The organism is Flavobacterium sp. CFS9, from assembly GCF_041154745.1.
In the GTDB taxonomy this organism is placed as follows: domain Bacteria; phylum Bacteroidota; class Bacteroidia; order Flavobacteriales; family Flavobacteriaceae; genus Flavobacterium.
Genome location: NZ_AP031573.1, coordinates 5,073,089 through 5,188,431, shown reverse-complemented (window position 1 = coordinate 5,188,431; position 115,343 = coordinate 5,073,089). Strand labels below are relative to the sequence as shown.

Genomic DNA, 115,343 nt, shown 5'->3' with positions numbered 1-115,343 from the left:
AAACATAATTCTTAATCACAAACAAATCTTCAAAACCCAATCGTGTATAAATATCTTTTCCCATGGCAGAAGCTTGTAATTGCGCATAATCAGCATTTAGGTCGATAGAAAGATTTAATGCATACTTCATGATTTCTTCAGCAAAACCTTTTCTGCGCATTTCGGGAATTACTCCCAAACCATGAATTCCAATTGTATTTTGAGTCTGAAACAGCATAAACGTTCCGATTGGTTGATTGTCTAAGGAAACCAAATAGAAATGAACGTTATTGTAATTCTGAATAAGGATTTCTTTGCTAATCACATAACCAAAAGCATGAGGATACAGATCGGCCCATATTTTGGCATCCTGCTCAGTGACAACTCTTTTAAAACTCAGATGGTTTTGCAGCGTAAATTTCTCATCTAATTTTAAAGCCATGGCAACTTGTTCCGTTTTTAGTGTGAAACCGTTTGCCTCCAACAGCTCATTTGATTTTGTTTCGTAGATATCCCAGTATGGAAAAGATACGGTTGGATTGGCTTTTATGATTTTGCTTATTTCGATAACGTCATTTTTCGAAATGTCTTTTCGGGTCCAGAGTTTATTGGGCCAGCCTGAGTTTTCGATTTTAGTATGTTCCAAAAGATCATTCGTATGATAAGCCAGGAAAGGAGCAGTAACGGTTTTCCACAAACCAGTAAGGTTGTTTATATTGTCTTCGATTAAGTTTATATTTTTCATTTGAATATTATTTATAAGAATACAAGACAAAGTTACCGCAGACTTTTAGGAGAAACCTTTACATATGTTGATTTACAAATCTTTTTCGAGATTTTTTCGAATACGGCTGAGTTGAGTAGGGGTAATGCCCAAATGCGACGCGATGTGAAGCAACGGAATGCGGTCTGCAATATCCGGATGTTTGGATAAAAGCTGTAGGTATCTTTCGGTTGCATTTTGCATGACTAAAGCAATTTCGCGCTGTTCTTTTTCGATTACCCAGTTTTTTTCCAGATAGGCAATGTAATAATTTTTGAGATCGTCGTTCTGATCAATGAGTGCTCTGTATTTTTTGTAGTTAAGTTGAATCAGAATAGAATCTTCGAGTGCTTCTATGGTAAAGTGAGAAGCCGTTTGCTGCAATAACGAAGCTTTTGAACCGGCAAAATCACCTGCAAGAAAAATGTTTTTGTTATAGAGGTTACCTGCTGCATCGGTTATAAAGGCTCGTAAAGCACCTTTGATTATAAAATGCATTTCTTTTGCAATTTGTCCGTTTTGGAGTAAAATGTCTCCTTTTTTAATAGACTGAAATTCAGCAATACCTTCAATTAACTGCCAGGAGCTTTCTGAAATAGGAGCGTAGCTTTCGAATTTTATCTTTAAATCGTTAAGGTATTGAGGTGATTCGATTGTCATTTTATAGAAGTTTTGCAGATCAAAAATAAAGAAATATTACGGATTATAGGGTACGCAGATGGCACGGATTCGCTATCGCGAAGACGCGGATTTTCACAGATTTTTTTCTTCTTCTTTTTGCCATTTTGGGGAATGAGGAGCGACTATTGTGAGAAAAAAAACCGCTAAAAAACGTAAAAGTTATTTAGCGGTTTAATTGGAAAAGATTTTAACAGTTTTAGTGTAAATTCTTTTATTTCAGAGTTTAATCGGCATAGTGATAAATACTTTTTTTAATGGTATCTTTTATTTTTTCGAGCGTTACTTCAGTCAAACCGCCTTCATAATTCATACTAACAAGGATTTTGTCTTTAGAGATTTTATAATCAACAGAGATTAATCCATTTTTATTTACCGATACAGATTTGCTTTCGTTCGGGATTGTACTTAAAAAATAAGCAGATTCTTCAACCTCTTTATTTTGGATAATATTTTGATAGACCTGGGCAAGATCCGTACCTTTTAAAATACATTCTCTTCCGGAACCCATTTCTACTTCAATATCCTTGCAGTCTTCTTTTTTCTCTTGTGTTTCTTTTTTTACAGTAGAATTTGTTTTTACCGGTTCTTTTACCGCTTTTGTTTCTTTCTCTGAATTGTTTTCTTTACAGTTTGTAAATAGTAATGCCAAAATTGCAATGCATGCTATTCTTCTCATGAGTTTTAATATATTGATTAAGAGGATAATTTTGCTTTTTTATTAGTATTGGATGTGATATCCATTGTCTCAAGCCATTTTTTAAAGACTTGTTAATATCAAAAGTAAGAAATATTACGGATTATAGGGTACGCGGATAACGCGGATTCACTATCGCGAAGACACGGATTTTCACAGATTTTTTTTCACAGTGATTATTCGCAATCTTTATACACAATCTTGTTATCCTGACGAAGGAAGGATCACACAAACAACTCCGAATAGTATGTCGCCAATCTTTGTCGAGTTTCATACGAAGATTTCTCCTTCGTCGAAATGACAAAAGTGAGAGTAAAAAAATCGTCTTAATCCGCGTTTCCGCAAAGCGGACCCGCGTCATCTGCGTGCCATAAAAAAACGCCATGAAACCAAAGTCTCACAGCGTTCTCCTCTCAAAAAATAAATAATTAACGGGTATTATTTCCAGCCACCACCTAAAGCACGATACAATTCAGTATTGGCAGAAAGCTGCTCTCTTTTTATGTTGGCTAATTCTAGCTCACTTTGCAATAAATTTGATTGCGCGGTAAGTACTTCAAGATATTCCGCCATACCATTTTTGAATAACAAATTGGCATTTTTTATGGCTTGCTGTAACGTTTTGACACGTTGTTGCAAAAAGGATTCCTGTTGCTGCAATTTCTCTACTTTTACCAAAGCATCTGATACTTCACTAACCGCTACTAAAACAGACTGTCTGAAATTCAGAACCGCTTTTTCCCTCTCGGCAACGGCAATATGGTATTGTGTTTTTACTTTTTTATTGTTCAGCAAAGGCTGTGTTAATCCACCTGCAAGAGTTCCGAACAAAGAGGCCGGAATATTGAACCAATTACTGGCTTCGAAGGAGTTTACACCACCCTGAGCTGTAATTCTAAGTGCCGGATACAAATTGGCTTTTGTAACTCCTACGCTGGCATTTGCGGCTTTAAGCGCAAGTTCGGCGCTTTTTACATCCGGTCTGCGGCTTACTAACGAAGACGGAATCCCGATCGCGGTATTGTTTTTAACTTCTAAAGCACTCAAACGAATACTTCTTTTTTTGGAATCCGGAAAAGATCCTGTCAAAACACTTAAAGCATTCTCCTGAATCGCAATGTTTTGTTCCAATAAAGGAATCAATTGTGCGGCGTTTAATTTTTGTGCTTCCGATTGTTGAATGGCCAATGAAGTGACCTGACCGGCATCGTATTTTAATTTGATAATATTGGTGGTACTATCATTTAATTTTAGATTTTGTCGGGCAATATCCAATTGTGCGTCCAACATTAAAAGATTGTAATATCCTTTAGAAACATTGGCAACAATAGTAGTCTGCAAAGCTTTTTTAACTTCTTCTGACTGGAGATAACCTGCAAAAGCTTCTTTTTTCTGGTTTTTTATTCTTCCCCAAATGTCAGCTTCCCATGAAAGTGTGGCTCCGGCAGTGAAGTCATTAATATGATTCTGACCCAACGCCTGACCTAAATTCTTTCCGGTAAAACTATTGTCTGACGGATTGCTGGTGCTTGCCGCTACCGATAAATTGACCTCAGGAATATTTCCCCATTTGGACTGTGTGAATCTGTAATGTGCAATCTCGATGTTTTTAGTGGCAATTTGCAGGTCGTTGTTTCGGGCAACCGCACTGTCGATTAATTGAACAACATCCTTTTCGGTAAAGAAGTTTTTCCACTCCGTATCGCCGATACTTGTCGTATCTTTTGAAACCGATGCACTCCTGAAATTTTCAGGAAATGCATCTTTTGGAGTTTCAATATCCTTCGAAACCTTACAGGATATTACTGTGGTGATCAAAAGAGCGATCATCACAATTTTGGTTATATGATTTTTCATTTTAAGTATTGTCATTAAATTTCTGTACAAGTATCTTTTCTGCTTTCAAGATCTCTTGAAATTTTATAAGAGATATATCCGATGCCAATAATGATGGCTACGAGTATAGTTGTGATATAGTTTTCCATTTTTATTTTTCTTCGTTATGAATTACGGCTACCGGTTTTCCGGAAACCTTTTCTTGTAAATATTGGAAGATGATGAATAATACCGGGATGATAAACAATCCTAGAATTACCCCTGAAATCATACCTCCTGCGGCACCAATACTAATTGAATGGTTACCTTGTGCCGACGGTCCTTTAGCACTCATCATTGGAATTAATCCCACGACAAAAGCAAGCGATGTCATGATAATTGGTCGTAAACGCAGTTTTGCCGCATCGATTGAAGCCAGAATCAAGGCCTGACCGGATTTTCTTTTCTGAACCGCAAACTCCACAATCAGAATGGCATTTTTAGCAAGCAGTCCGATCAGCATTACGAGAGCAACCTGTACATAAATGTTATTTTGAATTCCGGTGAAACCAATGGCCACAAATACTCCAAAAATACCTGCAGGGATAGAAAAGATTACAGCCAAAGGCAAAATGTAACTTTCATACTGTGCAGCAAGTAAGAAATAGATGAATATCAAACACAGTAAGAATATCGTTGCGGATTGTCCTCCCGAAGAAATCTCTTCACGGGTTTGTCCTGAAAACTCAAAACTGTAACCTGCAGGTAAATGTTGTGCAGCAACTTCTTCTATGGCTTTAATGGCATCCCCCGAACTAAATCCAGGTTTCGGAATGGCGTTTATCGAAATCGAATTAAATAAATTATATCTCGAAGCAGTCTCAGAACCATAAATACGGCTTAGTTTCACCAAAGTATTTATTGGAACCATTTCTCCGGTTTTGTTTTTCACAAAAACTCGGTCAATAGAAGATGGATCAGCTCTGTCGGCAATATCGGCCTGAACCACTACTCTGTAATATTTACCAAATCGGTTAAAGTCAGAAGCTTGTGCGCTACCAAAATAAGTCTGCATCGTTTGTAAAATGTCTTTTACATTCACGCCCAACTGATTGGCTTTTTCATCATTAATATCCAGCTGTAACTGAGGGAAATCGGCTTTGAAACTCGTAAATGCCATGGCGATCTCCGGACGTTTCATTAGCTCACCAATGAAGCTTTGAGAAACCCCGCTGAACTTATCCAGTTTACCTCCGGTTTTATCCTGCAGCACCAAATCTAAAGCTTCAACGTTACTAAATCCGGGAACAGTTGGGAAACTGAAGACAAAGAAACTTCCGCCGCTAATAGTTCCTAATTTCCCTTGTACATCGGCCATTATTTCGTCGATTCCTTTGATTTTTCCACGCTCTTCATCCGGTTTAAGCAAGACAAAAATAACGGCTGCTGATGGACTCGTAGAATTCGTTAATAAATTGAATCCTGAAATCGCAGTTACAAATCGCGATGATTCGTCGGCTCTTAACAGATTTTCTGCCTGTGTCATTACTTTTTGTGTTCCGTCAAGAGAAGTTCCCGAAGGAGTGTTTACTGCAATCGCAATAAATCCCTGATCTTCCGTTGGAATAAATCCTGTTGGAGTCGTTTTTACTAACAGAATTGTTGCTGCTGTAATTAAGGCCAGACCACCTAAGCTTAACCATTTGCGGCGAATTAAAAATTTAATACCACCCACATAACGATTTGTCAAAGATTCGAAGCTGCTGTTGAATGCTGTAAAGAATTTTTCTTTAAATCCTTTTTTAACATACACTTCATTTCCGTTTGCTGCTGTACCGTGATTGTCTTTCAGGAACAATGCAGCAAGAGCCGGACTTAAAGTCAAGGCATTCACAGCCGAAATTACAATTGCAATCGCCATCGTAAAGGCAAACTGACGATAGAAAACTCCCGTAGAGCCTTCCATAAAACCAACCGGCAGGAATACAGCAGCCATTACCAGCGTAATCGAGATAATAGCACCCGTTATTTCGTGCATTGCTTCATGTGTTGCTACTTTTGGAGACAAATGTTTGTGCTCCATTTTGGCATGCACGGCTTCGACGACCACAATCGCATCATCTACCACAATACCAATCGCCAGAATTAAAGCGAAAAGCGTTAGAAGATTGATCGAGAATCCGAATAACTGCATGAAGAAGAACGTTCCTAAAATTGCTACAGGTACAGCAATAGCCGGGATTAATGTTGATCTAAAATCTTGCAGGAATATAAATACTACAATGAATACTAATATAAATGCTTCGATTAAAGTATGTTCTACTTGTTCTATAGATTGATCCAGTGATACTTTGGTACTATAGAAAATATTTTGTTTGATACCTTTTGGGAAATCTTTAGCAGCTTTCTCCATCAGTTTGTTAATTGCGATCTGAATATCATTGGAGTTCGAACCTGCCAACTGAATAATACCGATTACAACTCCTTTTTTACCATTTAAACGTGTTAAACTGTTGTACGAATAAGCACCAAGTTCAACTCTTGCAACGTCTTTTAAGCGAAGTACCGAACCATCTGCATTTGAGCGAATAGCAATATTTTCATATTCTTCCGGTTTCGTTAGTTTTCCTTTGTATTTGATTACATATTCGAAAACTTCTGTACTTCTTTCTCCAAATTTACCCGGAGCAGCTTCCAAACTTTTGTCCTGAATAGCGCTCATGATTTCGTTTGGCGTCACTTTATAAGTTGACATTTGTGTCGGATTCAGCCAGACACGCATCGAGTAATCTTTTACACCTCCAAAAATACTAGCCGATCCTACTCCCGGAATACGTTTGATTTCCGGAATAATATTGATTTGGGCATAATTGGCCACAAATGTCTGATCGTATTTCGATTCATCCTCGGTGTACATACCGATGGCCATAATGAAACTGTTTTGTTGTTTCGCAGTGATTACCCCTTGCTGTACCACTTCGGCAGGCAATTGACTGGTCGCCTGAGCCACCCTGTTTTGTACGTTTACAGCTGCCTGATCGGCATCGGTACCTAATTTAAAGAAAACAGTAATGGCTAACGATCCGTCGTTACTGGCAGTAGAGCTCATGTAAGTCATGTTTTCCACCCCATTGATAGATTCTTCTAAAGAGGGCGCTACCGAACGCAAAACCGTTTCGGCGTTAGCTCCCGGATAAACCGCCGTTACCAAAACCGATGGCGGTGCAATATCAGGAAACTGTTGTAAAGGCAATTTCGTAAGTCCAAGTACCCCCAGGATCACCAATAAAATGGAGATTACGGTTGCCAGTACAGGTCTTTGTATAAATATTTTGAACATTTGCGTGTAAATTATTTTTTAGTGATTACTTGGGCAACTTTTGTCACCGGTTTTTCAGGCTGAATGACCTGACCTTCCTGAAGTTTATCGATACCGCTTAGTACAATCTGATCGCCTGATTTGATACCATCTTTAATCAAATAGTTTGTACCGCTTTTACCAATAACCGTGATAGGCATCTTGTTGACTTTATTTTCTTTGTTAACGGTGAAAACAAAAACTTTGTCCTGCATTTCAACAGTAGCCGATTGTGGTACCAAAAGAGCATCGTCGTGGTGAAGTCCTAAACGAATTTTCCCCGTGTTTCCTGAACGTAATGTTCCGCCGGCATTAGGGAAAGTAGCTCTTAACGTAATGGCTCCAGTTGTTTTATCAAACTGACCGTCTACCATATCGATTTTTCCGGTTTGAGGATAAGCATTATTATCGGCTAAGATCAAAGTTACAGGAGGTAATTTTTTGATTTTATCACCAAGGCTGCTGCCGGCATATTGCGCTTTAAAGTTGATGAAATCGGTTTCTCCCAAAGAGAAATAGGCAAAAACTTCATGCACGTCAGATAAATTAGTTAAAGGTTCAACATCCGATGCCGAAACTAAGCTTCCTTGTTTTTTAGGTAATCTTCCAATGTAGCCGCTTACAGGAGCGGTAACATTAGTATATCCAAGATTAATTCTTGCCGATCCTACCATTGCTTTTGCCTGTTCGATATTGGCGGCAGCAATTTTTTGAGAAGCCTTAGCCGTTTTTAACTGATAATCCGAAACTACTTTGTTTTGAACCAATGGAGTCAATTTATCCACTTCCAATTGCGCGTTGATCAAAGCCGCTTCAGCAGCGTGAAGGTTGGCCAGTGCATTGTTTAATTGTTCACGGAAAGGACGTTCGTTTATTTTGAATAAAGTTTGACCTTTATTAACGTAAGCACCTTCGTCTACAAAAACTCTTTCCAGATTTCCGCTTACCTGAGGACGAATTTCAACGTCAACAGTTCCTTGTATAGAAGCAGGGTATTCGGCATCAGTAGTAGTGTTTTCGCTTGTAATGGCGGCAACGGGTAATAATGGTGCAGCAGGAGCTGCCGGGGCTTGCGATTTATCTGCACAACTGCTTAGTACAAGTGCCAGAATAAAACTGGTTATGATAACATTTTTCATTTTAGTATTGGTTTTAAATTGTTGAACATTCTTTTGGATTAATTGATGGGGTATTCTGGCATTCATGTTTAATTATATTAAATTATCTAACATCGTTAAGTTGTAAAGCCTAAAAGGTCATAGAATTCAGCTTCCAACTCTATTTCATAATGGGCATTAAATTATTTATCAGTGTTAAGTAAAGCAGCAAAAAAAAGTTCTGTATTACTTGGTTAAATTATTTATCACTGTTAAATAGTAAGTAAAAGAGATTCAAAATTACTCTATTAAATCATTTACCACTGTTAAGTGAAAATTAAATTTTTTTTATTGTATTGATTTTATGATACCACCAATCGCATCTTTCAGAATTTGATTGTTGATTGTTTCCATTACGTCACTTTTGTTGATGATGTTGATAGCGATCAAACCGTGAATGACAGAAAAGAAAGTAAAATATTTTTGTTTGACTACTTCTTCACTTGGATTGCTGTTTTTCATGACCTCGGCAATAACTGTCGTAAACAATTTATAAGGCATTTTGGCAGCGTCGCATTGTTCAGAACAGCAATTCATCTGTACTCCAAACATCACCTGATACATTTCGGTATCCGTAAAAGCAAAATCCCAATACGCCATCCACATGGCTTCTAACTGTTCTTCCGGTTTACTAAATTTAGCTTTAGCTTCTTCAAGTTCCTTTGCTAATTTAGTAAAGCCTTTCCCGGTTAGTTCCCTTAAAATGGCATCCTTGTTTGAAAAGTATTCATAAATAATAGGAGCGGTGTATTCAATTTTATCAGCAATTTTTCTCATACTCAGACCTTGCCACCCTTCGTCTTTAACGATAGTATAAGCAGCATCAAGAATGTTACTTCTTGTCTCTTCTTTTTGTCTTAAAATACGATCTTTACTTGCCATTTTTGTTGAGTATTAAATTGTTTAACACCGTTAGGCAAATGTAGGACGGTTTTTCTGATTATGAAATAATTTTATCATAATATTTTCTTATCGTGTCATAGGTAATCATTCAAAACCTTGTTAAGCCCTTATTTTATTGAGTTTTTTATGGTGTATATTTTTTTTAGAAGCAGAACATTTTGGCACTTTTAAAACCATTTGTCCTGCTTTCCGCTAAATCTTTTTCTGTTCTCGTTAAAGAAACGAGCCCAGAAAAAGGATACCGCTGCAATCAGGGCTAAACGAGGGACATATATATCAACACAAAATGTTGTGGGGTTGATAAGAGTTATTTCTTTTATTAACGATTTTAGCTCTTCATTTAAGAGATCATTTTATTGCAGCTGATTTTATAATTAGTGTTCTCTTTTGGTCTAAATATTTGAAATGTTTAAAAAGGGCTGAAAGCCCAAAAGCATAAAAATAGTGCAACGCACTATACATTAAGATATTGAATCATATTGCCCTGAAGGGGCATAAGCAGTTATAAATTAAGTATAAGATCTTGATTAAAAGTTGCTAACTTTCGGAAATGTCATAAAAAAGATATGTGCTTTTTGGGTTATGCTTTCGCCCTTACAGGGCTAAAAGAGGCCTCACCATTATTCATGGCACTTCGTGCCATGTTACTGCTAAGGCTCTTTCAGAGCTACAGATTCCAAATACTTGTCTATTTTATGGGTAAGTCCTGTATTATTTCGTTTTTGGAAAAGGAAAATTACTTATTAAACCTGCATTTCGCTCGTGAGTATGATTTAAAATTTGCCATTTTTTTATTCACGAGCGCCGCAGCTGTAGAGATTTTTTTGAATAGAAAAACGGAGTTGTAAAACTATTAATTAAGGACTCTTTGTCATCTCACATTTTCACATAATCCATTTCGACATGCTCAATTCCCGCATCCAGGAAAAAATTATCCGTTTGTTTAAATCCGTTTTTGATGTAAAAACGACTTGCATTGACTTGTGCGTACAAATAAATCTTCTCTGCGTCTTTTAAATCGGCTAAGATTTTTTGCAGGATTGCTTCTCCAATTCGTTTTCCTCTATAAGTATTCAAAACAGCAATGCGTTCAATTTTAAAACCCTTTTCCATTTTGCGGTAGCGTGCCGCTCCGGCTGGCAAGCCATTTATGGTGGCGAGATAATGAATCGCCTCTTCATCGTCCATAGATTCGCGTTCCTGCGATACATTTTGTTCTTCAACAAATACCTGACGGCGTATAGCAAAAGCAATATCGATTAGTTTATCGTCATCAATCTTTTCAACTTTTACGGTATTTTCTATGTTTTTTGGAGCAGCTTCGCTTTTCATTTCTTTAATTGTGGTCATTCGGTCAAAAAGATTTTTAGTTTTCAAATTCTGAGTTACTTCGTGTATGGCTTTAAACAAATTATTTTCGGTATCGGTGAGTTCAACCAAAGCTTCGGTCATAATTTTCCATAAAGGCTGTAATTGATCGATCATCTCATTGGCTTTATCAGTGAGTGTGATCAGACGTTTCCTTTCGTCTTTTGCATCTTTCGCCGAACCAATCAGTTCTTTTTTCTCCAACTCTTTCAATAACGAAATAGTAGTAGGATGGGAGTACCCAATCTCCTGTGAGAGTTCGACAACACTAATCGCTTTTTTCTGCGAAAGCACATAAACGACCGGAAACCATTTGGGTTCAAAATCGATGTTCTGACTTTTGTAGAATAACTGCGCTTCTTTTCTCAGGTTCTCATTCAAACGCTGTAAAAGATTCCCTAATACCAATGACTTTGACTGCTCTAATACCATAAAAAATAATTTGTGTGTAAATTTACGTAGTTAGCTACATATATTGATCTGTGAAAGAGAAAATTTAAGATTTATTTATCTTTTTTGATTTTTGTTATTGGCTAAATGCAATTTGCAGGACTGAATTAAAATCGGATCCTGCAAGAAGGTTTTTTTAGGTAAGATGTGAAAATGTGAAAATGTGAAATGTTAGATGTGAGATGTAAAATGTTAGATGTAAAATGTTAGATGTAAAATGTTAGATGTGGTTATTTAAGTATTACAACTTCCTCAGGGACTTTAAACAGCAATACACAGCCATTTTTTGAAAATACAGAATGAGTGCTTCCCGGTGGCATGTACATATAATCGCCTGTTTTTAGTTCGTCTTTTCCGGAGCGTACTTCGCCTTCAAGAACATAAATTTCTTCACCTGCCGGATGAACATGATTAGGGTACGAGGCACCCGCTTCGAATTTTAGTAAAAAAACAGTGGGTCTGTTTGTAGTGGGATCAAAGTATAAGGATTTGGCGGAAATGCCGTCCGTTTTTACACCTTCTTCAATTAGAACTTTCCATTCTTTTTCGCTGCTTCTTGTGATTTGTTTTTCCATTTTAGTAATTTTTTAGTTTGTTTTATTTTTCATAATGATTTCATCTAAACTCCAGTGGTATTTTTCTACTGTTGACAAAAGAAAGGCGGCCATAGAAAAGGTAAATACCGAATAATCTAAAGGTTCTTTTACTCCAAAAGAATAAGTCATGGCAAGTGCAAAGCCAAAAGTTAACAAGGCAGCGCCAACAGCCATAAATTTGGTTTGATAGCCAATGAGCAGGAGTAGAGCCAATAGCGCTTCCGAAACAGTCGATGCAATGGCAATTGTGGGAATCCAGTTTTTAGGAACAAAAGAATTTACCTGTTCGGTATAGGCCACGAAGTTTTCCCAACCCGAAGAGTGTTCTCCCCATAATCCTAACCGACTTGAAACGGCGGATAAAAAACCTGCTGCTAAGGCAACACGCAAAAGCAAAACGGCATATTTCTGATTTTTTTTCATCTTTTTGATTGCTTAATTATTACAATACAAAGATGAGGAAGGCAGTGTTGCTAAAGAATAGAGAATCCTCGAAAAAGCATGTAATCAATTGAGAAAGCAAACGTTAAAAACGATGAATTGGGTGAAATTACGAATGTGCAGTATTTTCTTTATAGGTTTTTGGGGAAGTGTTGGTGTGTTTTTTGAAGAAATTAGAAAAGTAAAAAGGATCATTAAACCCTAAAGCATAAGCGACTTCTTTTACCGATAATTTCTCGTAGGTAAAAAGACGTTTGGCTTCAGAGATGATTAAACCGAAAATTACATTTTGAGCCGTTTTATTGGTATGTAGTTTCGAAAGTTCGTTTAGTTTCGATTCTGTTGTACCTATCAGCACTGCTATTTCGTTTACAGAAAGGTTTTTGTCGAAGTTTTGTAAAATCGTTTCCAGAAAGTGAAGAAACAGCGCATCGGGTTTGTAGATTTCATCCCCGCGATTAATTTTGGTTCGGTTGATTTCGATCAATATCAATTCAATTCGGCTGTGAATAGAGGTGAGGTATTGATACGGCATTTGTAGTAATTCATTGCCGATAGTTTCTAATTCCTGAATTACAAATAGGCCATTGTCTACCACAATCATTTCATTCATGGCGAAGTGGCAAAACAGTCCGTTATGGAAAATCAATTCCATATCCGTATCGTCTTTACAGAAAAAATTATAGGTAAATTCTAAAACAAATCCCGTCGCATTCCCGATGTTTTTAAAATAATGAATCTGACCGGAAGTAATGGTGATAACAGCGTTTTGGGTTAAGGTAAATTCATTTTCATCTACAGAAATAACGGTCGAACCCGAAGTGCAATAAACAAGAACATATTTTAAAACGCGTCTGGGCTGTTCTAAATCTGTCGCCTGATCAAATGTTTTTATCGAAACCATATTGAGGATAGTGTTGGATCAAAAGTAAGATTTATTTCATGAAGTTGATCAAAGAGGGCTTACAGATTTGTTCTGTTATTCAAAAAATGGTACACGGATGATACTGATTCGCCATGCGAAAACACGGATCAACGCTGATTTTTACGATAGAAATATTTTGAAGGTATCAATTAACTTCTACCTAAATAAAACAAAAAATCCGTGTCAATCTGCGTCTTCGTGAAACGAACCCGCGCAATCCGCGTCTTTTTGGTTTTTATTTCGATAAAGTTTTTAGCAATTGATCCAGGTTATCAATACTCATTTTGAAACCTTGTTCGAAGCCCATTTCAATCATTTTTTCCAGACGTTCCAAAGATTCATTGAAAATTGAGATACTCACCTTGGTAATGCCGTTTTGCTCGCTAAAGCTATGATCCCAATTGGAGCCCGGCAGTTCGCGGTTTTCATTTTGGTCTGCAAAAGTATTGAACATCTTAAAATTGGTCTTTGGCGTAATCGAAGTGTATTCCTGAACCGCCCAGCGTTCCAGACCTTCGGGACTTACCATGGCGTAGAATCTGCGTCCGCCGACCTCAAAGTTCATGTGTTTCGTTTTCGACGACCAGGGTTTTGGAGCGACCCATTGATCCAGAAGTTCCGGTTTTGTAAAAGCATCCCAAACCAGCGGAAGTTCTGCATTAAATTCTCTGTTTATGATTACCGTTTTGGTGGTTTTGTCTACGGTAAAATCAAATTGCAAATCGTTTTTCATTTGTTCTGTTTTTTAAGCGTTACTAATAGTTCGTCAAGCTGATTGAATTTGGTTTCCCAAATGGCTCTGAATTGGGCTAACCATTGATCAACTTCTTTCATTTTTTCAATTTCAAGCGAATAGTAAATTTCCCGGCCTTGCTGTTCCTGTTTAAGTAAATCGCATTCTACCAGTATGCGAAGGTGTTTCGAAACCGATTGTCGGGAGGCATTGAAGTTCTCGGCGATGGCATTTGGTGTCATTGCCTGTACAGCGATCAGCGTTAGAATTGACCTTCTAGTCGGGTCGGCTATGGCTTGGAAAATGTCACGTCTCATACTATTCTGATTTTAATTAAGAAACCAATTGGTTGCAAATATACGCGCAACTATTCGGTTTCGCAATTTTTTTGGCAGTTATTTTAGAAAATAATCTCGAAAAGTCGCTAAGGCTCAAAGTTTTATGGTGATTTGTTGTTTGTTGTTTATTGTTTTTGGTTCAGGTTTCAAGTTCTTGCAATCTTGTCATTTCGACCGAAGGGAGACTCGAGCGATAGCGAATAGGCGAAGCAAATCACACAAGAAACTCCGTAAAGCATGTCGCCAATCTTTGTCGATTAACAAGTGTGATTTCTCCTTCCAGTCGAAATGACAATTACTGGCGTCACAAAAAAGATCATTACATAAGTTTTACTCAAAATGAAAATTAAGGAATTCGAAAGTCGGATTAAAACTTCGTATAAGTTCAATTTTCTTATCACGTCTCCACTTTTTTAATTGCTTTTCTCTTGCAATGGCTTCCTGTATCCAGGTGAATTTTTCGTAGTAAACCAGAAACTCAATATTATATTTTGAAGCAAACGTTTTAGTATTCAGATCTATATTTTCTTTATGTTTTGAAAGCCTTTGCTTTAAGTTATCCGCTACACCAATGTAAAAAGTAGTACGATGTTTATTGGTGATAATATAAACGTAGTAACTATGAAAGCCAACTTGCGGATTCAGCATTTTGTTGTTTTTGTACGAATATACGTATTTTGTTATTTGTCATTTCGACCGAAGGGAGACTCGAGCGATAGCGAATAGGCGAAGCAAATCACACAAGTAACTCCGCAAAGTATGATGCCAATCTTTGTCGATCAACGAGTGCGATTTCTCCTTCCAGTCGAAATGACAATTACTGGCGTCACAAAAAAGATCATTACATAAGTTTTACTCAAAATGAAAATTAAGAAATTCGAAAGTCGGATTAAAACTTCGTATAAGTTCAATTTTCTTATCACGTCTCCACTTTTTTAATTGTTTTTCTCTTGCAATGGCTTCCTGTATCCAGGTGAATTTTTCGTAGTAAACCAGAAACTGGATATTATATTTTGAAGCAAACGTTTTAGTATTCAGATCTATATTTTCTTTATGTTTTGAAAGCCTTTGTTTTAAGTTATTCGTGACACCAATGTAAAAAGTAGTACGATGCTTATTGGCTAAAATATATACGTAGTAGCTATGAAAGCCAAGTTGCGGATTCAGCATTTTTATTTTTTTGTACGAATATACATGGTTTTTTGTTATTTGTCATTTCGACCGAAGGGAGACTCGAGCGATAGCGAATAGGCGAAGCAAATCACACAAGAAACTCCGCAAAGCATGTCGCCAATCTTTGTCGATTAACAATTGTGATTTCTCCTTCCAGTCGAAATGACAATTACTGGCGTCACAAAAAAGATCATTACATAAGTTTTACTCAAAATGAAAATTAAGAAATTCGAAAGTCGGATTAAAACTTCGTATAAGTTCAATTTTCTTATCACGTCTCCACTTTTTTAATTGTTTTTCTCTTGCAATGGCTTCCTGTATCCAGGTGAATTTTTCGTAGTAAACCAGAAACTGGATATTATATTTTGAAGCAAACGTTTTAGTATTCAGATCTATATTTTCTTTATGTTTTGAAAGCCTTTGCTTTAAGTTATTCGTGACACCAATGTAAAAAGTAGTACGATGCTTATTGGCTAAAATATATACGTAGTAGCTATGAAAGCCAATTTGTGGATTTAGCATTTTTCTTTTTTTTTGTGCGAATATACGTATTTTTTCCATCTGTCATTTCGACCGAAGGGAGAGATCACATAAGAAACTCCGCAAAGAATGTCGCCAATCTTTGTCGATCAACGAGTGTGATTTCTCCTTCCAGTCGAAATGACAAAAATGTAATATCACATAATTGACCCTACCGAAATAGCAAAAGCCATAAGACAAGCCAATCACATACTGGCTTTAGGAGTCATCAGAGAACATGAAATACTACAAAAAGAAAGAGCCAGTCTGGAAAACAGCTTTTACTGGCTCAATGAACTGGCGGAGATTTTGAATCCTTATTTGTGTGAGGAGTAGAGTTTATAAAGTGAAAAACCTCGATTTTAGGATCGAGGTTTTTTTATCGCTAAATAAATATCATTGATAATACAAAAGTGATTTTGCGATTAATCCTTTAATGTATTCTTGATGTTTAGTTAACTCTTCTTGACGTATTGAAATGGCAAAAATGTCATCTTTTCTTAAATTAAAAGAAATGCCTATATCAGCTAATTCTTCTTTTACATTTTCAATATTTTCTTTTCCTACCTTGACTTCCATATGACAAATACTTGGTGTTTTTCTTGGTCTAAGCCAAATAGAGTTCTGTCTACTTGTTCCAAGAGCAACATGATGTTTATTATATGTTACTTTTAAATTTGCATCAGCAATCTCTCCAAATTTTATCATTTCATCAAGCATTGCAATTGATCTGGTATGAGATTTTTTGACCCAATATTGTCTTCCTACTTCTTCACCCCCTAGTTTTTCTTCATCTTCTGGTTCTTCGTAAATATCCAAAACAGTTGTGAAATTTAAGATAATTTGACTATCAATTTTTAGTGCACTTACTTGAATTGCAATAATTGGTATTGCTCTATTCATCAACGCTATTACATTAAAAAAACGATTTGTAATGTCTTCAGCAATAATTACTGCACGATGATCTTTAGAAGGAAATCGTCGTCTTTCAATATCCCAATACTCAATTGCTCTAATAATATGACTTTCATCTGTTTTTCCCAACATAATTTCGGTTTCATACATTATGTCAGTATCATTATTTAGAAATAGAAAGTCTATACGTCCTCCACTTGATTGTTTTCTTTCCCGATGAATAACATCAAGTTCACCCAATCCTAAAATACTTGTATCTTCTTCGATTCTATCTTGTAACCATTTCTCATTAAAATGTTGCCTAATGGAAATTTTTTCCGCTTTAATATATTTTAGTTTATCGCTCATTTGTTTTTTCTCCGATAATATTAATTTAACCTCTTATTTTATCAATTATCCCAGGCATAGTTGGACTGCTATCTTCTTTTAATAAACCTGAATCTGCTCTACTAAAAAGAGATTGTAGAATCAGTTTTTTATCATCATCGATAATTGCACCTTCTTTAATTAATGAAAGATAGTACATGGTAAGTTTCTCTCTCTCTTGTGCATCTCTTGCTAAATGAAAACTGGAAAACATAGCTTTACGCAAAGATTGGATACCAAAAAAGATTATGGAAATAAATGTTACAAAAACAATTGACCAACGAATAGCAGCAATTTTATCATCACTAAAAAAACTTGCTAACATGCTCTCTGGTGTTTTCCATAGAAGCATATATAACGAAAAACCACCTACTAGTATTAATGCAAATAATACTCTCATAAACATATGTCCTTCATCTAATAATTTTTGAGAAGTTTCTTTCCAGTGCTGTGCAGGAGCTTGTAATTGTAAAAGCTCTTTGTATGTCTGCTCTATATTTTTTCTCTCTTCATTTATGTCTTTACTAAGATCTCTCGCAGTAGCCTGATTTACCGAAAACCATTTGTCTAATTTTTCTTGGTTGTCTTTTTTAAAATTGTCTAATTCTTCAACATAACTATCTACCTTATCTTGTGCTTCTTTCAATAGATTTGATAAATCCTTGTCTGAATCTGAAACATATTTCTCTACTTTATTTTTTAAAGAATTAAATGAACTTCGTTCATGTGAAGACCTGCTAGTTGATGGGCTTTCTTGTATTTCGTATAATACGGACATTATTGTACCTTTTAAATATTCTTTATTAGATAATGATGAGTAACTTATAGCTTGAGTAAAATATGCATATGCTGCATCAAAAAGTTGTGCAGATTCTTTAAATAATGAAATAAGAAATGAAGCTTCCGAGGAATCTACAGGTAGCATTTTCTCATACTGATATGAATTAATAGAGGATTGTAATTCTCCAATATATGGTTGGGAGGGGTTACCATTTTTTACATTTTCAATTAATTGCTCAATTCTAGCTTGAATTGTTGCAAAATAATTTTTACTTTTTAGTAAGTCTGGTGGTAATGCTTCATATTCATCCCACTTTTTTGTTTGATCACTTACATATCTGTATAAAGTAGAGATATTAAATGTATTTTCAAAATTTGAAATTGGGAACCTTAAAGTAAATTTTGAATCTTTAATTTCAGAAAAAGCATCAGATTTTAATAATCTATTTATTTCTTGAATATTCATGATTAATGGTTGTTTTTTGATAAATGTGATTAATTGATTGAGAATGGGGTATTGATTCAAAAATATCAATTTACAAACCCAAACAACCACGTACTTTTACCTGTTTATTAAAAACAAAAGGACAGCCCCTCAAAAAGAAGAACTGTCCTTTTAACAAATTTTAATTTTACATTCCTAAGAATGCGTACAGTTGTTTGTATAATCTACTAAAAAGATAACAAAACCCAGTCTATTCATTTATAACATCGCCATCTTTAGTTTCTTCGCTGGCAATTTTTATTAGTTTATCTTTTAGGTTTAAATCTCCGAAAACTTCCACTTTGTCGTCGATTTCTCTTCCTTTTTTAACGTCAATGCGGGTGGCTTTGTGGTTCAGGACTTTGATGACAAACAAACCTTCAGCTGAATTTACCAATGCCGATTTCGGAATGACAAACGTGCTGTCTTTGGCGTTAAGCGGTAACAAAACCTCGGCTACCATTCCGGGTAATAGATTGGTTTGGGTGTTGTGAACGTCCATTTCGACTCTTTCAGAACGTAGTTTTAAATCTAAAGCGCCGGACATTCTGGTAATTTTAGCGGTAAAAGTGTCCGGAAGCGATTTTACATTAAAACTCATTTCGTCGCCATTGTGTAAATATCCCGTGTACAATTCCGGTACCGAAACAGCCAAACGCAATTTGTCCTGTTGCTGAATGGTCAATAAAGGCAAGTCTGAACCTTTTCCTGCGGGACCTACAAAGGTTCCTAAATTGACGTTTCTGGCGGCTACCACTCCGTCAAATGGTGCGCGGATTTCTAAGTACCCTCTCATGATCGAGATTTCTTTGTGTGCCGCGATGGCTGCCTGATATTGCGCGTAGTCGGAATTTTTCTTTCCGCTTGCCATTTCTAAGTCATTTTTAGAAATGGTTCCTTCAACCTTGCTCGTTTCGTACAAACGGTTGTAGGTACTTTTGCTGGTAGCGTATATGGCTTCCATCGATTTTAATCTCGATTCGGCAGCAGCCAATTGCGAACTGATCTCCGGTGCTTCCAAAACAATTAACAATTGTCCTTTTTTTACTTTCGAACCAATATCTACTTTCAGCAGCTTTACAAAACTGCTTACTTTGGCATACAAATCGACTTGTTGAAAACCGGTTAATTCTGCCGGTAAACGCAATTCTGTAGTCAGTTTTTCTTTGGCCAAAAGGAAAGTTTCGACTTTAGGTTCGATTTCCGCTTTAGGCGCTTCTTCTTTTTTCTTTTCACAGCTTAGTACAACTAAAGCTGTAAATAGTATCGCTGTAGATTTTATAATGTTATTTTTCATTTTTTGGTTTTATATATGTTTTTATAAGTATTCAGAAAGTATAAAAGTTTATCGAAGTGTTTTCGCGATGATCGTAACTTTCGACTTTATGACTTTCGGCTTTATGACTTTATGACTTTCTAACTTTAGACTTATTTAAGGATGAGATATAATGGATACTTTCTTCGTCTTCAGGATCTAGGGAAACTGATTGTGTTGATGTTTTTTCCTGTGCCCATGCAAATATCTGCGGAAGGATCAACAATACGGCAAAAGTAGAAAATAATAATCCGCCGATAACCGCTCTTCCTAACGGAGAAACCTGATCGCCTCCTTCGCCGTGACCAATCGCCATTGGGAGCATTCCCGCAATCATTGCAACAGAAGTCATGATAATCGGACGAAGACGTAATGCAGCGGCTTCTCTCGCAGATTCTAAGGCATTACCGTTTATTTTTCGAAGCTGTTCGGCATTGGTCACCAATAAAACGGCATTGGCTATAGAAACTCCGACAGACATGATGATTCCCATATAGGATTGTAAATTAAGCGTTGAACCTGTTAGAGTCAACATTAATAAAGCACCTAAAACAACCGCCGGAACTGTGGTTAAGATTACCAGCGAAACTTTGAACGACTGAAAATTAGCGGCCAACATTAAGAAGATTACAAAAACGGCAACCAATAAACCGGTCTGTAAACTGCTTAATGTTTCGCTCAATACCGTACTTAGTCCAATTGGAGTAATAAATAAACCACGAGGCAATTCGCCTAATGAACTAATGGTCGATGCAACATCTTTTGTGGCCGTCCCCAAATCAGTCTGGTTGATGTTGGCCGTAACGGTAATGTATGGCATGGCCCCTAAATTGTCATTTTCACCACTTACAAAGCCGGGTGTAATTTTGGCAACGTCACTTAAAACGGGACGAAGCGAGTTTTTCAATACCGGAATTTCTCCAATATCGGTTTTGCTTTTCATTTTATTCAACGGAACCTGAACTTGTACAGAATAGGATAATCCTGCTTTTTCGTCGACCCAGTTGTTTTTCTCGGTATAACGTGACGATGAAGTCGATGCGATAAGTGAACGCGAAATATCATTCATATCAACACCCAATTCGGCTGCACGTGTTCTGTCGATATTAATGTTCATGGCCGGATAATGTATCGGCTGACCAATTTGTACGTCTCTGAAATAAGAGATTGCTTTTAACTTGTCAACAATCTGAGTGGCATATAACTCATTTCGTTTTTTGTCTTTTCCGGCAATTCGAATTTCAATTGGAGTAGGAGAACCCTGGCTCAACACTTTGTCGGTCAATTCGATAGGTTCAAAAGAAAGTTTAGTGTCCGGTAAAACTTTTTTCAGTCTTGCTCGTAACTCATCTTTAAACTCATCCATATCCACATGATACTCTTTTAAACTTACCTGAAACACAGCTTCATGAGAACCCGCCATAAAAAGATAAATCGGGTTGATCGAGAACAGTGAAGGGTGCTGCCCCACATAAACAGAAGAAATTCCGATATGCTCTTTACCGACCATTTTTTCTAATTCTTTTAGTACAATTCGGGCTTGTTCTTCGGTTCTTTCCAATCGTGTTCCGTCAACCGCACGCATTCGTAACTGAAACTGACTTGAATTTGTTTTTGGAAAAACATCTTTTCCGATAAAGCCAATTAAAACAATGGCCAAAACAGTAGCTGCAACTAAATAAACAATTGAGGTTACTTTTTTATGGACAAACAATCGGTCCAAAGTTCGCATGAAACGATTTCTGAATTTTTCGAAACCGCTCAGTTTTCCGTCGTTGTTAAAATCTTCTCTTTCGACCATTTCCTTTTTCTGAGTGATCAGATTTTGTTCAGATTCGGGAGTTAAACCGCAGTCATTAAATTCGGCTTCGTCGTCGGTAATTTCAGGGCCATGTGGATGCTTTTCGTGTCCTTTCATCATCCAGTTCGCCATTACCGGCACAAAGGTTTGAGACAATAAAAACGAAATAACCATAGAGAAACCAATCGCTAAAGCCAAAGGAAGAAACAAGGCTCCGGGAATACCCACCATGGTAAATGCCGGCGCAAATACAGCTAGTATACACAGTAAGATCAGTAATTTAGGCAAAGCAATTTCCTGACAGGCATCCCAAATGGCGAGTGCCTTGGGTTTTCCCATGTCGAGATGCTGGTGAATGTTTTCGATGGTCACGGTACTTTCGTCTACTAAAATTCCAATGGCAAGCGCCAATCCGCTCAAAGACATTAAGTTAATCGTTTGTCCGAATAATTTCAGGAATAAAACTCCGGAAATAATCGAAATTGGAATGGTCATAATAACGATTAAAGCAGCACGACGGTCGCCCAGGAAAAGCATTACCATCAATCCGGTTAAAACCGCGCCGATAATTCCTTCGGTAATCAAACTTTTAACGGAGTTGATTACATAAACCGACTGGTCAAATTCGTACGATAAATTAACATCTTCGGGAAGTGTACTCTGAATTTTAGGAAGTTCTTTTTTCAGTTTCTGAACCACATCCCAGGTCGAAGCATCTCCCGCTTTTGCAATACTGATATAAACCGAACGTTTTCCGTTTACCAAAGCGTAACCCGCTGTGATATCGGCACCGTCTTTTACGTTGGCCACATCGCCTAATTTTAAGTTCTGAACACCGCCTTTGAATAACGGAATCTGCTCAAAATCTTTAACTTCTTTAATGGTATTATTGGTAGGGGTAATATAATTTTTGTCGCCCATTCTCACGTTTCCGGAAGGGGCCGTCTGATTGTTCAAACGAATCGCTTCAACAATTTGATCGGGTGTCATATTGTGTGAACGTAACAGATCCGGATCTACGTTAATTTCGATTGTTCTCGGGCTTCCGCCAAAAGGAGCCGGAGACAATAAACCGGGAATTGAAGTAAAAGAAGCTCGGACATACACGTTGGCTAAATCCTGTAATTCGTTATTCGATCTGATTTTTGAACTCAAAACCAATTGCCCGATTGGCAATGATGAAGCATCAAAACGTATGATAAAAGGAGGTTGTGTTCCCGGAGGAAAAACCGCCTGGATTCTGTTGGACAGTGCGCTCAATTCGGCAGCGGCCTGCGCCATATTGGTTCCTTCATAATAGGTTAATTTCATAATCATTAACCCTTGAATATTTTTGGTTTCTACCGATTTGATACCATTCGAAAAAGGTAAAACGTTGACGTAATTTTTGGCAAAATAAGCTTCCATCTGGTCAGGCGTATAACCTCCAAACGGATGCGCAATATAGATAACCGGCAAATTCATTTTCGGTAAAATATCGACCTTAATGTCTCTGATGGCACCAATTCCGAAGAAAAAGAGACCCGCAACCAATACGAGAATGGAGATGGGCTTGCGGAGTGCAAAACGTATTAAATTCATTGGGCTTTATAATTAAAATTCATTTATAAATAGGTCAAAATTTCCTGTTGCAGCGACTTTCAGTAAGTACGACTGCCACACATTATTATTGACAATATCACGATCGATTTCGGCACGATTTAAAACGTACATCGTCTGCGTTAAATCAGTCAGATCGGTTAAACCGTTTTTGTATAAAGTCGATTTTTGAAGATAGGCTCTTTTGGCAGCTTCCACCTGAATCGGTGCTTCGGCATAATTTTCTAAAGTGATTTTGATTTTATCTTCAGCAAAATTCAACTGTGATTTCAGGTCACGATCGGCTTGGTTGTATTCTTCCTGTAGTCCCTGCGAAATAAATTTCTGAGCAGTGACTTGCTTGTTGGAGCGGAAAGGAGTCGTTAAATTCCACGTAATTCCAATTCCAACTAAATAATTGGTACGATCCGGATTGACACCGTCCCAGTAATTTCGGGTAAAGGCATGCTGATTGGTGGCATAAGACGAATCAAATCCCGACGCTCTGGTTTGCAAAACACCAAAAGCCGTCATGGTTGGATAATAGAATCTTTTGTACAATTTGACCTGCTGATTGCTGTAATCGATTTTTGTTTTATACAACTGCAATAAAGGATGAAGGCTGTCTGTGGCAGTATTTTCTTTAATGAGTTCTTTTGGAATCTGAGTGACAAAAAGGGAATCGGCTACAAAATCCTGAGGAGCAACGCCCATGAGATCGACCAGTTTGTTGTTTTGTTCTTTGACAAAGTTTTTGGCCAGATTCAGTGCAATTTTAGCTTTTGATACTTCGGCAGTGGCTAAAGTAGAATCAACTCCGGCTAGTAATCCGTTCTTCACTCTTGCTACGGCAGTTTTTTTGAAAACCTGAGCGCGATCCAGATTTTTTTGCTGTGAAATCAACAATCTCTGACTGGCCAGTAGATTCAGATAAGCGGCAGAAATTTTGATTTCCTGTTGGAATTTTTCCTGTTTCAGATCCTTTTCTTTAGCCTGAACATCAATTTTAGATAAATTGATTTTTTCCTGTGTTTTTCCGAAAGTGAAAAAATCCCAGTTCATGTTGACCAGATAAAGTGCGCCAAATGCCGAATTCCAGTTTTGTTCCGGTAAAGGAAGCCCGGACGAAGCTACTCCAAGACCCCCAAAGCCATAAAGAGGCCCATTCTGACCGTTTACAGTTCCGTAATCCTGTTGCGCCGATAAGTTTAGGTTGGGCAGGTAATCACGTTTAGACTGCTTAAGACTTTCGCGTGATGCGTTGGTGTAATTGTTTTTTGCCTTGATGGAACCGTAGTTTTCCAAACCTGTTTTTATGGCTTCTTTTAAAGACAGGGTTTGAGCATAACTACCACAGGCAAAAATCAAGAAAACTAATAAAGTAATTTTTTTGAAGTACATATAAAGTAGTGGTGTGAATTTGATCTCTCAAAATTATTTCACTTGGCCGGATAAAAGCTTTCTTAAATGATGTAATGCGATTATAAATGACCAATTCAATTGGTCATTTATTGGAAATAAAAACTAAAAAAATGTGGTTAATTTGTAAACTATTTAAGTTTTAAGAATGAATAAAGAACTGGAAAACATATTGGATCACAAATGGTGGCAGGAAATTGCCGTTGTTGCCTTTTCATTTACTATTTATACCTTAAAAAACGATTGGATGTTGTTCAGCTCTTTTGCATCCATATTGATGGGCATTTTTTTCTATTTAATTTTATACTTGCACGCCCAATTCAACCGTTTCTTTTTACTTCCCATACTTTTTAAAAAACAACGCCCTGTAACTTATATTTTTCTGACACTGGCGGGAGTATTGCTCTTTTCGGTTGTTTTATATGAGGTTACCAGTCTGGAAATGTTTAGTAACTGCCGTTTGTATCAAAACTCTCATCAGCGCAGTTATGTGTATCAGCTGGCCAGTGTTTTAGGGACTTTGGTTTGTATATTGAGTCCGATAATTGTTTTTAAGTTTTACAGAATCCACAAAAGACAGACGGATGAAACTTTGTTATTCAATCAAATGCAATTGAATTCGTTGAAAGGACAATTGAATCCGCACTTTTTATTTAATACCTTTAATACGCTTTACGGAATTAGTCTTGAGTTTCCGGATCGTACCTCAGATTTAATCATGAAAGTATCGCAGCTGATGCGTTATCAGCTTGAAAGCAATAACAAACAATGCGTGTCTCTGGAAGACGAACTCGAGTTTATAAACAGTTATGTTCAGCTTGAAAAAGAAAGGGTAGCGTATCGCTGTGAGATTACGTACGATTGCAAGATCGACAACGAAAATGCTTATAAAGTATCGCCGATGCTGTTGATTGCATTTATCGAAAATGCGTTCAAACACGGAACCTGTGCGATAGAAAAATGTTTTGTGAGGATCATCATTACGGTCGAAAATGGCTTGCTTCATTTGCATGTGGTAAACTCCATTCCAAAGAAAAAAACAGATGTAGTTTCGACTAAAATTGGTTTAAAAAATACTATAGAGCGATTGAATTTAATTTATGGGAAAGCCTATAAATTAGACATCCAGGACGATAAAAATACCTATATCGTAGATTTGAAAGTGCAATTGAAAAAGTTTGTCGAATGAGAGAACCTAAAAAATGTATAATTGTCGATGATGAACCGGCAGCGCATTATGTGCTGGCGAATTACATCAAGCAAAATCCGCAATTAGAATTGGTTTTTCAGGGCTTTAACGGTATTGAGGCAATGGATTATTTAAGAGAACATCCTGTTGATCTGATGTTTTTGGACATCAATATGCCGGAGATTTCAGGGATGGAATTGCTGAAGATTATTCCAACACATCCCAGTACAATTTTAACGACTGCTTATTCTGAATATGCTCTTGAAAGTTATGATTACGGTGTTATAGATTATCTTCTCAAACCGATTTATTTTCCAAGATTCCTCAAAGCCATCGATCGTTTTTTTGCAACGGAAAATGGTAAAGTCAAAACCGAAGAAGCCGTAATTAATTCTGTTACGGTGAAGGTTGACGGTTATTTTATTGAGATCGAATTGGATCAGCTTTTGTTTGCACAGAGTTTTGGTAATTATGTGAAACTGCATACTCTAAAAAGAACCTATCTGGCTTCTATCACCACCAGTGAATTGGAGAAATGCCTGCCCGAAAAGAATTTCATGCGCATTCACAAATCCTATATCGTGGCTCTTGATAAAATTGAAGCCACCGACAAAGATTTTGTGGTCATTAAAAACGAAAAATTACCAATTGGGATTACCTATAAAAGAGAATTATCAGATCGATTAAAGAAATAATACGGATGTAATATTAGACTGAAACAGAAGTAAAATTGACATAAAAACAGAAATGAAGGGAGCTTACTAATTCAATTATTTCAAAGAAAAAGCCTGCCAAAGAGTAATTTCCGGCAGGTTTTTTTGATATTTTGTAGATGTAGAAATAATTTTAGGACCATACTATTTCTTTCCAGACGGGCAGTTTTACGCCTTTAAAAACAAGCCATAAACTAAGAGACAATTCGGCAATCAAACAAGGCATTAATAAAACGATGCTTGAAAGTTTCGGGATCAGAATTAAGAAGAAACTATTGGTTAGGTAACAAATTCCGGCCAGGCTCATTAAAACTCCGATGACCTTTGGTAAATAACCTGATTTAAAGATCAGATAACCTTCCAGTAGGCATACAAATCCAAAAAAGATCAATCCGATTCCGAAACCATAATCGTGTAACTTAATCGAAAGATAAGATAAGGTGTGTAACTGATCGGGACTGAAAGATTTTAAATAGTCGGCACCACTCAGAAAAAACAATGCAGCCAAAAGATTCAGTTTATTGGCCACTAAAACGGCAGTCTGGATTAAATTGAACGATAAATTTAAAAGAGCAAGCTTTCGGTTTACCGGTTTTAAAAGATAATAAAGGATAATCATGACTGGCAGATCGCAAATTTGCATAATAAGATCCGCTGTAATGCCTATTTTCCACAGAAATTGCGAATGTGTAATATTGTAGGCAGTTGCAGTGGCATCTCCGGGTACAAACAATTTGTTTCTGACAAAGGTTTCTGCGAAGAATCCCATGACGATAATGACCAAATACAATATCCCGGCTATGCGGGCATAAAGCTGCGGTGAAGCTTCAAAATTTTTCAGGTTAGATTTCATTTTTGTGGTTTTGGTTTTTCGTAAGACGTCCTGTTTAGTATATTGTTACCGAATATTTTAACATTTTTTTATAATATTATTTTTTCTTCAGAATAAAGTAGTAATTTTAATACGTTAGTTTTAAGAAATGTTAATTTAAAATTAGGCCACATGAAAAAACTATTTCTGATGATTACCTTTTTGTACAGCAGCTTTTTAATAGGACAGAATGGAATTTCTCCCGATAAAGTTGTCACTCCACCTGAGAAAGTACTGTTTACTTTTCAGAAAGAATATCCCGGTAAAGTTCCGGTCTGGACATTAAAATATGTTGGAGATGACGACGATGAAATTCGATACGAGGCCAAGTTCAAAAAAGATAAAAACACTAACGCATTGGCGGTTTATGATAATTTGGGAACTCTGAAAGCTTTTGAGTTGCAAATTCCATTCAATCAGCTGCCACAAAAAGCACAAACCTATCTGAAGAAAAATTATCCTGCCAGTGCCATTAAAGAATCGGCAGTAGTGGTAGACGATAAAAACAAAACCACTTACGAAGTCGGAATACAAAAAAACGCCAAATTCTATGATGTTGTTTTTGATAAAAACGGAGGTTTTGATGTAATCGTCGAGAAGGATTAAAAAAGAATTCTTACTAATTCAATATACTCAGAATGACAAACCCGACTGGTTTTAAAAACTTGTCGGGTTTAAATTATAGATTCGCGAGATAAAATTACAAATTCATTCCGCCTGAAACCTCAATGCGTTGTGCATTTACCCAGCGCGCCTCTTCGGTACATAAAAAGGCAACCACACCGCCAATATCGTCCGGCAATCCTACTCTTCCTAAAGCGGTAAGTGCGGCTATATTTTTGTTCAATTGTTCATTATCACGCACCGTACCACCGTTAAAATCAGTTTCGATCGCACCCGGTGCAACTACATTGGCTCTTATTTTTCGTTCACCCAGTTCTTTTGCCTGATATTTAGTTAAGATTTCAATTGCACCTTTCATAGAAGCATAGGCTGAAGCACCAGGAAAAGAAAATCTCGCCAAACCGGTTGAGATATTTACAATTCCGCCGCCATCATTCATAAGTTTTAATGCTTTTTGAGTTAAGAAAAAAGGACCTTTAAAATGTATATTGGTCAATTGATCAAATTCGGCTTCCGTTGTTTCTGTAAATAAATTATGGAGCCCGGTTCCGGCATTGTTGACTAAAAAATCAAATTTATCCGTTTTAAAGGTATTTTTTAGAGTTTCCGCAACAGAGCTGAAAAAGGGATCAAAAGTACCGGAATCGGCAACATTTAATTGAAGGGCAGCTGCTTTTTGACCTAAGCTTTCAATTTCTTTTACCACTGAATCAGCCTCTTCTTTTTTGCTGTTGTAAGTAATAATTACATCAATTCCTTTTTTAGCAATTGCGATTGCCATATTTTTTCCTAAACCCCTGCTACCACCTGTTACGAGAGCAATTTTTGTATGTGCTGCCATTTTATTTTGTATTTTAAATTAATAAGACAAAGGTAGGAGTGAAGCAGGAGTGAGAAGTTGTAAATATCAAATCGATGTTTGCAAAATTCAAATCAGGTTAGATTTGAAGTGCCATTTAAAGAACGAGGGAGATCCTTCGACTCCGCTCAGGAAGACTGTTTTGACTTTGTTCAGGAGGGTTTCTTCGACTCTGCTCAGGAAGACAGCCATTTTTTTAATTAAAAAGAAGCTACAATGTTAAGGTTAGAGTCAACAGTTAAAAGTTAAGTATCAGGAGTTTAAAATCAACAACAAACAATGTTTTACATTTCACATCTCACAATAAACAATTAACTACGAAAGGCTAAAGGAGTAAACGAAGTTTGTTTTTTAAAGAAGTTAGAGAAATGTGCCAATTCTTCAAATCCTAAGGAGAAGGCAATTTCAGAGATATTCCAGTCCGTTTGTTTTAAAAGGATTTTGGCTTCACTGGTCAAACGGCTGCTGATTAATTCGGTGGTAGTTTTTCCGGTATTTTCCTTTAAAACTTTATTGAGATGATTGACATGAACGGATAATCTTTCAGCAAAATCTTTAGCAGTTCTAAGTTGTAAGCGCTGATTTGGAGATTCTATGGGGAATTGTCTTTCCAGCAATTCAGCAAATAAAGAAGAAACTCTTGCAGCCGAATTATGTTTCGAATATAAAGCTGTTATAGGCTGTAGTTTTTGTCCGAAGTGAATGAGTTCGGCGACGTAATTCCGAATTAAATCGTATTTGTAAATGTAATCGGAGTTGATTTCTTTTTGTATTTTATTGAAAATCAATTCTACTTCTGTCACTTCTTCATCGGTTAATTGAAAAATAGGATAGCCATCAGAAGCAAAAATAGGAAGTTCGTCCAGATCAATTCCACTTTTGCTTTTCGATAAAAATTCACCAGTAAACACGCAAAATTGTCCCGATTGATTGGTATCCTGCGGTAAATAATTGTACGGAATCTTTGGGGTGGCAAATAAAAGTCCCTGCTTTTCAATTTCAATGATCTTGTTAGCATATTCGGCTCTGTTTTTACCTTTTATCAAACTGATTTTGTAGTAAGCACGACGATCATAAGGCATGATGGCTTTACCCTGAAGACGATCTAAAAGCTCTTTGATGCCAAATACATTAAAATGACCAATTTCTTTTTTGATGTCATTGGGCAATAGGGAACCCGGTTCAACGGAGGAACCTTCAGTAATATCTTTGTAAAAAGAATCCAGTGATTTCATGACGACGATTTGTAAAATTCAAATATACGAAAAAATGAAGTTCGAAGTTTCTGGTTTCGAGTTTCAGGTTTCAAGTTTCAAGTTTGAGGTTTTCCACATTCCATATTTCACATTTCACATCTTACATCTCACATCTCACAACAAATATTTCACGCCTAAAACAAAGTACCCTGTATAAGTTCCGGCTGTGGATTACTGCCAAAAGGAAACTTGTTAATGACAAAAAACTGTCTTTTTACAGGATCTAATTCACGGAGAATAATTTCTTCACAGAAAAAATCCATTGCAATTGTGGTAAAAAGCTGTGATGCGATTTGAAGATTTTCGGGAGTCAGTTTTCTTCCAATAGAAATATGCGGATCAGTGCTTTTTTTAAGGTTGGAAAGAAGTAACGATTTCTGTGTCTTTTTCATGATTGGTTGTAAACTCTTTTTTGATTCTTCACTTGGTGCAATGAAAAAAGCACCGCTTTCGTACGCACCAAAATCATCCAAATGTACCTGAAACGGAGTAAAGGTATCACAAACATTAAAAAGCTTTTGCTTGAATTTATCCAGTTGAGAATCGTCAGTTGTAAACTCACAAATCGTGATATGAGCCACCGAATTTTTACTGTTGAACCAGCCAATTTCACTTGCCAGCTGCTCTTTCATGGCTTTGATGGCCTCAATTATTTCTGGTGAAGGGTGAATGACAACTGAATATTTCTTTTCCATTTTAGCGTTCGGTTTTTGGCAAATTTAAAGAATTTGTTTGCATCTAAATCTTTCCTTTCAGATGCAATCGATATTCAATTTCTGATTTTAGCAAACCGCTTCCGCCTCCAAAATGTTCAATTACTTCAACATCAGGCTGCTGTTTTAAGCAAAAAGAAGTAAACTCTTTTTCGATACGGTCTTCGATCCCTGAACTCAAAAGAACAATATCAATTTTGTGATTCAAAAAATAATCCTGAGCCAGTTTTTCGTCATTAAAACCAATTGCATTCCAGTTCTCATAAGCATTTACCAATCGGAGTAAAATTTCCAGAATGGCTTGGTTTTTTCCCAGCAGTAAAAATTCGTATGTTTTCATAGATAGTAGTTTTTAGAATTCTTTCTAAGTTGCTAAGTTGCTGAGATACTAAGGTTCTAAGATTTCATAAGTTTAGTAACTTAGAAAAAAGTCTGTATTTTGCAAATGTACTAGTAAAGAGCTTGTTATAACTTAATCTAGGATAAGAAAACTTCGAAAATTTTTAAAACCTTAGCGCCTTAGTTTCGTAGTACCTTAGTCTCTTTAAAAAAAAAAGCAAAAGATTTTTCAGCTGTAGTGTTTCAGATAGTCAGTGACTTAGCGTTTTTAGGAAGAAAAAGATTTTGGTAATGCGGAAAGCCGTAATGTTTTCTCTAAAGTTGCTTGTACTTTTGCGCCATAATAACGGGTGATTATGCTGTTTTTTACCTTTTTAAACAACATATATAGGTTGTTATAATTAACTGTTTTTGGAGAAACAATTTTTTTAATTACAATGAAAATTGGACTTATTCATTTGATCGTGGGTATAAGCTTTGTATGAATTTGCAGGATTACAAAAGAGTCTGATTTTTATAGGGTTTTTAGATTTGGTTATTGGGTTATCCGAATCTAAAGACCCTTTTTTTCTTCTTGTAATATTATAGGTAGCCGTTAATTTTAAGCCATTCTTCACAATCTCTGGTCCAGAATTTACTGGTACTATTTACGCCCAAGCCAAAACCGTGTCCTCCTTTTTCATATAGATGTAATTCAGCTGAAACTCCGTTTCGTTTAAGTGCCAGATAGTAATTGATACTATTCTCCGGTAAAACCACTTTGTCGTCTGTGGCATGAATCAGAAAAGCGGGAGGAGTTTTTGAAGTAACTTTCTTTTCGTTAGAGTAAAAATCCCGTAATTCTTGTGAGGGATTATTTCCCAGTAGACTGCTTTGTGAGCCTTTATGCGTAATTTCATTTTGCATGGAGATTACCGGATAGATTAAAAGTGAAAAGTCCGGACGTGCATTTGTTTTAGATTTTGAGTCGTAAGTGACTTCATCGTAATGTGTTGCCAGGGTAGCCGCTAAATGTCCTCCGGCCGAGAAGCCCATAATCCCTATTTTGTTAGTGTCTATGTTGTATTTTGCAGCATTTTGCCTTATGTGGCGGATGGCTTCCTGTGCGTCCTGCAACGGTCCGGTATTTTTGTTTTTCATGATTTGATCACTCGGTAATCTGTATTTGACAACAAAAGCCGCAATTCCGAGACTATTGAGCCAGTTGGCGACTTTAGTCCCTTCTTTATCAATGGCTAGATGCTGGTATCCTCCTCCGGGAAAAATTAGAACAGCAGTTTGATTGGGTTTACTTTCTTTAGGTAAAAAAATACTCAATGTTGGAACGGTAACTAAACTTGTGCTCTGTACTTTCCCGTCTATTAAAGATTCATTTTCCTTGTAATCTGGAGCTTTTATTTCGTCTGGTATTGTATTCCAGAGTGGTATAATTTCATTTTGAGCATGTAAAGTAGTGTACATAAAGGTGAATAAAAATAAGGTTAGAAGTAATTCTTTTACATTTTTCATGAATTATAGTAGTTTTTAAATGAGTAGGGAATGAGTTTCAAAAGAATGTTTTTTGGGTAAGTTTTAGGCTTTTGTAAAAATGTAACAAATGACTTTTGCTTCGCAGAAGTGAAGATTACGGTGAATTGGTCAAAAGTGAAAGTTTTTTGGACAATTTTGATAGATAAAACGGTTAAGTTTGTGAAAACAGCTTTTAACAAATATATTACTTAAAATGTAATTTAAATTAATTTTTTTTGAGTGATGTGTTTAATTATGTGTCCAAATTAAATTTTTATATAATTTATTTGGAATATAAAGATTTAAAACTATATTTGTGCAATCGATTACATTTATTTAATTTTGTTGCATTAAAATCATAGGTATTGTAATTTTTATATCGTGTTTGATCAGCAGATTAGATTGGCCGGAAAACTATCAACTTTTATAATCAACCATTACCATGAACCAAACAAATGCAGTTATTATGACCCAGACCAAAAAATCTACAGGAAGTTATCGCTGGAGTATATGTGCGTTGCTTTTTTTTGCAACAACTATCAACTATTTAGACAGACAGGTACTTTCTTTAACGTGGAGCGATTTTATTGCGCCTGAGTTTCATTGGACTAATAATGACTACGGAAATATCACTGCCTTGTTTTCTATTTTTTACGCCGTTTCATTATTTTTTGCGGGTAGATTTGTGGATTGGATGGATACTAAAAGAGGATTTTTGTGGGCCATTGGTATCTGGTCTTTTGGAGCTTGTCTTCACGCTTTTTGTGGTATTGCTACAGCCGGAATCATTTCAGGGGACTGGTTTGTAGGTTTCGAAGGGGCCAAGCAGGCGATTCACCTTGTAAAAGATACCGGATTGGTAATTAATGTAAGTGTTACCTTGTTCATCTTTGCCCGTTTTGTTTTGGCAGTGGGTGAAGCAGGGAATTTTCCGGCCGCGATTAAAACAACCGCCGAATATTTTCCTAAAAAAGACAGAGCATTTTCTACCAGTATTTTCAATGCCGGTGCCACTGTTGGTGCTTTGGCAGCTCCTATATCTATTCCGTTTATCGCAGAATCTTTCGGATGGGAAATGGCTTTTATCATTATTGGTGCGCTAGGATTTGTCTGGATGGGATTTTGGATTTTTATGTATGATAAACCCGAAAAACACCCAAAAGTGAGTGCTGCAGAATTAGAATACATACAACAAGATGATGTCACAGACAGCAAACTAAATGGGTATGTACCGGAAACCAAAGATAAAGTCTCTTTTGTCGACTGCTTTAAATACAAACAAACCTGGGCATTTGCTTTTGGTAAATTTATGACCGATGGGGTGTGGTGGTTTTTCTTATTCTGGACCCCGGCCTACTTAAGTTCGGTATACAACATGGACTCTACTGAGGCGGCTCTTCCTTTATTCGTTTTGTATATGATAACCCTGCTGTCAATTATCGGTGGCTGGCTGCCCACTTATTTTGTAGAGAAAAAAGGAATGAACCCATATGAAGGCAGAATGAGAGCGATGCTGATTTTTGCATTCTTTCCATTATTAGCCTTGATTGCACAGCCTTTAGGATACATCAGTTATTGGATTCCTGTTATTATTATTGGTATCGCAGGTGCAGCTCATCAATCATGGTCGGCTAATATTTTTACGACTGTAGGAGATATGTTTCCTAAAAAAGCCATTGCAACTATCACTGGTATTGGAGGTTTAGCCGGAGGGATTGGCTCTACATTTATCAATAAAGGCTCGGGAATGCTGTTTGATTATGCCAAAGAAAACAATATGTCGTTTATGGGTTTTCAGGGAATTGAAGCCGGCTACTTTATCATTTTCTCTATTTGTGCCGTTTGTTATCTGACAGGCTGGTCTGTAATGAAAACGTTAGTACCTAAATACAGTCCGATTACCAATCTTTAAGATTACAGTTCAAGAAAACAATTATAAAAAAAGAATAAAATTTACGTTTAATATATGGTTTTTAGGGATAAAAATCTAGTTTAATGCAATCGATTACATTAATTTAAAATTATGACAAAATATAGTTCAAGATACGCGTCAAGCCCCGAAGCAGTAAAAAAGTATGATACTCAGGAATTGAGAAACGAATTCTTAATTGACGATTTAATGCAGGAAGATGAGATTGTGTTAACCTATTCTCATTATGACAGATATATCGCAGGATCGGCAGTTCCGTTGAAGGATCTGACTTTGGAAAGTATTGACCCGTTGAAAGCAGGTTACTTTTTGGAAAGAAGAGAAATGGGAATTATCAACGTAGGTGGCAAAGGGACTGTACTAGTTGAAGGAGTTTCTTTCGAATTGGCGTTTAAGGATGCTTTGTACATCGGAAGCGGTAACAAAGAAGTGATCTTTAAAAGTGATGATCCTGAGAATCCAGCCAAATATTATATCAATTCTGCTCCGGCACACCAAACATATCCAACCGTAAAGGTGAGTCTGGCAGAAGCAAACAAGCTGGAATTGGGAACTATGGAAACGGCTAATCACCGCACCGTAAATCAAATGATAATTGGGAACGTTGTAACCACTTGTCAATTACAGATGGGAATGACGGAATTAAGACCCGGAAGTGTCTGGAATACGATGCCGGCACACGTACACGATCGCAGGATGGAAGTCTATTTCTATTTGGATATTCCAGAAAATCAGGCCGTTTGTCATTTTATGGGACAGCCTCAGGAAACCAGACACATTTGGATGAACAATCATCAGGCGGTTATTTCACCACCGTGGTCGATTCACTCAGGATCCGGAACCAGTAACTATACTTTTATCTGGGGAATGGCGGGTGAGAATTTGGATTACGGAGATATGGATGTGTGTAAAATCACTGACTTAAGATAAAAAAATATGGCAAACTCATTATTTGATATAAACGGAAAAGTTGCTCTGATTACAGGAAGTACACACGGACTGGGAATGGCAATGGCAAAAGGATTAGGAGAGGCAGGTGCAACAATTGTAATAAACGGAAACTCTTCTCAGCAGAAAATTGATGATGCGGTAGCAGAACTTCAAAAAGATGGAATTCATGCAGTGGGTTATAAGTTTAATGTAACCGAGGAGATGGAAGTCATTGCTGCAGTTCGAAAAATTGAAAATGAAGTGGGCCCAATCGATATCCTGATTAACAATGCAGGAATCATCAAAAGGATTCCGCTGATTGAAATGGAAGTATCCGATTTTAAAGAGGTTATTGATATTGATTTGGTGAGTCCGTTTATTGTGTCGAAGCATGTGGTGAGAGGGATGATTGAAAGAAGACAGGGAAAAATAATTAACATTTGTTCGATGATGAGCGAGTTGGGCCGCAGTACAGTAGGAGCTTATGCTGCTGCAAAAGGCGGTTTGAAAATGCTGACCAAAAATATGGCTACCGAATGGGCAAAACACAATGTTCAGATCAACGGAATCGGCCCGGGGTATTTTGCTACCGAACAGACCAAACCTATTAGAGTGGACGGTCATCCTTTTAATGATTTTATTATCAGCAGAACACCTGCTGCAAAATGGGGAGACGCAAGTGATCTGGCAGGGGCAGCGATATTTTTGTCTTCAAAGGCCAGCGATTTTGTGAACGGTCATATTTTGTATGTCGATGGTGGAATCTTAGCAACAATCGGTAAACCATCAAACGAATAATTATTTCAATTACATCAAAAAAAAACATGAGTTCAAATACCTTCATAAACGATAATTTTTTACTTGAAAATAAATTTGCAGAAGAGCTGTATCATAATTATTCCAAAAATCAGCCCATCATCGATTATCACAATCATTTGAATCCTCAGTTTATTGCTGAAGATAAAATTTTTGAAAATAGTACACAGGTGTGGATCAACGGAGATCACTACAAATGGCGTGCGATGCGTACCTTGGGAATCAACGAGCAGTTTGTGACGGGAAATGCTTCCGATAAAGACAAGTTCTTAAACTGGGCCAGAACGGTTCCGTATACTATGCGTAATCCTTTGTACCACTGGACGCATTTAGAACTGGCGCGCTATTTTGATATTTATGATTTGCTGAACGAAAAATCGGCAGAGAAAATATACCTCGAAACCACCGAGAAAATTAACTCTCCAGCCTACAGCACGCAAAATTTGCTTAAAAAAGTAAACGCTGAATTGGTTTGTACAACCGAAGATCCGATTGACAGCCTTGAGTTTCATCAGAAATTGGCAAAGAATCCAATTGGAACTAAAATGAGTACTGCTTTCAGACCCGATAAAGCGATCTTAATTTCCAATGATGGCTATAATGCTTATCTGGATAAATTAGGGGAGGTGTCCGGAGTTATGATTCATACGTATGCCGATTTGTGCAGCGTATTGCGAAGCCGAATTGAGTTCTTTCATCAAAATGGCTGTAAGCTTAGTGATCATGGTTTAGACCAAATTTATTTCGAAGATTTTACAGAGAATGAAATTAATACCATCTTCAAAAAGAAAAGAGAAAACAGAATTTTAACTCCCGAAGAGGTTTTGAAATTTCAAAGTGCCGTATTGTTATTCTTGTCTGAGACTTATCATGAGTTTGGGTGGGTACAGCAATTTCACTTAGGAGCTTTACGAAATAACAATGCCCGCATGCACCGAATTTTAGGACCGGATACAGGTTGGGATTCTATTGGAGATTATCCGCAGGCACAAAAACTATCCGGTTTTCTAAATGCCCTGGACAGCAAAGATAAATTGACTAAAACGATTATTTATAATCTGAATCCGGCCGATAACGAAGTGATGGCAACCATGATTGGAAATTTTAATGACGGAAGTGTCAGAGGGAAAGTGCAGTTTGGATCAGGCTGGTGGTTTTTAGATCAGAAAGACGGAATGACAAAACAATTAAATGCTCTTTCAAACATGGGATTAATCAGTTGTTTTGTGGGAATGCTGACCGATTCGAGAAGCTTTTTGTCTTTCCCAAGGCATGAGTATTTCAGACGTATTTTATGTAATCTTTTAGGCGATGAAATCAAACGCGGAGAGCTTCCAAATGATATGGAGTGGATAGGGAAACTGGTTTCGGATATTTCCTATCATAATGCAAAAGAGTATTTTAAATTTTAAGTAAGAAGAGAGAATATAGAGCAAAGAATATAGAGGAAAGAGTTTAAGTATCTTTTTAATCAGATAAGCTGCGGCAAATAAAAGCATCAGGCTTAATTTTCTTAATATCTTAATGGTAAAAAAATCTTTTACTGGTAAAACAATAAAATTATATGAATAAAGTAGTTGCATTCGGGGAAATTATGTTGCGTCTTTCAACAGAGAGGCATTTGCGATTTTCGCAGGCAAAAGCATTTGGAGCGTCTTATGGAGGCGGTGAATTTAATGTTTGTGTGTCTCTGGCGAATTACGGTTTGAATGCAGAATTTGTAACAAGATTACCCGAGAATGAAATTGGTGCTTCGGCAGTAAAAGAAATGCGAAAAATGAATGTAGCGTCCGGAAATGTAGTTTACGGAGGAGAGCGTTTAGGAATCTATTTTCTGGAAACCGGTGCCGGAACACGTGGCAGTAATGTGGTTTATGATCGTGCGCACAGTTCGATGGCAACTATCGAAAAAGGAATGATTGACTGGGAGAAAGTACTCGAGGGTGCCCATTGGTTTCACTGGAGCGGTATTACACCTGCAATTTCTCAAAGTGCCGCCGAAGCCTGTTTAGAAGCAGTTAAAGCAGCGCATAAATTGGGAATCACAATTTCCTGTGATTTGAATTACCGATCCAAATTATGGCAATATGGTAAAACACCAAGTGAAGTAATGCCGGAGCTGTTGCAATACAGCAATGTGATTTTAGGAGATATTGACACGGCCTATTTTATGTTGGGAATTCCGAAAGTTAATCCGAATTATCAGGACGAGAAATCGCTTCCGGTTTTGTATAGCAAATTGTTTGATTTGATTCCGGATTTAAAAATAGCAGCAACAACCCTTAGGTATTCCGTAAGCGCATCACACCAAAGAATAGGAGGGATTTTATTTGACGGTAAAGCCATTTATCAGGCGGCCGTACAGGAAGTGACTCCTGTTGTAGACCGTGTTGGGAGCGGAGATGCTTTCATGGGAGGGTTGATCTATGGATTGCAGGAATATCAAAACAACAATCAAAGAGCTTTAGATTTTGCAGTGGCTGCTTGTTGTTTAAAACATACTATTGCCGGAGATTATAATCTGGTAACCTTAAAAGAAGTTGAAAATAGGATAGATGGTGATTCTGCCGGATTAGTATCTAGATAATTGATTTAAATATGGCAAAATATTCAAGAATTGAAGTGGCTTTAACAATGAAAGAGAACGGAATGGTTCCGCTATTTTTTCATTCAGATATCGAAATAAGTAAAAAAGTACTAAAAGCCTGTTATGATGGTGGTGCAAGATTAATGGAATTTACGAGCAGAGGAGATTTTGCTCATGAAGTTTTTGGAGCATTAAACCAATATGCTTTGGCAGAACTACCGGGAATGATGCTTGGTGTTGGTTCTATTACTGATGCGGCTTCAGCATCCTTATATATGAGTTTGGGAGCGAATTTTATTGTTACTCCCGTTTTTAGAGAAGACATTGCAATTGTCTGTAATCGCCGAAAAGTACTTTGGTCTCCGGGCTGCGGAACACTTACCGAAATCGCAAGAGCTGAAGAATTAGGATGTGAAATTGTAAAGCTGTTCCCGGGTGATATTTACGGACCGGAATTTATAAAAGCGATAAAAGGTCCGTGTCCGTGGACGAATATTATGCCAACGGGTGGAGTTTTGCCGACAGTGGATAGTCTGACCTCGTGGTTTAGTGCAGGAGCAACCTGCGTAGGGATTGGATCACAGTTAATTTCAAAAGAGATATTAGAACAGCAGGATTATGACGGATTAAAAACAAAAGTGAGTCAGGTTCTGGATATTATAAAAAGTATTAAAAATAAATAAGGGTAATCATATAGGCCCTTATTTAACATGCGTTTTTTTAGATTTTAGAAATTGTAATTGAGCATTACGCTTGATAAATGAATCTTGTGAGTCCTCACAGCAAGATTTATTTTCCTCACACAAGTGTAATGTTTCTTTTACAATGAGAGGAATTAATCAGAGATAAATAAGGTATTAAATGTGGTTATTTAAAACACTTTAAGCGAAAAAATAATGGAAAAATTAAACAGAGTGAGCTCAGGGCTTTCAGAAAAACTTCCGATAAAAATAGTGCAATTTGGAGAAGGTAACTTTTTAAGAGCCTTTGTAGAATATGCTTTTCAAAAATTAAATCAGGAAGCTGATTTTAATGCAGGAATTGCCGTAGTACAGCCTATCGACAGAGGTTTGGTGAACATGATTAATGCTCAGGACGGATTGTACACCTTATTCATGAAAGGAGTTAAAAAAGGAGAAGAAATTCAGGAAAAAGAATTGATTTCCAATATCGTAAAAGCGATCGATCCTTATGCCTCTTTTCAGGAGTATCTGGCTTTGGCTAAAGAAGAAGAATTGGCCTTTATCATTTCAAATACAACCGAAGCAGGTATAGAATATATAGAATCCGATCAATTGAGTATGCAGCCCCCGGTTTCCTTTCCGGCTAAATTGACAGTGCTTTTGTATGAAAGATTCAAGTTTTTTAACGGAGCGGCAGACAAAGCATTAACGATTATTCCTTGCGAATTAATCAATTATAATTCAGATACTTTAAAAGAAATTATTTTAAAATATTGTACTGATTGGAAATTAGAAAACGAATTTGTTTCCTGGCTGACAGACAACTGTTCTTTTCACAACACATTAGTAGACAGAATTGTACCCGGATATCCGAAAGATCAAATTGAACAGTACAACAGTCAATTGGATTATAAAGATGACTTGATTGTAAGTGCCGAAAGTTTCTTTTTGTGGGTAATTGAAGGAGATGATCAACTGAAAGCAAAACTTCCGTTTGAAAAAACAGCGCTGGATGTAAAAATCGTAGCCGACATGCAGCCGTATCGTACGCGTAAAGTGAGAATTCTGAATGGAGCACATACTGCAATGGTTCCTTTTTCAATGCTTTATGGCAATGAGACTGTAAAAGAAACGGTTGATAATGCTTTTACCGGAGATTTTGTAAACAAAGCTGTTTTTGAAGAGATCAATGAAACGTTGAACATGGATAAAGCCGAATTGACTAGTTTCTCTGAAGAAATCTTAGACCGTTTTAGAAATCCGTTTATCAAACATTTGCTGTCCTCAATTGCATTAAATTCTATTTCAAAGTTCAAAGTACGTGTGTTGCCAAGTTTAACAGGATATGTTGCTATTCATCAAAAACTTCCGGTTCATTTAACGTTTGCTTTTGCTGCTTTGATTCGTTTCTACAAAGGAAGCTGGAACGGAGAGGTTTTACCGGTTAATGATAGCGAGGATATTGTTTCTTTTTTTGACAGTCTTTGGAAATCGGATGATTATGAAAAAATAGCGCGATTGACTTTGCAGCATAAAAGCTTTTGGGACGAAGATTTAACACTGGTGCCGGGATTAACAAAAGCAATAACAGCCGCATTGGAAGAGATTGATGCCAACGGAATTGAAAATGGTTTTGCCAATTTTCAAAAGCAAATAAATAGTGTAACTCAGAAAGTTTAGTTATGGCAACACAAAAAAAATTAATAAAAGTTCATCCTACCGATAATGTAGCAGTGGCTTTGGTGAATCTTTCAGCCGGTGAGGTGATTGATTTCGAGGGTTCGGCTGTTAGGGTTGAGAGTGATGTGAAGATGAAACATAAAATAGCGATGGTTCCTTTTAATGAAGGAGACAGGATTATTATGTATGGAGTTTTAGTAGGAAAGGCGAGTGCCAGAATTGAAAAAGGAGGTTTGCTTTCTACAGCAAATGTGAAGCACGAAAGTGATAAAGTAACCGGAAAAACAGAAACGATTGGCTGGACAGCTCCTAATATTGAGAAGTGGAAAGACAGAACTTTCATGGGTTATCACAGAGAAGACGGACAAGTGGGGACTGAGAATGTATGGCTCTTTTTTCCGTTGGTATTTTGTGAAAACAGAAATATCGAAATTCTGAAAGATATTTTCGAAAAAGAATTAATGAAGCCCAAAGAGAACGATTATCAATTGTTACTTCGTTCTTTAGTTAAATCAGAAACCGGGGGAGCGGGAAATGAAGCCGCTTCAAACGAGGCTAATTTATTCAATAATATCGAAGTGAAATTCATTACCCATCAGGGTGGTTGCGGAGGTATTCGTCAGGATTCGCATAGTCTGGCCAAATTATTGGCAGGATATGTAAACAATCCCAACGTGGCAGGAGCAACCGTTTTGAGTTTGGGCTGTCAGAACCTGCAGATTCAAATTTTTAAAGATGCTTTAGATGCGATAAATCCGAACAGTAAAAAACCGGTTTTAATTTACGATCAACAGCAAATCGGGACAATCGAAGCCATGCTGAGCAGTGTGGTAAAAGATACCTTTGAAGCCATTAAAAAAGCAAACGAAGTACAGAGAACTCCGGCACCTTTATCCAAACTAAAAATAGGTTTAGAGTGTGGTGGATCTGATGGGTTTTCCGGAATTTCGGCTAACCCGACTCTTGGAGTAACTTCAGATTTACTGGCCGCTTTAGGAGGAACTACAATACTTTCTGAATTTCCGGAATTGTGTGGTGTAGAGCAGGAATTATTCAATCGTTGTGTAGAAGAGGAAAGTGGAGAACGCTTTTTGGAACTAATGAAATGGTATGAAAAAACCGTAGTAGATGCAGGTTCAGGTTTCGATATGAATCCATCTCCGGGTAATATCAAAGACGGATTAATTACCGATGCTATGAAATCGGCAGGAGCAGCTAAAAAAGGTGGAACATCACCCATTACAGGTGTTTTTGATTATGGCGAATACATTTCGAAACCGGGATTGACTTTGCTTTGTACGCCAGGTAATGATGTGGAATGTACAACGGCAATGGTGGGTTCAGGTGCTAATATGGTGTTGTTTACCACAGGTTTAGGTACTCCGACAGGAAATCCGATTGCTCCTGTAGTGAAAATTTCTTCTAACACTGATCTGGCGAAAAAAATGTCCGATATTATTGATATTGATACGGGCGGCATTATCACAGGAGAAAAATCCATTGACGAAATGGCAGACGAAATGTTGGAATTTATTATCGATGTTGCCAGTGGTACCATTAAAACCAAAGCTGCGATCTTAAATCAGAACGATTTTATTCCCTGGAAAAGAGGAGTTTCTCTTTAAGAAAATAAAGGATTGTAAACAGAAAACTCACTTAACAGTGAGTTTTTTTGTTTGGACCATTAAGCTAGTAAGTTTTATTAAGGAGTAGTTTAGTAGTCCTATTTAACCTATTAATCACGGAGCTTAATTTACTTAGTCCTTAGTTGAAGAAAGACAAAAAACTTAATTTGCCTTAATATCTTAATGGTGAAAAATTAAAAGCTACTTCTTGACGATGATTTACGAATGTGTAATTCCGGAGCAAGAACTACCTTTTTTTCTATCTTAATTGTCTCCGTTTTATCGACCTGTTCCAGAAAAACACGAGCAGACATTTTTCCCATTTCCAACGGTGACTGGTCTACAGAAGTAATCGATAATTCCATAAATTTCGTGAAAGGCTCATTACTGAAACCAGCCACACAAAAATCTTTAGGAATACTGATATTTCTTTCTTTCAGTTCCTGGATAGCGCCCAAAGCTGCAAAATCACTTGATGAAAATATAGCATCAGGAGGTGTTTCCAGTTGAAGTAAAGTCTCTACGGCCTGCTTTCCGTAATCAACGGTACTTTTTACAGGAATAACATACTTTTCGTCAAATGCAATTCCATGATCTAATAAAGCCTGTTTGTATCCCAAAAACCTGTTTTTAAAGATTTCAAGCGACTGATCTCCTGATAAGTGGGCAATATTTCTACAGCCTTCATCAATTAAATGTTTGGTGGTTTGGTAACCGCCTCTAAAGTCATTTATGGTTACAGAACTCACTCCGTCAATATGTTTGCTTCTGTCGAAAAAGATAAGCGGAACATTTTTTTGTAAAACATATTGAAAAGCACCGTCATTTTCTCCTGTGACATCGGTAACCGACATGATGATACCGTCAACCTGAGCATCTATTAAAGTATATAAGTTTTCGTTTTCTCTTTTCGGATTTTCGTGCGTCTGGCAAATAATGACCTGATAACCATGCGGATGAAGTTCTTCTTCTATTCCTCTGATAACCGAAGCGAAAAAGTTGCTGTCGATACGCGGAACTACAACGCCAATATTATTACTTCGGCCGCTTTTTAATGCGAGTGCCAGCTTGTTTTGCTTATAGTTCATTGAAGCCGCAGTTTTAATAACCAACTCACGCGTGCTTTCTTTTATTTTCGGATTATTGTTTAATGCCCGCGAAACGGTAGCAGCGGTGATATTTAATTTTTCGGCAATATCGTAAATGGTTATTTTTTCGCTCATTAAAAATGGTTTTACATATTAATCTCTGACAAAAATACATATTTTTTTATAACACTACACATATTGTTATCGATTACCATAATTTATAATTAAAACGATTTCGATTATACAATGATAATAAATTATCTAAATTTTTACATTAAGTGTAATTATATTCCGTAATAAAAATTAAATATATAATTAATTTTCAAATAAATTTGGTGCATTAAAACTATTTTTCTACTTTCGTGTAATCGATTACATAATTGCATTGTTTTCTAAATCAATCCTAAAATAGAATAACATGATTACAGGGAAAGTTCGAATGTTTAAAACAGTTTTAATGGCAGCTGCAACAGCTTTTACGATGCTGTCTTGCGGAAAACAGTTTTTAGCGGTTTCTGAATCTGATCCCTGGAAAAACAAAGACATAATAGTAAAAAGCATTTCTGAAACTCATTTTATTGATAAGACCTATAACATTAAAGATTTTGGAGCAGTTGCTGATGGAAAAACATCCAACACGCTGGCTTTTGAAAAAGCAATAAAAGCATGTGCTCAAAATGGCGGAGGAAAAGTATTGGTTCCTGAGGGAAAATATGTAACAGGTGCCATACATTTAGAAAGTAATGTAAACCTGCATTTGGATGATCGTGCTGAAATTCTTTTTAGTATTGATCCAAAAGAATATCCTATAGTTCATACCTCTTTTGAAGGAACAGAGCTGATGAATTATTCACCACTTATTTACGCCAAAAACAAAACGAACGTTGCCATTACCGGAAAAGGAATTTTAAACGGACAAGCAGATGCTACCAACTGGTGGATTTGGTCCGGTGGTAAAGATTACGGCTGGAAAAAAGAAATTCCTTCACAAAATGATCCCCAAAATCGTGAAGTTTTGATCGATATGGCGGAAAAAAGTGTTCCGGTAAAAGAAAGAATTTTTGGAGAGGGACGTTACCTGCGACCTAATTTTATTGAGTTTTTTGAGTGTAGTACCGTTCTGGTAAAAGGGGTAACCATTATAAATGCTCCCTTTTGGATTTTACATCCTTTAAAATCAAACAATATTATCATTGACGGAGTTACGGTAAACAGTCATGGTCCTAATAATGACGGTTGTGATCCTGAATATTCACAAAATGTACTTATTAAGAATTGTACCTTCAATACCGGGGACGATTGTATCGCGATTAAAGCTGGCCGTGATGGAGATGGAAGACGAGTAGCCATTCCGAGCAAAAATATTATCGTTCAGAACTGTAAAATGATCGACGGTCATGGCGGAGTTGTTATAGGAAGTGAAATATCGGCCGGCGTTAACAGTGTTTTTGTAGAAGACTGCGTGATGGACAGTCCAAATCTGGATCGCGCCATCCGAATCAAAACCAATTCAAAACGAGGCGGAGTCATCGAAAATGTATTTGTTCGAAACCTTGATGTGGGTACCGTAAAAGAATGTGTTTTAAAATTAAACATGTTTTACAATGTTTACGGTTCGCAAACCGGCAATTTTATTCCGACTATCAAAAATATCAGCCTGGAGAATATAAATGTCAAAAATGGAGGAAAATATGGCGTGTGGGCAGAAGGTTATGAGCAATCGCCTGTAGAGAATATTACCCTAAAAAATGTTGTCATTCAAAAAGTAGATTCAGTGCATTTGCTTAAAAATGTGAAGAACATACAATTTATCAATACCTATATCAATGAAAAAAAAGTAGAATAACTTACGAATTAAAAACTATCAATTAACCAAACCATTTTTAAAAACTATGAATACCAAACAACTATTAAAGAAAAAAATAAAATACAGTCTTGTATTTTTATTTTTCCTGAATTTTTTGTTGAGCAGCGCAATTTATGCGCAATCGACTGTAGTGGAGGGGAAAATTACAGATGCTGCGGGATTATCATTGCCTGGTGTAAACATTCAGGAAAAGGGAACTAAAAACGGAACCTCTACAGATTTTGAAGGAAGTTTTAAATTGAATGTAACTAATAATAAAGCTGTTTTAATTGTAAGCTATTTAGGCTTTCAGACACAAGAAGTGAGCATAGCCGGAAAATCGAAAGTGAATGTGAGCCTGGCTGAACAATCCAATTCACTAAATGAAGTTGTGGTAGTAGGGTATGGTACCGCAAAGAAAACAGACCTTACCGGAGCAGTCAATACTTTGTCGGCAGCTAAAATTACCGAAAGAAACGTTACCAATCCGATGGAGGCTATTCAGGGAGGTATTGCCGGAGTTCAGGTAACTTCAAACAGCGGTCGTATTGGTGACGGTTTTAACGTTGTGATCAGAGGAACAAACTCGATCAATAAAGATGGTTCTAAACCGCTTTTTGTGGTGGATGGTGTACCAACAGATAATATTGACTTCCTGAATCCGCAGGACATCGCTAGAATGGACGTATTAAAAGATGCTTCTTCTGCTGCCATTTATGGTTCCAGAGGAGGAAGCGGGGTTATTATTGTGACGACCAAAAGCGGAACAAGTGCTAAGTCTGGTGTTACGGTTACTTTTGACAGCTCTTATGGCAACAAAGAGGCTGTAAGATTACCAAAATTAATGAGCCCGGAAAAATGGTGGTACTATCACCAATCGGCATTTTTGGCAACGACTATTTCAGCAACCAATCCAACCTATAATGATATTGATGCAACAGAATTGAATGCTGCTGTAGGACAGGCCGGTACCAACCCGGTATTGTTTCAGCGAGTGGCTAACAATCAAAGCTACAACTGGCAGGATGCGGTTCTTAAAGGCGGAATGATGCAAAACAATTACTTAAATGTTTCCGGCCGAGCTGATAACGGACTGTCCTACAACATTGGTTTGGGAGCTCAGAAAGAAACGGGAGTAATTGACAATGAAGGAATTGATAAATACAATTTTAAAGCAGGTTTGAATCATAAAATAAACGACAAAATTTCATTTGGTGTTAATCTTACTATTTCTAAGACTTCAGAACAATTGGGAAGCCCAACTGCCATGCAGGAAGCTTTCAGACAAAATCCATATACTTCACCTTGGGCTATAGACGCGGCGGGTAATGAAATTGTCGGAACTTATGCGCAACAGCCGGGAACATTGAGATATCCTAACGGAAATTTAGCGATTAACAAAACAGGGTCTTACAATCCGCTTCTAGAAATTGCAAATTCGACAGATGAAATAGAAAGATTCACTACCCTTGGTAATATCTTCGGAGAATATAAAATCAATAGCTGGTTATCGTTCAGATCTACTTTTTCAGCAGGAAAAATGGACGCTAGAGAAGGAAGATCATTTGGTGCTCAAACCGATTTTGGTCTTAAAAATAAAAGCTTGCCATCCGGTGACGTAACTAATGTGAACAATTTTAATTATACGTGGGACAATCAATTTAATATCAGCTACACGTTGAATAAAGACCATGTTTTTAGCTTTTTAGGACTTCAGAGTTTCTATTCTAATACGACCGAAACGTATTTTTCAGCTTCAAGAGAAAATCCTTTTGAAACCAGTTTTTACAATTTAGGTTCAGGAGTTCAGTCTACTTACTCCTTGACACCATCAAGCGGTTCTATTGCCTTAATTCCTTCAGGAGTGTTCACACCGTACTCTAAAAATACTTTAGAATCGTATGCAGCCCGTTTCAATTATGCCTATCAGGGACGTTACTTGTTAACCGCTTCGGTACGTTATGACGGATCATCTGTTTTGGCCGAGAATAATAAATGGACTGCTTTCCCTTCTGTAGCTTTAGGATGGAATGTTCATGAAGAAGGATTCATGAAGAAATTAGATTTTGTTTCCAATTTTAAATTAAGAGGAAGTATCGGTTATACCGGAAATGATAACGTTAGCCCGTATTCAAGTTTAACTGTTTTAAAAAATCCTGCTTACTATGATTTTAACGGTACCATTGCCAATGGCTTTACTACTTCAAGTTTAGGAAATACCAATCTAACGTGGGAGAAAACAAAAGAGGTGAATTTAGGTTTGGATTTTGGATTTTTTCACAATAGAATCTCAGGTAGTGTAGACGTTTACAATCGTTTGTCTAAAGATTTATTGTTTCAACAAGCCCTTCCGTTAGAAATTGGAGTACCAACCATTACTTCTAACGTAGGTTCGATTAGAAACAAAGGTATTGAGGTGGCGTTGGTTACGAAAAACATTCAAACTAAAAATGTTACCTGGGAGACCAGTTTCACTTTTACTAAAAACGTAAACAAACTGGAGTCTATTTATGGTCAGGATCAGGTAAGTGATGTGGGGAACAATTTATTTATCGGAGAAAATGTGCACTCTTATTACAATTATGTTTTCGATGGAGTATGGCAGGAAAGTGAAGCAGCTCAAGCCCTTTCTTATGGTCAGAAACCGGGAGAAGCAAAAGTAAAAGATTTGAACAACGATGGTAAAATTGACGCCAATAACGACAGAGCTATTTTAGGAAACTACGATCCTAAATGGTCAGGAAGTTTTTCTACTACTTTAAAAGTAAAACAATTTGATTTGTCGATGTCGTTAATTACCAATCAGGGAATGACTGTCTTTAGCGGATTCCACGACAACTTTGCAGATGTTACCGACAGAGGACGTCAAAAATTAGATCTTGGAGACTGGTATATTCCGGCTAATGGTGCAGGTATAGCAGCTCAGTATTCCAATACAAATCCGTTACCACGTGGAGCAGGTGTTTATTATGATACCAATAACGTAGCATTCTACAAAGACGCTTCATTTTTAAAAATTCAAAACATTGCTTTTGGGTATAGTTTTGATTCCGATTTAGTAAGCAAATTGAAAATTAAAAGTTTAAGACTTTATGTGAATGTGTTGAATCCTTTTGTATTTACCAATTACGAAGGATATGACCCTGAATGGGCAACTGCGGCATTAGCAGTGAATCGTGTGGCAACAAGAACCGTTCAGATGGGATTAAGTTTAAAATTTTAAATTAAGAAAAATGAAAAAAATAGTAGTAGTTATAGCAATACTGGCGACGACATTCAATTCGTGCTCCAATTTTATCGAAGAAGACAACCGTGCCTTTGGTTCGGCAGAACAATATTTTCTTACTGCTCCCGGGTTTGAGTCATTGGTCAACACCAATTACGCCACTTTAAAAGACATATACGGAGGTGATCCGTGGCTGTTTGAAGCAGGTACCGATATGTATTCTGAAGGAAGAAATCAGGAACCGGAAGGACTGGCTAAATATTTGACCCTTTCTTCCTCGTCAGCCGGTGTAGATTTATTGTACAGAACTTGTTATATGGCGATTCAGCAAGCCAATAAAGGATTGTATTATTCAACCCTTACCGAAAAAGCAAGTACAGTAGATACAAGAGTAGGAGAACTGAAATTTTTAAGAGCAAATGCTTATTTTCTTTTGGTTCAGACTTATGGAGGCGTTCCAATTGTATTAGAGAATATTAATACTGCTGTTACCTCTTTCGACAGAAATTCAGCAGAAGAAGTATACACACAAATTTTAAAAGACCTTAATGAAGCACTTCCGGCAGTGGGTACAGGGGCTTACACAGGAAGAGTGAATAAAAGAGCCGTTCAGGATTTATTAGCAAAAGTATATTTGACTAAAGGTTACGAAACTTTTGGAACGCCGGCAGATTTTACTACTGCAGCTTCTTTAGCAGATCAGGTAATTGCCGGACAAGGACTTAATGTATCTTTTGCAGATGTGGTAAAACCAGGGAACGAAATGAATGCCGAAACCATTTTTTCGGTTCAGTTTTCAGTAGCTTCCAATGCTACAGGAGTAACTGCTTTGGGAAGTTCACAAAACTATTGGTTTAGCTCGTACTTAGGTGCGGCAGCAGCGGGGAATCCATATCCAAACAGAAGTTACACACTTTGTCCTACAGCTTATGCATTATCTTTATATGAGCAAGGAGATAAACGTTGGGAAAACACATTCATGACCGAAATTTACAGCCGATACTACGATTTTTATACCGTAACCGATAAAACGGCTTTGAAAATTACAGATTTTTACGAGCCACGCTGGTTTACATTGGCCGACAGAGCCGCCTGGAATACCGCCAATGCTTCAAGAAAAGCCAATGCGGCAACTTTCAGATACCACAATTGGGGGACTTATTCTTCGGCTGCCGCTTCAGGAGGTGATTACAACCTGATTCCCGTTCGTAAATTCGACGATCCAAATGCACCCTACAGCGGGGCAACCAGCGCAAACTATAACACAACACCGATCACTCCGGCAACAAACAGAAGCAGTACACGTGATTTTATTGTTGCAAGACTTGGAGAAACCTATCTGGTTGCTGCTGAAGCTTACTTTAAAGCCGGTCAGCCAGCGACAGCTCTAACACGTTTGAATGAAGTAAGAAGAAGAGCAGGAGGAGGAGTTGTAGGAGCAATTCCGGTAATGACGACTATTGATATCAATACCATATTAGACGAAAGAGGAAGAGAACTATTAGGAGAATACCACCGTTGGTTCGATTTGAAACGTACCGGTACATTGGTACAAAGAGCAGTTTTATACAATCCTAAAATTACAAATGCCAGTGTATTTAATGGACAAAATGGTAATCTTAAAATTTTAAGACCAATACCGCAGTCAGCACTAGATTTGAACAGAAGTAAAAATTACCCTCAAAACCCGGCTTATTAAAAAGGTTTTTATGATTAGTGGTTTTAAAAATTTTGAGGTTACGTTTTTTTGAGGAAGTTAAAAAGGGGTTCGATCCTGAATCGGGCTCCTTTCTTAACTAAATGGGAGTCATCTGGTGTAATTTAATAAAGCACCCATTGTACCAAACAATTTTTAGACAGAATATTTAAACAATTACAGTAAAAAATGAAAACAAAAATCACATTAGCAATCTTACTTTTAGTTGGTATTACAGCGGTTAAGGCACAGAAATATGATATAAAAACCGCAAAAACATATGCCGAAATTTCTGCTAAAACAGATGGAAAATGGGAAGCGCGTAAATATATTGGAGGTACTGTATTTAAAAATGTGGACAGACTCAAACTGGCACCGGAGCATACCGATCATTCTTTTGACATTCGTTACGAAGGACCGGGCTGGGAAAGCAATCGAATTGGATATCGTTTGTATTTAGACTGGCGAAATGCGATTGACATTTTCGGCAAAAAAACACCGGAAATTGTTTTACCAAAAGTAGGTCAGGATAATTTTGATTCCTATCATGAAATGAGCGATTGGGGTGCCGATATTCTCAAAGCTGGTAAAGGAATCGGAATTGGATCGATTGATCGTTACCTAAACAATGAAAAACTGCATTTCTATGAAGTAGATTCAACCATTGCAACAGTAGTTAATAAAACCAACGAATCGGGGGTGAAAGTGCAGTATTACGGATGGAAAACGGCTTCGGATAAAATTGATTTTACTTCAGTTTTAACCATTAAACCAAATGAATTGTACACACAGCATACCATTCAGGCATCCAAAGAAATCAAAGGAATCTGTACCGGAATTGTAAAGCAAAAAAATACGGAACTTCTTAAAAAAGAAAGCAAGAATAAAAAATGGGCGTATTTAGCCACTTACGGTCAGCAGTCATTAGTTCCGGACCAATTAGGAATGGCCATTTTTTATCAAATCAACGGCATCGAAAATACTCCTGATACAGATTTAGATTATCTTTTGGTGTTTAAGCCTACCACAAAACCCACTTCTTTTTACTTTTTAGGTGCCTGGGAACAAGAGCCAAACGGAATTAAATCGAAAGAAGAGTTTGTGAAATATTTGGATCAAAGACTAGAAGTACTGAACAAAAAGGGTAAAATGTAAGTTGTGAGATGAATCGTGGATTAAGAGGTTAAAGAGATTAAAAAATCTGCTTGATTTGCAGGATCTGCGTGAGAGAGTATTTACAATCACAATCAAATCTAATTCTTTTAATCTGTGGTAAAAAAAACAGATTAAATAATTACAAAATACATAAATCTGCAGGAAAGCAATTAAACGTATTGTGATTTGCTGTAAAATTGTAGAATTTAAAATAAAGTAGCAATGAAAAATAAGAATACAAAAGGTTATTTTGCAGCGATGACATTGGTCTGTCTGATGGTCTTTGCAAGCTGTAAAGTCACTTCTCAGGAACCTTCAAAAAAAGAAATTGTTATCGGAAAAGATTTAAAATGGTCTGATAAAATGGCTTTGACTTTAATGAAACGTCATCCCGAAAGTTATAGGATCGATGATTCAAAAACACCCAAATGGGATTATGTTCATGGATTGGTTTTACATGCGATTGAAGAACTGAACAAAAAAAATCCGGATACGAGATATACGGACTATGTAAAAAGCTATGTAGATGTTTTGGTTCAAAATGACGGAACGATTAAAACCTATGAACTGGATAAATACAATATTGACTTAATTGTACCGGGACGTTTGTTGTTTGATATCTATGCTGCTACGAAAGAAGAAAAATACTTAAAAGCACTTGAGTTACTACGCAAGCAGCTGACGGAACAGCCAAGGACAGCGAGCGGTGGATTTTGGCACAAACAAATTTATCCGAATCAAATGTGGCTGGACGGTTTGTACATGGGAGAACCATTTTATGCACAATATACCGTTACCTTTGAAGGAGGAAAAAGTCTTGATGATGTCGCGAAACAGTTTGAGTTAATTCAATTGCATGCAACAGACCCAAAAACAGGTTTGTTGTATCACGGTTGGGATGAGAGCAAACAGATGCTCTGGGCAAATAAGGAGAACGGAACCTCTCCGAACTTTTGGTCAAGAGCTTTAGGCTGGTATGTCATGGCATTGGTTGATGCGTTGGATTATTTCCCTAAAAACCATCCGAAACAAAAAGAATTGATAAAATACCTGAATACGGTTTCGGTTGCTTTAGCTAAATATCAGGACAAATCCGGTTTGTGGTATCAGGTTACAGACAAAGGCGGCTCAGAAGGAAATTATTTGGAAGCTTCGGGATCGTCAATGTTTGCTTATGCTTTTGCAAAAGGAGCCAATAAAGGTTACCTTCCTTCAAAGTATAAAACTTTGGCCAATAAAGCTTTTGACGGTTTAACCAAACAATTGATCAGGGTAGATGCTGATGGCGGAATCACATTGACGCAGGCCTGTCAGGTAGCAGGTTTGGGAGGAAATCCCTATCGTGATGGATCGTATACCTATTATGTAAACGAAAAGAAAAAAGACAACGATCCTAAAGCAACCGGACCATTTATTCTAGCCGCTGTTGAATTAAACAGATAATAAAGAAGTAACCCGAGAGGTTTTTAAAACCTGCTGGTTTAATTGGATTAGAATAATAAAATAAAATTTTAAAATGATTAAGTTAAAAAATATTCTGTTGCTTTTTGGTTTGGCTCTGAGTTTTGGTATTCAGGCCCAGAACACCTATAAAAATTGGCCGGATATCATTCGAAAAAATGATGCAGCCTGGTTTGGCACCGATGAAGCAAAAAAAATAGCAGAAAATGTACTGCTCTACCAAAGAGAAATTGGCGGCTGGCCTAAGAACATTCAAATGCAGAATGAATTAACGCCGGAGCAGAAAAAGGATTTACTGAAGCTTAAAAAAATAACTGCAGAAACGACGACAGACAATGGAGCAACGTGTCAGGAGATGCTTTTCATGTCCAAAATGTACGCGCAGGTAAAAGACGATCGATACAAAGAATCTTTTTTAAAGGGACTGAATTATTTGTTGGAAGCTCAATATAAAAATGGAGGATGGCCTCAGTTTTATCCTTTAAAAAAAGGCTATTACACACACATCACATACAACGATGATTCGATGGTGAATATCCTGAACATTATAAAGCAAGTAAGTGAAGAAACCGATTATTTTAGTATAAAACCGTCTAAAGCAATTGTTGAAAAAGCGAAAGAATCTTTCCGAAAAGGAATAGATTGTATTTTAAAAACGCAATACAGGCAGAATGGTACTTTAACCGGCTGGTGCGCCCAGCATGATGAGGTTACTTTAGCACCTGCAAACGCAAGAGCATTCGAACTGGCATCGTTAAGCGGCTCTGAATCCGCAAAAATTGTATTGCTTTTAATGTCAATCGAAAAACCTTCCGCTGAAATTATTACAGCGGTACAAAGCGCAAAGCTTTGGTTCGAAAAAACAAAAATCACCAATCTGGAAGAAAAGCGCGTTTTGAACGATGCCGGAAAAGTGATCGATAAAAAAATGATCGTAACACAAAATGCTGCTCCAATTTGGGCAAGATTTATGGATCTTTCTACCAATGAACCCTTCTTTTGTGATCGAGACGGAATCCGAAAAAAATCGATTGACGAGATTGGTGCCGAGAGACGAAACGGCTATTCGTGGTATTCAGATTCGCCTAAAGAAGTACTAAAAAAATACGCGGCATGGACTGTAAAAAATGGAGTAAAAGTAACGTCTAAAGAATCTACAGATCCCCAAAAAAGTAATCGGATTACTGTTGCTTTAGACGGTTCGGGTGATTTTACAAAAATTCAGGACGCTATCAATGTCTGCCCTTCTTTTCCTTATGAGAGAGTAACCATCTTTGTAAAAAATGGAATTTACAAGGAGAAAATCCGAATCCCGGAATGGAATAGTCAGGTGACTCTAATGGGTGAAAGCAAAGAAAATACCATTATCGCTTTTGATGATAATTTCTCAAAAATTAATACAGGGAGAAACAGTACTTTTTTTACGTATACCGTTTTGGTGGAAGGCGATGATTTTTCAGCATCCAATTTAACGATCAAAAATGCTTCAGGTGATAACGGTCAGGCCATTGCACTGTCTGTTGTAGCAAACAGAGTTCAGATTTCAAACTGCTTAATCCTCGGAAATCAGGATACGCTCTATTTGTCCGGAAAAGAAGCCAAACACTACATTAAAGACAGTTATATCGAAGGCACAACCGATTTTATTTTCGGAAGCGCAACGGCTCTGTTTGAGAATTGCGAGATTCACAGTATCAAAAACTCCTATATTACTGCTGCTTCAACACCTGAAGGAACCGCTTTCGGATTTGTTTTTAAAAATTGCAAACTCACAGCTGAGCCGGCAGCAACAGCAGTTTATCTGGGCAGACCCTGGCGTATCTATGCCAAAACCGTTTATATGAACTGTGACATGGGAAAACATATCAGGCCCGAAGGTTGGGAAAACTGGTCAAAACCCGAAGCTGAAAAAACGGCTTTTTATGCAGAGTATAATAATAAAGGGGAGGGCGCTCAGCCATCAAAAAGAGTGTCTTGGTCGCATCAGCTTACTAAAATAGAAGCCGAAAACTACAGCACAGAAAATATTCTGAAAGACTCAATCCAGAATTGGTACGCTGGGAATACAGCCATCAAGTAAGAGTAAAAGATCAAACAAAAACCTTAGCATCTTAGCCCCTCAGAACCTCAGTACCTTTAAAAAAAACATGACTTTAAAGCACTTCATTTTACTATTCCTTTCGTGGGCTTCTTTTGCTCAGAATGTTGAATTTCCATCAGCAAAGGTCGATTCAATTGTCAATAGAATTCAGCTTCCCGTATTTCCTTCCTATCAAATTAATATGGTAAAACTGGGAGCAAAGGGGGATTCCATTACCAATAACAAACCTTTCTTTGACAAAGCAATGGCTTTGTGTAAAAAGAATAAGGGAGGGACAATCATTGTTCCAAAAGGAATTTATAAAATCAATGGCCCAATTCATTTTGTGAGCAATGTGAATCTTATTTTAGAAAAAGGAGCAAAAATTAAATTCAGCGATACTCCCACAGATTATTTACCAATGGTTTTAACGAGTTGGGAAGGAACGATGTTATACAATTACAGCCCGTTGATTTATGCTAATGAATGCTCAAATATAGCCATAACAGGAGAAGGAACCATTGATGGTGACGGAGGTAAAATCTGGAAGAGTTTTAAAGCAAAGGAAGGCGTCGGAAAAAACAGAAGCCGTGAAATGAACCATAATAGTACGTCTTTGAAGGACAGGAAATTCGGAGAGGGATACTTTTTGCGTCCACAAATGATTCAGTTTTTAAATTGTAAAAATATTTTGGTTGAAAATATTCATATTGAAAATTCTCCTTTTTGGTGTTTGCATTTATTGAAATCACAAAGTATTACGGTGCGTGGTGTGCATTACAAATCATTGAATCATAATAACGATGGAATTGATCCCGAGTATGCAAAAGATGTTTTAATTGAAAATGTAACCTTTGATAATGGCGATGATAATGTAGCCATAAAAGCGGGACGAGATCATGAAGGAAGAGCTAATTCGGCTACTCCAAGCGAGAATATTGTTATTAGAAATTGCAAGTTTAAAGGACTTCATGGAGTAGTGATTGGGAGCGAAATGTCGGCGGGAGTTCAGAATGTATTCATCGAAAACTGTGAAACAGCAGGCTATTTAAAACGAGGTATTTATTTGAAAACCAATGCTGACCGAGGCGGTTTTATCAAAAATGTTTTTGTTCGAAATGTAAAACTCGATGAGGTCGAGGATTGCTTGTACATCACAGCCAATTATCATGGAGAAGGAAGCGGTTTTCAATCTGAGATTTCAAATATTTCATTCTCGAATATTACCTGCAATAAGGCCACGGCATCCGGAATTGTAATTCAGGGGTTTCCGGACAAAAAAGTACGTAACATCTCCTTCAATAACATTAATATCAAGTGGGCTAAAAATGCGATTTCAAGTGAGAATGCCAAAGATGTATTGCTTAATGAAGTCGTTATTGGAGAAAAAGCAACGGTGCCAACGGCGGTCTCGAAATAGTTTTTTTTGGAGGTGCTGAGAGGCTAAGGTTCTAAGGGACTAAGATTTTTTTTTAGTAAAATGTAAATCAAATGACTAAATATTATCTGTTACTAATTGTTTTTTTTTCAGTGGCATGCTTTGCTCAGAAAACAACACTTTATACGATTGGCGACTCGACTATGGCCAATAAAAAAGATCCCGAACGTAATCCGGAACATGGATGGGCGCAGGTTTTACAGCCTTTTTTTACCGAAAATATTGTGGTCGAAAATAAAGCGGTAAACGGACGAAGCACTAAAAGTTTTATCAATGAAAAACGATGGGATTCGATTTATAAAAAACTCAAAAAAGGAGATTACGTTTTCATTGAGTTTGGTCATAACGACGAAAAAATCGAAGATTCGACCCGTTACACAAATCCCCATACAGGTTACCGATACAACCTGATTAAGTTTGTAAAAGAGAGTAGAGAAAAAGGCGCAACCCCTGTATTGTTAAGCTCGGTCGCGAGACGTAATTTTAACGAAAAAGGAGTTTTAATACCCACACACGGTGATTATCCTTTAATAACCAGAATGGTGGCGCAAGAGTTTAAAGTTCCTTTTATTGACCTCGAATATTTTACAGAAATATTGGAACAAACCTACGGCCCTGAAAAATCAAAACAGCTGCATTTGCATTTTAAAGCGGGTGACAATGCTTATTATGATAAAGATAAAAACGATGATACCCATTTATCATTAAAAGGAGCCACAGAAATTGCCAAAATTGTAATCAATCAAATTAAAGCCGCAACTGATCCTGCTTTGGCGGTATTAAAAAAAGGAATTAAATAAAAGACTTAGGCCAAAAAGATACTCATAGACAAATTAATTTCATATTTGTCTTATTACGATAGTTTTATGGCTTATTGAGGTGCTTGAAAAAAAATGTTACAATTAAATTTGCTGCATACTTTATTACTTCTTCATTATTTTTTAAGAAGAGAAGAGGAAGGATAAAAGTGTATTATTTATTAATAAGAAACACTGGAAACAGCATATGGGCACCTCTACTTTTTCATTGGAGTTTGATTTGAATATGGCAGAGATACGTAATTTGCATAAGATGTATTTCAAAGATTTGTACAAAAAAAGAGTAATGTTTTTTTTAGCAGTCACTTTAGTGATCTTTGTTTATTCAGATTGGAATGGGAATAATGATTTTTTTCAATGGATTATAAAAGACTTGTTTTTAGTGATCCTTTTTTTACTTTTTCATTATCCAATAGTAAATACAATTTGCAAAGTAACTTTTCGATTGGTCAGAAAATTGTTAAAATTTGATCGTTTTTCACGTCAGTACAAATTTAGTTTTACGAATTCATTTATAGAAGTCCATTCCCCTTTGGGCGGATTTACTCATAGATGGTGCCAGATAGAGAAGGCAATCCTCACTAAGGACTGTTTTCTGTTATATATTAAAGATAAGAATGGTTACATTATCTCAATTTCAAACAAAGAGAATTGCAGCAAAAAAATAGAAAAATTAATTGAATTTATTGATTGCAATGTTACCCATGTAGAAAGAATCTGATTGATGGGTAAGAGATTTTTTTAGAAAAAGTGAAAGCTGAAATAAGGAAATAAACACCTCTTCATAGTTTGAGTCTCGTATCACAAATACTTTCATTTTTGAAGACTTTTAAGCCAAATCTGGCGCATATTTGACTGATTTTTGTCAAAAAAAGCAGAATTACAATTGCTAAAAGGAGTAAAAAGGGAACTTTTTGACGTGTTTTGAAGTTACAAAATGAAATTTTATTGAAAATACTTCCGGATGCCTTACAGGGCAGGAATTATCAGGGGTAGAAAATAAATTATTGAAAATTAGTTTGTTGTGAAAAATGAAATGCAAAAAAGTGAAAAAGTAAATTTATCGTTAAGTCAGAGGCTTAAAAATGAGGATAAATTTAACAGCAAATGTGTTGTAACTCCCAATCAAACTTCTATTTTTGCGACTTAATTTAATAATTATAAGCATGAACGATCTATTAGTAAAAATCAACGCCGAAATTGAAACATTTAAAGCAGAGGCTGAATCATTAACTGAAAAAGGTGTTAAAGCTGCTGGACCAAGAGCGCGTAAATCTACTTTAGAAATTGAAAAACTTTTAAAAGAGTTTAGAAAAGTTTCTATCGAAGAATCTAAAAAATAATATTTTTTTTCGAAAGAAAAAGACCTCGCTTAATGAACTTTAAGCGAGGTTTTTTTATGGGAAAATTTTAGAGAGATTTTTTATTATAAAGTTGTTCAGGATTAACAAAAAAAAGGCAGACTGATAAAGTTTTTAACAACAGTGTCAACTTTAAAATCTCTTAGTTATTACAAAAAAATAATAGAACATTTGTTTATAGGGGCAAATGCTGTAAAACCATAAATAAGGCTGAAAGCCAAAAAGCAAAAGGATAGTGCAACGCACTATGAATTAAATTATTGGTTAATATCACGCCCTGAAAGGGCAAAAGCAGAGGGTTTAGAATTAGACATTCTAGTAAAAAATAGTTTTTTTGAGCTCAGGCTTTTGCCCTTTCAGGGCGTAAACCATCATTTCTATTATTCATAGTGCTTCGCACTATGCTACGGCTAAGGCTCTTTCAGAGCAGTAGTTTTCGAATGCATACTTTATTATTTTTTAAATTCCCCAAGAGCTTTTAGTATTGCCCCGATCGCAGTTTAATTTTATAGTTGTATTTTAGACACATCGGTAAAAAGAGTCAGACCATCTTCTGTTTAGAGAGAAAATCAACATTACCGTGTTTTAAACAGACTTGCTAATATAAAATTGTTTTTAGAATGAGTAATGGAAAAAGTCTAAAGGCAATTGCCTACGGAGAAGTACTTTGGGATGTTTTTGCTTCAGAAAAAAAGATTGGAGGCGCACCATTAAACGTTGCCCTGCGAATGCAATCGTTAGGCTGCAATGCTGCGATGATTAGCTGTGTGGGAAATGATGAAGGCGGTACTGCGATTATCAATCATATAAAAAGTCTTGGACTCGAAGTTGAAGCGATAATCAAATCAGAAGATTTTCCGACAGGTTTGGTTAATGTAACTCTTAACGATAAAGGATCGGCGAGTTATGTCATTCATTATCCGGCGGCCTGGGATAAGATTGTTTTAAGTGATTTTGCCAAAAGTTTGACAGCGAATGCCGATGTTTTGATTTTTGGAAGTTTAGTTTGTCGGGATGAGATATCCAGGAAATCTCTTGAAGAATTATTACAGACCAATGTTTATAAAGTTTTTGATGTCAATTTAAGAAAGCCTCATTATTCCTATAAGATTTTAGAACAGTTGATGCATGCTGCCAGTTTTATAAAGTTTAATGATGAAGAATTATTAGAAGTTTCCGCAGCACTGCATTCACCTTTTACCACACTGGAAGAAAATATTTATTTTATTGCAGAGAAAACCAGTACCAATGCTATTTGCGTAACCAGAGGACAACATGGCGCAGTATTGCTTTGGGAAAATCAATTGTATGAGAATTACGGTTATAGGGTAAAAGTTGTGGATACAGTAGGGGCAGGAGATTCTTTTTTAGCCGCTTTAATTACCTCACTGCTTACGGGAAAAAAGCCGCAGGACGCAATTGATTTTGCATGTGCTGTAGGCGCCTTGGTTGCTGCGTCACCCGGTGCCAATCCTGAGATTCCGTTTTCAAAAATTGAAAGTCTCCTGATTGGGACAATTTAAATCTAAAGATAAATGGTAAGCCCTGAAACAAATTTTGATTAGGGGCTTTTTTGTTTTTAATATTAAGAAGGATAATGAAATTTAATAGAGGTAAAATCAACTGCCTGCACCATTGAATATAAGTAAAAATTGACATTCCAGAATTAATTACAACAGTTAGTTATATTCTATAAGGAGGTTTGTAAGAAAGAAAATACATAGAATGCGTAATATTGCGAAAGAGAGTTTTATTCAAAAAAAGAGACCGCAATTGGTTACTTTTTTAAGAGTATAATCCATTTTTAATTATCGCTGAATTTGATATTCACTATAATTATTTCTTGTCTTTTATTAATAATCTTTAATTACTATGTTCATTACCCTTACTCAGGATCAGGTTCAGTTTCAGTATGGTTCAAAACGATGGCAATACTGTTTTAATGAAATTGCAGAATTTGGTTTACTCAAAAAAAAGAAGAGTTATCTTCTTGAAAACGGAGTTTTTACTCTGACTACCGCTTTGGCTTATTATTGTATGTTTTTTTCCAATTTAAATGACTTGTATTATATCGGCCCCACGATTATAGTATATGCTATTCTTATCATTTTAAGATTCTATAATACTTTTGAATTTGACTATTATGTCATTGTTAAAGACGTATATAAAAAAGAAATTAAAGTAAAAATCAAAGTTTTAGACCGTCACGAAATCGGGAAACAGATCGATGCGTTTTTAAACCTGAATTTTAACAGACTTTTGAAGAAAACGAAAACAAATCTATAAAATTTAATAATGTTATTAGATGGAATATCTCAAAATGAGCTGTTGGTGATTGTCGTTGCCATACTTTATGGCTTTATAATTACCACCAGAAAAAAATGAAAATCTACTGTTTTAAAGACCTACCGATGAAACAGTATGACAGTGCATTAAAAAAGTATGGCAGTAGCACCAAATGTTTAATTACAATTGATTTTAAGCGATACAAAATACCCCAAGATAAAATTATGACCTCTTCGATAAAAAGTAAAATAAAAAGCATAAGAGAACTAAAAAATTACACGCAGGAATATATGGCAGATCAGTTAGGTGTTACACAGGCAGGATATAGTAAAATTGAGAAAGGAAAAACTATTCTATCTTATGAGAAATTGGTTGAAATAGCCAGAATTTTGGAGGTTAGTGTAGAAGACGTAATCAGTTTTGACAGTCAGAGATACTTCAATAGCTTTAATAAAGTGAGAGGAAACAATAATGGAAGTATTCAGATTAATTCAGACAATAGTGCAGCTTTAAAGGCTTTGTATGAAGATAAAATTGTGCTTTTAGAGAAATTGTTAAACAAAACCGAAGAAGAGTTACGTCGTTATAAAGAAAAATTCGGAGAGATTTAGTTTAAGGAATTAGATCAAAAAAAATGGGGCTGCTAAGCCCCATTTCGTATTATTTTTATTGCAATTATGTAGTTTGATCGTCAGTAGAAGCTTCAGGTGCGTTTGTTTTTACCGATGCTATTCCGTTATCTCTGGCGCTGGTACTTTCATACATTTCGCTTGCTCCAATAATCTGACCGTTACTGGCTTTTAAGTTGAAATATGGTTTTCCGCTTTTGGATTCCAGTCTGTCAAATCTACCATCGTCCTGCGAATTTGTTTTAACAGACTCAATTCCGTTTAAGCAGGCCGCTTTGGTCGTATAACCTTCACTTGTTAGAATAGTTTGCCCATTACCAGCTTTTAAATTAAATTGAAATTCACCATTGGCTCTCTTAGTAATTACAAATTTTCCCATCTATTTTTTGATTAAGTTAAAAATTAAATTCTTTGATATTCATAAAAATACAAAACTTCATCGTATAAAGTATAACCGGATGAAAAATAAATTAGTAAGGATTAAATCAGAATGACTTTTCCTTTTTTTACATTTTTTGCGATGAGGCCGGATGATACAAAAAAGAGACACCATTCGGTATCTCTCTATTGCTGTCGCTAATTGTGCAGACTTCTATTTTATTATGATTGGCACTTCAACAGTTGTTTTGTCCCAGCCAATTACTAAATTCGTTACGTTACCCTGAGTAGTAAAAGCGATCGATAAAGCTTCAATTGTATTGGATACTGGTTTAACCGGAACACTTACTCTTGCAATATCTTTACTTTCGTCATACGCATAAGCCCCCCATAAATCGATTTCTTTATTGATAATGATGGTCCATTTGTCTTTTTCAGGAATAGCAAACAAACTGTAAGTTCCGGCAGGAATATTTACTCCGCCAATAGTAACCGGTTTGTAAAATTTGATTTCAGTATTTTCATTAGCACCTACACGCCAAACTTCACCAAACTTAATCAATTCGCCAAAAATAGCACGTCCCTTAGCAGAAGGTCTTGAATAAATAATCTTAACTGCCGGAGCCGGATTATCGGTCTTTTTGAATTTTACCGCTTTGTTTGGAGAGTACGCAATATCAACTGGACTCGCATCCAAAGGAGCAAATTTAACTTCCTGAGCATTAACTGAAAAAGCTGTTAATAAGATAATTACCAATAAATTAATTTTTTTCATAGTTAGAATAGGTTTTAAGTGTTCACACAAAGTAAGAAAATCCTAAACAGAAATCATATAGTTTTTTTCCTTTTTTTGTTAATGAATTGGTAATGTTATAAGAAGGATAAAGTTCTGTTTTTAAATACTTGCTGCTGCAAATCCTCCGTCTACTTTTAGAATCGTTCCCGTAACAAATTTAGACAGGTCACTGCATAAATATAAAAGAGCTCCGTTGACATCTTCCGGAGTACCAAATCTTCCCATTGGAGTACGCTCGATGATTTTTTCTCCCCTTGGTGTTAGTTTACCTTCCGGAGTCAGTAGGAGTGCACGGTTTTGTTCTCCTATGAAAAATCCGGGTGAAATGGCATTGACGCGTATTCCTTCGCCATATTTAGTAGCCAGTTCTACTGCCATCCATTGTGTGAAATTATCGATGGCTGCTTTAGAAGCGGCATATCCTACCACTCTTGTTAAAGGACGTTGTGCGGCTGCTGATGAAATGTTAATGATATTTCCCTGTTTTTGTCGAGCAAAAAGTTCCGAGAATACTTGTGAAGGCAACATTGTTCCGATAATATTCAGATCGATTACTTTTTGTAAATCTTCGGTTTGAAGGTCGTAAATAGCCTGATCGGAGCTGATGGTAGCTCCGGGCATGTTTCCTCCTGCAGCATTGATCAGAATATCGAGACGACTGTAATTTTCCACAATAAAATCTTTGGCCTTTTCCAGTTCTTCTTTGTTTAAAACATTGGCCTGAATGGCAAAAGCTTTTCCGCCATTGCTTTCTATAGCAGCAACAACTGCATTGGCTTTTTCGATCGACTGGGAAACGATTCCGGTAATAACACCCTGTTGGGCCAGAACCTTAGCGAAGTTACTTCCCAGTACTCCGGCACCACCGGTAATTAATGCAATTTTTCCTTTAAGATTGAATATTGAATCCATGTAAATTTTGTGATTGATCGTATTTTGAATGGTGTTCCTGTTTTAAACTTTTACTTTAATAACAATTTTTTTAAGTGGCTTTTCGCTTATCATTGCCGAGTGGACATCTTCGGGAAACAGGATTGTAAACTGTTTTTCCTGTAATTCAAAAAACATATCGGGTTTGTCATAAAAGAAACGAACATCGCGTTCGTCGCTGTATTCTCCATTTGGGCTAATACATTTTTCTCTGGGTTTCCAGGCAAAAGTCTCCGGTCCTTTGATCGGAATCTGGATGTCTATATTTTTATCGTGGCATTCGAACCCCTTTATACTTTCTTCTTTAGTGGTGCCTTCGCCAACTATTACAATCACTTTTAAGCCCTCGCCAATTTCAAAGGCTCCTTCTTCAAGAGTACTGATGTCATTTTGGTTTACGTAATCAAATGCTTTTTTAAAATTAGGATGCAGGCTGTAGTATCTGGCTGCGTTTTGTAAGGAATCTATAATCATTGTTGTTTGTTTTTTAGGTATTTTAAGTTTCCGAATTGATTGCCGAATGAATGGATTCGGATTTGATTTATAATTTATTTTTTACTTTATATGTTGAGTTTTAAAATACTGGTTATTAGGTTGTTGATTGCTTTTTTTGGTTTGATGTCAGTAGTTGTCAAATGTTCTTTTGTTAACTGTCAGTTTATCGGAGAATAATTGTTTTTTAGGATAGAAGGAATTTGCATTTTCTCTTGATGTGATATGAGTTAATGGGTTGATTTTTTAGATATTTTTCTCATTTTTTTCTCTGTGAGTTTAGAATTAAACACTGATATAAACTTAATGAAATTTAATGGTAAAATGGGTAAAGCTTTAAGGATTCTAATTAGAGTACTATTTTCAAAGGTTTTTAAAAATAGGAATTACTTAATGATCTGTAAGTGTTTGTAAATTTGTAACTTAGAGGTTCTTAGTTTTATGAAATTTAAAACAATTAGAAGTGATATAATTTAAAATGTGTTAAGATTAGTGTCGGAAAGTTCCTCTAATGGACAGCTAAAAAAGATAAGGAGATCAGGATTAATAACAATTTAAAATATAAAGGATATGATACATCAAATTGATACAACGGACAATATTGTCGCTTTTCGGGCATTGGCATTGGTAACCAATGAAGATTTTCTAAGTGTCGTGATCCCAGCAGTGGAACATTTAGTAAAACAAACTAACGAGATCAACTTTTTATTGGTGTTGGATACAGACAACGAGGCTTCGACTTCGGGGGTATGGCTGCAAGATGCCCTGCTGGGTTTAAAACATCTTGGAAAATGGAACAGAGCCGCCATAATTACAGATTCGGAAGAGATTATTTCTTTTACGAATGGGTTTGGTACTGTAATTCCCGGTGATTTTCTTGGCTTTAAAAAAGAATCCTTCAATAAAGCATTAAACTGGGTGGAAGGAAATATCAATATTCAGTAGTTTTTATCAGATAAAAAAATAGCCCTGAATTCATGCATTCAGGGCTAAACTATTTTTGAGAGATTTCTAAACAGATGTGAAAAAGAAGAAATCTAATGATTGTATTCGATACCGCTGCTTACGTTAAGATCTCTTTTAGCTTTATTGGTTTTTGAAACTTGTTTGTAGCAAGCTGTAGCCAATAGAGGAATAGCCAGGCTTCCAACAACGGCAGCGGTTTTATCTTGTCCCGCTTTTTTCAAAATAGCACCTGCTACAAGAGTTCCTACACCTGCAAAAATCAAATTTTTTACAGAAAACTTAGAGGCTGGTTTTGGAGTAATTCCGTGTAATAGAGGATCTATAAAATTCAATTTTTCCATGATTATACTTGTTTTATTTAATTAAACTTATCTATTATTCATTCTGATGGTTCTTAACAATCAGGGTTGTTTTTATTATTCTATTTTTATTTTCTGACTTAACAATGCAAAACACTTCGTTGAGCATACGCTCTAAAAACAAGCGAAAATCCTGCCAAATTGTTGCCATACTGTTTATTTAGCAAAATTTTATAATTCTGAGAAATGGTTTGCGGTCCATTTATAGGACCCTTTTCACAGTATTGTCAGTTTGATACAAGTTGTTGTAAAAGCTAATAATCAAATGTTTTAAATTGTACTGTTTGTATGGTGTAAACTTTCAATATCCTTTTTTACAAAACAAAATTGTTGATTTAAAATTACTCTTTTTAAGGGTATTGATATTACATAGTTTTCCTCTTTTGTTACACAATTTTAGTACAAATAGTCATTTATCGAAAAAACCGCTAAGTTTTACTGCTTAGTGGCTATTGGCAATTTTATGGATGATTTGAAAAAGTGGTTTTTAAAGAGACTATTTTTTATAATACAGAACACCGTTTTTTACTGATTTTTTATTTAGTTCTCCTTTTTCGAAGGATTGCTTCAGAATTTTATCGGCTTCGCCATGAGAAATATCCAGAATTACAGCATATTCCTTTGGAGCAAGAGTTGGATAAATTTCAAATAGAGCTAAAGGATGCTCATTTGCTGTTTTTTTCTTTTTAGCGTCGGGAAACAGGGCTAATATTGCATTTTCATAAGAGGCATAGGGTTTAGAACCATAAACGGTTAATTGATTTTGATTTCCATCAGAAAAAAACAAAGTAGGGAAGCCTCTTACACCAAGATTTCTGGCATAGTTCAGATCTTCCTGAAAAAGGATTTTTGCATCACCTTCATAATCTAATTTTAGTTTTTTGGTGTCCAGACCTGTAAGTTTGGCCGCTTCATAAATGTTTTCCCATTTCGCAATATTCTTCTTTTCGAGATACAATTTCTCTCTCAGAATCCGCATGAACTTTATCGCTTTATCTTTACTTTGAATTTGCGCTGCTTTCATTGCAATACAAGACGGATAGGAAGAATCGAGCGGATCTTCGAGCCATACATTTCCATCAATAGGCATTTCATAATACAAACTTGCTTCTTCCCAATGATGAGCAACATCTGAAGGTTTACTGATCCCCCCGCTATTGTAGGACCAGTCCGGAAGTAAACCGCCCATTCTGTAATCAATATCGATATAATTACCGTATTCAAGTTTCAGTTTTCTTAACTGAGGTTCAATTCCCCAGCACGAAGAACAGATAGGATCGGTGTAGTAAATAATTTTTATCGGTTTATCTGCTGTTGGAATGAAGGAAGTTTCATTGGCATTTTCGTGAATTGGCATTTCGCAGGTTCCCGTTTCAGGATCACATAATAATGGATTTGTTTTGTCTGTACTCATTTTTGAATTTATTTGCGATTGACAGTTGGTACTGCAGATCAGAATTAACAATAGCGACAGTCTTTTCATAAATAACTGTTTTAGATTTACGCTTCGGTTTAAATTTTATAATTTTACTGTAAAGTTCGTCCATCTTTAATCACAAGTCAATTAGTCTAAAAAATATGACTACAGCAAATACCTCAGAAAGGGAGAATGAATGTCCTGCAGAAGGGCTTCTAAAATTGCTCTCAGGCAAGTGGAAACCACAGATTTTTTTGCTGGCGGTTAATGGTCCTTTACGTTTCAACGGACTTTTAAGAGAACTTAAAGGTGCTAACAAACAATCTGTTGCAACGGCACTTCGCGAACTGGAAGATTTCGGAATCCTGGACAAAAAAGTAGTTCGTTTAAAACCTTTGCATATCGAATATAATCTTTCGGAAAAAGGAGCATCACTAGTTCCGGTTTTCAAGCAATTGGAGATTTTCTCAAGAGGGTAGAATAGTAAGTTTGATCTAACTTTAGAATAAAACAATATACGTCGGATGTAATATTTTTTAAACGCATAGAAACATAGATTTAACACTTTAAAAAAAGGCGTTTCACTTATTTAAAGCGTATCCCGATGCATCGGGACTATGTGTTAAAAGATTTTTTTATTAATTATATGAAACGGGTTAAAACAATTAAACGATATAAACGATGAAAAAGCTATTGTTATTTTTTGTGTTGTTGTTTCAAATGGCTGTAACAACTGGGTACAGTCAAAGTACAGATCCTTCTTCTAAAAAAATTGTAGGAACCTGGTACGCTAATGCTAATCGAAATACAAGGTGGGTTTTTACTACAGACGGAAAAGTTTTCAATTACGACAAAAACACTTTTAAAGTGATGTACCGATACACTATTTCAAACAGCTGTCAGAACAATTCAGATGATACGCTCGAATTTGTAACGTTGATGGATAAGGATGGCGATGAATATTGTTTTAGAATAAATGCTATAAATGAGAACAAAAATGGCATTTTATCCATGACCAATATGAGTAATATGGAAACGCTTTTGTTTGTTAATGATACGAACATCGTGGTCACAAACTAAATTTATTTCGCATTAAACTTTTATTAACAACAAGCAAATTGTCATTCGTTTATATTTGTAAGGCAAAAAAGAAAAATAGCACGAACAGATATGAAAATCAATGTATTAAGAGTTTTTATTGTATTTGCTTTCTCCGTAAGCGGTTATAGTCAGAATGTAAAGCTGTTAAACATCGATCAGCTAAACGAAAGAATTAAGAACGGCAAAGACAGTACTTATGTTGTTAATTTTTGGGCTACCTGGTGTGCCCCCTGCATTAAAGAATTGCCTCATTTTGAAAAGTTAAAGGCAGACTATAAATCAGATAAATTAGCGGTTTTATTGGTCAGTGTCGATTTTAAATCTAAATTAAAGGCAGCCGTAGTTCCGTTTGTGAAAAGAAAAAACCTGAAAAATGAAGTCTTTCTGTTGAACGAAAGCAATCCACAGGAATATATAGACCGCATTGATAAAGACTGGTCGGGAAGCATTCCGGCAACCTTATTTATTAAAGGAGATAAAAGAAAATTTGTTGAATCTGAATTCAACTACGAACAATTATTAACCGAATATAAAAAACTGTAAATTATGAATAAGTTTATTACCACTGTGACTTTGTTTTTGTTTAATCTGCTGCTTTCTCAGGCTCAGAGTACAACTCTTAAAGCCGGCGAAACGGCTCCGGATTTTAAATTGAAAAATGTAGACGGAAAAGAAGTTTCTTTTGCCAGTTTTCCAAAAGCAAAAGGATACATTGTTGTTTTTACCTGTAATACGTGCCCTTATGCGGTAGCGTACGAGCAAAGAATAATTGAATTGGATAAAAAGTTCAAAGCCCAGGGTTACCCGGTAATTGCCATTAATCCAAATGATCTTGAAGCTTCTAAAGCAGACTCTTTTGAGAAAATGCAGGAATTAGCAAAAGATAAAAAATATCCGTTTCCTTATTTATTTGATGCCGGACAAAAGGTTACCGATCAATATGGGGCGAAACGTACACCGCATCTTTTTATCGTTTCTAAAACTGACAAAGGTAATGTCGTAGAATATGTGGGAGCAATCGACAGTGATCCGGAAGGAACTAAAACGGAAAAAACAAAGTATGCTGAAGACGTGATCGCAGCCTTAAAAAGCAATAAAAAACCTGCCGTTACACAAACCAAAGAAATCGGCTGTACGGTAAAAAGAAAAGCGAAAGCTTAATTTTTTAAGAAATTCAATGTCATAGAAAATGCCTCAGTGATGAGGCATTTTTTTATGCTATGATCTCCGTTAGTTGCTGTTGTTCCTGAAATTCCAGTTCGGCAATAATTTGCTTTTTCATTGTGGTATGAATGTAGTCTTTGGCTTCAGCATACGAAATAGCATACTTACGTTTAATTTCCTGAAGATGAATCGGAAAATGGGCAAGCAGTTTATCATAATAGGCATTCAGTTGTGTATCATCGGGCATTTCAAATTTTAATTTGATTTGAAATCTTCTCAGCAAAGCTGTATCAATACTGTCGTAATAATTGGTCGCACAAATAAGCAGACTGTCTGCCGGAAGGTAATCGATTAGCTGAATGATCGTATTCACCAGACGTTTCATTTCGGCAACATCTTTGTCCTGACTGTCGCGGCTTTTACCAATCTGATCAAATTCATCGAGAAATAAAACCGCTTTTTCACGAATCGCTTTATCAAACAGTACTTTTACATTTTTAGAGGTTTCTCCAATTTTAGCATCGATTAAAGTGCTGAGATTCACAATCACAATGTTTTTGTTTAAAGCACTTGCAATGGCTTTTGCAGTAGTGGTTTTGCCACAGCCGGAATGCCCGTGCAGTAGTATTTTGTTATCTACTTTGAGATTGTATTTTTTTAATTCTTCGATATATTTATGTTCTTTTATCGTCTGAATTAATACCGTTTTATTCTCTGTGCTAAAAAGCAAATCTTCCAGTGCTATCTTTTCAGTATCGTTTACAACAAGTTCGTGCAGATTCATTTGTGATTTTATTTGGTGCAAAATTAGACTTTATTCTGCAATATTTTCGTTCCAGATTTCTTTTCCTAAAAAGCGGTTTCCAAAAATTGAAGTTCCAATTCGGATCAGATTCGAACCTTCGGCAATGGCCAGTTCTAAGTCCTGTGACATTCCCATCGAAAGTTGTAAATTATTGATCCCTTCAATCTTAGCTGCGTAAATTTCATCTCTAATTTTTCGAAGCAGTCGTAAAGACGGACGCATTTTTTCTTTTTCAACATCTAACAATCCAATAGTCATTAGCCCTTTAATCTTAAGAGTTTCGTAGCGTTTTACTTTTTGAATGAATGAAATGACTTCTGTCGGAGGCAATCCGAATTTACTTTCTTCAAATGAAGTGTTTACTTGTATAAAAACCTCGAGTGTTCGTCCTTCTTTTTGTAATTGCTTGTCTAATTCGTTGGCTAAGCTGATTCTGTCGAGAGATTGAATGCAGGTTACGTACTTAAGAACGTCTTTGACTTTATTGGTTTGGAGATGACCAATAAAATGGCGTTCGATTTTTAAATCTTTAAGTGCCGAATTTTTATCACGGAGTTCCTGCATTTTATTTTCGCCAATAAGCGTCTCTCCGGCATCGATTGCTATTTGAATGTCGGCTGCAGAAACGGTTTTAGTCGCCAGTAATAGTTTCACATCTGATACATTTCTGCCGGAACTTTTACAGGCATTCTCCATGCGTTGATGAACCTGTTTTAAATTGAAAATTATATCCTCTTTCATGCGACAAAATTAACGGTAAGCAGCTGTACTTAAAAGATCCAGTTTTTAGTATAAGTAATAGTCCAGATTGGAGGTAAACTGGACCAGATTAGGACTATAAATGAAAAAACTGGATTATTTAGCAGATCCTGAATCGCAGTAATTTTGTACGGACAACAAAGTCAAATTTAAAACAAATTAAAATGAGTAAATCAATTTTTTATCATGCCGGCTGTCCGGTTTGTATTAGTGCAGAACAGGATATTTTAAGTTTAATTAATTCTACTGAGGTTGAAGTTGTCGATCTGGGTGTCGATAAATCTAGAATTGCAGAGGCTCAAAAAGCAGGATTGCAATCGGTTCCGGCTTTGGTAACGCCAAACGGAAATGTGCTTCATATTAATTTTGGCGCTTCTATAGCAGATGTAATTGGGTAGATTCACTGTGAGATGTAAAATGTAAAATGTAAATCGTATGAAGATAGCAGTGTGGGATACCTATGTAACCCGAAAAGACGGAACAGTTATGCATTTTGATATTCTGGTTGACGAACGTACTGTCGATGAAAACCAGATTTTTGAATATGGCAAAAGGTATCTTAAAACAGTAGCACAGGAAGGGCAACCGCTGACCTCAAAAGAATGCAAATTTTGTCATATTGACAAGGCTCCAGAGACTGTGCAAAGTCAGATTCTTAAACAGGGATTTTCGATTATCGAAATGGAGAACTGTAATTAACTGATTCTTTTGTTTTGTATAAAAAAGGCTGAAACAATAACGTTTCAGCCTTTTTTATAGATACAGAGTCTATGTTTCTATGTGTTAAAATAAATTACGTAGAGAGCAGCTTATAATTATAAACTTTTTAGTTTTTTCATGAAAACCGGAAAGACTTCATTTAATTCTTCAAAAAGAGGGTTGTTGCGGTGTTTCAGTTTGATTTCGCTGAATAATTTGAGACCAAGTGCAAATTGGGTGGCTTCATTTGGATTTTCAAATAGATTTTTAGCCTTTATTTTTTCGATGATATCAAATATTTCATCATGATTGTCGAATTCTATTCCAAGTTCTTTTGCGGGTTCTGTTTCGCCGTTTGCGTATTCTTTTAAGCTTAAAGTCAGGTAATATTTGTTTGATCTTTTTTGCATGATATTATATTTTAAATTTTATTTCAACCATTTGTCTACAATGGTTTTAAAGGTTTCTTTGTATTGTTCACCAACCGTTATTTCGGTTTTATTAATGAATATTGAATTTTTACTGATGGAGTTTATTTTGTCTAATGCGACAATAAAAGAACGGTTGATTCGCATAAATTTTAAAGACGGTAATTTTTCCTCCAAAGCTTTCAAAGAAATCAAAGACATTAATCCTTTTGTCGAATTTTCAAGATGTACTTTGACATAATCTTTGAGACTTTCGATATACAATATGTCTTTTAATGAAATTCGGACCCACTGGTATTCGACTTTCAGAAAAATAAAATCATCATCATCTGCTGTAATGGACTGAAATTGACCGGAAGCTTCTTCTGTTAATTGTAAAACCTTATTGGCAGCTCTTAAAAATTCTTCATAACTAAAAGGTTTTAAAAGGTAATCAACAGCATTGACACGATAGCCTTCGATAGCATAATGATTGTAGGCTGTGGTGAAAATTATTTTCGGTAAAGTTCCCTGTTGTTCCTGTAAAAGACGGGCAAGTTCCATACCGCTTAAATTCGGCATGTTGATGTCCAGAAAAATAATGTCGGGTTGTTGTTCCCGTATCAGACTCATGGCTTCGATAGCATTATCGCAGCTTTGAACCAACTGTAAAAAAGGAGTTTGTTCTATAAAGGTTTCGACCAGTTTTAAAGCCAGCGGTTCGTCATCTACTGCGATACATTTTAATACCATCATTGTTCTAAAGTTATTTGCAGGTTTACTTTATATTTTCCGTTTTCGTCAATACCGGCTGTTAAACTATGTTTGTCGGGGTAGATGAGGTGTAATCGGCGTTTGGTATTGGTTAAACCAATTCCGCCCTGTTCTGTCGGAGCTGTTTTTTCGAAAAAAGTATTTTCTACCTCAAATTCAAGAAGAGTTCCGTTTTGTTTCAGCGTAAAATGAATCTCGCTTTTGTCTGTAGCGTGTACCCCGTGTTTAAAGGCATTTTCGACTAAGGGCAGTAAAAGCATCGGTACAATCGGATAGTCCTGTATTTTTTCCGGAATATCGCCTGTAATAGTCAGTTTACTGTTGGCTCGAAGCTTCATTAAAGCAATAAAGTCCTTCATAAAATCTACTTCTTTCAATAAGGTGGTTCTTTCGCCTTCGGTACTGTAAAGAAGGTATCGCATCATGCGGCTTAAAGTATGTAGCGCATTGCGGGAATCTTCAATATTAGTGTATGTAAGCGAGTAAATACTGTTAAGCGAGTTAAAGAAGAAATGCGGATTGATTTGTGCTTTCAGCATGGCCAGCTCGGTCATCGTTTTGTCCTGCTCCAGTTTTTGTTTGTGCTGAGCGGCTCTTTGCCAATGCAGCAGCATGGCATAACTGGTACTGATGGCCAGAACCAGTAAGGTGAGACTAAAAATATAGTTATCGAAATAGGTGTTTCGGTATCGTTTGAATCGGATAAGGGCAGCCAGTTTGTTATGCAAATCGGTGTTGATGTTGTAAAAATAGGATACCAGCTGCATGATGAAAATGATCAATAGAATCCATAACAGGAAAGGACCAATTTTGTCTTTAATGATGGTTTTTGGAACAATTACCCTGGCATTATAGTAAAAAATCGCAAGCATAAAAAGCAAAACAATGGTTTGCCAAATCCAGAATATATGGGGAAGTGCTATATTCCAGGTAAGCGGAATATAAAACAGCTGCATATATCCTAATAATACCCAGGCCAGGATGTGTAATCCGGTAGACATAAACGGTTTAAAAAAATTGGGTGTCATTGTAAGTTGTGATTTTTAAGGACAATATTACATTTTATTTGAACAGTATATAAAACCAATCGCCCAAAATAGATTTACAACCCGTAAAAACCATTTTAGAGTCGACGAGGCTGTTACAAAAATACTTATTTATCAGGGAACATCTTCCATCGGTTCTCATCTAATCTTTATCGATTGCAGGGGGCTTTTCGTCTATTGTAAAAATTTTGTGTGTTCTATTTCAGTTCTTTTGTTCCTTAATAAATAGATAATCACACAATCCATAAAAATGAAGAAGCAATCTTTTTTAAGTATTCTAGCAGCATCTATTGTCATCACTTCGTGTGGAAACAAAAATGATAAAGCGGCTCAGGCCGGAGGTGCACCACCAATTAAAGAATATAAAACGCTGACTTTAGAACCTAAATCGGCTACTTTATATACAGATTATCCTGCCAGTATTCAGGGGCAGCAAAATATTGAAATTCGTCCACGGGTAGAAGGATACATTGATAAGATTTTTGTTGATGAAGGAGCCGTGGTTAGAGCCGGACAGCCATTATTTAAAATTAGTGCTCCGGAGTATGAACAGGAAGTTCGCACAGCCGCTGCAAGTATCAAAAGCGCTCAGGCAAATGTAAGCGCCGCTAAACTGGCGGTTAATAAAGTAAAACCATTGGTTGAAAAAGGAATCATCAGTAAATACGATTTAGAATCGGCACAGTATACTTATGAATCAGCTTTGGCAACATTGGCACAGGCTAATGCCAGTCTGGTAAATGCAAAGACTAACTTAGGATATACCACCGTAACCAGTCCTGTTGACGGTGTTGTGGGATCTATTCCGTTTCGTTTGGGAAGTTTAGTGAGTTCCAATACCGCAGATCCTTTAACGACAGTTTCAAGTATTGGAAACGTATACGCTTATTTCGCAGTGAATGAAAAAAAGCTCCTGAACTTTACTCAAAATACAGATTCGGGAATTTCACTGGCAGAGAAAATTAAAAAGATGCCAGCTGTTTCGCTACTTCTTTCAGATGGTACAGCTTACGGAGAAAAAGGACGTATTGAAACGGTAAACGGATTAATCAATACTGAAACGGGTTCGGTTACCTTCAGAGCACGTTTTCCTAATACAAAAAGTATTATCAGAAGCGGAAACAGTACTACCGTGAGAATTCCAAATGAAGTGGATAAAGCGATTATTGTTCCTCAAAGTGCCACTTTTGAACTTCAGGATAAATTATTTGCAGTAGTAGTTGGAAAGGACGGGAAAACGAAAAGTGCCAATATTACGGTTTTAGAAAACACCGCAGGAAATTATTATGTTGTAAAAAGCGGTTTGCAGAGCGGAGACCAAATTGTTTTGGAAGGAGTGGCAGCACTTAAAGACGGAACAGAAATTAAAGCTCAGAATCAAAGTGAAGAAACGGTTTACGCGGACTTAAAATAAAAATAAATGTTTAAAATATTCATACAACGACCGGTACTATCTACGGTAATATCGGTTATTATCGTAATCCTGGGGATACTGGGACTGGCAGCGCTTCCTATTGCGCAATATCCGGACATCGCACCACCAACCGTAAATGTAGCCGCAAGTTACACCGGAGCGAATGCAGATGTGGTCCTAAAAAGTATCGTAATTCCGCTTGAAGAGCAGATTAACGGTGTAGAGAACATGACCTATATGACCTCTACGGCGACTAACGACGGTAATGCCTCTATAAAAATTTTCTTTAAGGTTGGAACCGATCCTGATTTAGCTGCGGTAAACGTGCAAAACAGAGTTTCCAGAGCGACCAGTTTATTGCCGGTTGAGGTAACTCAGGCGGGGGTAACCGTAACCAAAAGTCAGAGTAGTAACTTATTGATTTTCTCTTTGTACAGTGATGATAAAGCCTACGATCAGACGTTTCTTCAAAATTATGCGAAGATCAACTTAGTACCGCAAATTCAGCGTGTAGTTGGGGTAGGAGATGTTACCGTTTTCGGTTCAAGAGATTATTCTATGCGTATCTGGCTGAAACCGGATGTTATGCAGCAGTACAAATTGATTCCGAGTGATGTTTCGGCGGCTCTGGCAGAACAAAATATTGAAGCAGCACCGGGAAAATTTGGTGAAAACGGAGATCAGGCTTTTCAATATGTAATCAAATACAAGGGACGTTTAACAAGCGCAAAAGAATTTGAAGAGATTGTTATTAAATCAGCCGGAAACGGACAATTATTGCGATTGAAAGATGTGGCGAAAGTAGAATTGGGTTCTTTAAGTTATTCTTCGACCAGTACCACCAACGGACGCCCGTCTGTAGGTATTGCGATTAGTCAGACTCCCGGTTCTAATGCACGTGATGTAATTAATAATTCTAAAAAATTGATTGACGAAGCCGTAAAAACGTTTCCAAAAGGTATAAAGTATACCGTATTAATCAATGTCAATGAAAATCTGGATGCTTCAATCGAGAAGGTAATTCACACTTTGGTAGAAGCTTTTATTCTGGTTTTCATTGTAGTATTTATTTTTCTTCAGGATTTCCGCTCGACTTTAATTCCGGCGATTGCAGTTCCTGTTGCAATTGTGGGAACGTTTTTCTTTCTGAATTTATTCGGCTTTACCATTAACCTGCTGACGCTATTTGCGATGGTTTTGGCGATTGGTATTGTGGTCGATGATGCGATTGTAGTCGTCGAGGCGGTACATGCCAAACTCGATAACGGGTATAAATCGGCTAAGAAAGCTACTATTCATGCCATGAATGAAATTTCTGGAGCGATTATTTCGATCACACTGGTAATGGCAGCGGTATTTATTCCGGTTACCTTTATCACAGGTTCGACCGGGGTTTTCTATAAGCAATTTGGTATTACACTGGCGGTTGCGATTATTCTTTCGGCTGTTAATGCGCTTACTTTGAGCCCGGCGTTGTGTGCTTTACTTTTAAAACCACATGCAGACGATCATAAACATCAAAGTTTTATGCAGCGATTTTATACCTCATTCAACGTTGCGTTTGACAATGTAACCGAAAAATACAAACGTTCTGTTCAGTTCCTTTCTATCAAAAAATGGATTGCACTGACGTCTATACTTCTTGCTGCAGGAGCTCTGTTTTATATGATGAAAACCACTCCGTCAGCTTTCGTTCCTGCGGAAGATCAGGGTGTAGTTTTTGCCAATATCAGTTTACCGCCTTCGGCTTCTATGGAACGTTCTGACGTTGTGGCGAAAAAGGTCGATAGTATAGCGCACACCATTCCGGGGGTCGAAAATACCCTTCGTATCGTGGGGCAGAATTTTACAGCAGGTGCGGGTAGTGCCTACAGTATGGTAATTGTAAGATTGAAAAGCTGGGAAGATCGTGAGCTGAGTGTTGATGATGTAATTGGCCAGCTGTTTGCTAAAACCAGTGGTATTCGCGAAGCCAGCATTTTCTTTATTTCTCCGCCAACGATTCAGGGATTTGGACAAAGTGGTGGATTTGAATTTCAGTTGCAGGACAAAGGAGGTCATAGTACGGCAGAATTCTTTAAAGTAAACAATGAATTTCTGGCCAAACTTTCGGCACGTCCGGAGATACAATATGCGACGACGCCTTTTAATCCGGGTTTCCCTCAATATATGATGGATATCAATCTGGCAAAAGCAAAAGATGCGGGAGTTTCAATCAATACCATTCTGTCAACTATGCAGGGTTATTATGGAGGATTGTACGCTTCCAACTTTAATAAATTCGGTAAGCAGTATCGTGTGATGATTCAGGCCTCTCCCGAGTTTAGAACGAATACCGAAGGCTTGAACAAGATATTTGTCCGCAACAGTGCCGGAACCATGGCACCCATTACCGAGTTTGTAAAAATGACTCGTGTTTTCGGACCGGAATCTATTTCAAGATTTAACTTGTTTACGTCTATTTCGATCACCGGAGCACCAAAACCGGGTTATAGTTCCGGAGATGCTATTAAAGCGATTCAGGAAGTAGCAGCAGAAAGTCTTCCTGCAGGTTATGGTTATGAATTTTCGGGCTTAACACGTGAAGAATTAGCATCTGGAAGTGAGACGATCTTTATTTTTATACTGTGTCTGGTATTTGTTTACTTTTTATTAAGCGCACAATACGAGAGTTATATCCTGCCGTTTGCCGTACTGTTTTCAATTCCGTTTGGATTGGCGGGAGCCTATTTGTTCTCGATTATTTTTAAGTTGAACAGTAACATTTACCTGCAGATTTCCTTAATCATGTTAATTGGATTATTGGCCAAGAACGGTATTTTGATTGTCGAATTTGCGCTCGAAAGACGCCGAAAAGGATTGCCAATTCTACAGTCGGCTATTGAAGGAGCTGTGGCACGTTTCCGTCCGATTTTAATGACCTCCTTTGCTTTTATTTTGGGACTTGTTCCTTTAATGTTTGCTTCGGGTGCAGGTGCCGTTGGAAATAAATCGATTGGAACGGGTGCTGTAGGAGGAATGTTGATCGGTACCATTTTAGGAGTATTTGTGATTCCGATATTGTTCATCATTTTCCAGACACTGCAAGAACGTGTGAGTGGCCCGCCAAAAGAAAATTATGACGATGAAGGTGATGATGAAGAGGAAGTGCAATTGATAGAAACTCACAACGAGTAATAATTTAATTTAAAAAAAATGACTCATAGTTCAAATAAATATATTCTTGTGGTAGTGGCAGCGACACTGTTGAGTGCGTGTTCGATTACTAAGAAATACGAACGTCCGTCGACCATTTCGACCGATAAGCTGTATCGCGATCAAAATACTGCCGATTCGACTACGATGGCAAGTATGCCGTGGCAGACTGTTTTTAAAGACGAAAAACTGAATGCTTTAATTCAAAAAGGATTAGATCAGAATCTCAATTTAAAGAATGCGATCGAAAATATAGTGCAGTCCAGAGCTGTTTTGCGTCAGGCCAAACTGGCTTATTATCCAACACTGAATCTTGATGCCGGTGCCACATTTAACAAACAATCAAGAGCCAGTCTGAATTTACCGCCGGGTATCAATATCAATATGGAGACTACAACCTCTAAATTAGGTCTGAGTACTTCCTGGGAACTTGATATTTGGGGAAAATTAAGCAGTTCAAAAAGAGCGGCTTTAGCAGCCTATCTGGCTACAGATGCTGCAAAACAAGCCATTCAGACACAATTGATCGCTGATATTGCAAATAACTATTTTTTGTTGTTAGCGTATGATAAGCAATTGGAAATTACCCAAGCGACTTTAGAAAGCCGTATTAAAAATGTGGAAACGATTAAAGCTTTAAAAGAAGGAGCCATAGTGACCGGAGCAGCAGTGGTGCAGAGTGAAGCCAATCAGCATGCAGCCGAGGTATTGATTCCGGATTTAAAACGAAGTATTCGTGAAACGGAGAATGCTCTTACTATTTTGTTGGGACAGGCTCCGGGCGCTATTGAAAGAGGGACATTGGGGAATCAGACCGTTCCGGAAAATCTTGCGGTAGGTATGCCGGCACAATTGCTGGAAAACCGTCCGGATGTTCGTCAGGCCGAGTTTAATTTCCGCACTGCGTTTGAAAGTACCAATATGGCTAAAACTTATTTTTATCCAAGTTTGACGCTTACTGCAAGTGGTGGATTTTCGAGTCTGCAACTAACCGATTTCTTTACCAATTCTGTTTTTTATTCTTTAATAGGAGGTTTGACACAGCCTATTTTCAATCAGGGACTGAATAAAGCAAGATTAACAACAGCACAATCCAAACAAGTTCAGGCACTGAATGATTTCCAACAAAGCCTTTTGGTAGCAGGGCAGGAGGTCTCAAATGCTTTGTATGCGTATGAAATGGCCGTTGAAAAAGAAGAATCCAGACAAAAGCAAATTGAGGCTCTTGAAAAAGCAGTAGATTTTACACAACAGCTTTTAGAGTACAGCTCGGCCACCAATTATACTGATGTATTAACTTCAGAGCAAAATTTATTGGCAGCGCAATTAAGCGGGATCACTGATAATTTGCAAAAATTACAAGCTGTTGTCGATTTGTATCGTGCCTTAGGTGGCGGATGGAAATAGTCTTCGCGGCTTCTATTATTTTAAATTTTGAAACGAAAAGCGCCTCAGATTATGGAGGCGCTTTTTATTTTCAGTTTGGTGAACTTTCTAACTTTTTTTAGTTGCATTGAAATTTTAATCTCAAAACTTTACAGCATCTTTAGAAACATTTACTCCTAAGGTTGTTTGTTTCGAAAAATCTATTTTTGAGGATGAATTCAGTTCAATATTTTGGCTGGCTTCTCCGTTTATAGTAATTGCTTTCGCAGAAGTCGAATTAAATTCCGTATTTTTTAAAGACATATTTTTAGTATTGTAGATTTCAAATACGGTAGGGTTTTCGATGTCTAATTTGGCATGGTTGATTTTGATTCCATTGGCATCAATAATCGAGAAACCTTTTTCTGCTTTGGCAATTAAATTAGAAATTTCAATGTTTTCCAGATTCATTTCGGGTAAACCTTGCAGAAATACTGCTTGCTGTGCGCCCTTAATGGTGATGTTTTTAATCGATATGTTTTTAAACTGTGGTGTTTCTTCACTTACAGGAACAGCTTTTGTAGTTACGGTGTTTCCGCCTTCTGCCAAAGTTTCGGCTATGGATTTTCCTCCATAATATAAATCAAAAGAGATGGCTTGTGATGGAATATCGGTCATAAAAATATCCGAAATATAAATGTTTTCTACTATTCCTCCACGCCCGCGGGTACTTTTAAAACGCAAGCCAACATCAGTTCCCATGAAAGTACAATTGGAGACATGCAGATTTTTCACTCCGCCCGACATTTCGCTTCCCACTGTGACACCACCATGTCCGTGATAAACGATGTTGTTTTTAACGATAATATTTTCGCAGGCAACCCCACGATCACGACCGTCTTTGTCTTTTCCCGATTTGATACAGATGGCATCATCACCCACATCAAAACTGGAATTTTCGATAATTACATTTTTGCAGGATTCGACATCAAGACCGTCGCCGTTTTGAGAAAACCACGGATTACGAACGGTTATATTTCTAACGATTAAATCCTCTACCATAAACGGATGAAGGTTCCAGGCAGGTGAGTTTTGAAACACGGGGCCATCAAACAATACTCTTTTACTGTTTTGTATACTCACTAAAACCGGACGCAGAAAGTCGTGAATGGCTTCAAATTCTTCTTTTGTTTTTAGATCGTGACGAACATTCTGATCAGCACCTTTGGAGCCTTTTAAATATTGTTCAGAAGGATACCAGCTGTCTTTCTTTTCATTTAAAACACCGCCGGAAGCTATAAATTTCTTCCATTGTTCTTCCGTCAGTTTGTTTTTTTTAACTTGTCTCCAGGCTTCTCCGGAACCATCCCACACACCATTTCCTGTAAAGGCAACATTTACCAGATTCTTACCGTAAATAGGAGAGATGCATCGCCAGGTGTTAAGCCCTTCAAAACTGGTTTCAATAATTGGATATAAATTTTTATCGGTAGAAAATTTAATTAAGGCTCCTGTTTCGGCATGAAGTTCAAGATTACTTCTTAGTATAATTGGGCCAGTTAGCCAGATTCCGGGTGGAATAATCACTTTTCCACCTCCTTTTTTTGATACAGCTTCTATGGCATCAGCGAAAGCTTTAGTATTTAAAACATATCCGCCATTTACAGCCCCAAAATCTTTTAGATTTACGGTATTATTTGGGATTATAGGTTCATTGACTTTGGGTATTTTAAATTCGATACCTCTATATGTATCATAAGTATCTGAATTTTGCGCAGTAAGATTGGAACAGGTCACAAGTAAAAATACCGCTGTAAAAAACAAATGATTGACAGATTTGGTTTTCATATATAGTTTTTTTATTGATCTTTTTATTGATGTTAAAATTTAAATCAACATTAATAAGAAAGGTAATTGTAATCGATTACACAAATCTATTGAAAAATATTTATAAATGATGATTTAGTTCAAAATAAAAAAAACATTGTATAAATTTCATTGTTGAGGATGATCGTTTTTTGCCATGAATCGTACCAATTTAGCAAATTTATTTCATTTCATTCTTTAATATTGAAGTTAGGTGAGTCAATGTAAGTTTTTTTTAACTGGACTTATATAACTTTTTGGATTTAATTTTTAAGCTTGCTTTTTGTGAAAGAAATAATGTTATTTTAGCTAAAGATTTGTCGTGTTAAATATTGCATTTAATTTGACAAAATATAACTAAAATATAAGTGATTTTATGAATAAAACACTTTGGGAAAAGGTTTTAGCATTTAGTTTTGATCAACCAAATGATCAATATGGGTTTTCAACGAGATTAGCACTAGAGAATCATTGGACGATTTATTTTACTCAAAGTGCTATAATTGAATATAAAAAGTTTCTATTTCTGGCTGCAACCAATAATGAAATGGTTTCGCCTTCAGAGATTGTTGATATTGTCTGGCATCAGCACTTAATTTTTACTAATTCTTATTCTGATTTCTGCGATTTATTAGGAAAAAGAATAGAACATATTCCTTCAACTCATAATAGATCAGAATTTGATAAGTTTAAAATAGCAAAAGAAAGGACTAAGGAGCTTTATGAAGTTAATTTTGGTCCGCAGTTAGCTGAAATTTGGCATTATCATAATGAATTAGATTCTTTGCACTTAGAGAGAAGCAGCTATGAAATTTCAAAACTTAGAAAAAACTTTTTAATTTATACCATTGCTCTATCATTTCCGGTATGTTTGGTTATCTTTTCGCTTTTAGCAAAAATTAAGAATCCTAATTTTCTTATAGTCTATCTTTTGCTTTTTGTAGTTGTAATTTTATTCTTGAAATTTTATGTCCGAAAAAGTTTTCTTTCGCTATATGATACAATTAAGTCCAACTCCATTTTGCAGAATCTTACGGCACTTGAGATGGTGTTTTTTAGAGAAAACAAACTGGATGCTGTAGTTAATGGAGTGGTGAATAATTTGATTGTAACTCATAAAATTAAGATTTTAACAAATGATAGATTGGAATTAATTGATGAAAGTTTTGTTGAAAATCGATATGAGAATTGTATTATCGAAATTATGAAAGATTTTGAGCCAATGTCTTATCAGGAGTTATGCAAGATTGCCTTGCAAAAGCCTATTTTTGAGCAGCTTCAGAAGGCAACTTACAGAATAAGAAACAGAATTTTTGATTCGAAAAAATTTGCAAATGTAGTGATCGTTGTAATGAGTGTTTTAGGATTCTTGTTGAGCATTGGTTTTAGCAGATTTATAACCGGAGTTTGGAGAGGTAAACCAATTACATTTTTACTCTTTGCGATTGTTCCTTTGGTTATAATTTCATTGTATTATATCAATCAAGTATTAAATTTAATGTTTACAACTATTATACCTTCTGTTTTTGAAGATAAGGCAAGGATAGTAACAGCATCTGAAAAGAATTGGGAGTGGGATTATTTTCTTTATGGAAATATATTATTAGCAAATTCATTTATGCCATTGATTAATTACAATACTAATTCGGTTTCTTCAAATAATTTTACCAGTTCAGGATCATGCGGAACTTCTTCTTGTGGAAGTTCTTGCGGTTCTTCATGTGGGGGATGTGGGGGTGATTAAAAGAAATCATTTTTAAACAAAAACAAACATTCCGTTCCAGAAATCTGAAACGGAATGCTTTAATTAAAAAAAAAACTCAAGTAATAACAATTGTTATGAGTGCTTTTACTGCTGGTGCAGTTTTTTTTTAGAATACTCCAATATAATGGTTTCCAGGTTTGTTTACCAGTTTAGCTCCTTTAGTAACAGCTCCTGTTGGGATATCGATCACGTAAATATTTCCGTCTTTTCCAACCGGTGTAACCGCTAAGTAAAGCTCATTTCCATCCACTACAAAACCTTGGTATTGCCCAAAATCTATAGCAGCGTCATAAGTAATGCCTTCTACTTTTTTAGCTGTTTTAGCATTTAAATCTACTCTTGCAACAAATCCCTGATCACCGGTAGCTGTGTGCGTATATAGTACATAAGCAATTCCGTTTCCTGCATATCTCCAGGCATCGATATAAGATCCTTTTATACCTAATGCAGCATCAAGACTGATCACAAATGAGTCATCGTATTGATTGTTTTGGTTGATTCTTAGGATATAAGATCCTTTGTTAGTATCTCTTTGAGTAGCCTGATAGATGTTACCGTCAGTTCCTAAGAAGCTGTTGAAGCTGCGGAAACCGCTGGTATCTCCAAAACCAACTTTAGAAGTAATGATTTGTGGATTTTCTAATGACGGATAATCTACTACAACAGATTTAGCGCCCGGACGGTCGTAAGCAGTTTCAATTTGTCCTGTAGTAGGATTCGTTTTACGTAACCATGTTCCGATAATTACTTTGTTTCCTGCTTTGTTGATCGTAGGAGCATCTAAACGGAAAATATGGTGTCCCTGAGCTTCTTCCTGAGGGGTTAACGGAAGTTCATATTGCTTGAATCCTGAAATACGAATACCTTTAAGGTCCAGAGCAAGAACGGTAGCTGTACCTCTTGTATACAGGTAACTTTTGTCCGGATTTGTTTTAACTACAGGATTAGTTACATTTACAGCAACTCCGGTTTTGTCTCCGTCAAAAAGTTTATTCCATCTTGGAGATGTTCCGGCATATTGAGAAATGTTTACGGTCGTACCTGATTGTGTGAAGTTTTTAGCTCCATTCACGGTATAGGTCATAAATTCTCCTCCGTTTGCTCCTGTGTAGGTAATGTTGAAAAGAGTTTTTCCGTCTACAGAAGATTGCAAACGAGCTGTTCTGTTCGATTGTACCGGCATTCCGTCTGCGTAAACATTAATCGAATAGTTTGGATCTTTAGCATTTTTTTTGGTTACAGCATAAACCATAGTTCCACCGTTTCCATCGCCAGGAGCATCTTGCATTAGTGCTCCCGAAACTGTAATCCAACGATCTGGTGTTTCCGGATTTACCGGATCAGCACTTTTTTCGTCATTGCTGCTGCAGCTTGTTGTCAATGACAATGCACCTAGAAGTAAACCACATGTAAATAGTTTAAACGTATTTTTTTTCATATTCATTGTTTTAAAAAAAATTAGATATTAAAATTTATTGAGGGTATAATTCAGTTTTAGATAAAAAGCGCGTCCCGGTTTTTGAACAGCATAATTATCGAAGACTTGTTTATCGAAAATGTTTTTAGCATCGAAGCTTAGTACAAATTGTTTTTTAGGAAATGCATAACTCAAACCTAAATCCTGCACAAATTGTGCTGGTGTTTTTGAGTTTACGACATCAATCCAAAGTGTAGCAAAAGGATCTACGTAACCAAAATTATAATACAAACTTAGTTGTGAATCTTTCTGTATCAGTTCTTTAAAGTTGTACTGTACATTACCATTTACGGTGAAGAAAGGCTCATTTGGAATTTGCTTATTATAGTTGGATAACTGTCCTCCGTTAGCGTCAAATTGCATCTTGAACAAAGAGTTAAATTTTGACATGTTCATTGATAGGAACAAGCGGTCTTTGAAACTATAATTAAAAGAAGCTTCATAACCAATAGATTGTGTACGCCCCAGGTTTTCAAACGGTAGGGTTTGTATGGCATCATTTACTCTGTTACCAGAAGTACGAACAATTCGGTCTTTGGCATTTCTGGAAAAACCTGATGCAGCAATTGAAATCTTATGTGTACTTATTTCGTAGGGGCCAAATTGTACGCCTACATTGAAATTGTTACTTTGTTCTGGTTTTAGATTGGGGTTAGCCAGTACATTTTCACTAGGTCTTCCGAACATTTCATCTGAAGTTGCTAATCTAATGGCTTTCTCTGCAGATGCCGTGATCATTAGTTCAGGAGTAATAAAGTAAGAAGTAGCCAGTCCGTATCCAAATAATGGAGTTGCACTTTTGGTAATTTTTTCTACAACGGTAGTTTGCCCGTTTTGTGTAACCAATTCCGGTTTTCTGTGGTTTACTTTTTGTTCGTAAAACTTACCAAAAATATTGGTTCTCAATCGTGATTCAAAAGCCTGCATTTCATAGGCTAATGAAGTGACTGTTTTTTGCAAATCAAATGTTGCTTCAAAATCTTTTTGAAATTCCGGTTTGATTAAATCATCTTCATTTCTATCCAGTTTGTAATATAAATTACTGAATATAAACCTGTTAGATTCATTTAGATTATAGGTAAATACGCTTCTGGAACTTAATATATTTTCTGAGATGTTATTAATGGTTGGACCACCTTGCTGTGCGCCAGTATAGGATAAAACAGGTTCACCATATAGACCTATTGCTTTTTCACCGTTCCAATTGTAATTCCATTTAACCGTATCGTTTACGACTTCATGTTTATTGCTAAAGACAGTATTGGTTGAAAAATCAAGTTTTTTAAAGAGAAAATCTTTTTTAGAGTAATTCAGACTTATTACAGAAGCATCAGCTTCGGAAAAACGTCCCTTATAAGGTCTTGTCATGAATTGACCGTGTTGAATCTGATTGTGATCTTCAGAGACATTTATACCGATTAAAAAATTGTCAGCCCATTTTACATTGGTAAAACCGGCTTCAAATCTTCCTCCATAGGATCTGTATCGGTTTTCGAAACGTTTGGCGCGTGTAAGTTCGTAACGTCCATCCGGTGCGATATTGTAAACGAATCTTCCCCATACTTCATAATCATTATCTGAGTAATTATAAAAGCCCGATCCTTTTACGGTAAATCCGGATTTGTCCCGATAGGTTGTATTAAAGTTGGACTGAATGGTATTGAAAGATCCATAAGAAACAGAAGCATTCAGCGTGTTTTTAGCACCTTTTTTCAAAATTACATTTATAGCTCCGCCTAAGGCATCATCCGCCAGTTCTGCCGGGGTAACCCCTTTGTAAACTTCGATGCGCTCGATTAAGGCAGGTGGTATGCTGTTAAGACTAAAGGAAGAACCATAAGTAGAAAGCGGAATTCCGTCAATAAAAATTCGGATAGCATTTCCGGACATTCCATTCAGATTGTAATTTACGCTTGAACCTAAACCTCCGTTTTGTCGGATTCGTACGCCTGCGGAACGATCAAGCAATTCATTGGTTTGCAGGTTTCGTGTGGCAGCGTCTTTAGTTTCTATAACATTTACAGAGAAACCTTTACTGATGATTTCTTTTTTTACAGAGTTTTTCTTTACGACAACCTCTTTTAAGGCTTTTGGATCATTTGATTTTTCTAGCGAGATGTTTACCTGGGTTGATGGACTATTTAAGGTTACGTTTACGGTTTTAGTTTTAGCCTCAAGTGATGTAATTTCGAGAGTGTATGAACCGTAAGCAACATTCTTGATTTCAAATTGACCGTTGTTGCCAACTAAAGCAAACTTTTGAGTTCCGGCAATTGTAACTGTGGCACCAAATGCAGATTCAGAATTTTCAAAAGTAACTTTTCCTTTAATATTCCCGTTTTGGGACCAACCTGAAAAATGAACGAATGCCAACAATAACAATAAAAACTTCATGATTTATGTACTTCTTAAATAGAAATGCAAAGCTAAATCATTGTTTATATTTAATCTAAATAAAGGAATTAGAAGATCATTAGAATTACATTAGAAGTTCTAATGTTGGAGTAAAATTAGATTTTGGAGTCTAAGAATCTAATGTGATTTGTACTATAATACGTTTTAAATTTCCAAGATTTAAGAGGAGAATAGTGGAATAAGAGATTTGTAATTCTGTGTTTGTTCTTGATAAACAGCTGTTTGTGTCGTGCTGCAATATTACATATTAATTTCTTAATTTTGAAATGGATTATTGTCAAAATAAGGTCAGTTTTTTGAAATGACTTTTATTTGTTTCATAATCGTTTGTCTCTAATTTCTTCCAATTATGCTTTCTTTTCAAACCAATCATCAGGAATTTGTTCCGGCCGAAGAATTACAAAAAAGTATAAAGTGCTTTTGGTATGATAAGATTGAGTATGGGAAAGTACAATCGAACTTTGAAGTGATACCGGATGGTTATGCTGAAATCATTTTTTATTTTGGAAATGAGCTGAATATTTCTTCTAATGGAGTTTTGAAACCACTGACATCACCATTTATGATAGGGTTACTCCATCAGCCTGCAGTTTTCAATTCTGTTAATTCCCTTGAAATTATTGCTGTCAGGTGCTATCCGTGGATGGTTTTTGACCTGCTTGGATGGTCCTCCCAAAAGGGTAAGGAGGGAGTACAGATTTTTGAGCATCCTATTGCTAAACTTCAGTCTGTTTTGAACAATCTGATCGCTTCCCACAAAATTGAAGAGGCTATTGCCAAAGTCGAAGACTATTTTTTTGCAGCAGAAGCAAAGTCTGACAGCAATAGTTTGATATTTAAAGCAGGAATTGCTATGACAGCAGCCGGAGGACGTATATCGGTTAGGGAAGTAGCTGCCGCTTCTCATGCTACAATACGTACTTTAGAAAGAAATTTTAAGCAATCGTCAGGTTATACGGTTAAAGATGTTTCGGCTGTCATGCGCTTCGAACAGGCTCGTAACCGATTATGGCTAGAACCTAATCTAAGTATCGCAAGTTTAGCACAGGAATTGGGTTATACCGATCAGTCGCACCTGAGCAGAGAATTTAAACGTTACAGTGGTACCACACCGGGTGCATTTGCGCGAAAAGCAAAACAACAGCTGATAAATCATGATTTTGTCGCATTTATACAATCCTAAAATAGTCGGATAGCAGAATTTTGTCATTCATAATTAAGAAGATAAAGTGATGTTATTAAAAGATAAAAAAGTAGCCATTATTGGTGCAGGACCGGTTGGTCTAACTATGGCAAAATTATTACAGCAAAACGGAGTTGATGTTACCGTTTATGAAAGAGATTTAAATGCCCAAACCAGAATTTCCGGCGGAACACTTGATCTTCACAAAGGTTTGGGACAGGAGGCTTTAAAACAAGCTGGTTTATTAGAGGATTATTTTGATAAAGCACTGCCAATGGGAAGAACGGTAGCGGATTCCCAAGGCAATATATTGTTTTCTAAAACAACAATCGAAGAAGAACGCTACGATAATCCCGAAATTAACAGGAACGATTTAAGATTGTTATTGCTTAATAGTTTGAAAAGCGATACTGTGGTCTGGAACAGTAAGTTTACCAATCTTAAAACAGACAATGAAAAATGGATCTTAGAGTTTGAAAACGGCGTAATCGCAACTGCTGATTTTGTTATTGGAGCTAATGGAGGAATGTCAAAAGCCAGAAAATTTATCACACCTGCTACAATCGAATATACCGGAACATTGATGATACAAGGCGAGGTGCTTTGCCCGGAAACATCCTGTGCGAAGTTCAATAAACTGTGTAACGGCGCTATACTTATGACTTCCGGAAAAGAAGGTTTATTAGTCGCAAATCCGAAGAATGGTAAAGTATTGAGTTATAATGTCATTTTCAAAAGTCCGGATGAGTTTATCAGGAATGATGAAGTTTTTGAGAGTACGGATGGTATTCGAAAGTACCTCTTCAATCGGTTTTCTGAATGGGACAAATGTTATAAAGAACTGTTTGAAGCTACTTCTTCTTTTGTTTTATGGCCGACAAGAAAGATCAGTTTAGATGATCAGTGGAAAAAAGAGCGTCCGTTGCCCATCACACTCCTTGGAGACGCAGCACATATTATGCCTCCATTTGCGGGGCAGGGAGCCAATATAGGATTATTAGACGCCTTAATTTTATCGAATAATCTTACCAATGGAAAATTTGAAACGATAGAGGAAGCAATCAGCGATTACGAACAAAAAATGTTTGTTTATGCAACTCAAGCGCAGTTTGAAACTGCCGTTAATGAAGCAGCAATGCAGAGTCCTGATTTTTCTTTTCTGAAATTTTACAGGTAATTTTTTGATTTTATTTTTATTAAGTGTCGTGTAATAAATAGCCACGAATTCACAAATTTTTTAAGCATACAAATTAGAAAGAATTCGTGAATTCGTGGCTGATTTTTTTTAAGTTATAGAGCAAAGAAAGGAATTCGAAATAGTTAAAAATGATTCATTATTAACGCTTTGAAGGGATAAAAGTCTGCATTATCTGCTAACCCGAGCGATAGCGAACTGGCGAAGCAATCTTCGTGAAAAAAACACTCATAACAAAGTATCTTCGACAGTTTAAAGTTTAGCCTTGAATTTTTTGATTTTGAAATTTTTGGATTTGACTAATTTTCCATTATCGGTGATCATGACACAGCTATAGTCGGGATATTTTTTTAAAAGAAGAAGTCCTGCTTTTTGTCCTAAAACCATAAGAGAAGTACTTAACCCATTTGCAGTTTCCGCGTTAGGACCAAAAACAGAAACACTACACAAACCCGTAGCAGGATATCCGGTTGCGGGATTGATAATATGCGAATAACGCTTGCCATTAAAAACTACAAACTTTTCATAGCTTCCGGAGGTAGTTACAGCTCCATCGTTTAATGGAACAACAGCGAACAAAGTATCAGGATGAAAAGGATTCGTCATGCCAATGTTCCAGTCTTTTCCGTTAGGCTGTCTTCCCCATGCCGTCATATCGCCTGAGCCGTTTACGATTCCGGCTTTGATGCCTTTTGCAAGCATCATATTTCGGCATTTATCAGTTGCATAACCCTCTCCCAAAGCGCCAAATCCAATTTTCATTCCTTTTAGTTTCAGGAATATGGTCGATTGAATGCTGTCGAGGATAATATTTTTGTAACCTACTTTTTCTACAGATTTTTTGATGGCCTCGGCAGAAGGCATTTCCGTCATCGATCCGTCAAATTTCCAGATTCGGTCCATTGCGGCAAAACTAATGTCGAAACCGCCTTTGGTAGCCTCAGAAAATTGTAATGCTCTTTGGGTGAGTTCAAAAACTTCACGATCTACCTTTACTGGACGGATTCCCGCATTCTGATTGACCTCAGAAACCTGCGAATCAGATTTCCAGTCGGAGATGAGATTTTCTATTCGTGTGATTTCAGCAATTACTTCGTTAATACTTTGTTCTGCGGTAAGTGAATCTTTTGCAACGATCGAAATGTCAAAACGTCCTCCCATGAGCAGTGTGGTTCTTTTTCGTAAAACCTGTGCATTACTGGTCAGACCGCATAGTATCAGCAGTAAAAACAAGGAAGAAGTAAGAATTGATTTTTTGATCAGCATGGAAATTTATTTTACATTTTAAACGAAAATCAGCTGCAATAATTCATTAGTAACAATCGCTTAAAAGCTGACCGTTTTTCTTATATTCAGAAAGATTTTTCACATTTCTTTCCAGACACAATTGGTCGAGAATTGCTTCTACATCCTGCTGCATGGCAAGTGAACCGCAAATCATAATAACTCCGCCTTTTTGCAATAAATTGATAAAGAAATCAGCATCACGTTTGATGAGATCCATTACATAAAAATGTTCATTTTCGCGGGACAGAGCCAGGTGAAAACTATATAATTTTTGCTTCTGAATCATTTCATTGGCAAACTTTTTATAACCTGAAACCGTTTCTGTTTCCATACGGAATCCTGAATACAAGTGTGCCTCTGTTTTGGCTTTGTTTTGCTCAATCATTCCAAGGAAAGGAGCGATACCCGTTCCGTTTGAAATAAAGGCAACCTGTGGGACTTTCTTCGGGAAATGAAAGGCTTTATTGTTGATGATCCTGGCTTTGATTGTGTTTCCGGTAGCCAGAGTGTTTAAAAATCCGGAGCCTAATCCGTGAGGATGTAATTTTACAACTAATTGTATGTTTCCGGAATGGCTTCCTATCGAGTAGAGTCGTTCCCTGCTGTCGTTAGCCGGATAAATAGCCAGTAAATCTCCGGAAGTAAATTTAGCCCTCATGTTGGCGCGCAAGGTAATCAGGAAAGTCTGCTCGGTTTCGGAAACAAGCGTTTTGTCCAGAACCATTAATTTTTGCAATCCTTTCGGAACGTGATTGTAAAGTGAAGGGGTTGTCGACAATGGAATTCCCATCTTGGCACTCCACAATCTGATCCAGCTGACAAATTCAACTGCCGATTTATCGTTTACCGTCTGAACTTCCAATAAACGTTCCGCCCAATTTTGATTTTCTAACTGTTTGTCAATTTCGAAAGCAAAACCGCAAAAATCAGGATAGGCTTTCGAACCGAATCCTACTACAGAATAAGTAATTTTTTGCTGTTGCAGGTGTTTCTTTAAAAGGGATATAAATTTATTTCCGTTAGAAGGAGCATCTCCTAGTCCGTGTGTAGAGGAGAAGATAATCAGATGTTCTGCTTTTGGAAAAGCGGTGTAGCTATTCAATTCGGTAACGAATGCTTTTTTACCCTGATCGATTAATTGTTTGAGAACGGCATTGGCAAATCGTAAAGAACTTCCATTTTCTGAACCGACCAGTAATATAAATTCACTTTCATTGGCTTTGAATTTATTTTTGATTCGGCTGGATCTTCTTTTTAAAGTAATTGCAAAACCCGAATAGATAAAAAAGAGAATATTAATGCTGGCAATCGCAAGTACAAAAGCCCAGATTGCGTTAGCTCTTCCGGTGTGAAGATCAAGGCTTAATTCTGAAAACTGAGCAGTCATCGGAGAAAGCTTTTTTCCAACAATAGCACCGGTTACCTGATTGACTTCAATTTCACGGTCTTTTAATTCGATGATGTAATACTCTTCCGGATCATCTGTAAAAGGAAATTCGATTTGTTTGACTTCCGACAGAAGAATGTGTTTGAATACCGAAGTTTCTTTTTCTTCTTTGGAAATAGCAGCTTTGACCATTTTGACTTTTTCCTGATCTTTTTTATCCATGAAGAAATTGAATTTTTCCAGAGATAAATACGTTCCCGTAAGTGCAATAATTAAAATCGGAATTAGTGCAAGTCTTCCCAAAACAACATGGTAGTATTGTGCAAAATATTCTTTGACTACTTTTGAGAAAAAATTACGAATGCCTCTTTGCCTGTTTAAAACCAATGCAAAACCCGAAATGGCAATTAAAACAAGTATAAAGGAAATTACACCAACAAAAAATCGTCCCGTTTCATGAAGAAACAAAGAACGATGGAATCCGGCAACCCATTGAATAAATTCACTTTTTTTCAGGGGTGTTCCTAATTTTTTTCCGGTTTTAGGATCAATATAAGTGTTAACATCATTGCCCTCTTCATCGATAGCCTGTAGCGTTACAAATTGATTGTGATCGACACTTATGGTAGTGATTTCAGAATAGTTCTTTTTGAGTACGATAAGGGCTTCTTCAAGCGTTATCTTATCAAAATTCTCAGCCCGGTACGGAAGTGTTTTTTCCTGCATCGCATCAACAGCCAGTATGGTACCTGTTGCCGAAGCGAGGATTAAAAATAAAGATGAGAATAAAGCAAGAGCCAGGTGCGCGTAACGCCAAAAAGAAAGAGTCATTGAGTGTAATCTATAGTGTAATCAAATGTAAGCGTTTTTTTGCCACAGATTAAAAGGATCTGATTTTCTTGAAACCTGTAGAATCTGTGGCTATTCTTTTTTAAAAGAAATTAATTGCTGGTAAATCGTGCGACTACTACAATTAAATTTTGTTTAATCTCACATATCTGATATAACCTTTTCCTTCTGTTTTATCAGCCAACCCTGCAGTAGTAAGTGGAATTTCTAAGTCGTTCACATAATATTTCTGATCTTCTACTGCTGATTCAAATCTTAGTTTATATCCTTTGTTTATTTTAGAATCGTCTATTTCGATAGTGGTAATGCTTCGATCTCCACCTGTAACAGAAGCTCCTGTTTTTGCACTGATATCAGCAGGTTTTGAAGTTTGAAATTTATTCCACTCTTTCAATGAAGTATACCATTTTTTATCGTCACCCATTACATAAAGTGTTTTTTCGTATTCTCCTTTTGGATTGATAAGTGAAACAACAATGTAAGCGCCTTCTCCCATATAATTGGCCATTTGAAGCATACATTTGTATTTGCTTTGTGCTGTAGACTGAAAAGAGATTAAGCAGATTAATGCTGCTGTAAGGGCTATTTTAAATATTGATTTCATTTTATTTTTAGATTGTTAGATCTTTAGATCTTTGGATTTTTAGATTTTTGAAACTTGGAATTTGAAATTTCCAACTATTACTTTAAAAAGTCAATAGAAACATTGTTTTTGGTTAACGATTCGTTTTCTTTTGCTAAAGCATAAGCACTTTCGTCAAATTCGGTGGTAATGTCTTTTTTAGCACCAATGGATAAAAGATATTTTAAGATAGAGTCGTCTTTGGCAACCATAGCCGCTTTGTGTAAAGCTGTTAAACCATCCTTATTTTTAGCATTAACGTCAATGTTTAAAGGCGCTAATTTTTTTACCAGAGTCAGGTCATTTTTAGCAATAGCAGAATGGTAAAGTGAACTTCCGTCTTTTTGAGCAGCAGCTAAGTTTAATCCTTTCTCTTGCAGTAATTTTATTTTTGCTTCGAATGGATCTTGTGCAGCATTGGTTTCACGCCCCATCGGACGGTAAGATTGTACTAAATAAACACCTAGATTGTTTCCGTCTTTGTCTTTTACATTTACATCAGCACCTTTGCTCAATAAAGTGGCAACCGCTTCCGGTGCTCCTGATCTTACAGCGAAAGTCAATGCCGATTCTCCTTTAGTATTCTGAAGATTGATGTTTTTTGTTGCTGGTAATAATTTTTCTAACGCAGCAGTTTCTCTTGCTCCGGCAGCGATCATTAGTGGTGTATTTCCATCTTTGTCGATTTTGTTCGCATCAACACCTTTAGCTAAAAAGTAAGCAATTATCTCCCCTTGGTTTGGTTTGTTTGCCAATAAATGAAGCACATTTTCTCCGGACTTACTAGTCGCAGTAGCTTTTAGTTTTACTTCTTCCACTAAATATTTGTAAGCTTCTATTGTATTTGATTCTCTGCGTGATCCCTGAGCAGCAATTAATATAGCGTTGTCAGTAGGTTTCACTTTTCGGTCTAAAAGTTTTTTCAAAAGAGCAATATTTCCTGTTCTTGCTGCATAATCAAAAGCAGTACTTCCGTTAGCATCAACATCTTTTAAAGACAATCCTTTTGATACTAAATAATCCGTTAAAACAAGGTCTTTATCAGATGCAACAGCCATTAATAATAGATTTGCACCATCTGAATATTTTTTCTTAGGATCAATTCCTGCTTTGAAAAAAGCATCGTACAAAGCGGTATTGGTTTGACCGTTTACAGCTGCGAACGCGATTGGAGTAGTACCGTGGCTGTCTTCCAGATTAATGTCAGAGCCTTTAGCAATAAGGTGATTTACCAGTTCAAGATTTCCTCTGTAAGCGGCCCAATGCAGATAAATACGATTGTCGTGAGTTAATTTAGTAATGGCATTGCCGGGCTGATCCAATAAGAATTTTATAGAAGCAATAGGAGCATCATTGTTGATCGCCACAACAACAGCATCAAAAGCGTTAGCATTGGGTACTGTTGGACTATTTCCTTTTGCAATTTCAGCTTTAACCGCATTTACATCCGGTGCTGTTTTCCAAAAAGATTGTTCTAATAATATGTTTTTTTGCTGAGCACTAACAAAAAAAGAAGCGGCTAATGCAAAAGAGAGAAAGAAATTCTTTTTCATATTGTAAGATTTACTATTTTTTTAAAATGAGTTAGTTTTGGTATACTACTAAAATAGCTTGAGAACTTCAATCTATTTAGAATAGTTAAAAATAACGCAAATGTAAAAATTAATATTAGTAAATCAATGTATTTGCTGAAGAAACTCCAATTTTAATCTTTTTTTAAGGATTAAAGATTGAAATATTCAGAAAAGTAAAAACCACAGCTTAGAAGATTTTGAGGATTACTAAAAATCCATCGAATCATTCCAAGCTGTGGCAAATAAGCTAACTGTCAGGTACGCCGTTTCACATCTCATATCTCATATCTCACATTTCACAGTTTATCAGCTTTTTACTGGTAGACTATTGTTTTCCTTTTCTTCCTTCGATGTTTGGCAGGAAACTGGTCAGAACACCAATTAAAGGTAAGAAAGCGCAAATTTTAAAGACATATTCGATGCTGGTAGTGTCGGCTAGTTTTCCCAGTACAGCAGAACCTAATCCTCCCATACCAAAAGCCAAACCAAAGAAAAGACCGGCAATTAAACCTACTTTTCCGGGAACCAGTTCTGTGGCGTAAACCAAAATTGCTGAGAAGGCAGATGAGATGATTAATCCAATAATTACCGATAAAATTCCGGTCCAGAAAAGCGAAACGTAAGGCAATAGTAATGTAAACGGAGCAACACCTAAAATAGAAATCCAGATGATATACTTTCGTCCAAAACGATCGCCCAATGCGCCGCCAAACAATGTTCCGGCAGCCACCGCGCCAAGAAAAGCAAAAAGATAAATCTGTGATTCCTGAACCGATAAATGGAACTTATCAATTAAGTAAAAAGTATAATAACTGGTCATGCTGGCCATGTAGAAGTATTTTGAAAAGATCAGAACCAGTAAAATTCCCAGTGAAACTATTACTTTTCGCTTAGAAAGAGAGTGGTGGTTTTCTTCAGAAACAGCTGATTTGTTTTTTGCTTTTAGATTCAAATGTTCCTGATACCATTTGGCAATACCTGAAAGTATTACAATGCCAACAATGGCAGCTAAGCAGAACCAGATAATATTGAACTGTCCGTAAGGAACAACAATTATCGCTGCTAATAATGGTCCGATAGCGCTTCCGGCATTTCCTCCCAGTTGAAAAATAGATTGGGCAAGACCTCTTTTTCCTCCTGAAGCCAGATGGGCAACCCTTGAGGATTCGGGATGAAATATAGATGAACCAATGCCAATTAAACTTACAGCCAGTAAAATATTAAGAAAACTTGAAGCCACAGCTACGGCTGCCAACCCTACGAGAGTAAAACCCATACCTATGGCCAGTGAATATGGACGCGGTTTTTTATCAGTATAAAAACCAATGAAAGGCTGTAGAATTGAAGCAGTCAGCTGATAGGTCAGGGTGATAAGTCCGACTTCAGTAAAGCTTAGGCTGAATTTAGTTTTTAAAATGGGGTAAACGGCCGGAATAACAGCTTGTAACATATCATTAATGAAATGTGTAAAACTGATCGTGAACAAAATGGAGAAAACGGTTTGCTGAGCTAATTGCTTAGACTCCGTGAGGGTATTGGTAAAAGTTGTTTCTGTTTTCATAAGTAATAATAGATCAGATCATCTGATGAATATGAGTAAAAAATTAGTAATTGATATGTCCTATAATTTTTGCGACAGTATTCCAGGCCATTTTAGGATCCTGTGCAATAATATTTTCTAAAAGTTGTTGGTGAACGGCTGATGTTTCCTGAAATATTTTGGTATCACCATAAAGATGCAGGAATCCTTTTTTTAGATGTACGGAAGCAGATTTATAAAGATCAGCCAGAATTTCATTTTTTGATGCTTTTGCAATAGCAATATGAAATTGTATGTCAGCTTCTACACATTCTTCCAGATTTCCTTCTTTGGCAGCGATCATTCTGTTGAGTAAATGCTCTTTCATTGCTGCGATATCTTCATCAGTTCTGTTGATTGCAGCTTTTTCGGCAATTTTCATTTCGAGGATTTGTCGTACTTCGTCCAGATCCTGAACATTGGCGCGCATGATGCGCTGATCCATTGGTTCGCGATTACTGGTTAATCGCTCTACAAAAGTTCCTACACCTTGCTGGATACGTAAAAAACCTGAGTTGGCAAGTAATTTCATCGCCTCACGGATAGACGAACGACCCACACCAAAACTTTTCATCAATTCAGCTTCAACGGGTAATTTCTCATTAATTTTATATTGACCCAAAGTGATTTGCTCCTGTATTTTGGAGGCAACTTCTTCTGCAAGTGATTTTTTTTGGATTAGTGTTTTCATGCGTGGTATCACATCATCTGATGATCGCAAATGTAAAAGAATAATTGTAGTATCAACCATTATTAGGATATTTTTATGATTTTATTGATAAGGAAATTAGGAGGTAAATTGTTAATTTAATTTGTTATGGTTTGTTTCACAGTGAGTTATATTTGGGTGCTCATTCTGCTAATTTTTAATAGTATGAGATGAAATTGTATAACTTTTCGGGTGAATTATATAAAGTTTTTCAATTGGAATTACAGATATTTGATGATACTACCCAAATATCATTTTTTAACTAAATCTACTGTATATGAAAAATCTAAAACACATTATGCTTCTTTCGGGTGTATTCTTTGTCTTTTTGAGCTGTTCAAATGACAAAGAAACTCCGGCTAATCCCGGCACGATTACAAATCCTGTAGAAGGTAATCCTGCTAATACTACTTACAAGCCAGCTTTTGCCGGACAAACACGTACTAATGGTGTACAGACCAATACTGCATTTGAAGCGAAGGTTATTACGAGTGCGCTTACAAGTCCTTGGGGAATTAAAAGCCTTCCGGATGGACGTTTTTTAGTGACACAAAAAGCAGGTACTATGCGCATTGTTACAACTGCGGGAGTGGTAAGTGATCCTATTACCGGTATCCCTGCTGTAAATGCAGGAGGACAGGGCGGTTTGTTAGGCTTATGCCTGGATCCTGAGTTTGCTTCAAACAGGATGATTTATTGGGTATTTTCAGAAGCTACAAGCGGAGGAAATAACACGGCAGTGGCTAAGGGAAAATTAGCGGTTAATGAAAAGACAATAGAAGGAGCAGCGATTATTTACAGAGCAAAGCCTGCCAATGCGAGCACACTTCATTATGGAGGGCGTATTTTGTTTGATAAGACGGGTAATCTCGTGGTGAGCACTGGAGAACGTTCGGTTTTAGAAACAAGACCTATGGCACAATCACTTACATCAGGCCTGGGTAAGGTAATACGAATTACAAAAGAAGGACAGCCGGCATCCGGAAATCCAACTTTTAGTCAGACTGGAGCATTACCTGAATTGTATTCGTACGGACACAGAAATCCTCAGGGATTGGCGCTTCATCCGGTTAGTGGTGAGATCTGGCTTTCGGAACATGGACCACGAGGAGGAGATGAAATCAATCGATTAAAGGCTGGCTCAAATTACGGATGGCCTACTATTACGTATGGAATTGAATATAGCGGAGAAAAGATAGGAGCAGGAATTCAGCAGCAGGATGGTATGGAACAGCCGGTCTATTACTGGGATCCGGTAGTGTCGCCAAGTGGTATGACATTTTATTCCGGCAATCGTATACCGGAGTGGGAAAACAATCTTTTTATTGGGGCTTTAAGCGGAATGCATATCGTACGTCTTGCTATAAATAATAATAAAGTTGTGGGTGAAGAAAGACTTTTGGCATCAGAGAATCAACGATTCAGAGATATTACTCAGGGAAGTGACGGAGCTTTATATGCGGTTACAGATGGTGGCAGATTGTATAAGATTGACAAAAAATAAAATTTGAGTTTTGAAATTAGAGTAAGAAATGGTGCTGAGAGGCGCCATTTTTTGTTGGTATTGAAGTTTTCTGTTGGATTTTAGATTGAAGATTGACGATTGCAGATTTTTGATTTTCAAAACCTGGAAAAACTGACAAGATCCAGTACTTATCTTCTACCATATCATAAATCAGTAATCATTTGGGGAGTTTTTCTTAATTTAATGATGTTTTTGTGAGGTTATTTTGAAAACTAAAGTCTAGCCCGGATAGCAGCGGTATCCTTTGCCTGCTTTCTTTAAGCAGGGAAAGATATAAGCGGATAGCCGGAAATTGCTCCTGATTCTTATAATTAGTCTATTATTTTGATAGGTTAATAAAAGTTTTATGCGTTTTTGGCTTGAAATTAAAAATAACTCATTAAATTTGCCGCATCAATGAGAAAAAAGAACCAGAATAGAAGCTATCGTAACAGCAACATGATGATGTGCTGCGGTCCTGTTATGCGGTTAATTGATCTGGCTTACCTATAAAATAATAGTATATATTTAAGAAGCCTTTCATGATTTTTTGAGAGGCTTTTTTGTTTTTAAACCTGAATTACGGAATGATTGAATTAAAAAATGTCACTAAGAATTTCCATCAAAAGGACCGGGTAGTTTCGGCTTTATCGGATGTTTCGCTTACAGTTCCGCCCGGGAAAATTTTTGGTGTAATAGGAACGTCGGGAGCGGGAAAAAGTACCTTAATTCGATGTGTGAATTTGTTGGAAAGACCCACTTCGGGCGAAATTATTGTTGATGGAAAAGCATTAATGCAATTGTCTAATGCCCAACTGGCGGTAGAGAGAAGACAAATTGGAATGATTTTTCAGCACTTTAATCTGCTTTCGTCACGTACAGTTTTCGAAAATGTAGCTTTTCCGCTGGAACTTGTGGGAGCTTCTAAAGCTGAAATCAAAACACGTGTTTTAGAATTATTGGAACTGGTGGGGTTAAAAGAAAAGGCAAGCGATTATCCGGCGAGTCTTTCCGGTGGGCAAAAACAGAGAGTTGCCATTGCACGAACATTGGCCAACAATCCTAAGGTACTTTTATGCGATGAGGCAACAAGTGCATTGGATCCCGCAACGACCAGATCGATTTTGAATTTATTGAAAGACATTAACCGTCGTCTGAACATTACAGTTTTACTGATTACACATCAAATGGAAGTCGTAAAATCGATTTGTGATGAAGTGGCAGTAATCAGTCACGGAAAATTAATAGAACAGGGAAGTGTCGGAGAAATTTTTGCCGATCCGAAACATGAACTTACGAAAGAATTTATCGCTTCGTCTTTGCATCTTGATGTTCCGCAAGTGTATCAGGAAAGGCTGCAAAAAGAAGATGGTGAAGGGCTGAATCCGCTCTTGCGACTTGAGATGACTGGTAAATCGGTTAACGAGCCTGTTATTTCGGAGGTTTCGCGTTTGTTTGATACCAACTTCAAGATTGTCAGCGCACAAATGGATCAGGCAGGAGAGGTTAACTTTGGCGTTATGCTGATCGAATTGTCGGGTAAACGTGAAAATTACGATGCCGCGATCCGTTATTTTATTTCAAAACATATTAAAACAGAAATCATAGGTTATGTCTGAATCCATTATTGAATTATTATTAAAAGGCACCTGGGAAACCATAATGATGACTTTTGTCTCCGGTTTTTTTGGTTTTCTCCTTGGACTTCCAACAGGTGTTTTGCTTTTTCTGACCCGAAAAAATCAAATTTTAGAACAGCCGGTTTTGAATCGGTTTTTATCGGTTTTGGTGAATGTTTTTCGTTCGATTCCGTTTATTATCCTGATTGTATGGATGATTCCTTTTACACGTGCACTGGTAGGTACTTCCATTGGTGTAAGTGCAGCACTGGTTCCGTTGAGCATTGGAGCAGCTCCTTTTATTGCCAGATTGGTAGAAAATAGTCTTTTAGGACTTCCGTCTGGACTAATTGAGGCGGCAAGGGCATTGGGAGCAACACCTTTACAAATCGTATTCAAAGTTTTACTTCCGGAAGCTTTGCCTTCGTTAATCAATGCCGCATCGATTACTTTAATCACACTTGTGGGGTATTCTGCAATGGGTGGAGCAGTTGGAGCAGGTGGTTTAGGACAGGTTGGGTACCAGTACGGTTATATTGGCTATGATGCTGTAACGATGAATTCGGTTTTGGCTTTACTGGTTGTTCTGGTATTCGGGATTCAGTTCGCAGGTGATGCATTGTCTAAACGATTTGACCATAGATGATTATTAGTGAAATGTAAAATGTAAAATGTAAAACGTAGAAAGTAAACGAATAGATATGAAAATAAAATTTTTAAAGATAGTTGGAATTGCGGCACTATCCATTGTAGTGGCAAATTGTGGAAAAAGTAAAGATAACGACCCACACCATATTAAAGTGGGAGTAGCGGCGGGTCCTGAATATGTGGTAGCTCAGGCTGCCCAAAAAGTAGCCAAAGACAAATACGGTCTTGAGGTAGAATTGGTTTCTTTTAACGATTATGTGATTCCAAACGAAGCGCTGAGTCAGGGAGATATTGATGTTAATGCTTTTCAGCACAAACCTTATTTAGACGAGCAATCAAAACAGCGGGGATACAAACTGGCGATTATTGCCAAGACCTTTATTTATCCAATTGCAGCGTATTCTAAAAAGATCAAAAACCTTTCGGAATTGAAAAACGAAAGCACAATCATTATTCCAAATGATCCTACAAATGGAGGGCGTTCTTTATTACTTTTAGAGAAAAACGGGTTGCTGAAACTTCGTCCGAATGTAGGTTTATTGCCTAAAGTGACGGATATCATGGAAAATCCTAAGAATCTTAAAATATTAGAATTAGAAGCGCCGCAATTGCCACGTGCTTTAGACGATCAGAATGTTGCAATTGCAATTATCAATAATACTTTTGCTTCGCAGGCAGGGTTGGTTCCCGCTCGTGATGCTCTTTTTGTAGAAGACAAAGATTCTCCTTACGTAAACTTAATTGTAAGCCGTGATGACAACAAAAAAGAAGAAAAAATTAAACAGTTTGTAGCGGCGTTTCAGTCTGCTGAAGTAGAACAAGCTGCCGTTCGTGAATTTAAAGGCGGAGCAGTAAAGGGCTGGTAAGCGTTTTTTAGAAATATGGTAAGGTTGAGCCGTTAATCTTTTTTATCAGTTCAAATCTTTAAATTATATAAAGTGTAATGATTAAAAATCATTGCACTTTTTTTGTATTTTAGCTCGGCATAAGAAGTAAAGACTGACATCAGTTGTTTATTAAACTGACTGCAAATAAAAAAATTGACCAAAATATTTAACCAAAAAAATGAACTGCCTAAACTGTAAGACCGAAGTAAATTCTAATTTTTGTCCCGACTGTGGACAGCCAAAAGTACTCAAAAGGATTAACGGACATTATATCGTTCACGAAATTGAACATGTTTTGCATTTTGAACGTGGAATATTATATACTATTAAAGAACTTGTAACAAACCCGGGACAAAATATCAGAAATTACCTTAGTGCGAATAGAAGCCGATTGGTTAAACCTATCATTTTTATTATTGTTACTTCCTTAATTTATTCTATAAGTAATCATCTTTTTCATTTTCAGGATGGTTATATGAATTTCCTTGACAGTCAGAAAACTACAACAAGTACTATCTCAAAATGGGTTCAGCTGAATTTAGGTTATTCCAATATAATGATGGGGATATTTATTGCATTGTGGACAAAATTATTTTTCAAAAAACGAGATTATAACATATTTGAAATATTAATTCTTCTCTGTTTCGTAATGGGAATAGGGATGTTAATTTATGCCATTTTTGGAGTTGTTTACGGTCTGACACATTTAAACGTAATGCAATTTGCCGGTATTGTGGGACTCATATATTCAACGTGGGCTATTGGACAGTTTTATGATAAAGGAAATGCATCTTCTTATGTTAAAGCTTTTTTCGCCTATCTTTTAGGGATGATATCATTTTCATTGGCCATTATACTTGTTGGAACATTAATTGACTTAGTAATAAAACATTAAAATTCCATTTGCCTTTGGCTTTCAATGGCAGGTTAGTATCAGAATTGGTGGTAATCGTTAAAGACTTTCTGTTTTTAAATTATTGAATTGTTATTCAAGTAAACAAATCTCAAAAACAGTTTTACTATTTTCATTACGGTGTGTGATGTAGCCGCCATGCGCTTCGATAATATTTTTTGATAAGGTTAAGCCAATTCCGGCGCCTTCGGCCCTGGTAGTGAAAAAAGGAAGAAAAACTTTGTGTTCGATTTCCTTTTCGATTCCGTTTCCGGTGTCCGTGATTTTGATGAAGGCTCTGTTTTCTTTCAATTCTGCTGATACTGTTACTGTTTTTTCTGTGGCGTCTTTTAAGGCATGAATGCAATTGGTCAACAGGTTGATGAAAACCTGTTCGATTTGCTGAGGGTCGATAGCGATCCAGTGTTTATTGGTAATTTTGTTTACGATTTCAATGTTTTTTTCTTTGAATAACGGAGCCATGATCTGAAGACAATTGTGCATTAAAACCTGTAAATCCGTTTTCTCTTTTTTGGGTGTGGGCAGCATGGCGAGTTTTCGATAGCCCTCAACAAATTTTTGTAGATGATCGCTTCGTCTCAACATGGTTTCAACACTATTTTTGACATCTTCCAAATCTTCAGCCGACATAGTGTCCTGATCAACCAAATCCTGTAAATTCTGGCAAATAGAACGAATAGGAGTTATCGAATTTAACAGCTCATGCGAAATGACTTTCATTAAATTTACCCAAGCATCTTTTTCTTTTTTCTCAACTACATTCTGAATCGAATCCAGTAAAACAATAAAATAATCTTTTCCAAAAACTTCTGTTCGAGAAGCCTGCAAAACAAAGGTTTGTGTGTTCTGCTCCTGTACACGAATTTCCAAGGAGGTTTTGATTTCCTGAAAATCGTCGGCTTCGATTACTTCACATAACGATGGTAGTTGGTCTTTAAGATATTTCCATTTGGAGACTTTCGGGACATTAAAATGAGAAGAAAAATGATCGTTCATTAAGAAAATATTCCATTCCGTTTCTTCTTTTCGTAGAATGATGATCCCGGATTCAATAGTATTTAAAATCGAACGATAGACAATGTCTTTCGAGATCTGCTCGTTTTGCTTGCTTTTTAGAGTGTCGTACAGGAGAAATAAATCGTTGTAATTTTTATTGTATTGGTGTTGCGAAAAGTCTGAACTAAAATCATTCTGTAAGATCGAAGAAATGGTTTTGTTGTAAAGGAGAACAAAATTTCGGACATAAAAGTACATTTCGCGAACAAGCAGGAACACTACAAAAAGGCCAAAGATTCCGGTAAAGAAAAGATCCGTTTTAAAAAAATAAAAAGAGAGCTCGATCATCAATACAATCAGAATCAATCGTAAAAACAGCAGTTTATATGTTTGGAAGGTCTGAAACATATTAATTGATATTGATGTTGTATTTTTCTAAACGACGGTATAACGAACCTCTGGACAATCCTAATTCTTCGGCTGTTTTACTAATATTATTGTTGTTTTTCAGCAAGGCTTTCTCAACTGCTGCCTTCTCGACGGAGGAAAGCTGAATGTCATCCGGATTTTCTTCGTAAGGGGTTATGGTTTCCAAATCTAAATCGGAAGTGGTGATTGTATTGTTTTCGCACAGAATAACAGCACGTTCAATTTTATTTTCCATTTCTCTGATGTTGCCATTCCAGGCATGTTTTTCAATTTGTTCCAATACTTTTTTGTCAAATTGAATAGCATTTCGGTCGTATTTTGGAATCATTTTGTCCAGAAGATATTCAGCCAGTGGAATTTTATCTTCGTGACGTTCCCGTAATGGAGGCAGAACGATTTCCATTGTATTGATACGATAATAAAGGTCTTCTCTAAAGTTTTTATCGGTAACTTCTTGTTTGAGATTTAGGTTGGTTGCCGTAATGATGCGGACATTTAAAGGTCTTGGCTTTGTTTCTCCCAGTCTGGTTACGGTTTTGGTTTGAATGACCTGTAGCAGTTTCGATTGTAAATGCAGCGGAATATTCCCAATTTCATCTAAAAAGATAGTTCCGTTTTGTGCCATTTCGAAACGTCCGGGAGTATCGGTTTTGGCATCTGTGAAAGCACCTTTTGCGTAACCAAATAATTCACTTTCGAAAATATTCGAGTTTAAAGCTCCTAAATCAACAGCTACAAAAGGATGGTTTTTTCTCTCAGACTGGCTAAAAATATGATGTGCCAAAACAAATTTACCTGTTCCGTTTTCACCCAGAATCAAAACGTTGGCGTCCGTTTTAGCTACTTTATCAGCAAGGGAATACGATTTTTTAATCATTTCTGAAGTACCAACAAAAAAGTGATTATCAGGTTCGATATTCTTTATTTTCTTCTGTTCTTTTCGGGATTGATCCACAGCCTGTTTCACGGATTCGAGGAGTTTTTTATTCTCCCATGGTTTTAAGATATAATCAAAAGCACCGGATTTTAAGCCTTCAACAGCAGTTTCGACTTTACCAAAAGCGGTCATTAAAATAACAACCGTTTTTGGAGATAGTGTTTTTATTTCTTTCAAGAGGTATAAACCTTCTCTTCCGTCTTCAAAACCTATTCGGTAATTCATGTCAAGCAAAACCACATCAATGTGTTTTTGAGACAATAATTCGACAATATTTTTTGGGTTATTGAGGGTATAAATGTCTTCAAAGTACTTTTTCAGGAACACTTTCGACGCAAAAAGGATGTCTTCCTGATCGTCTATGATTAATATTGCTGCATTTGTCTTTTTCATTTTTGTTCATTTTTGGACGAAAGCTGTCCATTATTGGACACTTCTGAATTCTTTTAAATATTAAAAAATTTAAAATAAGGCAGTTAGGAATTTTAAATTTTTGGCACGAAAATCATATTACTATTAGCAAATCATCAAATAGAAGAATGATTGTTGCCGGTAAATGTAACAAAAATAGATATTTATAGATTATCTTATCAATTATCTTAATTTAGGATCTGTTTTTTACTTCGGCAATACCATTCTTAGAAAGAAAAACAAACATCAAAAACAAAGTAATATGATCAAAATTAAAAAGCTTTCTAAAATTTTTAGAACCGAAGAAGTAGAAACAAAAGCGTTAAGCGAAATTTCATTAACTGTAAACGAAGGCGACTTTGTATCGATCATGGGGCCATCGGGTAGTGGAAAATCGACTTTACTGAATATCATCGGATTACTAGACAGTGCTTCAGGCGGAAGTTATGAATTGTTAGGACAGGAAATGATTGGTCTGAAGGAAAGTTTAAAATCAAAAGCGAGAAAAGAAAACATCGGATTCATTTTTCAGAATTTTAATTTAATTGATGAATTATCGGTTTTTGATAATATCGAATTGCCGTTGATTTACAATAATGTGCCATCATCTGAAAGAAAGAAAAAAGTACAGGAAATGGCAACTATTTTAGGAATATCACATCGTTTGAAACATTATCCGCAACAACTTTCAGGAGGACAACAGCAGCGTGTAGCCGTAGCCAGGGCTTTGATCAATGATCCGAAAATTATTCTTGCTGATGAGCCTACTGGAAATCTGGACAGTAAAAACGGTAACGAAGTAATGGAATTGCTGACGGATCTTCACGCAGGAGGTGCGACAATTTTAATGGTTACGCATTCGGATTATGATGCTTCGTTTTCGCAAAAAACGATTGTTATGAAAGACGGAGTCATTCTTTCAGAGAAAATGAACCATAGAAATGTAGATGTTTTAGTAAACCATTCAATAAATTAATCATGCTAAAGAACTGGATCAACATATTTATTTATCACATCAAAAACAATAAGCTTTTTACAGCTTTGAATGTTTTGGGATTGAGTATTGGAATTGCAGGGTTAATCTTTGCGACTTTATATTGGAATGACGAACAATCCTACGATCAATGGAACCCCAACAAAGACAAGATTTTTTTAGTAGCCAATAAAATGAATGCTACGACCTATTGGTCTTCAAGTTCGGCGCCTGTAGGGGCAGCGTTAAAAGCTATAAGTCCTGAAGTTGAATCTTTTTGTTATTTGAGCGGAGGTTATGATAATGACATTCTTTATTTTAAAGGCAAAAAAGTACAATCTGACAAGATTACCATTGCTCAAAGAAACTTCTTTGATTATTTTCCGTATGAATTTACGGAGGGCAGTCGAAAGGGAGCTTTACCGGATGTAAACAGTATTTGTTTATCACAGGATTTAGCGTTTAAACTTTTTGGAAATGAAACTGCTTTAGGTAAAAAAGTCGTTTTACAGAAGAAAACTTTGATAGTGAGAGGCGTTTACAAGCTGGATAAAAAATCAGCTTATAATCCTTCTTGTGTGGTTAATTTCATGGACCAGCGAATTAATGGTAACATGCAGTTTTGGGGCAACTTTCAGTACGTTTTATTATTGAAACTGAAAAATAAGGAGGATCAGAAACAAGTAGCAAAAAATCTCCAAAAAGTATATTTTGATAACCTCACAGTCCGATTTGCAAAAGAGCAAGGAATTACTCCTCAGGAACTTATTCGTAAATATGGTGAAGTAAAACCAATTTTAGAATCCTTGGCCTCAGTTCGTTTGCATACCAAAACCGGTGGTATGGCAGAATCGAAAGGGAATCTTCAATTTTTACTTATTATGGTTGGATTATCAGTTTTAATCCTGCTGTTATCTATTGTAAATTATGTTAATTCAGCTACGGCAAATGCTGTAAAGAGAGCAAAAGAGGTTGGGGTTCGAAAAATTATAGGGGCTTCAAAAGTTGGTATCATTTATCAGTTTGTTTTTGAAACCGCCATAATAGCCTTGTTCGCCATTTTGGTATCATTGGTTATTGTAGAGATTTCTTTGCCATATTACAATTCCTTTTTAGATAAATCTCTTGTATTGCAAAGCGGCCAGTTTTATCTGCAGCTTATAGCTATCTTTTTTGTAACCGTGGTATTGGCAGGAATATTTCCGGCTGTTTATGTTTCTAATTTTGAGCCTTTAAAAGTTTTGAAAGGTAATTTCGGGCGAAGTAAAAACGGAATCTGGCTCCGCAACGGGATGCTGATCTTTCAATTCGGGGTGGCTGCTTTTTTCATTATCGGATCTTATATTGTTTACCAGCAAATAGAACATATGAACTCTAAAGAGTTAGGTTTTGATGGAAAACAAATTCTGAACATTTCGTATAAAAATATTTATGGTGAAAAAATTACAGCTAAAGAACGATTGGACAAATACAATAGTATCAAAAATCAATTGCTTCATATCAAAGGGGTTAAAGAAGTTTCGGGTGGTGGTTTTGTCTTAGGATATGGTCCAAAATCGACGATCACTTATCAATATAAAGACAAAAGTATAGACGGAAATAATATACCAATAGACTTTGGTCTGTTGGAAATGCTGAAAATCAAAATGGTTAAAGGGCGTTATTTAGATCCAAAATTTGCACAAGATACCGTAAGTTCAATGTTGATTAATGAGACGGCTCTTAAGTTATTGAACGAAAAAGATCCGATCGGTAAAAAGGTAAATTGGAACGGTCAGGAAGTAATTATTGTTGGGATTGTAAAAGATTTTAATCTGATGGATCCGGGTCAGGCTGTTCCGCCGATGACATTTCTGCATTTTAAAACAGTGCCCTGGTTTACAGAACTTTTGAATAATATTTATATCACTGCAGATGCCAAAACCATGCAGCAGACTTTGACTGATGTAGAAAATCTATGGGTAAAAAAAGTGGATACAGAATATCCGTTTTCGTATGATTTTGTCGATAAAGGATACAAAAGATCGTATAGTAATTATGTCAAGCAAAAAAATCTATTTTCGTTATTAAATGTCATTGTCATTGTCATTGCGCTTTTTGGATTGTTTGCACTGGCTTCGTACTCTATTGAACGACGCATGAAAGAAATCGCGATTCGGAAAACTCTGGGTGCCGAGACCAATGTTTTATTGAAAGAACTTTGCAAGCAGTATGTGGTTTTCAGTATTATAGGCTTTTTAATGGCTTTATTTCCGGCTTATTACCTACTTAACAAATGGTTAGAAAATTTCTCGTACCGCATTACGATATCGGTTTATCCGTTTTTAATTGGATTTATCGCCTTGTTGCTGCTAACTTTAGGGGTAGTGCTTTCAAGAGCTTATCAGGCCACTAAAATAGATGTTTTGAAATATTTGAAATACGAATAAATCGTAAAAAAGTAAAGCCTTCGAAGTGAGAACATTTTGGAGGCTTTTTTTAATGGCAGAAAACAAGAAAAAGAACTATATTTGAAATAATAAGATTCTATTGATTAAAAAAAGAGTGCGTTTTTAATTCTCAGAGTATACTTTATGAAGATGTTTTCCCTTAAATCAGTATTGCTTTTATTCTGTCTGACCTTATTTTCTTGTGAAAGTAAAAAGCAAAATCCTGGTGTTAAAGCTTATGAAGCTGGTGTCATTTTATCTTTTGATGATGCCTATGTAGACGAATGGGCCGAAGCCGATCAGGCTTTGAGAAAATATTCCTGGAAAGCCACTTTTAATGTTTGCCGTATTGATTCGATTGGGAAGCCTCAAATCGAAAAACTTCACGAAATGCAAAAATACGGACATGAAATAGCCGGACATGGCTATCATCATTACAATGCCGTTAAATTTGTCAATCAGCACGGAATGGATGCGTATATCAGTCAGGAAATTACTCCTATGATTGCTTCCATGAAAAAACATTCTTTTAAGATGACCACCTTTGCTTATCCGTATGGAGAAAGATCGGATGCATTGGATAAAGCGCTGTCACCTATGTTTAAAATTATCAGAGGACGGGCTTTTGGAGGTGAACTGCCTGAAAAACAGGATAGTTATTTCGATAATTCAAAAATTGTATTTGCCTTTGACATTGACAATAGTCATATTCATTTCAGTATTCCGTACCTTCTTGAATTATTGCACTATGCAAAAAAACACAACAAGATCCTGATCTTGTGTGGTCATAAACCTGTTAGAAATGTTACCGAAAATTATCAGACCAAAATCGAAACTTTAGAATTTATCTGCAGGTACATGAAGTTGAACGATCTCAAGTTTTATACCTTATCAGACTTAGATGGTTTGCTCGAGCACAAATAAATTATCTTTTAACGTTAAATAACAATAATTTTTACTGAAACGGAAAGATTCGGTTTGGATCTGTTTTTTGGTAAAAATGATTTTTTTTTGCTTCTGTTGATCTTTAAACAGGAGAGAAGGATTTTTACAAGAGTATCCCGTTTTTGTTTGATTTTAAAGAGTCATGTTCTGAAAATCAGCGCTTTAAATAGAGTGTTTGAGACGATATATTAACTGTTGATCAAACGATTTCGTAAATAATCCGGCATATTTTTTCAAAAATTGTATCTTTGTACGAGGAAAATTGTAGAATTAATTACTAGCAAAATTGTAGAACAAGTTCTACAGGTCGTTATAAAATGTTCTACAGTCGATTTAATTTCAGCATACTATTTTTGCTACTTATTAAGAAAATAGAAACAATTATATATTTAAAAATAGAATAAAGTAAGTTTTTTGTATTAAACACATTTATTCTGTTAAAAAGATCCCCCCAAATCTCTTTTAAATATCTGTTGTGCTATGGTTATTATTGATAGAGAAGTATTTTTGGCTTTGTTGTTTTTTAAACAAAGAAAGAGTAACTTAGAGGAATAAGATCTGTTATCAGTATTAAAATTGAATTAGTGTCTGCTAATTTTAGCTATAGAACAATATTTATTCAAAATGTAGTACATCATTCAGGATGTTCTTTCGATACCTAATTAAAAAAGTGGCATGAGTTATGGATTTGATTCTTTGGCTCATTATTTTATTTATCATTTTAAAATATAAATTTTGATTAGAAAACATTCCTTAAATAGTACGTTTAGTTTTTTTAAACTAAAGTTCAAACACAGAAAGATAATTCACTACACTTTAATAGCCTGTGTTATTCTTTTACAAATAATTGCAATAGTTATTTGGTACAACGAATCGTCTAATGAATCAGAAATGTCGAAAACTTTAAACTCGATGGATTCATTGAACAGAATAACGCATTTTACCAGTGGTATTAATAATTCATTTGTCAGTTCTCAAAAGAGTTTTAATAATTATACTTATTACAAAGACAAGGAATCACTAAATAAGTACACCGCTTCTTTAAATGAGATTAGCCGCTTGATTGACAGCCTAACCCTGATTACAAAAGACAACAAGGCATTCATGAAGATTCTGGAAGAAAAGAATCAGTCTGAGCATTCGGTAGAGGCTATAAAATCCAGCATAGATTCTATTATCGATTCACAGATCAATCCGGATAAGACTGCTTTGTCTAAACCTTTTAAACTAAACAAATTCGCGTATAAAAAGATCTTAGACAGCATCAAAACGGAATCCTATATACAGGTTGACAGCGTATCCAAAAAAGGTTTATTCTCAAGATTGGGGGCTGCTTTGGCCGGTAAAGTGGATGTGCAGAAAGAGAAGCTGAATATTACGGTTACCATGAAGTATGATAATAAAGTAGTGACCGGAAGTATCGAAGAACAATTTGCGAACCTGTTTAATACCACTAATAAATTTTACGAAGAACAGTTTAAGAACTTAAAGAAGTCATTTGCCAATTTAAAAGATCAGGATGCTAAACTAAAAGAGTTTAATAACGAATTACTGAACTTAGAGGCGGAGATTATGCCGAATTACAACAATTCGTTGAAATTGCTTCAGGATAATACTCAAAAGCAATTGCAAAAGCAATACGAATCCAATAAAATAGTGAGAAGTTATACCATTGCGATTTTGATCTTAATGATGTTTATCGTTTCGCTTGTACTTTTCGGCTTCACAAGACTGGCTTTTCAATATGAAAAAAGACTGACTACCGCTCAGATGCAGATCCGTGAAAACCTGAATTTTAAGAATAGAATTATGGGAATGATCAGCCATGAGATCAGATCTCCTTTAAGCATCATTTCAATTTACAGTAAAATGATAAGTGCTTCGATAAAAGATGCCGAAATAAAAGATACTTTTAAATCCATTCAGTTTACTACAAACTCATTGCTTCTTTTAGCCAATCAGATCCTGGAATATTCAAAAGACGGAAATTATGAACCTAAATTGAACAATAAAAAATTCCTGCTTAAGGAAGAAATTCATCAAATTGTACATTCGATGGCTTCATTGGTTGAAAGTAAAGGGAATAAAATAGAAGTTAATTCGAATTTGATTTCAAATCTTGAAGTGAATTCTGATGCTGCAAAAATTCATCAGCTTTTTTATAACATTATTGGTAATGCGAATAAGTTTACCGAAAATGGATTGATAAAAATAGCGATGGATCTCGAAAAGACCTCTGATAAGCAAGTAAATTTAAAAATAGAAATTAAAGACAGTGGAATAGGAATTGCCAAAAACGATCTCAAGAACATATTCGAACTTTATTATCAGGGTACCGTTTCAGGAAAAGTAAACGATCTTGGAGTAGGTTTAGGACTCAATTTGTGTAAAGAAATTGTAGAATTGTTTGATGGAAAAATAGATGTTCAGAGCGAAGAAGGCAAAGGGACAACGATTATTTTCAACCTCTTTATAAGTTTAGTTTAAAATAAGACCAAATTAATATACTTTTTGTATATTGACAGTAAAAAGGCAATTAGTTAGAGAAAAGCGCTGAAACAACCCTAAATTAGGTAAATGAAAATGAAATCCCCATCCAATAACTATAGCTTTTTAGTAGCTGATGACCATAGTGTGGTACGACAAGGCGTTTCTTTGATGATAAAAGAGTTATTTTCGAATGCTTTAATTCATAAAGCAGGAAATTTTAAGGATACACTTGCTGTTTTGAAAGAGCAGAGTATAGATTTATTAATCTTAGATGTGAATTTTCCTGATGGAAACAGTATCAGCATCATAACAGAGATTAAATCCATTCAGCCCGAAGTGAAAATACTGATCTTCTCAGCCTATGATGAGAATATCTACGCCATGCGGTATTTGAATGCAGGAGCATCCGGATATCTGAACAAAGAAACTTCGGAGGAAGAAATGAAAAATGCCATCAGTTCGATGATCTTGTCCGGAAAGTATATTACACAGAATCTGAAAGACAGGATTCTCGACTCTTATATTTCAAAAAAACCAACAAACCCATTAGATGTATTGTCCAACAGAGAAATCGAAGTGGCACAGCTTTTAATTAAAGGTTATGGCAATCTCGAAATAATTGAACATCTGAACATTAAGAAAACTACGGTAAGTACCTATAAAAACAGGATTTTTGAAAAGCTGGAAATTGATAATCTGGCCGATTTGATCAAAGTTTTTCAGTTGTATGCGGATTGATAAACGAACTATTTCAAACCTATTAAAAAAACAGGACTTTTTAAGTGCCTGTTTTTTTTGTGATCAGCAGTTTTATTTGTGATGTATTTTCTGTAGAAATAATTCTACAACAAGACGTTCCATGTTCTATAACGTATTGATTTTATTGCATGTATTTTTGTTTTGTCAGGAAGATGCAGTTGCTGGAACTTTATAAATAAGATGGATTTGTAGCAGAATGGATTATTTTTTTTCAGCATCTAGCTTCCTGTATTAAGAGATACTCTTTTGTTGTTACGGACGGCTTTTTTTGTTTTTGTTTTTTGGGTTATAAAAGTCAGGTCAATTTTTATTTTTTTAGAAGATTGCCGTCTGATCAACAAATAGTGTTTTTAAAATCTAATGCAAATTTTAATGCTAAAGAAAACTACAGTTAATAGAAAGGGAATGTATAAAAGTAAGGCTATGGAATTCGATTTTTATAATACAAAGAAGAAAGCAAACATAAATGTTTTTAAGTCTAAAGCATTTGAAGAGGTTCATGATGCCCTTTTTGTATTTACGATTTCGGCAGATAATAATTATGAAATGCCATTTATAAATGATGCCACCTACGAAATGTTTGAAGTTTTATCCAATACCATGTTTACCAATACTGTACTTTCTATATACGATCGAATTCATCAGGATGATAAAAAAAGGGTAAAAAACTCTTTATTCGATGCTATTAAAAAAAGAAGAAAATGGAGTGTTGTGTTCAGGGCAGAATTGCCTTTCAATGGATTAAGCTGGTTTAAAGTGACTTCAAAAAGACTAGTCAATAAAGACGGAAGTACGGAATTTTATGGTCGTATAACTGATATTACCGAATTAAAAGAGCAGGAGTTAAAACTCAGAAGAACAGAAGAACGTTTTAAGTTTATGCTGATGACTTCAAATGAAGGTATTTGGGACTGGGATCTAACCATTGATAGAATTTATTATTCGCAGCAGGCTTTGAATATACTGGAATTGAAAGCTTCTGAAGTTTCTCATACTTGCGAGGGATGGAAGAAAATGATCCATCCGGAGGATGTTGTAGAGTGTCAAAAGGCTTTTAATGATCATTTTAATAACAGAACTCCTTTTTACGAAAATTTTCAACGTGTACTAACTTCGAATAAAAAGTACAAGTGGATTCTTAGTAAAGGAATGGTGATCGAGCGTGATCTTGAGGGAAAACCATTAAAAGTAATAGGAACTTATAGTGATGTTTCTTTTCAGAAAGAGAAAGAGCTTGAGTTAAGAAGAGAAATGGAAGTGTATAAAGAAAAGAATAACAGATTGTTGAATTTCTCGCATATCGTTTCTCATAACTTAAACTCGCACGCAGGTAATTTTAAAGTTCTTTTGGACTTGATCGATTCAGAAGAAGGTTTTGATGAAAAAGTTGAAACATTAAAATACCTGCGTGCGGTTTCCGGAGATCTTAGTAAAACAATTGAAGATTTGTCCCAAATTGTAAATGTTCA

At 36.3% G+C, this 115,343-nt stretch carries 98 protein-coding genes (2 of these 98 running past the window's edge); 47 read left to right on the top strand and 51 right to left on the bottom strand.

The window, feature by feature from the left end:
- From ACAM30_RS21325 to ACAM30_RS21225, 21 genes are all read right to left on the bottom strand, one after another.
- Positions 1-724, bottom strand: the 5' portion of a protein-coding gene (locus tag ACAM30_RS21325) for a GNAT family N-acetyltransferase (RefSeq protein ID WP_369616526.1). The gene continues 23 nt to the left of window position 1, outside the view; 724 of the gene's 747 nt are visible here — the first part of the coding sequence; its start codon is at positions 722-724; its stop codon lies beyond the left edge, outside the window.
- Between the two features lie 72 nt (positions 725-796).
- Entirely contained in the window at positions 797-1,402 is a 606-nt protein-coding gene (locus ACAM30_RS21320; protein WP_369616525.1) for a Crp/Fnr family transcriptional regulator, read from the bottom strand.
- Between the two features lie 244 nt (positions 1,403-1,646).
- The gene (locus ACAM30_RS21315) at positions 1,647-2,099 is read right to left on the bottom strand and encodes a hypothetical protein (protein WP_369616524.1); all 453 of its coding nucleotides are present in this window, start codon (positions 2,097-2,099) and stop codon (positions 1,647-1,649) included.
- Between the two features lie 456 nt (positions 2,100-2,555).
- Positions 2,556-3,974: a TolC family protein gene (locus ACAM30_RS21310; RefSeq protein ID WP_369616523.1), complete on the bottom strand. Its 1,419-nt coding sequence runs from the start codon at positions 3,972-3,974 to the stop codon at positions 2,556-2,558.
- Between the two features lie 130 nt (positions 3,975-4,104).
- Positions 4,105-7,272, bottom strand: a complete 3,168-nt coding sequence (locus ACAM30_RS21305; RefSeq protein ID WP_369616522.1) for an efflux RND transporter permease subunit — start codon at positions 7,270-7,272, stop codon at positions 4,105-4,107.
- Positions 7,273-7,283: 11 nt separating this feature from the next.
- Positions 7,284-8,429: an efflux RND transporter periplasmic adaptor subunit gene (locus tag ACAM30_RS21300; protein WP_369616521.1), complete on the bottom strand. Its 1,146-nt coding sequence runs from the start codon at positions 8,427-8,429 to the stop codon at positions 7,284-7,286.
- Between the two features lie 306 nt (positions 8,430-8,735).
- Positions 8,736-9,329: a TetR/AcrR family transcriptional regulator gene (locus tag ACAM30_RS21295; RefSeq protein WP_369616520.1), complete on the bottom strand. Its 594-nt coding sequence runs from the start codon at positions 9,327-9,329 to the stop codon at positions 8,736-8,738.
- 897 nt (positions 9,330-10,226) lie between these two features.
- Positions 10,227-11,150, bottom strand: a complete 924-nt coding sequence (locus tag ACAM30_RS21290; RefSeq protein ID WP_369616519.1) for a GNAT family N-acetyltransferase — start codon at positions 11,148-11,150, stop codon at positions 10,227-10,229.
- A gap of 248 nt (positions 11,151-11,398) precedes the next feature.
- Positions 11,399-11,743, bottom strand: a complete 345-nt coding sequence (locus tag ACAM30_RS21285; RefSeq protein WP_369616518.1) for a cupin domain-containing protein — start codon at positions 11,741-11,743, stop codon at positions 11,399-11,401.
- A 12-nt stretch (positions 11,744-11,755) separates the two neighbouring features.
- Positions 11,756-12,187 carry a MauE/DoxX family redox-associated membrane protein gene (locus ACAM30_RS21280; protein ID WP_369616517.1) on the bottom strand — a complete coding sequence of 144 codons (432 nt, stop codon included), beginning with the start codon at positions 12,185-12,187 and terminating at the stop codon, positions 11,756-11,758.
- A gap of 127 nt (positions 12,188-12,314) precedes the next feature.
- Positions 12,315-13,109 carry a helix-turn-helix domain-containing protein gene (locus ACAM30_RS21275; protein WP_369616516.1) on the bottom strand — a complete coding sequence of 265 codons (795 nt, stop codon included), beginning with the start codon at positions 13,107-13,109 and terminating at the stop codon, positions 12,315-12,317.
- A gap of 256 nt (positions 13,110-13,365) precedes the next feature.
- On the bottom strand, positions 13,366-13,863 hold the full coding sequence (locus tag ACAM30_RS21270; protein ID WP_369616515.1) for an SRPBCC domain-containing protein: 498 nt from the start codon (positions 13,861-13,863) through the stop codon (positions 13,366-13,368).
- Positions 13,860-14,180: an ArsR/SmtB family transcription factor gene (locus tag ACAM30_RS21265; RefSeq protein WP_369616514.1), complete on the bottom strand. Its 321-nt coding sequence runs from the start codon at positions 14,178-14,180 to the stop codon at positions 13,860-13,862. Before ACAM30_RS21265 ends, ACAM30_RS21270 begins: the two co-directional genes overlap by 4 nt.
- 351 nt (positions 14,181-14,531) lie before the next feature.
- The gene (locus tag ACAM30_RS21260) at positions 14,532-14,849 is read right to left on the bottom strand and encodes a GIY-YIG nuclease family protein (protein ID WP_369616513.1); all 318 of its coding nucleotides are present in this window, start codon (positions 14,847-14,849) and stop codon (positions 14,532-14,534) included.
- Positions 14,850-15,053: 204 nt separating this feature from the next.
- Complete coding sequence (locus tag ACAM30_RS21255; RefSeq protein WP_369616512.1) at positions 15,054-15,371, bottom strand: GIY-YIG nuclease family protein; 318 nt, start codon at positions 15,369-15,371, stop codon at positions 15,054-15,056.
- A gap of 207 nt (positions 15,372-15,578) precedes the next feature.
- A complete protein-coding gene (locus ACAM30_RS21250; protein WP_369616511.1) occupies positions 15,579-15,896 on the bottom strand; it encodes a GIY-YIG nuclease family protein in 318 nt (105 codons plus the stop codon).
- 393 nt (positions 15,897-16,289) lie between these two features.
- Positions 16,290-17,156, bottom strand: a complete 867-nt coding sequence (locus ACAM30_RS21245; RefSeq protein WP_369616510.1) for a hypothetical protein — start codon at positions 17,154-17,156, stop codon at positions 16,290-16,292.
- Positions 17,157-17,181: 25 nt separating this feature from the next.
- Positions 17,182-18,420: a DUF6161 domain-containing protein gene (locus tag ACAM30_RS21240; protein ID WP_369616509.1), complete on the bottom strand. Its 1,239-nt coding sequence runs from the start codon at positions 18,418-18,420 to the stop codon at positions 17,182-17,184.
- A 229-nt stretch (positions 18,421-18,649) separates the two neighbouring features.
- Complete coding sequence (locus ACAM30_RS21235) at positions 18,650-19,735, bottom strand: efflux RND transporter periplasmic adaptor subunit (RefSeq protein WP_369616508.1); 1,086 nt, start codon at positions 19,733-19,735, stop codon at positions 18,650-18,652.
- Between the two features lie 109 nt (positions 19,736-19,844).
- On the bottom strand, positions 19,845-23,135 hold the full coding sequence (locus ACAM30_RS21230; protein WP_369616507.1) for an efflux RND transporter permease subunit: 3,291 nt from the start codon (positions 23,133-23,135) through the stop codon (positions 19,845-19,847).
- Between the two features lie 12 nt (positions 23,136-23,147).
- Positions 23,148-24,533 (bottom strand): TolC family protein, encoded by a 1,386-nt coding sequence (locus ACAM30_RS21225; RefSeq protein ID WP_369616506.1) that lies wholly within the window; start codon positions 24,531-24,533, stop codon positions 23,148-23,150.
- Between the two features lie 166 nt (positions 24,534-24,699).
- Here ACAM30_RS21225 and ACAM30_RS21220 point away from each other — a divergent pair, with 166 nt between their 5' ends.
- Both ACAM30_RS21220 and ACAM30_RS21215 read left to right on the top strand, forming a co-directional pair.
- A complete protein-coding gene (locus ACAM30_RS21220; RefSeq protein WP_369616505.1) occupies positions 24,700-25,740 on the top strand; it encodes a sensor histidine kinase in 1,041 nt (346 codons plus the stop codon).
- Entirely contained in the window at positions 25,737-26,435 is a 699-nt protein-coding gene (locus ACAM30_RS21215; RefSeq protein ID WP_369616504.1) for a LytR/AlgR family response regulator transcription factor, read from the top strand. The genes ACAM30_RS21220 and ACAM30_RS21215 overlap by 4 nt, the downstream gene beginning before the upstream one ends.
- A 151-nt stretch (positions 26,436-26,586) precedes the next feature.
- On the opposite strand, the gene ACAM30_RS21210 is transcribed toward ACAM30_RS21215, so the two are convergent.
- Positions 26,587-27,306 carry a DUF4386 domain-containing protein gene (locus ACAM30_RS21210; protein WP_369616503.1) on the bottom strand — a complete coding sequence of 240 codons (720 nt, stop codon included), beginning with the start codon at positions 27,304-27,306 and terminating at the stop codon, positions 26,587-26,589.
- Between the two features lie 150 nt (positions 27,307-27,456).
- On the opposite strand from ACAM30_RS21210, the gene ACAM30_RS21205 reads away from it, so the two are divergent.
- A complete protein-coding gene (locus ACAM30_RS21205) occupies positions 27,457-27,930 on the top strand; it encodes a hypothetical protein (RefSeq protein ID WP_369616502.1) in 474 nt (157 codons plus the stop codon).
- A gap of 94 nt (positions 27,931-28,024) precedes the next feature.
- Here the strand turns inward: ACAM30_RS21205 and ACAM30_RS21200 are convergent, their stop codons facing one another.
- The 5 genes from ACAM30_RS21200 to ACAM30_RS21180 all read right to left on the bottom strand — a co-directional run bounded on the left by ACAM30_RS21200 (position 28,025) and on the right by ACAM30_RS21180 (position 32,624).
- Positions 28,025-28,789, bottom strand: coding sequence for an SDR family NAD(P)-dependent oxidoreductase (locus ACAM30_RS21200; protein ID WP_369616501.1), 765 nt, complete (start codon positions 28,787-28,789; stop codon positions 28,025-28,027).
- A gap of 329 nt (positions 28,790-29,118) precedes the next feature.
- Positions 29,119-30,042: a helix-turn-helix domain-containing protein gene (locus ACAM30_RS21195; protein WP_369616500.1), complete on the bottom strand. Its 924-nt coding sequence runs from the start codon at positions 30,040-30,042 to the stop codon at positions 29,119-29,121.
- A 155-nt stretch (positions 30,043-30,197) separates the two neighbouring features.
- Positions 30,198-30,758: a 2'-5' RNA ligase family protein gene (locus tag ACAM30_RS21190; protein WP_369616499.1), complete on the bottom strand. Its 561-nt coding sequence runs from the start codon at positions 30,756-30,758 to the stop codon at positions 30,198-30,200.
- Positions 30,759-30,801: 43 nt separating this feature from the next.
- Positions 30,802-31,116, bottom strand: a complete 315-nt coding sequence (locus ACAM30_RS21185; RefSeq protein WP_369616498.1) for a hypothetical protein — start codon at positions 31,114-31,116, stop codon at positions 30,802-30,804.
- Positions 31,117-31,697: 581 nt separating this feature from the next.
- The gene (locus ACAM30_RS21180; RefSeq protein WP_369616497.1) at positions 31,698-32,624 is read right to left on the bottom strand and encodes an alpha/beta hydrolase; all 927 of its coding nucleotides are present in this window, start codon (positions 32,622-32,624) and stop codon (positions 31,698-31,700) included.
- A gap of 442 nt (positions 32,625-33,066) precedes the next feature.
- Here ACAM30_RS21180 and ACAM30_RS21175 point away from each other — a divergent pair, with 442 nt between their 5' ends.
- The 8 genes from ACAM30_RS21175 to ACAM30_RS21140 all read left to right on the top strand — a co-directional run bounded on the left by ACAM30_RS21175 (position 33,067) and on the right by ACAM30_RS21140 (position 42,875).
- The gene (locus ACAM30_RS21175) at positions 33,067-34,536 is read left to right on the top strand and encodes an MFS transporter (protein ID WP_369616496.1); all 1,470 of its coding nucleotides are present in this window, start codon (positions 33,067-33,069) and stop codon (positions 34,534-34,536) included.
- A 111-nt stretch (positions 34,537-34,647) separates the two neighbouring features.
- A complete protein-coding gene (kduI, locus tag ACAM30_RS21170; RefSeq protein ID WP_369616495.1) occupies positions 34,648-35,484 on the top strand; it encodes a 5-dehydro-4-deoxy-D-glucuronate isomerase in 837 nt (278 codons plus the stop codon).
- Positions 35,485-35,490: 6 nt separating this feature from the next.
- Positions 35,491-36,282 (top strand): gluconate 5-dehydrogenase, encoded by a 792-nt coding sequence (locus ACAM30_RS21165; RefSeq protein ID WP_369616494.1) that lies wholly within the window; start codon positions 35,491-35,493, stop codon positions 36,280-36,282.
- A 26-nt stretch (positions 36,283-36,308) separates the two neighbouring features.
- The gene (uxaC, locus tag ACAM30_RS21160) at positions 36,309-37,712 is read left to right on the top strand and encodes a glucuronate isomerase (RefSeq protein WP_369616493.1); all 1,404 of its coding nucleotides are present in this window, start codon (positions 36,309-36,311) and stop codon (positions 37,710-37,712) included.
- A gap of 152 nt (positions 37,713-37,864) precedes the next feature.
- Positions 37,865-38,887: a PfkB family carbohydrate kinase gene (locus tag ACAM30_RS21155; protein ID WP_369616492.1), complete on the top strand. Its 1,023-nt coding sequence runs from the start codon at positions 37,865-37,867 to the stop codon at positions 38,885-38,887.
- A gap of 11 nt (positions 38,888-38,898) precedes the next feature.
- On the top strand, positions 38,899-39,570 hold the full coding sequence (locus ACAM30_RS21150; RefSeq protein WP_369616491.1) for a bifunctional 4-hydroxy-2-oxoglutarate aldolase/2-dehydro-3-deoxy-phosphogluconate aldolase: 672 nt from the start codon (positions 38,899-38,901) through the stop codon (positions 39,568-39,570).
- A gap of 213 nt (positions 39,571-39,783) precedes the next feature.
- Complete coding sequence (locus tag ACAM30_RS21145) at positions 39,784-41,250, top strand: tagaturonate reductase (protein ID WP_369616490.1); 1,467 nt, start codon at positions 39,784-39,786, stop codon at positions 41,248-41,250.
- A 2-nt stretch (positions 41,251-41,252) separates the two neighbouring features.
- Positions 41,253-42,875 carry a UxaA family hydrolase gene (locus ACAM30_RS21140; protein ID WP_369616489.1) on the top strand — a complete coding sequence of 541 codons (1,623 nt, stop codon included), beginning with the start codon at positions 41,253-41,255 and terminating at the stop codon, positions 42,873-42,875.
- Between the two features lie 194 nt (positions 42,876-43,069).
- On the opposite strand, the gene ACAM30_RS21135 is transcribed toward ACAM30_RS21140, so the two are convergent.
- Positions 43,070-44,098, bottom strand: coding sequence for a LacI family DNA-binding transcriptional regulator (locus ACAM30_RS21135; RefSeq protein ID WP_369616488.1), 1,029 nt, complete (start codon positions 44,096-44,098; stop codon positions 43,070-43,072).
- 283 nt (positions 44,099-44,381) lie between these two features.
- On the opposite strand from ACAM30_RS21135, the gene ACAM30_RS21130 reads away from it, so the two are divergent.
- From ACAM30_RS21130 to ACAM30_RS21075, 12 genes are all read left to right on the top strand, one after another.
- Positions 44,382-45,809: a glycoside hydrolase family 28 protein gene (locus ACAM30_RS21130; RefSeq protein WP_369616487.1), complete on the top strand. Its 1,428-nt coding sequence runs from the start codon at positions 44,382-44,384 to the stop codon at positions 45,807-45,809.
- 46 nt (positions 45,810-45,855) lie between these two features.
- A complete protein-coding gene (locus ACAM30_RS21125; protein WP_369616486.1) occupies positions 45,856-49,032 on the top strand; it encodes a SusC/RagA family TonB-linked outer membrane protein in 3,177 nt (1,058 codons plus the stop codon).
- 10 nt (positions 49,033-49,042) lie between these two features.
- The gene (locus ACAM30_RS21120; protein WP_369616485.1) at positions 49,043-50,734 is read left to right on the top strand and encodes a RagB/SusD family nutrient uptake outer membrane protein; all 1,692 of its coding nucleotides are present in this window, start codon (positions 49,043-49,045) and stop codon (positions 50,732-50,734) included.
- Between the two features lie 186 nt (positions 50,735-50,920).
- Positions 50,921-51,886: a DUF4861 family protein gene (locus ACAM30_RS21115; protein WP_369616484.1), complete on the top strand. Its 966-nt coding sequence runs from the start codon at positions 50,921-50,923 to the stop codon at positions 51,884-51,886.
- Positions 51,887-52,108: 222 nt separating this feature from the next.
- The gene (locus ACAM30_RS21110) at positions 52,109-53,329 is read left to right on the top strand and encodes a glycoside hydrolase family 105 protein (RefSeq protein ID WP_369616483.1); all 1,221 of its coding nucleotides are present in this window, start codon (positions 52,109-52,111) and stop codon (positions 53,327-53,329) included.
- Between the two features lie 73 nt (positions 53,330-53,402).
- Positions 53,403-55,427, top strand: coding sequence for a pectate lyase (gene pelA, locus ACAM30_RS21105; RefSeq protein ID WP_369616482.1), 2,025 nt, complete (start codon positions 53,403-53,405; stop codon positions 55,425-55,427).
- Positions 55,428-55,494: 67 nt separating this feature from the next.
- The gene (locus ACAM30_RS21100) at positions 55,495-56,847 is read left to right on the top strand and encodes a glycoside hydrolase family 28 protein (RefSeq protein WP_369616481.1); all 1,353 of its coding nucleotides are present in this window, start codon (positions 55,495-55,497) and stop codon (positions 56,845-56,847) included.
- 71 nt (positions 56,848-56,918) lie between these two features.
- Complete coding sequence (locus tag ACAM30_RS21095) at positions 56,919-57,665, top strand: rhamnogalacturonan acetylesterase (RefSeq protein WP_369616480.1); 747 nt, start codon at positions 56,919-56,921, stop codon at positions 57,663-57,665.
- 1,184 nt (positions 57,666-58,849) lie between these two features.
- A complete protein-coding gene (locus tag ACAM30_RS21090) occupies positions 58,850-59,026 on the top strand; it encodes a histone H1-like protein Hc1 (RefSeq protein ID WP_017495627.1) in 177 nt (58 codons plus the stop codon).
- Positions 59,027-59,664: 638 nt separating this feature from the next.
- Positions 59,665-60,567 (top strand): carbohydrate kinase family protein, encoded by a 903-nt coding sequence (locus tag ACAM30_RS21085; protein WP_369616479.1) that lies wholly within the window; start codon positions 59,665-59,667, stop codon positions 60,565-60,567.
- 349 nt (positions 60,568-60,916) lie between these two features.
- Positions 60,917-61,330 carry a hypothetical protein gene (locus ACAM30_RS21080; RefSeq protein WP_369616478.1) on the top strand — a complete coding sequence of 138 codons (414 nt, stop codon included), beginning with the start codon at positions 60,917-60,919 and terminating at the stop codon, positions 61,328-61,330.
- 224 nt (positions 61,331-61,554) lie between these two features.
- A complete protein-coding gene (locus tag ACAM30_RS21075; RefSeq protein WP_369616477.1) occupies positions 61,555-61,941 on the top strand; it encodes a helix-turn-helix domain-containing protein in 387 nt (128 codons plus the stop codon).
- Between the two features lie 64 nt (positions 61,942-62,005).
- Here ACAM30_RS21075 and ACAM30_RS21070 read toward each other — a convergent pair whose 3' ends face one another.
- From ACAM30_RS21070 to ACAM30_RS21055, 4 genes are all read right to left on the bottom strand, one after another.
- A complete protein-coding gene (locus ACAM30_RS21070) occupies positions 62,006-62,338 on the bottom strand; it encodes a YegP family protein (protein ID WP_070908279.1) in 333 nt (110 codons plus the stop codon).
- Between the two features lie 213 nt (positions 62,339-62,551).
- The gene (locus tag ACAM30_RS21065; RefSeq protein ID WP_369616476.1) at positions 62,552-63,112 is read right to left on the bottom strand and encodes a DUF2911 domain-containing protein; all 561 of its coding nucleotides are present in this window, start codon (positions 63,110-63,112) and stop codon (positions 62,552-62,554) included.
- Positions 63,113-63,232: 120 nt separating this feature from the next.
- Positions 63,233-64,045, bottom strand: coding sequence for an SDR family oxidoreductase (locus tag ACAM30_RS21060; protein WP_369616475.1), 813 nt, complete (start codon positions 64,043-64,045; stop codon positions 63,233-63,235).
- 42 nt (positions 64,046-64,087) lie between these two features.
- On the bottom strand, positions 64,088-64,537 hold the full coding sequence (locus tag ACAM30_RS21055) for a YhcH/YjgK/YiaL family protein (RefSeq protein ID WP_369616474.1): 450 nt from the start codon (positions 64,535-64,537) through the stop codon (positions 64,088-64,090).
- Between the two features lie 588 nt (positions 64,538-65,125).
- Here ACAM30_RS21055 and ACAM30_RS21050 point away from each other — a divergent pair.
- On the top strand, positions 65,126-65,500 hold the full coding sequence (locus ACAM30_RS21050; RefSeq protein ID WP_369616473.1) for an STAS/SEC14 domain-containing protein: 375 nt from the start codon (positions 65,126-65,128) through the stop codon (positions 65,498-65,500).
- Between the two features lie 92 nt (positions 65,501-65,592).
- On the opposite strand, the gene ACAM30_RS21045 is transcribed toward ACAM30_RS21050, so the two are convergent.
- The 3 genes from ACAM30_RS21045 to ACAM30_RS21035 all read right to left on the bottom strand — a co-directional run bounded on the left by ACAM30_RS21045 (position 65,593) and on the right by ACAM30_RS21035 (position 67,294).
- Positions 65,593-65,862 carry a hypothetical protein gene (locus ACAM30_RS21045; RefSeq protein WP_070908282.1) on the bottom strand — a complete coding sequence of 90 codons (270 nt, stop codon included), beginning with the start codon at positions 65,860-65,862 and terminating at the stop codon, positions 65,593-65,595.
- Between the two features lie 34 nt (positions 65,863-65,896).
- Positions 65,897-66,031 (bottom strand): hypothetical protein, encoded by a 135-nt coding sequence (locus tag ACAM30_RS21040; protein ID WP_369616472.1) that lies wholly within the window; start codon positions 66,029-66,031, stop codon positions 65,897-65,899.
- A 345-nt stretch (positions 66,032-66,376) separates the two neighbouring features.
- The gene (locus tag ACAM30_RS21035) at positions 66,377-67,294 is read right to left on the bottom strand and encodes a DsbA family protein (protein WP_369618671.1); all 918 of its coding nucleotides are present in this window, start codon (positions 67,292-67,294) and stop codon (positions 66,377-66,379) included.
- 164 nt (positions 67,295-67,458) lie between these two features.
- Here ACAM30_RS21035 and ACAM30_RS21030 point away from each other — a divergent pair, with 164 nt between their 5' ends.
- The 4 genes from ACAM30_RS21030 (at position 67,459) to ACAM30_RS21015 (ending at position 69,559) form a co-directional block, all read left to right on the top strand.
- Positions 67,459-67,776, top strand: a complete 318-nt coding sequence (locus ACAM30_RS21030; RefSeq protein ID WP_369616471.1) for a winged helix-turn-helix transcriptional regulator — start codon at positions 67,459-67,461, stop codon at positions 67,774-67,776.
- A gap of 202 nt (positions 67,777-67,978) precedes the next feature.
- Positions 67,979-68,377, top strand: a complete 399-nt coding sequence (locus ACAM30_RS21025) for a hypothetical protein (protein WP_369616470.1) — start codon at positions 67,979-67,981, stop codon at positions 68,375-68,377.
- A gap of 90 nt (positions 68,378-68,467) precedes the next feature.
- Positions 68,468-68,941, top strand: a complete 474-nt coding sequence (locus tag ACAM30_RS21020; RefSeq protein WP_369616469.1) for a TlpA family protein disulfide reductase — start codon at positions 68,468-68,470, stop codon at positions 68,939-68,941.
- Positions 68,942-68,944: 3 nt separating this feature from the next.
- Positions 68,945-69,559 (top strand): thioredoxin family protein, encoded by a 615-nt coding sequence (locus ACAM30_RS21015; protein ID WP_369616468.1) that lies wholly within the window; start codon positions 68,945-68,947, stop codon positions 69,557-69,559.
- Between the two features lie 52 nt (positions 69,560-69,611).
- Here the strand turns inward: ACAM30_RS21015 and ACAM30_RS21010 are convergent, their stop codons facing one another.
- Both ACAM30_RS21010 and ACAM30_RS21005 read right to left on the bottom strand, forming a co-directional pair.
- A complete protein-coding gene (locus tag ACAM30_RS21010; RefSeq protein ID WP_369616467.1) occupies positions 69,612-70,346 on the bottom strand; it encodes an AAA family ATPase in 735 nt (244 codons plus the stop codon).
- Between the two features lie 30 nt (positions 70,347-70,376).
- Positions 70,377-71,108, bottom strand: coding sequence for a YggS family pyridoxal phosphate-dependent enzyme (locus ACAM30_RS21005; protein WP_369616466.1), 732 nt, complete (start codon positions 71,106-71,108; stop codon positions 70,377-70,379).
- 182 nt (positions 71,109-71,290) lie between these two features.
- On the opposite strand from ACAM30_RS21005, the gene ACAM30_RS21000 reads away from it, so the two are divergent.
- A complete protein-coding gene (locus ACAM30_RS21000; protein ID WP_369616465.1) occupies positions 71,291-71,524 on the top strand; it encodes a thioredoxin family protein in 234 nt (77 codons plus the stop codon).
- A 37-nt stretch (positions 71,525-71,561) separates the two neighbouring features.
- Positions 71,562-71,825: a DUF2024 family protein gene (locus tag ACAM30_RS20995; protein WP_017495649.1), complete on the top strand. Its 264-nt coding sequence runs from the start codon at positions 71,562-71,564 to the stop codon at positions 71,823-71,825.
- Positions 71,826-71,941: 116 nt separating this feature from the next.
- Here ACAM30_RS20995 and ACAM30_RS20990 read toward each other — a convergent pair whose 3' ends face one another.
- From ACAM30_RS20990 to ACAM30_RS20980, 3 genes are read right to left on the bottom strand one after another with little or no spacing between them, the layout of a single operon-like run.
- Positions 71,942-72,235, bottom strand: coding sequence for a DUF3861 domain-containing protein (locus tag ACAM30_RS20990; RefSeq protein WP_369616464.1), 294 nt, complete (start codon positions 72,233-72,235; stop codon positions 71,942-71,944).
- 18 nt (positions 72,236-72,253) lie between these two features.
- The gene (locus tag ACAM30_RS20985) at positions 72,254-72,988 is read right to left on the bottom strand and encodes a LytR/AlgR family response regulator transcription factor (protein ID WP_369616463.1); all 735 of its coding nucleotides are present in this window, start codon (positions 72,986-72,988) and stop codon (positions 72,254-72,256) included.
- Positions 72,985-74,034 (bottom strand): sensor histidine kinase, encoded by a 1,050-nt coding sequence (locus tag ACAM30_RS20980; protein WP_369616462.1) that lies wholly within the window; start codon positions 74,032-74,034, stop codon positions 72,985-72,987. The genes ACAM30_RS20985 and ACAM30_RS20980 overlap by 4 nt, the downstream gene beginning before the upstream one ends.
- A gap of 268 nt (positions 74,035-74,302) precedes the next feature.
- Here ACAM30_RS20980 and ACAM30_RS20975 point away from each other — a divergent pair, with 268 nt between their 5' ends.
- The 3 genes from ACAM30_RS20975 to ACAM30_RS20965 are packed head-to-tail and all read left to right on the top strand — an operon-like array spanning position 74,303 to position 80,068.
- Positions 74,303-75,466 carry an efflux RND transporter periplasmic adaptor subunit gene (locus tag ACAM30_RS20975; protein ID WP_369616461.1) on the top strand — a complete coding sequence of 388 codons (1,164 nt, stop codon included), beginning with the start codon at positions 74,303-74,305 and terminating at the stop codon, positions 75,464-75,466.
- 6 nt (positions 75,467-75,472) lie between these two features.
- Positions 75,473-78,643, top strand: coding sequence for an efflux RND transporter permease subunit (locus ACAM30_RS20970; RefSeq protein ID WP_369616460.1), 3,171 nt, complete (start codon positions 75,473-75,475; stop codon positions 78,641-78,643).
- Between the two features lie 18 nt (positions 78,644-78,661).
- Positions 78,662-80,068, top strand: a complete 1,407-nt coding sequence (locus tag ACAM30_RS20965; protein WP_369616459.1) for an efflux transporter outer membrane subunit — start codon at positions 78,662-78,664, stop codon at positions 80,066-80,068.
- A 120-nt stretch (positions 80,069-80,188) separates the two neighbouring features.
- Here the strand turns inward: ACAM30_RS20965 and ACAM30_RS20960 are convergent, their stop codons facing one another.
- Entirely contained in the window at positions 80,189-81,874 is a 1,686-nt protein-coding gene (locus ACAM30_RS20960) for a glycoside hydrolase family 28 protein (protein ID WP_369616458.1), read from the bottom strand.
- A 394-nt stretch (positions 81,875-82,268) separates the two neighbouring features.
- Here ACAM30_RS20960 and ACAM30_RS20955 point away from each other — a divergent pair, with 394 nt between their 5' ends.
- On the top strand, positions 82,269-83,636 hold the full coding sequence (locus ACAM30_RS20955; protein ID WP_369616457.1) for a hypothetical protein: 1,368 nt from the start codon (positions 82,269-82,271) through the stop codon (positions 83,634-83,636).
- A gap of 127 nt (positions 83,637-83,763) precedes the next feature.
- Here ACAM30_RS20955 and ACAM30_RS20950 read toward each other — a convergent pair whose 3' ends face one another.
- Complete coding sequence (locus ACAM30_RS20950) at positions 83,764-85,095, bottom strand: hypothetical protein (RefSeq protein ID WP_369616456.1); 1,332 nt, start codon at positions 85,093-85,095, stop codon at positions 83,764-83,766.
- Positions 85,096-85,122: 27 nt separating this feature from the next.
- The gene (locus ACAM30_RS20945) at positions 85,123-87,528 is read right to left on the bottom strand and encodes a TonB-dependent receptor (protein ID WP_369616455.1); all 2,406 of its coding nucleotides are present in this window, start codon (positions 87,526-87,528) and stop codon (positions 85,123-85,125) included.
- 370 nt (positions 87,529-87,898) lie between these two features.
- On the opposite strand from ACAM30_RS20945, the gene ACAM30_RS20940 reads away from it, so the two are divergent.
- Both ACAM30_RS20940 and ACAM30_RS20935 read left to right on the top strand, forming a co-directional pair.
- Positions 87,899-88,732 carry a helix-turn-helix domain-containing protein gene (locus ACAM30_RS20940; RefSeq protein ID WP_369616454.1) on the top strand — a complete coding sequence of 278 codons (834 nt, stop codon included), beginning with the start codon at positions 87,899-87,901 and terminating at the stop codon, positions 88,730-88,732.
- 49 nt (positions 88,733-88,781) lie between these two features.
- Positions 88,782-89,909 (top strand): FAD-dependent oxidoreductase, encoded by a 1,128-nt coding sequence (locus ACAM30_RS20935; RefSeq protein ID WP_369616453.1) that lies wholly within the window; start codon positions 88,782-88,784, stop codon positions 89,907-89,909.
- A 270-nt stretch (positions 89,910-90,179) separates the two neighbouring features.
- Here ACAM30_RS20935 and ACAM30_RS20930 read toward each other — a convergent pair whose 3' ends face one another.
- The 6 genes from ACAM30_RS20930 to ACAM30_RS20905 all read right to left on the bottom strand — a co-directional run bounded on the left by ACAM30_RS20930 (position 90,180) and on the right by ACAM30_RS20905 (position 97,976).
- Positions 90,180-91,193 (bottom strand): FAD:protein FMN transferase, encoded by a 1,014-nt coding sequence (locus ACAM30_RS20930; protein ID WP_369616452.1) that lies wholly within the window; start codon positions 91,191-91,193, stop codon positions 90,180-90,182.
- A 46-nt stretch (positions 91,194-91,239) separates the two neighbouring features.
- Complete coding sequence (locus tag ACAM30_RS20925) at positions 91,240-93,432, bottom strand: PepSY domain-containing protein (RefSeq protein ID WP_369616451.1); 2,193 nt, start codon at positions 93,430-93,432, stop codon at positions 91,240-91,242.
- A gap of 142 nt (positions 93,433-93,574) precedes the next feature.
- A complete protein-coding gene (locus ACAM30_RS20920; RefSeq protein ID WP_369616450.1) occupies positions 93,575-94,054 on the bottom strand; it encodes a DUF2271 domain-containing protein in 480 nt (159 codons plus the stop codon).
- A gap of 77 nt (positions 94,055-94,131) precedes the next feature.
- The gene (locus tag ACAM30_RS20915; RefSeq protein WP_369616449.1) at positions 94,132-95,625 is read right to left on the bottom strand and encodes an ankyrin repeat domain-containing protein; all 1,494 of its coding nucleotides are present in this window, start codon (positions 95,623-95,625) and stop codon (positions 94,132-94,134) included.
- 346 nt (positions 95,626-95,971) lie between these two features.
- Entirely contained in the window at positions 95,972-97,207 is a 1,236-nt protein-coding gene (locus ACAM30_RS20910) for an MFS transporter (RefSeq protein WP_369616448.1), read from the bottom strand.
- Positions 97,208-97,250: 43 nt separating this feature from the next.
- A complete protein-coding gene (locus tag ACAM30_RS20905) occupies positions 97,251-97,976 on the bottom strand; it encodes a FadR/GntR family transcriptional regulator (protein WP_369616447.1) in 726 nt (241 codons plus the stop codon).
- A gap of 235 nt (positions 97,977-98,211) precedes the next feature.
- Between ACAM30_RS20905 and ACAM30_RS20900 the strand changes: the two genes are divergently transcribed.
- The 5 genes from ACAM30_RS20900 (at position 98,212) to ACAM30_RS20880 (ending at position 103,487) form a co-directional block, all read left to right on the top strand.
- Positions 98,212-99,438 carry a PQQ-dependent sugar dehydrogenase gene (locus ACAM30_RS20900; protein ID WP_369616446.1) on the top strand — a complete coding sequence of 409 codons (1,227 nt, stop codon included), beginning with the start codon at positions 98,212-98,214 and terminating at the stop codon, positions 99,436-99,438.
- Positions 99,439-100,025: 587 nt separating this feature from the next.
- Complete coding sequence (gene metN / locus ACAM30_RS20895; protein WP_369616445.1) at positions 100,026-101,057, top strand: methionine ABC transporter ATP-binding protein MetN; 1,032 nt, start codon at positions 100,026-100,028, stop codon at positions 101,055-101,057.
- The gene (gene metI / locus ACAM30_RS20890; RefSeq protein WP_369616444.1) at positions 101,050-101,703 is read left to right on the top strand and encodes a methionine ABC transporter permease MetI; all 654 of its coding nucleotides are present in this window, start codon (positions 101,050-101,052) and stop codon (positions 101,701-101,703) included. The genes metN and metI overlap by 8 nt, the downstream gene beginning before the upstream one ends.
- A gap of 55 nt (positions 101,704-101,758) precedes the next feature.
- Positions 101,759-102,571, top strand: coding sequence for a methionine ABC transporter substrate-binding lipoprotein MetQ (gene metQ / locus ACAM30_RS20885; RefSeq protein ID WP_369616443.1), 813 nt, complete (start codon positions 101,759-101,761; stop codon positions 102,569-102,571).
- Between the two features lie 199 nt (positions 102,572-102,770).
- The gene (locus tag ACAM30_RS20880; protein WP_369616442.1) at positions 102,771-103,487 is read left to right on the top strand and encodes a DUF3667 domain-containing protein; all 717 of its coding nucleotides are present in this window, start codon (positions 102,771-102,773) and stop codon (positions 103,485-103,487) included.
- A 90-nt stretch (positions 103,488-103,577) separates the two neighbouring features.
- Here ACAM30_RS20880 and ACAM30_RS20875 read toward each other — a convergent pair whose 3' ends face one another.
- Together ACAM30_RS20875 and ACAM30_RS20870 are read right to left on the bottom strand one after the other, a co-directional pair.
- Positions 103,578-104,909, bottom strand: coding sequence for a PAS domain-containing sensor histidine kinase (locus ACAM30_RS20875; protein ID WP_369616441.1), 1,332 nt, complete (start codon positions 104,907-104,909; stop codon positions 103,578-103,580).
- A 1-nt stretch (position 104,910) separates the two neighbouring features.
- Positions 104,911-106,260, bottom strand: coding sequence for a sigma-54-dependent transcriptional regulator (locus tag ACAM30_RS20870; RefSeq protein ID WP_369616440.1), 1,350 nt, complete (start codon positions 106,258-106,260; stop codon positions 104,911-104,913).
- A 280-nt stretch (positions 106,261-106,540) separates the two neighbouring features.
- Between ACAM30_RS20870 and ACAM30_RS20865 the strand changes: the two genes are divergently transcribed.
- From ACAM30_RS20865 to ACAM30_RS20840, 6 genes are all read left to right on the top strand, one after another.
- Positions 106,541-107,254 carry an ABC transporter ATP-binding protein gene (locus tag ACAM30_RS20865; RefSeq protein ID WP_369616439.1) on the top strand — a complete coding sequence of 238 codons (714 nt, stop codon included), beginning with the start codon at positions 106,541-106,543 and terminating at the stop codon, positions 107,252-107,254.
- A gap of 2 nt (positions 107,255-107,256) precedes the next feature.
- Complete coding sequence (locus ACAM30_RS20860; protein ID WP_369616438.1) at positions 107,257-109,680, top strand: ABC transporter permease; 2,424 nt, start codon at positions 107,257-107,259, stop codon at positions 109,678-109,680.
- A gap of 144 nt (positions 109,681-109,824) precedes the next feature.
- Positions 109,825-110,604 carry a polysaccharide deacetylase family protein gene (locus ACAM30_RS20855; RefSeq protein WP_369616437.1) on the top strand — a complete coding sequence of 260 codons (780 nt, stop codon included), beginning with the start codon at positions 109,825-109,827 and terminating at the stop codon, positions 110,602-110,604.
- A 912-nt stretch (positions 110,605-111,516) separates the two neighbouring features.
- Complete coding sequence (locus tag ACAM30_RS20850) at positions 111,517-113,112, top strand: sensor histidine kinase (protein WP_369616436.1); 1,596 nt, start codon at positions 111,517-111,519, stop codon at positions 113,110-113,112.
- Between the two features lie 90 nt (positions 113,113-113,202).
- Positions 113,203-113,853, top strand: a complete 651-nt coding sequence (locus tag ACAM30_RS20845) for a response regulator (protein WP_369616435.1) — start codon at positions 113,203-113,205, stop codon at positions 113,851-113,853.
- Between the two features lie 444 nt (positions 113,854-114,297).
- Positions 114,298-115,343 carry the 5' portion of a PAS domain-containing protein gene (locus ACAM30_RS20840; protein ID WP_369616434.1) on the top strand. 469 nt of this gene lie beyond the right edge of the window, so 1,046 of the gene's 1,515 nt are visible here — the first part of the coding sequence; the start codon lies at positions 114,298-114,300; the stop codon falls past the right edge of the window.

What these genes read in the sequence shown, in the direction of transcription:
- ACAM30_RS21320 (WP_369616525.1), bottom strand. Translation starts at nt 1,402, where the DNA reads ATGACAATCGAATCACCTCAATACCTTAACGATTTAAAGATAAAATTC.
- ACAM30_RS21315 (WP_369616524.1), bottom strand. Translation starts at nt 2,099, where the DNA reads ATGAGAAGAATAGCATGCATTGCAATTTTGGCATTACTATTTACAAAC.
- ACAM30_RS21310 (WP_369616523.1), bottom strand. Translation starts at nt 3,974, where the DNA reads ATGAAAAATCATATAACCAAAATTGTGATGATCGCTCTTTTGATCACC.
- ACAM30_RS21305 (WP_369616522.1), bottom strand. Translation starts at nt 7,272, where the DNA reads ATGTTCAAAATATTTATACAAAGACCTGTACTGGCAACCGTAATCTCC.
- ACAM30_RS21300 (WP_369616521.1), bottom strand. Translation starts at nt 8,429, where the DNA reads ATGAAAAATGTTATCATAACCAGTTTTATTCTGGCACTTGTACTAAGC.
- ACAM30_RS21295 (WP_369616520.1), bottom strand. Translation starts at nt 9,329, where the DNA reads ATGGCAAGTAAAGATCGTATTTTAAGACAAAAAGAAGAGACAAGAAGT.
- ACAM30_RS21290 (WP_369616519.1), bottom strand. Translation starts at nt 11,150, where the DNA reads ATGGTATTAGAGCAGTCAAAGTCATTGGTATTAGGGAATCTTTTACAG.
- ACAM30_RS21285 (WP_369616518.1), bottom strand. Translation starts at nt 11,743, where the DNA reads ATGGAAAAACAAATCACAAGAAGCAGCGAAAAAGAATGGAAAGTTCTA.
- ACAM30_RS21280 (WP_369616517.1), bottom strand. Translation starts at nt 12,187, where the DNA reads ATGAAAAAAAATCAGAAATATGCCGTTTTGCTTTTGCGTGTTGCCTTA.
- ACAM30_RS21275 (WP_369616516.1), bottom strand. Translation starts at nt 13,109, where the DNA reads ATGGTTTCGATAAAAACATTTGATCAGGCGACAGATTTAGAACAGCCC.
- ACAM30_RS21270 (WP_369616515.1), bottom strand. Translation starts at nt 13,863, where the DNA reads ATGAAAAACGATTTGCAATTTGATTTTACCGTAGACAAAACCACCAAA.
- ACAM30_RS21265 (WP_369616514.1), bottom strand. Translation starts at nt 14,180, where the DNA reads ATGAGACGTGACATTTTCCAAGCCATAGCCGACCCGACTAGAAGGTCA.
- ACAM30_RS21260 (WP_369616513.1), bottom strand. Translation starts at nt 14,849, where the DNA reads ATGCTGAATCCGCAAGTTGGCTTTCATAGTTACTACGTTTATATTATC.
- ACAM30_RS21255 (WP_369616512.1), bottom strand. Translation starts at nt 15,371, where the DNA reads ATGCTGAATCCGCAACTTGGCTTTCATAGCTACTACGTATATATTTTA.
- ACAM30_RS21250 (WP_369616511.1), bottom strand. Translation starts at nt 15,896, where the DNA reads ATGCTAAATCCACAAATTGGCTTTCATAGCTACTACGTATATATTTTA.
- ACAM30_RS21245 (WP_369616510.1), bottom strand. Translation starts at nt 17,156, where the DNA reads ATGAGCGATAAACTAAAATATATTAAAGCGGAAAAAATTTCCATTAGG.
- ACAM30_RS21240 (WP_369616509.1), bottom strand. Translation starts at nt 18,420, where the DNA reads ATGAATATTCAAGAAATAAATAGATTATTAAAATCTGATGCTTTTTCT.
- ACAM30_RS21235 (WP_369616508.1), bottom strand. Translation starts at nt 19,735, where the DNA reads ATGAAAAATAACATTATAAAATCTACAGCGATACTATTTACAGCTTTA.
- ACAM30_RS21230 (WP_369616507.1), bottom strand. Translation starts at nt 23,135, where the DNA reads ATGAATTTAATACGTTTTGCACTCCGCAAGCCCATCTCCATTCTCGTA.
- ACAM30_RS21225 (WP_369616506.1), bottom strand. Translation starts at nt 24,533, where the DNA reads ATGTACTTCAAAAAAATTACTTTATTAGTTTTCTTGATTTTTGCCTGT.
- ACAM30_RS21220 (WP_369616505.1), top strand. Translation starts at nt 24,700, where the DNA reads ATGAATAAAGAACTGGAAAACATATTGGATCACAAATGGTGGCAGGAA.
- ACAM30_RS21215 (WP_369616504.1), top strand. Translation starts at nt 25,737, where the DNA reads ATGAGAGAACCTAAAAAATGTATAATTGTCGATGATGAACCGGCAGCG.
- ACAM30_RS21210 (WP_369616503.1), bottom strand. Translation starts at nt 27,306, where the DNA reads ATGAAATCTAACCTGAAAAATTTTGAAGCTTCACCGCAGCTTTATGCC.
- ACAM30_RS21205 (WP_369616502.1), top strand. Translation starts at nt 27,457, where the DNA reads ATGAAAAAACTATTTCTGATGATTACCTTTTTGTACAGCAGCTTTTTA.
- ACAM30_RS21200 (WP_369616501.1), bottom strand. Translation starts at nt 28,789, where the DNA reads ATGGCAGCACATACAAAAATTGCTCTCGTAACAGGTGGTAGCAGGGGT.
- ACAM30_RS21195 (WP_369616500.1), bottom strand. Translation starts at nt 30,042, where the DNA reads ATGAAATCACTGGATTCTTTTTACAAAGATATTACTGAAGGTTCCTCC.
- ACAM30_RS21190 (WP_369616499.1), bottom strand. Translation starts at nt 30,758, where the DNA reads ATGGAAAAGAAATATTCAGTTGTCATTCACCCTTCACCAGAAATAATT.
- ACAM30_RS21185 (WP_369616498.1), bottom strand. Translation starts at nt 31,116, where the DNA reads ATGAAAACATACGAATTTTTACTGCTGGGAAAAAACCAAGCCATTCTG.
- ACAM30_RS21180 (WP_369616497.1), bottom strand. Translation starts at nt 32,624, where the DNA reads ATGAAAAATGTAAAAGAATTACTTCTAACCTTATTTTTATTCACCTTT.
- ACAM30_RS21175 (WP_369616496.1), top strand. Translation starts at nt 33,067, where the DNA reads ATGAACCAAACAAATGCAGTTATTATGACCCAGACCAAAAAATCTACA.
- kduI (WP_369616495.1), top strand. Translation starts at nt 34,648, where the DNA reads ATGACAAAATATAGTTCAAGATACGCGTCAAGCCCCGAAGCAGTAAAA.
- ACAM30_RS21165 (WP_369616494.1), top strand. Translation starts at nt 35,491, where the DNA reads ATGGCAAACTCATTATTTGATATAAACGGAAAAGTTGCTCTGATTACA.
- uxaC (WP_369616493.1), top strand. Translation starts at nt 36,309, where the DNA reads ATGAGTTCAAATACCTTCATAAACGATAATTTTTTACTTGAAAATAAA.
- ACAM30_RS21155 (WP_369616492.1), top strand. Translation starts at nt 37,865, where the DNA reads ATGAATAAAGTAGTTGCATTCGGGGAAATTATGTTGCGTCTTTCAACA.
- ACAM30_RS21150 (WP_369616491.1), top strand. Translation starts at nt 38,899, where the DNA reads ATGGCAAAATATTCAAGAATTGAAGTGGCTTTAACAATGAAAGAGAAC.
- ACAM30_RS21145 (WP_369616490.1), top strand. Translation starts at nt 39,784, where the DNA reads ATGGAAAAATTAAACAGAGTGAGCTCAGGGCTTTCAGAAAAACTTCCG.
- ACAM30_RS21140 (WP_369616489.1), top strand. Translation starts at nt 41,253, where the DNA reads ATGGCAACACAAAAAAAATTAATAAAAGTTCATCCTACCGATAATGTA.
- ACAM30_RS21135 (WP_369616488.1), bottom strand. Translation starts at nt 44,098, where the DNA reads ATGAGCGAAAAAATAACCATTTACGATATTGCCGAAAAATTAAATATC.
- ACAM30_RS21130 (WP_369616487.1), top strand. Translation starts at nt 44,382, where the DNA reads ATGATTACAGGGAAAGTTCGAATGTTTAAAACAGTTTTAATGGCAGCT.
- ACAM30_RS21125 (WP_369616486.1), top strand. Translation starts at nt 45,856, where the DNA reads ATGAATACCAAACAACTATTAAAGAAAAAAATAAAATACAGTCTTGTA.
- ACAM30_RS21120 (WP_369616485.1), top strand. Translation starts at nt 49,043, where the DNA reads ATGAAAAAAATAGTAGTAGTTATAGCAATACTGGCGACGACATTCAAT.
- ACAM30_RS21115 (WP_369616484.1), top strand. Translation starts at nt 50,921, where the DNA reads ATGAAAACAAAAATCACATTAGCAATCTTACTTTTAGTTGGTATTACA.
- ACAM30_RS21110 (WP_369616483.1), top strand. Translation starts at nt 52,109, where the DNA reads ATGAAAAATAAGAATACAAAAGGTTATTTTGCAGCGATGACATTGGTC.
- pelA (WP_369616482.1), top strand. Translation starts at nt 53,403, where the DNA reads ATGATTAAGTTAAAAAATATTCTGTTGCTTTTTGGTTTGGCTCTGAGT.
- ACAM30_RS21100 (WP_369616481.1), top strand. Translation starts at nt 55,495, where the DNA reads ATGACTTTAAAGCACTTCATTTTACTATTCCTTTCGTGGGCTTCTTTT.
- ACAM30_RS21095 (WP_369616480.1), top strand. Translation starts at nt 56,919, where the DNA reads ATGACTAAATATTATCTGTTACTAATTGTTTTTTTTTCAGTGGCATGC.
- ACAM30_RS21090 (WP_017495627.1), top strand. Translation starts at nt 58,850, where the DNA reads ATGAACGATCTATTAGTAAAAATCAACGCCGAAATTGAAACATTTAAA.
- ACAM30_RS21085 (WP_369616479.1), top strand. Translation starts at nt 59,665, where the DNA reads ATGAGTAATGGAAAAAGTCTAAAGGCAATTGCCTACGGAGAAGTACTT.
- ACAM30_RS21080 (WP_369616478.1), top strand. Translation starts at nt 60,917, where the DNA reads ATGTTCATTACCCTTACTCAGGATCAGGTTCAGTTTCAGTATGGTTCA.
- ACAM30_RS21075 (WP_369616477.1), top strand. Translation starts at nt 61,555, where the DNA reads ATGACCTCTTCGATAAAAAGTAAAATAAAAAGCATAAGAGAACTAAAA.
- ACAM30_RS21070 (WP_070908279.1), bottom strand. Translation starts at nt 62,338, where the DNA reads ATGGGAAAATTTGTAATTACTAAGAGAGCCAATGGTGAATTTCAATTT.
- ACAM30_RS21065 (WP_369616476.1), bottom strand. Translation starts at nt 63,112, where the DNA reads ATGAAAAAAATTAATTTATTGGTAATTATCTTATTAACAGCTTTTTCA.
- ACAM30_RS21060 (WP_369616475.1), bottom strand. Translation starts at nt 64,045, where the DNA reads ATGGATTCAATATTCAATCTTAAAGGAAAAATTGCATTAATTACCGGT.
- ACAM30_RS21055 (WP_369616474.1), bottom strand. Translation starts at nt 64,537, where the DNA reads ATGATTATAGATTCCTTACAAAACGCAGCCAGATACTACAGCCTGCAT.
- ACAM30_RS21050 (WP_369616473.1), top strand. Translation starts at nt 65,126, where the DNA reads ATGATACATCAAATTGATACAACGGACAATATTGTCGCTTTTCGGGCA.
- ACAM30_RS21045 (WP_070908282.1), bottom strand. Translation starts at nt 65,862, where the DNA reads ATGGAAAAATTGAATTTTATAGATCCTCTATTACACGGAATTACTCCA.
- ACAM30_RS21040 (WP_369616472.1), bottom strand. Translation starts at nt 66,031, where the DNA reads ATGGCAACAATTTGGCAGGATTTTCGCTTGTTTTTAGAGCGTATGCTC.
- ACAM30_RS21035 (WP_369618671.1), bottom strand. Translation starts at nt 67,294, where the DNA reads ATGAGTACAGACAAAACAAATCCATTATTATGTGATCCTGAAACGGGA.
- ACAM30_RS21030 (WP_369616471.1), top strand. Translation starts at nt 67,459, where the DNA reads ATGACTACAGCAAATACCTCAGAAAGGGAGAATGAATGTCCTGCAGAA.
- ACAM30_RS21025 (WP_369616470.1), top strand. Translation starts at nt 67,979, where the DNA reads ATGAAAAAGCTATTGTTATTTTTTGTGTTGTTGTTTCAAATGGCTGTA.
- ACAM30_RS21020 (WP_369616469.1), top strand. Translation starts at nt 68,468, where the DNA reads ATGAAAATCAATGTATTAAGAGTTTTTATTGTATTTGCTTTCTCCGTA.
- ACAM30_RS21015 (WP_369616468.1), top strand. Translation starts at nt 68,945, where the DNA reads ATGAATAAGTTTATTACCACTGTGACTTTGTTTTTGTTTAATCTGCTG.
- ACAM30_RS21010 (WP_369616467.1), bottom strand. Translation starts at nt 70,346, where the DNA reads ATGAATCTGCACGAACTTGTTGTAAACGATACTGAAAAGATAGCACTG.
- ACAM30_RS21005 (WP_369616466.1), bottom strand. Translation starts at nt 71,108, where the DNA reads ATGAAAGAGGATATAATTTTCAATTTAAAACAGGTTCATCAACGCATG.
- ACAM30_RS21000 (WP_369616465.1), top strand. Translation starts at nt 71,291, where the DNA reads ATGAGTAAATCAATTTTTTATCATGCCGGCTGTCCGGTTTGTATTAGT.
- ACAM30_RS20995 (WP_017495649.1), top strand. Translation starts at nt 71,562, where the DNA reads ATGAAGATAGCAGTGTGGGATACCTATGTAACCCGAAAAGACGGAACA.
- ACAM30_RS20990 (WP_369616464.1), bottom strand. Translation starts at nt 72,235, where the DNA reads ATGCAAAAAAGATCAAACAAATATTACCTGACTTTAAGCTTAAAAGAA.
- ACAM30_RS20985 (WP_369616463.1), bottom strand. Translation starts at nt 72,988, where the DNA reads ATGATGGTATTAAAATGTATCGCAGTAGATGACGAACCGCTGGCTTTA.
- ACAM30_RS20980 (WP_369616462.1), bottom strand. Translation starts at nt 74,034, where the DNA reads ATGACACCCAATTTTTTTAAACCGTTTATGTCTACCGGATTACACATC.
- ACAM30_RS20975 (WP_369616461.1), top strand. Translation starts at nt 74,303, where the DNA reads ATGAAGAAGCAATCTTTTTTAAGTATTCTAGCAGCATCTATTGTCATC.
- ACAM30_RS20970 (WP_369616460.1), top strand. Translation starts at nt 75,473, where the DNA reads ATGTTTAAAATATTCATACAACGACCGGTACTATCTACGGTAATATCG.
- ACAM30_RS20965 (WP_369616459.1), top strand. Translation starts at nt 78,662, where the DNA reads ATGACTCATAGTTCAAATAAATATATTCTTGTGGTAGTGGCAGCGACA.
- ACAM30_RS20960 (WP_369616458.1), bottom strand. Translation starts at nt 81,874, where the DNA reads ATGAAAACCAAATCTGTCAATCATTTGTTTTTTACAGCGGTATTTTTA.
- ACAM30_RS20955 (WP_369616457.1), top strand. Translation starts at nt 82,269, where the DNA reads ATGAATAAAACACTTTGGGAAAAGGTTTTAGCATTTAGTTTTGATCAA.
- ACAM30_RS20950 (WP_369616456.1), bottom strand. Translation starts at nt 85,095, where the DNA reads ATGAAAAAAAATACGTTTAAACTATTTACATGTGGTTTACTTCTAGGT.
- ACAM30_RS20945 (WP_369616455.1), bottom strand. Translation starts at nt 87,528, where the DNA reads ATGAAGTTTTTATTGTTATTGTTGGCATTCGTTCATTTTTCAGGTTGG.
- ACAM30_RS20940 (WP_369616454.1), top strand. Translation starts at nt 87,899, where the DNA reads ATGCTTTCTTTTCAAACCAATCATCAGGAATTTGTTCCGGCCGAAGAA.
- ACAM30_RS20935 (WP_369616453.1), top strand. Translation starts at nt 88,782, where the DNA reads ATGTTATTAAAAGATAAAAAAGTAGCCATTATTGGTGCAGGACCGGTT.
- ACAM30_RS20930 (WP_369616452.1), bottom strand. Translation starts at nt 91,193, where the DNA reads ATGCTGATCAAAAAATCAATTCTTACTTCTTCCTTGTTTTTACTGCTG.
- ACAM30_RS20925 (WP_369616451.1), bottom strand. Translation starts at nt 93,432, where the DNA reads ATGACTCTTTCTTTTTGGCGTTACGCGCACCTGGCTCTTGCTTTATTC.
- ACAM30_RS20920 (WP_369616450.1), bottom strand. Translation starts at nt 94,054, where the DNA reads ATGAAATCAATATTTAAAATAGCCCTTACAGCAGCATTAATCTGCTTA.
- ACAM30_RS20915 (WP_369616449.1), bottom strand. Translation starts at nt 95,625, where the DNA reads ATGAAAAAGAATTTCTTTCTCTCTTTTGCATTAGCCGCTTCTTTTTTT.
- ACAM30_RS20910 (WP_369616448.1), bottom strand. Translation starts at nt 97,207, where the DNA reads ATGAAAACAGAAACAACTTTTACCAATACCCTCACGGAGTCTAAGCAA.
- ACAM30_RS20905 (WP_369616447.1), bottom strand. Translation starts at nt 97,976, where the DNA reads ATGGTTGATACTACAATTATTCTTTTACATTTGCGATCATCAGATGAT.
- ACAM30_RS20900 (WP_369616446.1), top strand. Translation starts at nt 98,212, where the DNA reads ATGAAAAATCTAAAACACATTATGCTTCTTTCGGGTGTATTCTTTGTC.
- metN (WP_369616445.1), top strand. Translation starts at nt 100,026, where the DNA reads ATGATTGAATTAAAAAATGTCACTAAGAATTTCCATCAAAAGGACCGG.
- metI (WP_369616444.1), top strand. Translation starts at nt 101,050, where the DNA reads ATGTCTGAATCCATTATTGAATTATTATTAAAAGGCACCTGGGAAACC.
- metQ (WP_369616443.1), top strand. Translation starts at nt 101,759, where the DNA reads ATGAAAATAAAATTTTTAAAGATAGTTGGAATTGCGGCACTATCCATT.
- ACAM30_RS20880 (WP_369616442.1), top strand. Translation starts at nt 102,771, where the DNA reads ATGAACTGCCTAAACTGTAAGACCGAAGTAAATTCTAATTTTTGTCCC.
- ACAM30_RS20875 (WP_369616441.1), bottom strand. Translation starts at nt 104,909, where the DNA reads ATGTTTCAGACCTTCCAAACATATAAACTGCTGTTTTTACGATTGATT.
- ACAM30_RS20870 (WP_369616440.1), bottom strand. Translation starts at nt 106,260, where the DNA reads ATGAAAAAGACAAATGCAGCAATATTAATCATAGACGATCAGGAAGAC.
- ACAM30_RS20865 (WP_369616439.1), top strand. Translation starts at nt 106,541, where the DNA reads ATGATCAAAATTAAAAAGCTTTCTAAAATTTTTAGAACCGAAGAAGTA.
- ACAM30_RS20860 (WP_369616438.1), top strand. Translation starts at nt 107,257, where the DNA reads ATGCTAAAGAACTGGATCAACATATTTATTTATCACATCAAAAACAAT.
- ACAM30_RS20855 (WP_369616437.1), top strand. Translation starts at nt 109,825, where the DNA reads ATGAAGATGTTTTCCCTTAAATCAGTATTGCTTTTATTCTGTCTGACC.
- ACAM30_RS20850 (WP_369616436.1), top strand. Translation starts at nt 111,517, where the DNA reads ATGTCGAAAACTTTAAACTCGATGGATTCATTGAACAGAATAACGCAT.
- ACAM30_RS20845 (WP_369616435.1), top strand. Translation starts at nt 113,203, where the DNA reads ATGAAAATGAAATCCCCATCCAATAACTATAGCTTTTTAGTAGCTGAT.